Below are 115,343 nucleotides of genomic sequence, written 5' to 3'. Positions count from 1 at the left end.
GAAACGCTTCGCCAGCTGGCGCTGCAGGACATGGGGATCGTCTGCATGGCCGACTGGATGATTGCCGACGATATCGCCGCCGGCCGCCTCGTCGAAGTGCTGCCCCACCTGCTCACCGAAGTGCGGCGGCCGATCCAGGCGGTGTACTACCGGCATTCCGCGGTGTCGGCGAAGATCGATTCGATGGTTGCCTACCTGGCGGAAGCACTGCAGGAGAAGGAGCAGGCATGGCTGCGCCGGGTCGGGCGTCCGGCCGGCGGTGTCGGCCAGCCTGCGCACCCGACATGATGTCCGAGCTGCCCGGTATTTGCCGGCAGCGATTTCGCTTTACTGGAGAACGAGTGGACCACGATACTACTTCTACGAACCCGCGCGCGGCCACGGCCTGCCGCACGATCCGTTCAACGCCATCATCGGCCCGCGCCCCATCGGCTGGATATCGAGCCGCGCCGCGGATGGGGTGCTGAACCTGGCACCCTACAGCTTCTTCAATGCCTTCAACTATGTCCCGCCCATCATCGGCTTTTCGAGCCAGGGCCGGAAGGATACGCTGCGCAATATCGAGGCCACGGGCGAATTCGTGTGGAACCTCGCAACGCGCCCGCTCGCCGAGGCGATGAACCTCAGCTGCGCACCCGCGCCGCCCGAGATCGATGAATTCGCGCTGGCGGGCCTGACGCCGGCGCAGTCGAGCGTGATCGGCACGCCGCGTGTGGCGGAATCGCCGGTCGCGTTCGAATGCCGCGCAACGCAGATCATCTCGCTGCAATCGACAGGCGGCGCGGCCACCGGCAACTGGCTGGTGCTGGGCGAAGTGGTGGGCGTGCACATCGCGCGGCATCTGCTCAAGGAAGGCATCTACGACACCGCCGGCGCCCGGCCGATCCTGCGCGGTGGCGGGCCGGCCGACTACTTCGAGATCACACCCGAACAGTTGTTCCGCATGCGCCGGCCCGACTATCCGCCGGGCCGGTAGCCCGGACTTCATGCCCGGGATCAGCCGGCCTTCCGCTCCAGTCGCTCGGCAACCAGTGCCGTGACGACGGCCTGCAGCACATGCACGGCCCAACGCTCGCCAGCCTTGCGCGGACCGGCCTGCAGTTCCCCCTGCGTGATGCCCAGCAGCGGCGCGATGCCGGCGATATTCACGGCATACAGCGCGGTGCCATACAGCGTGCCCAGCGCCACGGGCGACAGGTTCGGCGCCCATTCGCGCAGCGTGGGCAGGGCGGCCCCGAAGGCTGCGGAAGCGCCCAGGTGGTTGGCGAATTCGACGATGCTGGTGCCGGTGTCGCCGATGACGTCGCGCGATCCGGTCGTGCGATCGATCCAGTCGACGGCGTCGCGGTCCAGCGTCTTGGTCAGCAGGCCGGTCTTGCGGCCCGCGACCATGAAAGCGGTCGTGACGACGCCTGCGACCAATCCACCCAGTATGGCTGCTTGTTGCTTTTGCATGAGGTTCCTGTCGAAGAGTGAGTGAGGGAGTGAGTGAAGGAGTGGGTGAAGGAGTGAGTGAAGAGCGGCCTGGCACGAAGGCGTGCCGTCCGCCTGTATTCCACCTTAGTATCGCCACCTTAGTATCGCCACCATACGCCGGATGCGGGACCGGCTCGGTGCGATGCTGCACTCATCCGCGATGCGGGTCATTGAATTCCCTCAGCGTCCTGCGTCCCCATCCCGCACCAGCTGGACATCGCCCCAGGTTGCCACGGCGGGCGGTGCGTTGCCCGATGCCGTTCCAGATCGTGATCCCGATCCTGGCCCCCTTGCCACCAGCTCGATGACCTTGACACCCCGGATGTCCGCCTTCAATCGATGCGCCTTGCCGCCGAACGCCATCGCCGGGCTCTCGACCAGCAGCTTGCCATCGCCATACACGCGGAAGCGCACGGGCTGACTGGTGTTTTCGGTCGAATCGTCCACGCCGACCGCGGCGATCAACTGCGTATGGCCGGCATCGTTGCGCACCTGCAGCCGTGAGCCGGACAGGATGCCGATCCCCGAATCGAAACCCTGTCCCGCGACCTGCAGGGACTGGCCGAACGGTGTCGCATCCGCCTGCGCGCCGCCCCAGCCCGCATATTGCGGCCGGGAGCCGCCGGAGCGGGTGCTCGACCATGGATCGATCATGCGGTGGATCGTCGGGTCGAGTTGCGGGTGCCGGGTGCCGTCGACGGCGATGTTGATCGCGCCGGGGATTTCGGAAAGATAGACGCCGTTCTCCAGGCGCCGCTTGCCGGTGGCTTCGAACACGAGCGTTTCGTGGGGTGCCAGCACGAACGCCTTCTCGCCGGTGAACGTCGAATTTTGCCTGGACCACAGGTCGCGCAGTGTGACCGGCGCGCTGTCCGACAGCTTCAGGTGCCTGGCCAGCAGGGTCACCGGTGCCGGCGTGGCACCGCGGTTGAACAGGGCCACCGCCTTGCGCTGGCCATCGCCCAGTGTCTTGACGATGATCTGCGCATCGTCCGAATCATAGGCGACCACGCCCTGGTGGCCCGCCTTGTCCTGGTTCAGGCCTACCACCTCCGCATTGCCCAGAATTTCGAGCAGCGATGCCGGGCCGTTGCGCAAGTCGTAGCTGACCAGCAGGGGAGCGTTGATCATCGCCCACAGCGAGAAATGCGAGCGCACTTCGACGGGGTGGGCGGCATCGAACGCTTCGTGGCCGATGTGCAGGATGTCGGGATCGTTCCAGTGGCCGGGGCCCGCATACAGCGCGCGTTTCGCCGCGCTGTCGAAGTTGTGCAGCATGCTGGTCCAGCTCGGGGTGATGTCGCTGCTGGTGCGCCAGAGATTGCCCACGTCCTTGCCCCAGCTGCGCACGTTCGCCATGCCCCAGGCACAGATCGACAGCACGTAGTCGTTGGCGGGCCGGGCCGCCTGCAATGCCGCGGCTGCCGCCTCGTAGCGGGCGCGCACCGCGCCGATATCGGTGCGGTTGATCGAGCCGCGTTCGATCAGCGGTGCCTGCCCACGATAGTTCTGCTTTCTCACGAGATCCGAACCCGGCACGAAATCGGCCAGTCCGCAGGCATCGATCTTGATGTAGTCGAAACCCCACTGCTTGAAGTACAGGTCGATGTCCTGCGCGACATGGCCCTCCAGGCCGACTTCGCGCTCGGCGGTGGTGCCTTGCGGCAGGTTGGGCGAATGCAGGTCGTAGGCTTGCGAACAGGCATTGCGGCCGATGTCCGTGTAGAGACCGGCCTTCAGGCCCATGGCGTGCAGCTTGTCGGTGAACGGCTTGAAGCTGGTGCCGTCCGGGCCACCGGTGGCCGCCGACGGGAAAATGCCTGTGCGGATCTGCAGGCGGCCGTCGCCGGTGCGGCGCTTGAGCCACCAGCCGTCGTCGAGGATGACGTAGTTGTAGCCGAGTTTGGCGAGCCCGCTGTCGACCAGCACCCGTGCCGCGCCCATCACCTTGTCTTCATCGACTTCCGTGCGGAACGCATTCCAGCTGTTCCAGCCCATCGGCGGCGTGCTGGCGCTGCCGCCGGTCTTGCCTTCCCAGCGGCCCGCCGGGGCCAACGGATCGGCATGAACATGCGTGACCGCCGAAGCCATCGCCGTTGCAAGGAGGATCGGTAGCAGCTGGCGCTGCACGCGGTGGGTTTTACTGGACCTGCTGTTGGCCATACACATCTCCTGTTGGTCGTTCAACGTCGCGTTGGTCACCGCCGGTTCATCCTTGGCGCTTTCAAAGCAGCGATTTCGCATTGGGCCAGGGCAGATTCGAAAGGCGACCTGCGTACTGTGGTGGAGCTCTTGCTTCAGATCATAATCGAAAGAATTCGAAAACAAAAGCGCTTTCCGGGACCCCAAAGAGACAGCGAAACGAAAATAATACGAAACTCCTTTACATTTCGTTCGATACTTAATTACTATCGGAACGGCTCGCAACGTAAGTAACCACAGCGACATTACCTCGCGGAGGACGAATCGAAGATGGAAAGCAAAACCAGCAGTGGATTTCCGCACCATGCGACCGCGATGACAGGCGGCGCTGCGGCCGGCACGGCGGCCGTAGCTGCCGTCACGCGCAAACCGCGCTGGCTCGGCTACGCGTTGGCCACTGCGCTGTTGTGGGGCGTGTGGGGCGCCTTTGCCGGCCTGCCCAGCCAGCACGGCTTTCCGGAAACGCTGGTGTACGTGGTGTGGGCGCTGACGATGGTGCCGCCGGCGCTGTTCGTGCTGGCGCGTTCCGGGGGGCGCGTGCGCCGCGACCGCACCGCGCTGGCCTACGGGCTGGCCATCGGCCTGCTCGGCGCCGGCGGCCAGATGGTGCTGTTCTACGCGGTGAAGGCCGGGCCGGCCTACCTGATCTTCCCGCTCATCGCGCTGTCGCCGGTCATCACGATCGTGCTGTCGTTCGCGTTCCTGCGTGAACGCACCGGTGCGATGGGCGTGGCCGGCATCGTGCTGGCCGTGTGCGCGCTGCCGCTGTTCGACTACAACCCGGGCGGCGCGCCGCAGCAGTACGGGCTGTGGTTCGTGCTGGCGCTCGGGGTGCTGGTCGCCTGGGGCCTGCAGGCTTACTTCATCAAGCTGGCCAATACACGCATGGATGCCGAAAGCATCTTCTTCTACATGACCGCGAGCGCGCTGCTGTGCGTGCCGGTGGCGCTGGCGATGACCGATTTTTCGCAGCCGATCAATTACGGGCCCTCGGGGCCGCTGCTGGCCGCCGTCACACAGATCCTGAACGCGGTCGGTGCCTTGACACTGGTCTATGCGTTCCGGCACGGCAAGGCGCTGACGGTATCGCCGCTCGTCAATGCCGGCGCGCCGCTGCTGACCACCGTGATCGCGATGGCGCTCGCCGCCTCGGTCCCGGGTGGCTACCGGCTGGCCGGCATCGGCCTGTCGCTGGCGGCAGCGCTGTTCCTCGCACTGCAACCGGATGACGGCGCCGCACCCCACGAATCAACCAAAGGAGTCTGACAATGGAATACATGTTGAATCTGGTGCGCCGCCACAAGGCCGGCGAACCGGTCGGCATCCACTCGGTGTGCTCGGCGCATCCGCTGGTGATCGAGGCGGCGATGGAAGTGGCGGCAGCGGCGGGGCCGGCGCAGCCGGTGCTGATCGAGGCCACGTCGAACCAGGTGAACCAGGATGGCGGCTACACCGGCATGACACCGGGCGCCTTCCGCGATTTCGTGCACGGCATCGCCGACCGCGTAGGCCTGGCGCGCGGGCGCATACTGCTTGGTGGCGACCACCTGGGACCCAATGCGTGGCAAGCCCAGGATGCCGGAACCGCCATGGCGAAGGCCGAGGTGCTGATCGAACAGTACGTGACGGCGGGCTTTCGCAAGATCCACCTGGACTGCTCGATGTCGTGCGCCGGCGATCCCGTGCCGCTGCACGACGATGTGGTGGCCGAAAGGGCCGCGCGGCTGTGCGCCGTCGCCGAGCGGGCCTGGCAAGCCGCGGGCGGCGAAGCGCCCGTCTATGTGGTCGGTACCGAAGTGCCGGTGCCGGGGGGCGCGCACGAGGACCTGGAAGAACTGAGCGTCACGACACCGGAGGCCGCGGCGCGGACGATCGCGGCGCACCGCAGCGCGTTCTCGGCAGCGGGACTGGATGGCGCGTGGCCGCGCGTGGTCGGCCTGGTGGTGCAGCCCGGCGTCGAGTTCGACCACCACAAGGTGATCGACTTCCGGCCCGAACGTGCCGTGGCCCTCGGCCGCATGATCGAGGACGTGCCCACGCTGATCTACGAAGCCCACTCGACCGACTACCAGACGCCGGCCAACCTTGCCGCGCTGGTGGCCGGCCACTTCGCGATCCTGAAGGTGGGCCCCGGCGCGACCTTCGCGCTGCGCGAAACGCTGTGGGCGCTGGCCGATATCGAGGCGGCGATGGCCGGCGACGGCAAGGGGGCCGGCTTCAAGGACACGGTGCTCGAGGTGATGCGTGCCGAGCCAGAGTACTGGCGCAAATACTACAGCGACGATCCGCGCGACCCGCGCCGCGCGCGCTTCGACCAGCAGTACAGCCTGAGCGACAGGATCCGCTACTACTGGCCGCATCCGGCCATCCAGGCGGCGCAGGCTCGCTTGCTGGCCAGCCTGGAACGGCAGGCGCCGCCGCTCACGCTGCTGAGCCAGTACCTGCCGGCCCAGTACGAAGCGGTGCGCGCGGGGCGCCTGGACAACCGGCCAGTCGCATTACTGAAAGAAGGCGTGGCCAGGGTGCTGCGCCAGTACATGAATGCTTGTAACAAGGACGCCTGCACGACAGGCGCCGCAACGAGGGAGCTGGAAGCATGCCAGTAGCAGACATCAAGACATACACGGAGTTTCTTGGCATCGGCGTGGAGCGGCTCGATGCCGCCGGCGCCGGCCTCACCGCGCGGGAAATCGCGCAGCAACCGGCCATCTGGCCCGAGATCGACGCACTGGTCACGGGCCAGCGCGCCGCGCTCGACGCGTTTCTCGGCCCGCTGCTGTCGCGCGGCGACCTGCGCATCGTGCTGACGGGCGCCGGCACCTCGGCGTTCATCGGCGAATGCCTGACACCCGCGCTGCTCGGTGCCGGCTGGCGCGCCGAGGCCGTGCCGACCACCGACCTGGTGTCCGGCCCGCAGCAGTTCCTGCAGCCGAAGGTGCCGACCTTGCTGGTGTCGTTCGGCCGCTCGGGCAGCAGCCCGGAAAGCGTGGCGGCCGTGGCGCTGGCCGACCAGCTGGTCGACGAAGTCCATCACCTCGTCATCACCTGCAACCCCGATGGAGAGCTGTGTCGCATGGCGCAAGGCCGCGCCAACGTCCACGCCATCGTGCTGCCGGATGCCACCCATGACCGGGGCTTTGCGATGACCACCAGCTTCACGTCGATGCTGCTGGCCGCCGCGAGCGCCTTCGGCGTGCTGCCGCCGGGTGCCGTCGCCGCACCCTCGGCCGCGGCGGCCAGCGTGCTGGAGACCATGCCGCCGCTGCTGGGAGCACTGGTGGCGCGGGGCTTCCGCCGCGTGGTCTACCTGGGCAGCAACGCGTTGCGCGGCCTGGCCCGCGAGGCGTCGCTCAAGCTGCTGGAACTGACCGATGGCCAGGTGGTGGCGCTGTTCGATTCGCCGCTGGGCTTCCGGCACGGCCCCAAGACCATCGTCGACAGCGACACCCTGGTCGTCGTGCTGCTGTCGAACGATGGGCAAGCGCGCCGCTACGACCTGGACCTGCTGCGCGAGCTGCGCAACGATGGCCGCGCCGGCCGCGTACTGGCATTGAGCGGACGCGCCGAACCGGCGCTGGGCGATGACTGCGTGGCGCTGCATGGCGTCGAAGATGCCGGTGACCTGGCGCTGGCGCTGCCGTACATCGTGTTCTGCCAGGCCTACGCGCTGCTGCAGTCGCTCGCGCTGGGGCTGCGCCCGGACACGCCGAGCGTGTCGGGCACCGTCAACCGCGTGGTGCGCGGCGTTACCATCTATCCGCTGACGGGAGACGGCCATGTTCCTCGGGGTTGATGGCGGCGGCACCAAGACCGCGTTTGCGCTGGTCGACCGGCAGGGGCGCGTGCTCGCGCGGCAGGAGGAGGGCAGCGCCTACTACCTCGAAGTCGGCATGGACGGCGCGGCCGCCGTGCTGGCACGCGGTTGCGCCTCGCTGTTCGCGGCGGCCAACGTCACCGCGGGCGATATCGACCATGCGTTCTTCGGCTTGCCGGCGTATGGCGAAGACCGCGACGTGCAACCACAGCTCGATGCGCTGCCGCGCGCCGTGCTGGGCCACGGGCGCTACCTGTGCGGCAACGACATGGTGTGCAGCTGGGCCGGATCGCTGGCCTGCGCCGACGGCATCAGCGTCATCGCCGGCACCGGGTCGATGGCCTATGGCGAGATCGAAGGGCAGCGTGCGCGTGCCGGCGGGTGGGGCGAGCTGTTCAGCGACGAAGGCTCGGCCTACTGGATCGCCCGCGCCGGGCTGGCGCTGTTTTCACGCATGAGCGATGGCCGCACGCCGCGCGGGCCACTCCATGCGCTGATGCGCGCGCGCCTGGCGCTGCAAGACGATCTCGATCTGTGCCAGGTCGTCTACGGCGAACTGAAAGGAGAGCGCAGCAGGATCGCCGCGCTGTCGCGGCTTGTCTCCGAGGCGGCAGGGCAGGGCGATGTCCAGGCATCGGCGATTCTCGAGTCGGCCGCCGGCGAGATCGCCGCGCTGGTCGACGCCGTGCGGGGCCAGCTTGGCGTCGGCTCCGGCACGGAAGTGGCGGTGTCGTATTCCGGTGGCCTGTTCGGTGCGGAGGGCCCGTTGCGCGCGCCGTTCTCACGGGCGCTGGCCGCCAGTGGGGCAGGTCCATACAGCCTGGTGGCGCCACGCCTGCCGCCGGTGCTCGGCGCCGCGCTGTATGCGGCGCTCCAGGCCGGCACGCCGCTGGACGTCGCGGCACGCCAACGCCTGGCGGACACACACTGACCCGCCACCGATCGCCAGGGAATGCCGCCATCGCACCGGATGGCGGCACGCAGGGCCCGGCTGTACTGTCAGCCCCTGCTGCAATCTGGTAAGCTGCTGTTTTATTAAAATTATTCGTCCGACCATGGGACAAACCGGTCAGCGCCGCGATGCCATCCTGAAGGCACTTACTGAACACACTTCGGTACAAGTCAGCGAGCTTGTGAAACAGCTGAACGTTTCGGCGGTGACGATCCGCAGCGATCTCACCGCGCTCGAAGCGCAGGGCCTTGCCATACGCAGCCACGGCGGCGCCACGCTGGCCCGCATGCCGCCGACCGAGCACACGGTTTCGCAAAAAGACGCGCTCAATCACGAACAGAAGGAGCGCATCGGCGCACTCGCCGCGAGCCTGGTAAAACCGGGCGAGAACATCATCATCGATTCGGGCACCACCACGCTCTCGCTGGCCCGCCACCTGCGCGACGCCCAGAACGTGACGGTCATGACCAATGGCCTGAACATCGCATGGGAACTGGTCAACGCACCCGGCGTCGACCTGATCCTCACAGGGGGCCTGCTGCGCAAGCAGTCGCTGTCGATCCAGGGATTGCAAGCCGAGGCCTGTCTGCAGGCCTACAGCTTCGACAAGCTGTTCCTTGGCGTGGACGGCCTGGACCTGCAGTTCGGCGTGACGACCCACCACGAGGCCGAAGCGAGCCTGAACCACAAGATGGTGGAACGGGCCAGGAAAGTCATCGTGCTTGCCGATTCCACGAAGTTCGGCTTCATCAGCCTGCACCGCATCGTCCAGCTCGATCGCGTCAATACCATCATCACCGACGGGGATATCGAGCCGCAGTATCGCGATGGGTTGCGGGATGCGGGTATCGAACTGCTGGTTGCCGACTGAGGGGGCTCGGCACACCGGACGCTTGCCTCGGGCAACAGCGACCTCCAGCGATCAGCCCGCGCCGCGGGCCAGTTTCGGCGTTTTTCCTGACGATCGCACGGCTTACCCATTCGGCCACCGCGGGCTCGATGTAATTCGCGTTCAGTCTCGCGGCCAGCGACTGCACGATCGCGGCGCGATCGGAAGCGTCGGCATGGTGTCGTCTGCCGCCAAGGCGAACGGCGACAACTGAGTGCCCAACCTGCAATCGCGCGATGCGGTTGGCATTCGAGCTCGCACTTGTACTATGATCGCGCCATGGCGGCTAATTTTACTTTGCACGGCAATAAGCAGATCCTGCGTGGCGAAATCTATTGGGTGGCGCCTGAAGAAGATCGTGGCGCTGTTCCTCCGATCGCGCACCCGTACGTTGTCGTTCAAGACGATGTATTCAATGCTTCACGGGTCCACACCGTGGTGGTATGTGGAATCACTTCCAATATGAAGCGTGTGTCGGAGCCTGGCACGGTCCTGCTCGACGACGGGGAGGGCGGCCTGACCAGACGCAGTATCGTGCTGGCATCACAGATTTCCTGCGTCGGCAAGATACAGCTGGGCGCACGAATCGGCATGCTCGGGGGCGAACGCGTCGAGCAGATTCTCGCGGCACTCAGGTTCGTCAATAAAGCCCAGCAAGCTCGCAGCTGAGCGAGCAGGAACTGCCATCCTGGTTTTTGGGCAAGACAAGGTGCAACAGCGGATACGGGTGCCCGAAGGGGTCCTTCTCGGAGCGTCCGACCGTGCGAAACCCCATTTTCGAATAGAAGCCGACTGCCTGGTGATTCTGTTCGTTCACATCGACTTTTGTCGCTTCCAAATGCGTGACCGCGAAATCGATCAATGTGCGACCTGCGCCGCTGCCGCGATGCGTGGGGTGCACGAATAACATCTCGATATTGCCCTCCGCGACACCGATAAACGCGAATGGCTGATTTGCGGTATCGCGCAAGCAATACAGCGGCGTGAACGTTTGCAGAATCTGGCGCACGAGCGGTACCAGATCGAGGATCGCCTGTTCGCCAAGGAAATCATGTGTCGCACGGACAGATTTTTCCCACACATCGAAAAGACGTGGCAGGTCGGATTCATTTGCTTTATCGATAAGCATTTATTCACTCTAGAAGTCAGGCATCACTGCCTGGGAAGGCTGGAAAAACCGCCGGGATTTCCTGCCGTATTGCTGTCATTGTGCAGGGGCAATGGGAGAATGGAAACGGCAAGGAAACCTCGTCATGGAAGGTGTACTTTGAACCATTCGCAAATCAATTCCGTCTCGTCATTGAATCTCGCGCCGTGGGCAGCTGCTTCCCGCCTGTACCAAGCGCCGATGTGGGTGCGGAACCAATCCAGTGAGCGATCGCCCTCGCCGTAGTCGAATGCAAAGGCGCTGCCGATCCGGTTGAATGCGGTGACAGCGATGCGTTCCGTTTCGAGGATCGCCAACGGTTTCCCACTACCATCGATGAGCGCGCTGAGAGCGCCAACGAAGGGGAGCTTGCTGTCGGGATAATGCCATGATGCCGACGAAGTCGCCGTCTTCACGCCCGACAGGATAAGTTGGGCGCCCTGGTTTGCCTCCGCCGGCGTGCTGCCGATTCTGACCGAATGATAGAAGCGGGTTTCTTCGCCAGGAAAGCGGGTCGCAAGCCAGGCTGCGATTCCGGGATCGAGGTCCACGGGTGTTTCGTTTTGTTGACTCATCAAGGCGCTTTCGTTTTTCTCAGCATTCCGATACGGTTGCGCGAAGCTGAATGCTCTTCGTTGCCCAAGATATCAGCGGCCTGGCGTATCTGCGCCCTACCCATCGAGGGCTTGAATCCGTGCTTCCGGTAAAAGGAACTGTGGGCATGGCGGGCTGCCGGATCAGATCGAAGTCGGCGCTTCGGAAAACCGTGCAGCAATTGCATCGAGCTCGTTCCCGGTCGCTTCGCCGATCCGCCGGTAGAGCGCAGGCCGGCGGCCACGCATCCATCTGCGACCCGTGCAGCGCTCGAGCAGCGACAGGTCAAGCTGGCCGCAAACCAGTTCGTCGCCGGCTTTCCATGTTTCGTTGATGATGCGCCCATAGCAGTCGATCAGCATCGCGTTGCCCGTGCGGACTTCGCCATGATCCTCTCCGACGCCGTTGGAGAAGACCAGGAACATGCCGTTATCGTGCGCCCTCGCGGGCAGCCAGCGCATTAGCCAGCCGCGCCCCTTGTCACCCCGAAACTCGGCCTCGATTGCTTCCGGATCGTGCCTGCGATTGCGCCACAGGGCTGGATCGATCACGCCCATGGCATGCGGGCTCCTGGATGCGGTGCCACCTGTCTGGTGCGGCGCCAGCAGGATGTCGGCGCCCAGCAGAGCCGTCATGCGCGCATTCTCGACCAGATTGTTATCCCAACAAATCAGGATGCCCAGTTTGCAGCCCAGCGTCGAGTCGAACACCGTGTAACGGTCGCCGCACGCGATATGCTCGCTTTCGAACGCATGGAGTTTTCTGTGCACATGCCAGCGTCCGTCAGGTTCTGCCACGACATAGCTGTTATAGAGGGTTCCGTGGTCATTTTCGATGAGCCCCGCGCCAATGACCATATGGTATTGCCGGGCAAGTGCCAGCAGATGCTGTGTACTCGGCCCATCCGGCACTTCCTCCGACAGCTTTTCGATGCTGTCGCGCGGCATGCCGATGATGTGCCAGTACCCGGTGACGCACATCTCCGGAAAAACGGCGAGCTGTACGTTTTGGGATGCGGCTTGTGCGGCAAATTTCGCAATCAAATTCAAGTTGGCTTGCTTGTCTCCTGCGATGTGCTGGAACTGGATGGTTGCTGCCTGGATGATCATTTACCGTCAGCCTTTCGATCTGATGGAGCGTATTGAGGTCTCTCCGACAATCGTAGGGGAAAAACGCTGACAGGATGTCGGAAAATTGTCGAGGCCATCGCGCGTCCAGCTTTCTGCATCAAATGGCAGCGAGGAGCTGACTGCTCACCGCTTGCATCCGCAGGCGAAGGCGACGTGCAGACATGCGCATCGCGCCAAGGCGTCGCCATATTCATGGAGGGATTGCCACGCGCGGCGACGACGCTTCAAGGGATGCCCAGTATCGTCCCCGTACGGAACGCTCCCAGCTGCGCATCCCATGCCTGCGCCCGGGCGGGGGCCGCGGCATTGGCAGGACGTACGTTGTAGCGGACATCGTTCGCAAGAGAGGGCGCGCCGTCCGGCAATGCAACCAAGACGTCGTACTCACCCGCAGGAGTACCGCCCGGCACGGTCAAGCGTGCGGTGACCCTGCTGGTACTCCCCGGCAGCCAGTCGCGTGGGTCGATCGAAGCCAGGGCAATCCGCACGACAGCCCCGGTGTGCCGGTGCCTCAGCAGAAGCAGCACGCCGCGCGGATTGAACGCGCGTGCCCAGCCGCTGTTGCGTACTGCCAGCGCCAGCTCGCCCGACTGGCCCGCTGCGACCACCGCGCTGTGCCGCAATGTCATCAGTTCGAAGCGGTAGCCCATGCTGCGTTTTACTTCGGCCATGCAGCCTTGCGCCTCCCAGCGCGTGTGGAAAAGGCGGCGGTAATAGGTGTCGTTCAGGTAGGTCAGGCCGAACCGGCGTCCTTCGCGCAGGATGTCGTCGCAGTGCGTGCGCGGCGTCGGCCTGGCCTCGTCCGCCGGGTTGCAGGTCTCCGCGCCGAAGGGGGCCGCGGCCGACAGCGCGGCGACATAGTCGCGCTCGCGCTGGCGGGTCGCGGCATCGTCGCTGTAGGTGCCGACGTCCGTGCGCGAGGCCATGAAACAGTCGTTGTGCACGCCGATGCGCGAGGCGGCCGAACCGTCGCGCCAGCGCGGTGCCTGCGGTGCCCACGCCATCAGGTAGGGCGGATAGCGCACTTGCAGGAACCTGTCGGGCGGCAGTGAGCCGAGCAGCGCATCGCGAATGCGCGTGCGCGCCGCCGGCAGGGTAAGGGTGTTCGACGACGTGTGCCATTCGCCCCAGGCCCCAATGAAGCCGGCCTGCAGGTAGGCGATGACATCGGCGTTTGCCGCCAGCACCGGCTTGAGTTGCCCGATGTGTCCGACAACGCGGTCGAGGGGCGCGTCCTGCGCCGCCCGGTACCCGGTCTCGCCCGCGGGATAGTTGTAGAGAAAACGCGGAATGAGTTTGAGTCCCGCGCGCCGTGCCGTCGCAAAACCTTCGGACAGCCCGGCGAGCAGGCTTTCGGGCAGCGGGCCCCTGGCGTATGCGTCCAGCCGCACCGGCGCGTAGACGATGCGGTAGCCGGCCTTGAACTGCGCATCGGCCTGCGACTGTGTCCATGCGGCCAGGTTGTCCGCCGCCCAAACGTACATGCCGCGCTCGGGGTTGGCGATCTCCTCGTCCGTTGCACCGAAGGTGGTTTCGACCACTTCGGCTGGAAGGGCAGGGGATGCGTGGGCCTGCGCCGCAAACCCGAGGAGCAAGGCGAGAGGCAGCAGGCGTTTCATCATCATGCGCCGGTCAAGAAGTGGTCAACAGGCGGCCGAAGGCGGCCGGCACGTGGAAGTCGGGCACGCCACCTCCGCTGCCCGTGCTTGGCGGACTCCACGCGGAGAGCACGCGCCCCTTGCCGGCGCCTTCGCGGCCTTCGACGCGGAACAGGTTCAGCCGCCAGCCATCCTCGGCGCCACTGCGCATCGGCACGGCCAGCTCGGCGGTCCACACCCTGTGCTCCGCATCGACATGCGCCCGCGCGCGGCTCTCGCCGACGATGCGCTTCTTGCCCGATACCTCAACGGCGACGTCCAGCAGCAGCCCGTTCGGCGACACTTCTACCTCGCGGTAGCTTTTCAACCCCGCGCGCTCCGGCGCCTGCAGGAATACTTCGACGACATCGCGCTCCCACAGCGGCCAGATGTCGGTCGCCGAGCCAGCGCGATCGAACGTGTTCAAGGTTTCGTACTTGCAGATGAAGCGCAGGTAGAGGTGGCCCGCGCCGCGCAGCAGTTGCACGCGCGTCGATTGCGGGCCGGCGAGCGGCCTGCCTTGCCAGTCGTGGCGGAAGAAGGTCGCGGGCGCATCGGCCCATTGCGATGCGCGCGGGAAGCCGTCCGCCGCCACGCCCGATACCTTGCCGGCGAATGCCACCGGCAAGGTATCGGGCATTTCGGGCCGCGCCTCGATCAGCAGGCTGTGCGTAAAGCGCAGGGGGAGCGTGGGTTTGTCGGCCGTCACCCGGCCCAGGTCCTTGCCGGTGAGCGCTTCCCGCACCGTCCACACGCCCGGGCCAAGGCCACGCAAAGTGACAACGCCGTCCCACTCGCCGGCATAGAACGCGTAGTGCAGGGCGCCACTTCGCTCGACGACATGGGTCTCGGGCTTGTCGAAGCCCAGGTCGTACAGGTCGCCGCGGTAACGCCCTTCGGCGAGGCGCTGCCTGTTGTAGAGGTCCACCCACTGGCGCCAGTGCGCCTCGCGCTCGGGCGTCAGCAGGAAGGAATCCTTCGGCTTGGGATCGACCGGCCAGGTGAACTTGGTGGCCACCACGGCACCGATGCCCACGCTGGAGGCGAAGTCCTGCCCGCCGGTGCTCAGTTCCACATGGTCGCCCGCGTAGGCGGACCATGGGCCCATCAGCGCCTTCAGCGTCTTGCCCTTGTGGCGCACCTGCCAGCTCGACAGCGGGTCGGACGACGGCGCCTGGTCCATGTACGGCATGTTGTGGAAGGCGTAGCTGGTGCCGCAGGGGCACACTTCGACCACTGCCTCGGGGTTGGCCGCGTGCGCGACATCATGCATGACTTTGTAGAAGCTCGACACCGCCTCGACCGACTCTTCCGGCCGGCCGTGCTTGTGCGCGGGATTGAAGCAGGGTGCCACGCCGTTGAGATGCTGGCCGTCGACCTTCAGGCCGTCGAAGCCCCAGTCGGCGATGATCATGCGGATTGTTTCGGCCAGGCGTGCCTGCGTCTTGCCGTAGGCGGGGCACAGGTAGAAGCAGTTCCACCACGAGACGTCCTGCGGCGCGCCGTTCTGGTCGAGGAGCAGCAGGTCCGTGTGGTCGTGCAGCTCGTCGCTGCCGGGGGCCACGGCCAGCGGCGCGATCCACAGCCGCGCCTTCATGCCGCGCGCGTGGATGTCGGCCACCAGCGCCTTCATGTCGGCGCCGCCGCGCGGGAACTTGGCGAGGTCGGGCGTCCAGTCGCCCGTCTTCACCTGCCAGCCATCGTCCAGCACGGCCCACTTGAAGCCCAGTTCCTGCACCTTCGGCAGCGTGGCGCGCACGTACTCGAGCGAAAAGTCGCGCTCGTAACCCCACGCGCACCACTGCGCCTCGTAGGCGCTTTGCGGGGGCTCCGGAGCTGCGAGCCCCTGCGCGGCCATCAGGCGGCGGTAGCGGTCCAGCGGCACGTAGAAGTCGCCCCGGTGTACGGCGATGAAGCTGGGCGGCGTGGCGAGCGTGGCGCCCGGCGCCAGCGTCTGCGGCACGTCGCCGCGCAGCGAGATATCGACCCGGTCGCCGACCGCCTTCACGGGCAGCGCGACCAGCAGCGGTTGCAGGGCCAGGTGGCCGACGGCCAGGCCGACGTCGCGGCGCCAGACGTCGACGACCGGCGTGCCGCCGCCGTAGTCGGACGCGTTCATGCCCATGAAGTTGCGCTGCTCGAAGCCGCGCTTGACGGGCTGCACCCAGTCGCGCCGGTCGGCGTGGCTGGCGCCGGAATAGGTCCAGTAGCCACCGGCGTGACGCGGCGTGGCGGCCAGGCGGTGCGCGCCGTTCACCCATGCGTCGATGGCGAGCGGCTTGCTGCCTGTGTTCACATAGCTCACATCCAGCAACGCGACGCCCGGATGCTCGTCGAGCAGCGTGACGGTGACCCGCTTCTCGATGCCTTCCACGGACCGGCCGACAAGGCGCAGTGCCTGTCCCGAACCGAACGGCGTCGTGGCTTGGGCCGGGTCGGCTTTTTGCAGCGCGAAGCGGCCGAGCGGCTTGCCGCCCACGACCAGGTGTTCGCTGGTGTCGAAGCCGGTCAGCGCGACGGGCTGCCTGCCGGCCAGGCTGAAGACGCGGCAGCGCATCTGTTCGTCGAACTGCAGCGACACCGTGGTGTCCTGCACGCGCACGTGGCCCTTGCCTTCGGCGGCGCGGGCGAACGGCATCTGTGCGGCAAGCGGCGCGGCGCCCAGCCACTGGAGGAATGCACGGCGCGCGGTCATTGTTCTGCTCCCCAAGCGTTGGGGAAAGCCCTCTGGGCATTCGTGCGGTAAAGCTTGTCCACCACCTGGCGCGGCAGCGCGAGGCCCTGGATAGGGTTGTCGAGATCGGCCACCTTGAAGCTCTCGTCGGTGTTGAAGTAGCGCCAGTGCATGCGCCACACTTCCCCGGCCTCGCGGCCCAGCGCGGCGCCATCCTGGCCGGGGGCCTGCGCCATGTCGCTGCCATAGAGGATGCGGTCCTGGTACTTGATGAAGAAGCGGCGCACGCGCTCGCGGTCTTTCTGGCTCTGGTACTGCACCTGGCCGATGCGCGCGGCGATGTCGACGACGGCCGTGGGGAACTTGTCGAGGAACGCGGCCAGTTCGTCCACGTCGCGTTCCAGCGACGCCAGGTGCACGCCGATGAAGCGCAGCTGCGGGTGCGCCGCGACCATGCGGTCGCGCGCGGCCATCTGCGCTTCCCAGCTCGGCATCTCGGGGTGCTTGTGCATGTGGTATTGCGGGTGGGCCTTGAAGTATTCGCGGTCGTTATTGACCGTCATCTTCTCCAGGGGCAGCCAGCAGTTGTGCGGCTCGCCCTGGTGGCCCAGCAGCGGAATGCCCTGCCGTGCGAAGTCCTCGAACAGCGGCGCAAAGCGGGCATCGTCGATCATGACCAGGTGCTGGTTCCGGTTGCGCAGGCTCATGCCGATGTTCTTCCACACCTTCACGCCCACCGCGCCGGCCGCCCTCGACGCGGCGATGCGCTGGCGCGTCGCAGGCAGCCATTCGGGCTTGTCCGAGCCGTCGACGGTGAAGCTGGCGATCCACGCCACGTCGCGCGGGAACGCCTTCTTCAGCGCGATGGCCACGCGCTGCTGGTCGTCGAGCGGCGGGAAGTCGGGGTAGTCGACGTTGATCGTCAATACCTTGAAGTTCTGGCGCTTCGCCGCTTCCATGAATGCGGGTGCCGGGTCGTGCAGGTGCAGGTGCGCGTCGATCTTTACGACGCGCGTGTAATCGGCCATCGTGTAGCTGGACTCGCCCGCCGCGTGGGCGGAGAAACACGCCGTCCCGGCGAGCAGGGCGGCAAGGGAGAAAGCAAGAATTCGCATCGGGTTTCCATTGTTCGGTAGAGCGGTTCCGGGCCGGGGCGCGGCTGGACTGACAGCGCCCCGTCCCGCTTCAGAACTTCCAGCTTGCTCCCAGGGTGACGGAGCGGCCGTAGCGGTAATAGCCGTTGGGCAGGCTGATGGTACCGTTGCCGAGCGAGGGCGCCTGCTCCGCATCGGTCAGGTTGTTGCCTTCGATGCTGATGCGCAGCGACTTGTTCACCTCGTAGGCCAACTGGGCTGTCAGCCACGTCATGGATTTGGCCGTCTCGTTCCAGCCGGCGCCGATCACGTTGGTGGCCGTCACGAAGGAATCGGTGTAGTCGGCCGTGGTGCTCATGCTCCATGGGCCCCGCTCATACAGCAGGCCCAGCGACGCGGTCGCCGGCGCGATGCCTTCGAGCGGGCGCTCGACGCCGTTCACCCAGCTGCTCGACAGGTTGCGCGTGTACTGCGCGCGCACGCCGAAGCCGTTGTCGAACAGGTGCTGCAGGCCGATCTCCATGCCGCGCGCCTTGGCGCTGTCGCCGTTGATGGGCCGCTGCACGTTGAACAGACGGCCGCCGGGTGCGCCGATGTCCTGGCCTGTCAGCCATTCGTTGGTGATCTGGTTCCTGATGTTCTTCTGGTAGACGGCGAAGGTCAGCGCGGAGTTTTTCGCGTAATACCACTCCAGCGACACATCGGCCTGGCGCGCGGTGTACGGCTTGAGGTTGGCATTGCCGCCGTAGATCTGCGTGAAGTCGCCCCAGGAGATGCTGGCGGTGGTGCTGGACGGCGCGAGCCTGTCCACCGACGGGCGAGCCATCGTCTTGGCGGCGCCGAGCCGCAGCTGCAGGGTGTCCGTGAACGAGTAGGTGAAGTTGAACGATGGCAGCGCGTAGGTGTAGCTGGCATCCTGCTTCACGACGGACGGATCGGCATAGACGGCCGTGAAGTTGAACGCGCCGTTTTCCACGATGTCGTTGATCTTCGCGTCCCACGCCTGGGCGGAGGTCTTGGTATGCACCAGGCGCACGCCGACATCCGCGCTCCAGTTGTCGCCGGCCAGGTCGGCCTGCACGAAGCCGGCCGTGGTCTTCTCGCTCACGCGGTAGCTTTCCAGCGGGTTGAAGGCGGGCGCCGACAGGGTCGAGCTGTACACGCCGCCGCCCGGCCGGGGCTGGCCGTCGAAGGCCTTCAATGCCTGCGCGTAGCTGTTGACGTCGAAACCGAGGAAGCTGCGCGGGAAATTGCCGCTCACGCCCGACAGGAACTTGCCGGGGCTGAGCGTCTGGTTGATCACGTTGCCGCCCAGGGTGCCCACGTTGATCGCGCTCGCGCCCGAGTAATGGTCCTGGCCCGCATTGAACGCGTTGTTGATCATGTCGCGCGATTTCTTGCGGTTGGTCTGGCTCACGCCGAACTTGAGCCGCTCGACATTGAAGCGGTCCAGCTTCCATTCGCCATCCACCGTCGCGCCGCGGATGTTGTCGTCGATGTTGTCGCCCGTGCGGCTGTAGAAGTGGGTATTGAAGTCGCTGCCGCTGAACAGGCCCTGGGCCAGGCCGCTCTGCAGGTCGCGGCCATCGGCGAGGGTGGTCGTTACGTCGGGCACGGCGGCGCCGGTCAGCCGGATGCGGGTCACGTTGGGCTGGTTCATGCGCAGCACGACGTACGTATCGTTGCCGCCCGAATTGCGCTTCGACGTGGACTCGTAGATGTCGCCGGTCAGTTTCAAGGTCGGCGAAATTTTCCATTCCGCATTGGCGCCGTACATCGCCGTATCCACCACGCGGTACTCGGTCTTGTTCAGGACCTCGGGATTGAGCCGCAGTTCGGGGTCGGTGCTGGACAACGTCAGGTCGGTCACGACGCCATTGGTCACCTGCATGTTCGACCAGCGGCCCGGCGCGTAGAGCGGGTAGAACGACAGCTGGTAGCCGACCTGCGGCGAGTCCAGCCGGGTCTTGAAACCGTCGACGACAACTTTCAGGTCGCGGTTGGGCCGCCATTCCACCTTGCCCGAAACCGCCAGGCGTTCCTTCTTCTCCATGATGGAGCCGAAGCGGAACTGGCCCGGCCCGACCAGGCCTTCTTCATCGGCGTCAAGGATGCCGTTGCCGTTGGGATCGATGGCGCCGCCCCACGTGTTGCCGAACTCCCAGAATTGCGATGGGTCGCTCGGCACCGCGTTGCGCGACCAGCCGCCGTCGTTGCCGGCCGTGTCGGTGCGCACGTCGCGCTTCGCATAGACGACGCCGAGCAGCACGCCGATGGTGTCGCCGAAAGTGTTGCTGTACGTGCCCGACAGCTTCTTGCCGTTCAGGTCGCTCATCTGGTTGCGGTCGCCCTCCAGGCGCAGCAGGCCGCGCTGGCCTTTCTGCTCGAACGGGCTGGCCGAGCGCAGGTTCACGAGGCCGCCGATGGCGCCTTCGATCAGCTGTGCCTGGGTCGACTTGACGACGTCGGCGCCGTTGATGACGTCCGCCGGCAGCACGTCGTAGGCGAAGTAGCGGCCGGCGCTGTCGGTACCGAGCAGGCGGCCGTTGAACGTGGTGATCGTATAGTCGGGACCCAGGCCGCGGATGCTGACCCGCTGGCCTTCGCCGCCGGCCGTACGGGAGATCGAGACGCCGGTGATGTGGCTGAGCGAATCGGCCACGTTGTTGTCCGGGAAGCGGCCGAGTTCGGTCGCACTGATGCTGTCCTGCACGACAGCGGAATTTCGCTTGAGCATCAGCGACTGTTGCAGGCTGGCGCGGGTACCGGTCACGATCACCTGTTCCAGCTTTTCGGCATCGGGCGCGGCGGTGTCCTCCTGCGCGCTGGACGGCGCCGCGATGGTCGCCAGCGCGAGCAGGCAGGCGGAAGTCAATGGTTTCAGCACGAAACAGCGGTCACTGTTTGCGTGCGGGCGGCGTTGCAGGTGAGAACTCATTAAACGCTTCCTTCTAGAGGTTTTTGGAGCGGCGCAGGGCGAATGCCGGTAATCGGGAGGAGATGCCCGATCGTGATCGCGAGTCTTGCCAGTCAGGCTCCGACCGGCAGGTACCAGTTCGATCGAGCTTTCGTTTGATTTCGTATTGTATCTCTCCTTTTTCATGCCTTTCGAAGCGGATATATCGAAAATGGCTGGAAAGGCGCCATCGGTTACAGTGATTTTGAGTCTATAGCGATTCCGTATGGCAGACAAAGCTTCTTACGTTTTTTCGAATAGACTGTTGTTTTCTTGCGATTTGGACCATTTGCTTTCGTTCGAAAGCGATTCTTACGCAAGTCGCTGGGTCGGTATTTGCCCTCGGACAGCGATCGTTGGATACCGGGCAGCGGCTCTTCCACGCCTGCATCTGCCTGGCGGGCGCGTTGCCTTGCTGTATCGGGCGGGGAGGGAACATGCGACTCGAAGTCATCCGCATCGCCTCGGTCGACCCGTTCGGGGGCCACTGGCCGGTGTGACTGATCCAGAGGTGGATGGCTGGCTGCGCGCGGGTGTCAGCGACAGCACTATTTCCGGGCCGGGTAACGAAAAAGCTCCCTGACAATCCACGTCGCATATTGAAGCTGGCAGCGCGGATGTTTTTTCATACTGGGGAGTGCGATATTCTGGGATTTTCTTCTGGAGCAAATGTTGATGGATATGATTCTTCGCGCGATGTTGACGGTGCTGTTCTGGAGTGCCGGTATTTTTGGCGTGTTCAATTATTCCGCGGTGGTCGCGGAAGTTCGTGCGGTGGGGCTGCCGTTCGAACACGTGGTTGCCGCCGGCACCATTGCCCTGCAACTGGGTTGTTCATTGATGGTCATTACGAATGTCGCGAACTTCGGCTGGCTCGGCGCCGTCGCGCTTGCGCTGTTTACCTTGCTGACCATACCGTTCGGTCACGCGTTCTGGACCTTTTCGGAGCCACAGCGGACGGCGGAGCTGCACATCGCGCTGGAGCACCTGACGGTCATTGGCGGGCTGCTGCTGGTTGCGTGGCACCTGAAGCGCCCATGACCGGGCCGAAGCGCGGCCGGGGCCGCCCCAGGAAGCTGGAGTGCAGGGAGACCCTGATGGCGGCCGGCAGGGATCTATTACTCAGCCACGGCCTGCGCATGACGGTCGATGCCGTCGCGCTGCGTGCCAAGGTGGCCAAGACAACCTTCTATACCTATTTCAAGGACAAGGAGGCGTTCATCGAAGCGGTCATGCTGCGGGAGTCCGCCCGCACGATGAGCGACGAGGAGTACCGCGCCGCCATCGGTGGCGATCCCCGCGCGCTGCTGGTCGAATTCGGGGTGCGCTACCTGTCGTTCGCGAACGAGCACCGCCTGGCTGCCTGGGACCGGGTCATCACGTCGGCGAACGACGTCTATCCCGAACTGGCCTTGCGCTTGTATGAAGCGGGGCCGGGGCGGGTCTACGCGATGCTGGCGGAAATCCTGCGCAGCGCGGTGCAGGACGGCAGGCTCGCTATTCCAGATCCCATGGCGGCGGCGGAAGAATTGGCAGGCATCTGGTATGGACACACGATCCTGCGGGTCAACCTGAAGATCCGCGGGCCGCTGAGCGAGGATGAAATCCGGCAGCGCGCCGAGCGGGGCGTGGACCTGCTGTATCGCCTGTATGGGTGAACCATGCTGCTGACCCGGCCTTTTCAGGACGTTCATCGACAAACCTGCCGCCGCGCCGATCGTCGCCGACGCAAGGGCGGCTTGCTCGGCCTTCCGGCAATTATTTGCCGTGCACGAAAGCCAGGACGGCCTGGATCGTCGCGTCGGGCGCTTCTTCCATCAGCCAGTGGCCGGCGTCAGGAATCACCTTTTCGGTGACGTTGGTGGCGGCGTTGCGCATGACGATGGCTTCATTGGCGCCGAACGACTTTTCACCGCCGATCGCCAGCACGGGCATCGTCAGTTTCGTCTTGCCGGATTCGGCATTGTCGACGACGTCCTGCCGAATCGACTGGAACTGGCTGAAGGCGGCCTGCATGGCGCCGGGCGCGGCATAGAGTTTTGCGTAGTGCACGCGGGTGCTTTCGTCGACCTTGCCCGGGTCGCCGGCAAACTCGTTCCAGAAACGGTCCAGGTAGATGCGCTCGCGGCCCTGGACCAGGCGCAAGGCATCCTTGCCGCCAAAATCGAAATGCCACAGGGCGCTCTGGCGGACGATCTGCTCCCATGGCGCAATGCCCGGCACCGGCGCATCCATCACCACGAGCCTGGTAGTCTTGTCCCGATAACGCGCCGCATAGGCATAGGCCACCATGGTGCCGATATCGTGGCCGATGATGACCGCCTGGTCGACGCCGAGCGCATCCAGCACGGCGCGGACATCACCGGCCTGGTTCTTTTTTTCATAGCCTGCCGCGGGCCTGGACGACAAGCCCATCCCGCGCAGGTCCGGCACGATCACCCGGTGATCCCTGGCCAGCGCCACCGCCAGCGGCGTCCACATGTCCCCAGTGTCGCCAAATCCATGGAGCAGCACCACGGCGGGGCCGCTGCCGCCCACCCGCACATGGATGGTGACCTCCGGCGTCTTGATGTTTTGTAGCTTGAACGTGGCGGGATAGGGCAGAGGCGCGGCCCCAACCGGTGCGAATTGAAGGGCGGCGATGAGCGCGACGGCGCAGGCAAGGTTGAATCGCATGGGTTGGCTCCAGTGGGTTGAAAACACGGAATAACCAATGGAGCATGCTCGCTCTACACACGACCGGGGGAAATTCTCCATACAATCGGTGGGGAGTGTTGCAAAAATATAACTGATTGCGCTGGCATGCTAAAACGCCTTGAACCGGCCGCTTGGCACGCGGTGTCCTCGGCGCCCTGAGCATGCAGCCGCCACCACCGTATATGGGGTACACTGCTTGCTCTTTCAGCAAGATCATCATGCTTTACCCGGGTATGCCGGGCCTGGCCCCGGCGCGCGATGGCGCGCTCCAGGCGTGAAACCTCGGCGCGGTTGCCGAGCCATGCGACCGAGTGCCTGTCGACGCGCGGGCAGCTCTTCCATTGCCGATCATGCGTCCACACTCATGGACTTCAGACCAGGAATTTCCTTTGTCGCGCGGCGCTCGAGGCTGATCCTTTTCTGGCCGATCCTGTCGCTGTGCATTGCCATCCTGGGCTGGGTATCCATCCTCGACACGCTGGAACGGGAACGCCGCGCGCGGGAAGACGATGCGCTGCGCAATGCCGCCGCCATTGCGCGGGGATATGCCGAGCACCTGGGCCGCACCTTCCACATGATCGACCAGATCCTGCAGCACGTGCGCTTCGAATGGGCGCTCAGCGAACAGCGCCTGCGGCTGGAAGGGCCCAGCGCGCCCGGTCTGTTTCCCTCCACCCCCATCTTTAACGTCGGCATCGTCGGCGCCGATGGAAAACTGGTCACCAACACGCTGCCGGTTCGCTCGGAAGACGTGGCGGACCGAATGTATTTCCGCGTCCATCGTGATCTGGTCGATACAACGCGGCCGGCCGATACCCTGTACGTGGGCGCGGCGGCCATCGGCCGGTCGACCGGGCGCAGTGTCGTGCATTTTTCCCGGCGCCTGACCGGCGGCGACGGAAGTTTCTCCGGCGTGGTGCGCGCGGCGGTGGCGCCAGCCTACCTGATGGCCAGTTATGACCGGGTCGCGCTGGGCGGCAACGGGCTGCTGTCGATCCTGGGCAGCGACGGCGAAATCCGGGCCAGCCGGGTCGGCGAAAGCGTCTATAAATCGAACACGAGTCCATTCGCCGCCACGGCGCTGGCCGCACAGGCATTGCGCGGCGGACTGCTGGCCAGGCCCGGCGGCAGCATGCTTGTCGATGGGGCCGCGTGGTTCGTCGACCGGCGCAACCGTTACCTCGGCTGGCAGCGGGTGCCGGGATATCCGGTCATCGCCGTTGCCGGTGTCGACCAGCAGGAAGCGTTAGCCGCCTTCGAGGAGGTCAGGGCGGATACCGTGGCGCGCACGACCATCAGCACGGTCGTCCTGGCCTTCTTCACTTTGATCGCCATGGCGCTGTCGCTGCGCCTCGGCTGGCGCAAGTACCAGATGGAACTCATCCGCGAAGCGTACCGGCTCGCCACGGAAGAGGGTACCGAAGGGTTCTACATCTGCCGCGTCATCCGGGACAGGAACAGTACCATCGTCGACTTCGAAGTGATCGACTGCAATCGGACCGGGGCCGAGCTGTACGGGAAGCCGCGCGAGGCCATGATCGGTGCCCGGCTGTCGAGTCTTCACCAGGCGGACAGGAGCGACTGGCGCGCCCGCCTGCTGCGGCGCTTCATCATCGCCGTGGAACGCGGCGTTTTCGAGGACGATATCGAAGTGCCGGCCAGGGGTGGGCCGGAAAAGTGGTATCACGTGAAGATGGCGCATTCGAAGGGCCTGTTGTCGGTGACCGCATGGGATGTCACCGAAAGCCGGCAGCACATGTTCGAACTCGAGCGCCGCGGCAATGAGGATCCGCTGACAGGGCTGCCGAACCGCCACTGGATGACCGCCTACCTGCCGGCTGCATTGCAGCGTGCGACGGAGAATAGCGGCATGGTGGCGCTGCTGTTCATCGATCTCGACGGCTTCAAGAACGTCAACGATACCGCCGGCCACCACAGCGGGGATGCACTGCTGCGCAACGTCGCGAAGCGCCTGACACTGGCGGTGCGCCCGGCCGACCATGTCGTGCGGGTTGGCGGCGACGAATTCATCGTGATCATCGAGCAGGTGCACGACCGTGCAGCGGTGGCTCATATCGCCGAACGCGTACTGCACGCGTTCCAGGAACGGTTCCACGTCGCCGGAAGCAGCTATCCTGTCGGTGCTTCGATCGGCATCAGCCTGTTCCCGGAAGATGGCACGGAGATGCAGGAACTCCTCACGCATGCCGACGCCGCCATGTATGCCGTCAAGACCAGCGGCAAGATGAACTATCGTTTCTTCGATCGGGAATACTACGAGACCGTCCGCGCGAAGATCGACCGCAATGCGGAGCTGCGGCACGCCCTCGACGCCGACCAGCTGATCCTGTACTACCAGCCGCGCATCGAGGTGGCCACGGGCGAGACGTGCAGCCTTGAGGCACTGGTCAGGTGGGCCCATCCGACCAGGGGAATCCTCGAGCCGATCGATTTCATTCCTCTTGCGGAAGAAACGGGGCTGATCGTGCAGCTCGGCGAAGTCGTCATCGACAAGGTCTGCGCGCAGATGGCCTACTGGTCGCGACAGGGAAGGCATATCGTCCCGGTGTCCATCAATGTGTCGCCCCGGCAGTTCAACGAATCCGACGTGACCGAAGTCCTGCGCGAGGCGCTCGTGCGCCATGGCATCGCTCCGGAACTCGTCGAGATCGAACTGACGGAATCGTCGATGACCGCCGATAACGTCCACGTCTCGCAATCGCTGGAAGACATGCAGCAGTTGGGGATCGCCCTTGCCGTGGACGATTTCGGCACCGGCTACTCGTCACTGTCGCAACTGCAGCGGCTCGATTTCGATGTGCTCAAGGTGGACAAGGCTTTTACCGCCGAACTGGAAAAGACCAGCGAGGGCAGCGTGTTCTTCACGGCGATCATCACCATGGCCCACGCGCTGGGCATGCGGGTCGTGGCGGAAGGCGTGGAAACGGCTGGCCAGGCCCGCCGACTGAAGCAGCTCGATTGCGACGAGCTGCAGGGTTATTTCATTTCGATGCCGCTGCCCGCCACGGAAACGCAGCCGGTGCTGGCGCGGTGCGTGTTGTAGGCAGCCGTTGGCGCCGGCCACGCAGGCTGGCGTGCGCCACCGCCGCGCAACGCTGAGTACCATCGCAAAAAACTTCAAGGAGAAAACCATGCCGCGAGGAGCGAGCCCGAAGCGCGAGCGCGAAGCCAAGAAACTGGAGCGCAAGTTCAAGAAGGAAAAACGGTATGCCGGCCGCGAGGACGAGGTGGCCGCCCGCATCGTCAACAAGCAGCGCGCCAAGAGCGGCGAGACGAAAACCCGCCACAAGCCGCCAAGCCGCTCGGCATCGCGGCGCAAGTCCCGCACGAGCCGCTCGCGCACCCGCCGGTCGCCGAAGAAATCCTGAGTATCGACACAGCGCGCACGCTTGCGCGCTGTCGTGCATTCAAGGCGGCCTGCGACAGCGATGCAGGCCGCTCGGCTTTTACCGTGGCGTACCCTGTTCCAGGTCCATGGTATCGGGATCCGTGTCGCCCGCCATCGGTGCGCCCTTCAGTTTCAGCCACGCGAACCCGAGCACGCCGGCCACCAGCGATGCGGCCAGGATCGCCATCTTCGCGCCATTGATCACGTCCGCCTGGCCCGTGAACGCGAGATTGGTGATGAAGATCGACATCGTGAAGCCGATCCCGCCCAGCAATCCCGCGCCCGCGATGTGCCGCCAGCCCAGGTCCAGCGGCAGGCGGCACAGGCCCAGTGCCACGGCCGCAAAGCTGAACAGCACGATGCCGATCGGCTTGCCGACGACCAGGCCGGCGATGATGCCCAGGCTGTTCAGGCTCGCAAGTTCCGCAGCCCAGTCCGCGCCAATCACGATGCCCGTATTGGCCAGCGCGAAGATCGGCAGGATCAGGAAGGTGACCGGCTTGTGCAGGAAATGCTCGAGGCGGTGCGAGGGCGACGCGGTGTCGTCCTCCTTCGCGGAATACGGAATCGCAAAGGCCAGCAGAACACCGGCAATGGTCGCGTGCACGCCCGACTTGAGCATCAGGAACCACATCAGCGCACCACCGACCAGGTAGGGCAGCAGGGCCATGATGCGCAGCAGCCGGTTCATCGCCATCAGTGCGGCAAATACGGCCGCCGCGCCCAGCAGATAAAGGAAGGACAGCTCGCTCGTATAGAACAGGGCGATGACGATGATCGCGCCCAGATCGTCCATCACCGCCAGCGCCGTCAGGAAGATCTTCAGCGAGGCCGGTAACCGGCTGCCGATCAGCGCAAGCACGCCAAGGGCAAAGGCGATGTCGGTCGCCATCGGGATGCCGACGCCTGCCTGGGTGGGCGTGCCACCATTCAGGCTGAAGTGAATCAATGCCGGCACGGCGATGCCGCCGGCCGCCGCGAGCATCGGCAAGGCGGCATTGCGCAGGTCGGACAATTCGCCGTTATTCAGCTCGCGCTCGAGTTCGAGACCGATCAGCAGGAAAAATACCGCCATCAGCCCGTCGTTGATCCAGTGCTCGACGCTCAGGCCGGCCACGACGTGATGCCAGAAGCCGAGGTAGGCGGTGCCCAGCGAAGAATTGGCGATCGACAGCGAGAGCAGGGTGCACAGAATGAGCACCACGCCGCCGGCCTTGCTCGACTCGATGAATTCCTTGAAAGTGCGGGAGAGGCTGCGTTCGACGCGGATCATGCTGCCTCCGGTGCGGCATGGAAGGCGGGGGAATGGACGAGAGAAAGGACGAGAGAATCGGCGGAGGTCAGGACAGTGATGATCATGATGGTCGCGAAAAAGCCGCGTGGCGGCCCGACCATCGCGCGTCCTGCCGTACCCCCACGGTACGAACACCCGGCCGTTATTATAGCGCGGCATCGTTGTCGATCAACTACGTAACGTGAAGAGAACGCGGGCGATGGCGCCTCGCTGTTCGACGTTTCCTCGGTTTCGCCCGATCACGCTGCGACGACCGACCTGATCCTGCTCGACACGATCGAGATCATCGCGGTCCGGCCGTTGTTCGCCGTGTGGGTACGCGCGCATGCGGCGAGGGTGGCCTGGCGGCGGTCGGCGACCGCTTGTCACGTGCCGATTGTTGCCGTAAACATCGTCGAGATGCCCCGACGAACCGATACAAATCTGCGAAACATCCGCTCAATTTCCCGAACATTCGTTCTATACCATGCATTGCGTCGGTTGTGATTTCACGACCAGGCCAGGACGAAGGCCAGTTCGTCCACCTCTCTCCAGCCTCATATTGCACATCAGGGAACGACATGAAGATACCAGCAGCCATCGATAATGCAGTGCACACCCAATCCGCAAGCGCCCCGGGTTCGCCCGCGGCACCCGCGCCAGCCGGAGGCCTCGCATTCCAGCTCGACCTGGGCGACCGTTCCCTCGTGTTCAGGCTGGTCGGCCCGGACGACCGGTACTACGGCGCCGCCGTCGAACTGGCGCGGGCCGTCTACCTGCGCGCCTATGGCGCCACCACCGCGCCCAGTCCGCATCGCTTCATCGTCTGCATCGACCTGGCGACCGGCGCGGCCATTGCCTGCGCGGGGCTGACCTTTGCCGGCAGGGCGCCGCTGTTCTCGGAACACTACATGGACGCGCCGGTGGACCGGGCGTTGACCGGCTTGTTCCAGCGTGACGTGGCGCGGCGCGATGTCGCCGAAGTGTCGACCCTGGCGACGATCGAGCCCACGATCGGCACGGAACTGATGCGCGTGATGCCGCTGGTCTGCTGGTACATGGGGTTGCGCGGCGTGGTGTGCACCGTCACCACGAAGCTGCGGCGCTGCTTCGAAGCCATGAAGCTGCAGTTCCATCCGATCGCGGCGGCCGATCCCGCACGGCTCCCGGTCGTGCCGGGCGTGGAATGGGGCACCTACTACGACACCCGGCCCATGACGGGCGCGATCCGCGTCGACACGCTGGGCGAATACTTCGACACCGTCAGCTGCCGCTACAACCAGCATCTTCTGGCTGAGGAAAGCGCGAACGACGGTGCCGACGTGAGCGTCTCCTCGGCAAAGCCGGCGATGGAGGTGGCGGCATGAAGCATTTCATCGACAGCATGCGCAGCATGATGCGCGAACGCGCAGGCGACGTGGCGATCGTGCAACTGGATGGTACCGTGTCGCCAGGCCGTGTTGTCGATTACGGCACGCTGGGGCAGGAGTGCAATGCGCTGGCGGCGGCGCTGGCTACCCGGTGCGCGCCAGGCAGCACTGTCGGCCTGGTGGCCGCCAACTCCATCGCATGGATCGAGGCCGACCTCGCCCTGCTGATGGGCGGCCATGTCGAGGTGCCGGTGCCGCTGGCGTTCAGCGCGGAGCAGGCCGCCCATCTGCTGGCGCCGTGCAGCGTCGTGCTGACCGACGATGAAGGCCAGCGCCGCTTCGAGGCATGGCGAGCCGATGCGCCGCAGGCATTCGGGTCGATGCCGTGCCTGTCCATCGGCCGGCTGATCGACGACGGCTCTGTCGTGGCGACCCGGGCCCTGTCCGCCGGCACCCTGGCGGACCGCGTCTGCAAGGTGATCCATACGTCCGGCACCACGAGCGCGCCCAAGGGCGTGCGTATCCGTGCCAACGGCCTGGACGCGCTGCTCGCATCGCTGTGGCGGCACGCCACGCGGGACGACTACACGCGCTACCTGAACCTGGTGCCGTTCAGCCTTTTGATCGAGCAGGTGACGGCGCTGTACATGCCTTTCGCGGCGGGCGGCACCGTGGTGTTGCCGCCGGTCGGCGAAGCGCCGCTGGGCGATCCGGGTGCCGTGGCCGCCGACAAGCTTGCCCTGTTGCGGCGCGCCCGGCCCAGCGCCGTGACGTTGCCGCCGTCGCTCGTGGAAGCGCTGGCCAATGCGGCGGATCGCCTGCCGGACCTGGATGCCGAATCGCTGTGCGAGGCGCTGTTCGGCCGTTCCACCACGCCGCTGATCGCGGCGGGCGGCGCACCCGTCGCCGCCGCCACGATCGGGCGGCTGGCCCATCGGGGCATCACCGTGCTGCAAGGGTATGGCCTCTCCGAGAACAGTTCCGTCGTGTCGTGGAACACGCGGGCCGAGAACCGGATCGGCAGCGTCGGCAAGCCGCTGGCGCACGTGGCGGTCAAGCTCGCGCCGGACGGTGAGCTGGGCGTACGCAGCGCTTCGCTGTTCGCCGGCTACAGCGGCAGCGATCCCAGCGCCTGCCATACCGATGCCGACGGCTGGCTGTGGACGGGCGATCTGGCCGACATCGATGCCGATGGCTTCATCACCATCATCGGCCGCAAGAAGAACCTGATCATCACGGCGCACGGCCGCAACGTGTCGCCGGAACCGGCCGAGGCATCGTACCGCAGCGTGGCCGGCGTGCGCGACATCGTGCTGCTGGGCGAAGGGCAGGAAACGCTGTCGGCCTATGTGCTGACGGCGGCCGGCGCCGACCGGGAAGCACTGCGCCTCGAACTCGAACGGCATGGCCAGCGCTGGCTCTCCGGCGTCGAGCGCGCTGCCACTTTCGTGTTCGAAACCGATTCGCCGGCGCTGCGCGCCAGCCTGTTCACCGTCACGGGCCGGCCCCGTCGCCAGGATGTCGAGCAGCACGTCCGCGAACGCCAGGCAGGCAGCGCAATGGCCGCCTGACCGGCCACCACAACATCACTTCAATCTGGACTTCTGGAGAAACACGTGCAAACTGCAGTTCATACCCGCGAGGCGGGGCTGGTGGTACAGGGCGAGGCAGGCGAGATCCTGGCTTCGATCGACAAGGCGCAACTGGCCGAATGGCTGGGCCGCTACGGCTACGTGGTGCTGCGCGGTTTCCCGTGCGACGTGCAGGGCTTCTCGGACCTGGTGCGCGCCCACAGCAGCCGCATCAGCCTCGATCCGGCCCGCCAGTTCCACGACAAGGACGGCAAGGTGCTGGCGCAGAAGGTCGACGCGGGCCTGGACGCGATCGGCCTGCACTGCGAGAACGGCAACAGCCCGTTCTGGCCCGACCTGTGCTGGTTCTTCTGCACGCAGGCCCCAGGCGTGGGTTCGCAGACCACGGTCTGCGACGGCGCCGCCGTGTACCGCGACCTGTCGCCGCAGATGCGCGCTGCGCTGCGGGCGCAGGATATCGTCTACACGCGCAGCGTCGGCGAAGCACTGTGGAAGAACTACGTGCGGCATGCCTCCGATATCGGCCAGGAAACGGTGGACACGCAGGCCTGCTTCGAGCGCATGCTGGCCCTCGTCGACGGCAACGTAAACACGCAGGTCGAACTGAACGCGGACCACTCGGTCACGTACAGCTTTCGCACGCCGGCGATCCTGGAGCGCTCGCCATTCAGCCGAGGCCTGCCCGCGTTCGCCAACAGCATCTTCGGGCCGTCGTTCAACTACGAGCGCCCCAGGATCACGTTCGCCGACGGTACGCCGCTGCCCGAAGCGATGCGCGCGGCGCTGGACGACGTCTGCCAGCGCCACACGGTGGACGTGGGCTGGCGCGACAATGACATCGTCGTCATCGACAACGCCCGCGTCATGCACGGCCGCCGCCGCATCGAGGACACGCGCCGCACCATCTACAACGCGCTGAGCTATTGCTGAAAGCCGAGCTCGTGTCCACCTTGGGGTCAACCCCATTTTCGGACACGGGCTCCACCTTGCAAACGCGAAATGCGGCCGAGCTCGTGTCCACTTTCGGGGTTGACCCCAGGGTGGACACGAACCGGGCCGTAGTGGCGGGAGCAGGGGCGCCTGAAACAAATTGATATCGCGGTCGAAAAAATCGTGATTGGTCGCGCCAGATGGTTTCGCCTAGACTCGGCGAACAACAAAAAACTGGAGACCCGTCACATGAAAACCTTCTTCGCCGGCGCCTTCCTGGCCGCCGGCCTGCTTCCACTCGCTGCCGCCGCCGCGCCATCCACGCCGACACCCGCTGCGGGCACCGTCAGACTGACGGTCGACACGCGCACCGAGACCGGCCCCATGACGCCGTTCTGGGCCTGGTTCGGCTACGACGAGCCGAACTACAGCACCACGCCCAACGGCAAGAAACTGCTGTCCGAGCTGGCCGCCCTGAGCCCGGTGCCGGTGTACGTGCGCGCCCACAACCTGATGACGTCCGGCGATGGCAGTCACTCGCTCAAGTGGGGTTCGACGGGCATGTACAGCGAGGATGCGGACGGCAAGCCGGTCTACGACTGGAAGATCGTCGATGCCATCTTCGACGCCTATGTCGAACGCGGCATGAAACCGCTGGCGCAGATCGGCTTCATGCCGCAGGCGCTGTCGCCCAAGCCGGAGCCCTACCAGCACCAGTGGAAACCGGGCGTGCGCTACGAGGAGATCATGACGGGTTGGGCCTACCCGCCCAAGGATTACGCCAAATGGTCGGAGCTGATCTACCAGTGGGTGCGCCATTGCGTCGAACGCTACGGCCAGGCCGAAGTCGAGAGCTGGTACTGGGAGGTGTGGAACGAACCGGATGGCCACTACCTGATTGCCCCGGACCGGCGCCAGGCCTACTTCAAGATGTACGACCACGCGGCGGATGCCGTCAAGCGCGCGTTGCCGACCGCGCGGTTCGGCGGCCCGCACACGGCCGTGGCAGGGGACTTCATGGAAGAATTCCTCAAGCATGCCCTCCACGGCACGAATCACGCCACCGGCAAGAAGGGCTCGCCCCTCGACTTCGTGGCATGGCATGCGAAAGGCGCCCCGAAAGTCGTGAACGGCGTCGTCCAGATGGGCATGGATACGCACTTCCGCAATCTCGACCGGGGCTTCGCCATGGTGGCGAAGTACCCGGAGCTGAAGGGCATTCCCGTCATCATCGGCGAATCGGACCCGGAAGGCTGCGCCGCCTGCGGCATGCAGACGAACCCCGAGAATGCCTACCGCAACGGCACCCTGTACGCCAGCTACACGGCCGCCTCGGTAGCGCGCCTCTACGACCTGGCCGACCGCCGCGGCACCAACCTGATCGGCGCCGTCAACTGGTCATTCCTGTTCGAGGACCAGCCCTGGTTCGCCGGCTACCGCGACCTGGCCACCAATGGCGTGGACAAGCCCGTGCTGAACGTGTTCCGCATGCTGGGCATGATGCGCGGTGCGCGGCTGACAGTCGGCGGCGACCGGGCGCATGACGCGGACAGCATTCAGCGCGAAGGCGTGCGCGGCGCCCGCACCGACGTGAACGCGCTGGCCAGCAGGGAAGGTCGCCAGGTGGCCGTCATGGTCTGGAACTACCACGACAACGACGTCATCGACAAAGGCTCGCCGGTCGAGGTAACGCTGACCGGCATTCCCGCCACGAGCGCCACCGTGCGGCACTACCGCATCGACCAGGAGCACAGCAATTCGTACACGGCGTGGAAGCGCATGGGCTCACCGGCCAGCCCGACAGCCGCGCAGATCGCCGCCCTGCAGAAGGCGGGCGGTCTGGCACAACTCGCCAAGCCGTCCACCGTGACCGTGCGTGACGGTGCCGCCACGCTGCGCATGCAGCTGCCGCGCCAGGCGGTATCGCTGCTGGTGCTGTCGTACTGAAAGGGCGCGCGCCCGATCCACACAGCGTTCATTCGCCGTCGCCTGCCCGCGACGGCATTTTTTTAAAACACTTTATTCGCTGATTCGCGAAAGCGCCCCGTGCCGGAATTCCGCGGGCAAAAAATCGACCGAATAAAGTGCCTTGCTCCGGTGGCGCAGCCGACCGGCTACCCCATGCCTCACATGGGTGGCGCTTGACCTCACTACACGTTCGCTACATACTCGGTCCGGTTTCGACCAAGCACATTCGTGCCGATTCGAACCAGGCCGTTTTCATCGTCCGCAATGGGCGATCGGGCCGCTGGCTGTTGTCGCAAGTATCCGCAATCCGCATTGGCACTCCGTATTGGCAACTGATATTGGTAAGCGCGGTCGATGACTTCGTTGCCCATGCATCCCTGTTCGAATCATGTATCGGCAGCACCCTGTTTTGAATTCCATGCCGTCGATGCTTGATGGCGGAATCCATCGAGGCGAGGGCTGGCTCGATCGGGATGTATCGGTAGCGCAATCATCGGCCTTTTGCCGCGAGTAGGGCGTGGCCATGCTGGAGGCCGCAATCCCGACTCGCATCCTTCGTTCATCCACTCGAGGCACTCCATGAATTTGAAAGCACTCTTTGCTGCTGCTCTTGTTTCGGCCCTCACGGTTTCCACCGCGGGCGCGACGACGGTCGATTTCAACGATATGGCGAACGGATCGATCCTGCCGTCGACCTATACGGTCGGCGACCTGACCTTTTCGTCGCTCGATCAATTGCTGGTCACGGATATCGGCACGGGCAATGCCCTGTGCGGCGCATCCGACGGTGGCTGCATCGGCTCGATCGGGCTGTCTTTCGGCACCGGCGCCAGGTTCCTCCACTTCACATTTTCCGGCGACGTCGATCCGTCGACCCAGTACATCTTCGATATCAATGCCACCGTCCTGTTCGAGGGGCAGGTCATCGAACTCCATCAAACCGGCATCGCCTTCGCGAACGGTGATCCGCTCGACGAGCAGCTCGTGCAATTCGAGAACCCGAATGTCACCATCATGTCGATGGGGATTTACTCGCTCGATAATACGGCATTCGTCATCGATAATATTTCGTATTCTCCCGGCATAACTTCGCCGGTTCCGGAACCGTCGTCGCTGGCGATGCTCATGGCGGGCCTGGGGCTGGGCGGCCTGGCGCTGCGCCGGCGTTCGGAAAAGTTGACCTGACCCGGGCGCTGTTCATTCGACGCGCGGCCGGGCGGCCGGTCCACCGCGCGAATGCCCGGATCGTGCAGATGCGGCTACGCGGTCAGCCGCGCGGTGCCCGCAGTTTCATATCCCGTTCGCGCCGCCTGGCCTTGCCCGCCACGGTGCCGGCCAGCGCAAGGCCGGCAATCCCACGGAGGCGAACGGCGCATTGCTGGAGCCGCCCACGTCCAGCCCGAACACATAGGTGGCACCGGCCACGCCGCCGATCGCTTCCGCCGCCGTGGTGCGGAACACGAATTCATTCGTGGCGGCGTTGTAGCCCACGTCCGCCGCCAGAACGTCGAAGGCCGCCTTGCGGCCACCCGTGTAGCCGGCGAGGAAATCGCCGGCGGGGTCGGTGACGGCGTGCGCATCGACACCGAGGAAAAGGCTGGCGGCCGCGGCCGCGAACAGGATTGTTTTCATGTCTCGTCCATAGGAAAAGTTGGGGGAGGGCGGTGTACGCCCCGGCCGTATATTCCCGGCCGTGAGGAAACGGTTCACGCGTCGGAGTTCGAGGGCAAGCTGCGCGTGTTCGATGACGGCACGCTGAGCACGAGCGTGGCGTTCACCGATGCAAAGTACAAGAGCTACCATCCGACCACCACGATCGATTTCTCGGGGCAGAAGCTGGACCGCGCTCCCACGTCGACGATCAGCCTGGGCTACACGCATCACTTCACGCTGGGCAATGGCGGCGAGATCACGGCAACCGCCAACACGCGGCACTCGACGTCGTACTACATCAGCGACCCGGTCGAAGGCATCCGCTACCGCCAGCCGTCGTACTGGAAATCCGACGCCTCGATCGGCTATGCCGGCCCGGACGGCAAATGGAACGTGCAGCTGTTCGTGAAGAACATCGAGGACACGGTGAAGATCGAAAGCCGTGTGCCGGGTTCGTTCTTCCTGAACGATCCGCGTACGTATGGGGTCAGGGCGGCATACAACTTCTGAACTCTGCTGGCGGTGTCCTTTGATTGTCGGTCGGTAAGGCGAGCGGCACGCGGCGAGAACAGGCCAGGCGTGCCCCCGACCGCGGGCGCAATGGGCTGTTGGAGGCATTGACAGTAATGCATCAAAAAAATAGAATGAGAATTATTCTCATCTAAAAGATGCATCGCCATCCACCGCCGACAATGACAACGACACTCCATCGCACGCGCATCGCGCAGTCCATCTTCCTTTGCCTGGCCGCCGCGAGCACTGCGCAGGCATCGGGCCAGGAGACGGCCGCCACGCCTCCGCAGGACGCCACCATGCCCGTGGTGACCGTGATCGGCGGGGCAACCGACGATACGGGTTACCTGGCGAAGCGTTCGAGCACGGCCACGAAGATGGATATCCCGCTGCTGGAAACGCCGCAGTCGGTCACCATCGTCACGGCCGACCAGATCCGCGACCAGGCCTCGCCGAACCTGCAGGAAGCGCTGCGCTACGCCGCCGGCGTGCGCAACGAACTGTATGGCGTGGACAACCGCGGCGACTATGTCTCGCTGCGCGGCAGCTCCGACGCGACAATGCTGCTCGACGGCATGCGGCTGCCCTTGTCCGGCAGCTGGGGCATCGTGCGCACCGAGCCCTATGCCTACGACCGCATCGAGGTGCTGCGCGGGCCATCGTCGATCATCGCCGGGGAAAACGATCCGGGCGGCGTGGTCAATCTCGTGTCCAAGCGCCCGCGGGCGGAGCGGGCGCAGGAAGCGGGCATCCGGCTCGGCAGCGACAACCTGCGCGAGCTGCACGGCGACTTCACCGGGCCCCTTACCGCGGACGGATCGCTGCTGTACCGCCTCGTCGTCCTCGGCAAGGAGAGCGATACGCAGATCCGCCATGCGGATGAGAAGCGCGAGCTGTTCGCGCCTTCGCTGACCTGGAAACCGAACGCCACCGACAGTGTGACCGTGTATGGCGAGTACCAGCAAGACCGCAGCAGGAACACCAATGCCTTCCTCGGCCTGGAAGGCACGCTGTATGCCGCGCCGAATGGGCCGATTCCCAGCGACCTGTTCATCGGCGAGCCGGCATGGGACCGGTATGGCGGCACGCGCAAGCGCGCCGGCTACGCGCTGGACATCGCCCTCGGGCCGGACTGGCAGCTGCGGCACAACCTGCGCCACGACCGCGTGACGGGCCTGATGAAATCCATGTATGCGGCGTGGTGGGACGGTTTCGTGGATGCCACGGGCGCCAGCGACCCGGCTGGCCAATACATGAACCGCATCGCCTACGTCAACCGCGACAGGACGCGCACGACGTCCGGCGACCTGACGCTGCAGGGCAAGGTGCGCACGGGCGCCATCCGCCACACGCTGATGGTCGGGATCGACGGCACGGCCCATGATGCCAGCAGCCAGTCGACCGAACTGGCGGCATCGCCGCTCAACGTGTATGCACCGGTGTATGGCGTGGACCCCGATCCGGGCGAGATCGATGCGCCGTGGAGCGAAACGCGCATCCGCCGCATCGGCGTGCTGGCGCAGGACCAGATGAAGTTCAACGATGCGCTCAGCGTGCGCGTCGGCGCGCGGCGCGACCGGGTGCGCAACAGCACCGTCGGCGGCGACGTCAAGAAGGATGCCGCCACCAGCATCAACGTCGGTGTCGTCTACCAGGCCAGGCCAGGTCTCGCGCCCTATGCGAGCTATTCCGAATCGTTCGTGCCCGTGTCGGGCACCGATGTGGCAGGGCAGTCGTTCAAGCCGAAACGGGGCGAGCAATATGAGGCCGGCGTGAAATGGGAGCCGGTGGGCCTGCCGGTGCAGGCCGCGGCATCGGTGTACACGCTGAAGGAAAAGAACCGGCTGGCGAACGATCCGGTCAACCCGAACTTCAGCATCCAGCTCGGCGAAGCCCGCGTGAAGGGGATCGAGGCGGAAATAAAGGCCGATGTCGCCGCGTGGAACCTGCTGGCCAGCTATTCGTATACGCGTGCCCGTGCCACCGCCGGCTCGTATGGCGGCGACCTCGATGCCGGCCAGCAGATCGAAGGCATTCCCGAACATGGCGCTTCCGTGTGGGCCATCCATGATTTCGGACGCCTGGGCATCGCTGGCCTGAAAGCGGGCGGCGGCCTGCGCTACATCGGCCGCAACGGCGATGGCACCGGCAAGGTATTCGTGCCATCGGTCACGCTGGGCGACATCATGGTGTCGTATGACTTGCAGGCATGGCGCTTCGCCCTGAATGTCAACAACGTCGCGGACAAGGACTACCTGGCCACCTGCCTGTCCCGCGGCGACTGCTGGTTCGGCCAGCGCCGCAAGGTCGTGCTGTCGGCCGATTATCGCTGGTAAGCGCCGCGATCCAGTCAGGCAAAACTGGGGACGCAAAACTGGGGACGTACCGGAACGCCGGACCGCCTGGTTTTAAGGAAATTTCCTTAAAACCAGGGTACGTCCCCAGTTTTTAGGGTACGTCCCCAGTTTTTCCGTGCGTTACTGCGGCTTCTTGCCGTTCGCCTCCCGGGCGCGCATACTCCCGCCCACAAAAACGGGAGTGCAAAGGAGACGATTCATGAGCGCTGAAGGACGAGGCCCGGGCTGCCCGCTCGCCGAAGGCGGCATGGCGGCCGCCGCGGGCAAGTTGCCGCCACGCCGCCGCGCGGACGCGCAGCAGAACCGCATACTGCTGCTCGATGCCGCGGAGGCGGTATTCCTTGCCAGCGGCATCCATGCCCCGCTCGATGCGATCGCCGAACGCGCCGGCGTCGGCCGTGCGACGCTGTTCCGCAACTTCCCCGACCGCCACGCGCTGATCGCGGGCTTGCTGGACCGCACGCTGTCCGCCATCGAGGCGGAAGCGAAGCGTTTGAACGGCGATCCGTGCGCGCTTGGCCGCCTGCTGCGCTTCGTCGCCGATTCGATGGTTGCACGCGCGCCGTTGACCGAATACTGGCAGGGCTGCGGCCATGACAGTGACGACTTCCGCGCGGCGCTGCGGCGCCTGCTCGCGTGCTTTGAACAACCGATTGCATGGGCGGTGGCGAACGGCGCGTGCCGGCCGGACCTGGTCCCGCAGGATATCCTGCTGTTTGCGGCGATGCTGGGCGGCAGCCTGCATGTCCGCGAGCCCGCGCAAAGGCGGCAGCTGGCGGAACGGGCCTGGCTGTTCGTGACCGGAATGGCGCAGTTGCGGGATCCGCCGGGCGTCTCGACGCCGGCCCGACAGGCGAATTAATGTGGGCGAATCAGCGCGCCGGCATGGCGGCGGCGGAAACCGGAGCGCGGCCAACGGCGGAGCATTCGAGCAAGACTCGGGCCTGGACGACGACCAGCGCGCAGTAGCCAACGAGTTCCACCAGTTCCTCGAACCGCTGGGCATGCAGCATGCCGAATGTTCCCGGCAGGTGCCCCTCGGCACAGCTCGAACCCACGGCCGCCGCCAGTACCATGAGCATGGGCGGCCACGGAAAGCGGCCGCTGGCCAGCACGGCGTGCAGCTGGCAATCGAGCCGGCACCGCACGGCGGACCAGGCCGACCATGCGGCCAGGGCCAGGACCACCGGCGTCACGAACGGCCGGTACCACAGCTCATGCGATGTGAAGACCGGTCCCGCGGCTGTCATGGACGCCGGTGCGAACAGCACGGCTCCCCAGCTCAGTTCACGGCCGATCAGGATCGCCCAGATCGGTACCACGCAACGCGCCAACGATGCAACCCGGCGCTGCCCTGCGCAGGCCCAGGTGAACACCGCCAAGGCACATCCGATCCCCAGCACGATCACGTCGCCATCTTCGATGATGCCGTTCTCCCAGGCCCACGCGGGTGGCACGACCAGCGACAGCGGATAGCAGCAGAGCAGGGCCGCAGCAAGGAGCCACGATGTCGGGACAGGAGAATGGATGCGCATGCTGCCGGCGTCACGTGATTAAGTGATACTTATCGTATCACTTGATGACGTTTTTTCGCGCTGCGCGACTTCAATCGTGCACGGCAAGAATCCATGCATGACCTTGAGTGCGGGATCGTGGCGGATGAAAGGGTGGCCCCGAGGCGTCAGGCTCAATGCCACTTCACCGGCATCAGCCACTTCGACCGCACCCAGCGCACCACCATCTGCGCGCACATCCGCACCGGTCCCATGTTGGACATCACATAGCGCTCGTAGGCCACCAGGTACAGCGCCTTGGCGATCGTGCCCTGCACGTGCACGTGGCGGTCGCCGATCGCCTGGCGCAGCATGCCCACCGCGCCGTAGCGCCCGAGCGACACCAGCGTGCCGTGGTCGCGATAGCGGAACTCCGCCGCGCCGGTCCGCTGCGGGCGTGCCAGCACGCGGTGCAGGAAGACGGCCTGCTGCCTTGCCGCCTGCGCGCTGGGCGGGACCATCGCCGTGGCGCTGGCGGCCTGCATCGCGGAGCAGTCTCCCATCGCATGGATGTGCGGGTCGTCGATGGCGCGCAACTGCGCGTCCACGAGCACCTGCTTGCTGCGGTTCAGGGCGATGCCCAGCCGCGTGTTGATGGCCGGGCCCTGCACGCCGGCGGCCCACACCGCGATGGCGGCCGGGAAGACTTCGCCGCCGGCCGTGATCACGTGTTCGGCGGTGACTTCGGCCACCGCGGTATCGGTGCGGATATCGATGCCCAGGCCGCGCAGCTTGGCGGCGGCGACCCCGGACAGTGCCGGCGCCAGCGAAGGCAGCAGGCGTGGGCCGCGCTCGATGATCGTGATGCGCACCTGGCACGCCGAATCCAGTTCGTTCAGCCGGTAGCGCACCAGCGTGTCGACGGTGTGACGCAGGTCCGCCGCCAGTTCCACGCCCGTGGGACCGGCGCCGACGATGACGATGTTCACCAGCGGGGTACTGGAGGGGGTGGCGGAAACCGTGGCGGGGGTGCCATTCATCCGCTGGCGCGCACCGGCCGCGGCGCACAGGCGCAGGAAGCGCCGGCGGAACGCTTCGGCCTGCTCCACGCCGTCCAGCGACAGGCAGTGGTCGGCGGCGCCGGGAACGCCGAAGAAATTGGTGACGGATCCGAACGAGAGCACCAGCCGGTCGTAGCGCAGCGTGGTTTCCTGGCCCATGGCGTGGGGCAGGCGGGCGCGGATCGTCAGCGAGTGCGCCGCGCGGTCGACGTCGACCACTTCGCCGCACATGAATTCGAAATGATTGTCGATCGCCTGCCGGGCATGATCGACATGATAGTGATCGGGATCGATGGTACCGGCTGCAACGGAGTGCAGCAGGGGCTTCCAGAAGTGCGTTGGTGCGCTGTCCACGAGGGCGATGCGGGCCTTGTTGCGGCGGCCGAGTTCACGGCCAAGGCGGGTCGCCAGTTCGAGACCCGCCACGCCGCCGCCGGCGATGACGATGGTTTGCATGCGATTTCTCCATGATGTTTGAAACCAGTGCTCAGAACCGCGTATCGCTGCCCTCGGTGACGGGAATGTTCTCGCGGCGTGCCGCATTCATGGCAGGCTGCGAGGCCGCGACGACGAGCGCGTCGCGGGCGTTCACGCCGAGCACCTGCAGCACGGTGGAATAGGGCGACTTGTGGCCGCGGGCCGCGAAGTCCGCATCCGTCAGCACCACGGAGAACAGGTGGTGGGCCGCGTCGCCGAAGCGTTCGCGCAGGCGCATGTCCGCCTGGGTATGGGGCAGGTCGCTGACCACGGCGCAATGGCAGCCGCCATCGATCGCTTCGTCGAGCATCTTCTGGGCCTCGACGTCCGCGCGCATCGGGAACATGCCCCGGCCGGGTACCTTGAACGTGGAAAGATCGAAAATTACCGCTTGCGCCGTCATGGTGCCTCCTGGTTGTGTGTGGCAAAGGTGTTGCAAAGGTTTCACTATACGGGCGGCTCGGATAAAATAAAAATAAGATATTTCCGGGTTTTTATAAGGGATTGCTGATGTATCCAGCCAGTTTCAAGCAACTGCAGGCCCTGGTGCAGGTGGCGCGCCACCAGAGCGTGTCGCGCGCGGCCGAGGCGATGCATGTCACGCAGCCCGCCGTATCGATGCACCTGCGCATGCTCGAGGACTCGGCCGGCCTGCCGCTCACACGCAAGCTGGGGCGCAATATCCAGATGACCGCGGCGGGCGAACTGCTGGTGGGTTATGCGCAGCGGATCCTGGCCGTGTGGGAAGAGGCGGGGAACGAGATCGCCGCGCTGAAGGGCATCACCAGCGGCACGCTGCGCATCGGCGCCGTGATGACGGCCGAGCACCTGCTGCCCGCCATGCTGGTGCGTTTCACGGGCGGCCATCCGGGTGTGCACATCAAGCTGCGCGTCGGCTCGCGGCCCGAGGTGATCGGCATGCTGAGCCGGGACGAGATCGACCTGGCGATCATGGGCACGCCGCCACGCGAATTCCCCACCAGTGCCAGCCGCTTCGCGCGCCACCCCATGGCGTTCTTCGTGGCGCCCACGCATGCGCTCGCGGGCAAGGCCGTACCGCTGGCGGACCTGTTCGGGCACAACCTGCTGGTGCGCGAGCCCGGCTCCGGCACCCGGTCGGCGATCGAGCACCTGTACCGCGAAGCCAATGCGCCGCTGTCGATCGGGTCGGAGTTATCCAGCAACGAGGCGATCAAGCGCATGACGGCAGCGGGGCTGGGCGTGGCCTTCCTGTCGGTGCATGCCTGTACGCTGGAGGTGCGCAACCGCCTGCTCGAAGTGCTGCCCGTGCCGGGCACGCCCGTGCTGGCCGACTGGCACGTGATGCACAAGGCCGACCACGCGATCCCCACCGTGGCCGCGTCGTTCCAGGAATTCATGGTCGAGCATGGCCAGCAGGTCATCACGGGAGAGCTGGAAGGCGGCCCCGGGCCGGACGGGGGAGAAAACAGGGGCGAAGCCGGCAGCGAGAGCGAAGGCAGGGCTGCACCTGGCCGGAAGCCATCGAGGCGCGCCGGCAGTCCGTGAACCGCCGGCGGCATCGACGCGTGATGCAGCGACGCGTGAAGCATCGACGCGTGATGCGGCGACGCATGCACATCGACGCATGCTTCAGCGGCTGCGGGTCACCCGCCACACCGTATTGGAAAGGTCATCGGCGACGATCAGCGCGCCTCGCGGATCCACGGTGACGCCCACCGGCCGCCCGCGCGTTTTCCCGTCGGAATCGCGGAAACCGGTCACGAAGTCGACCGGCTGGCCGGCGGGCTTGCCGTTGGCGAACGGCACAAAGATCACCTTGTAGCCCACGGGCTGGGCGCGATTCCAGCTGCCATGTTCGCCCACGAAGGCCCCGTTCGCGAACGGTTCGCCCATCGCCGGCAGTGAGAAGCCCACGCCCAGCGCGGCCACGTGGGAGCCCAGGGCGTAGTCCGGCTTGACCGCGGCCTTCACCTTGTCCGGATCTCCCGGCTTGACGCGCGGATCGACGTTCGGCCCCCAGTAGCTGTAGGGCCAGCCGTAGAACGCGCCCTCGCGCACCGAGGTCAGGTAATCCGGCACCAGGTCCGGCCCCAGTTCGTCGCGTTCGTTGACGACGGCCCACAGCTGCTGCGTTTCCGGGTGAATCGCCAGCGCCGTCGGATTGCGCAGGCCCGTCGCATATGGCTTGTATGCACCCGTCTGCGCATCGATCTGCCAGACCATGGCGCGGTCGCGTTCCGCTTCCATGCCGCGTTCCGTGATATTGCTGTTCGAGCCGATCCCCACGTACAGGAAGCGCCCGTCGGGGCTGATGGCCAGCGCCTTCGTCCAGTGGTGGTTGATCTCGGAGGGAAGCTTGGCGATGCTGGTCGGCTTGCCGGCCGCTTTCGTCTGCCCTTCCTGGTAGTCGAAGCGAACCAGTTCGTCCTGGTTGGCCACGTACAGCTTGCCCTCGTGGAAAGCGAGCCCGTAAGGCGCGTTCAGGTCTTCCGCAAAGACGGTCTTGAGTTCGTAGCGGCCATCGCCATCGGCATCGCGCAGCAGGGTCAGGCGATCCCCGCTTTCGACCTTGCTGGTGCCCTTGGCCTTGATGTAGCCGGCGATCACATCCTTCGGCTTGAGCTTCGGTGCGTTGCCGCCGCGGCCCTCGGCCACGAGGATATCGCCGTTCGGCAGCACGAGTGTCTGCCGCGGGATCTTCAGGTCGGTCGCGATGGCGGCGACGGTGTAGCCCTTCGGCACGACCGGCTTCCGGTCGCCCCATTCGGCCGGCTCCGCGATCTTCATGCTGGGCAGCAGGCCCCGCTGCTGCTCCGGCATCTTCGGATCCGGGCCGAGTCCCTGTGCGTCGCCGCCATCGTCGCCGCAGGCCGCCAGCGTCAGCACGGCACACGATACCGCGAGTAATTTCAGATGTTTCATCGCGCACCTCCCCGCGTATCCAGTGCCCGCCAGGCGGTAACGGCCGCAAGCACGGTAACGACGACCGACAGGTACAGGCCGGCCGGCATGGCGGCCCAGGCATCCTTCGCATGGACGAAGGCGTTGATCAGTCCGAGCACCCAGGTGGCCAGCAGCAGCAGGAAGTGCACCAGTTCGCGGCCGTTCTTGCGCTTTGACCGGATCAGCGCGATCAGGGCGAAGAGCAGGGCAAAGCCGCCCAGCACCAGGCCGCCGGCGATGAGCCACGATGCGAAATTGCTCCACTGGATGTGGTAGCTCTTGTAATAGGCCGCGTCGCTCAGCAACGCACCCAGGAACAGGGGAACGGTTCCCGCCAGCAGGATGGCATGGAGCGGGCCGGGAGGCTGCCGCAGGGCAGGGTAGTCGGTTGTCGGTGATGACATTGCATGGTCCTTGTCGAGTCGCTTGGCGCGATCGTAGCGATAAATGCAATGCGCTGTCGCATCGTTGCACGCAAGACAGGAGGCTGGTGTCGGGCGCAATCGGGCATCGCGTCGACGAAAATTGCCCTACCATATGTAACGCGGCAAGGCAGGCGGCGCCCGGAACAGGTGCCCATGCCCGTGTCGACAAGTCCAGAAACACGACCATAGGCGCGACATCGCCGGCTTGCGGAGGCCGGGATGGCGTGCAGGAGCTCAATCTTGAAAAATCACCTCTCTCCGCCCGCAGAAGCTGCCGACACCGATGCCGGCATCGTCATACCTGTGGACTTCCCCGTGCCCGACGAGATCCTCGAACTGTTCGAAGAGGCGGCATGCGCGTCGGGCATCGACATCGACGAACGTGGCTTTGCCATCGAATTCTGTTCGGGCGCCTATTTCAGCCGCTATGGCATGTGCAAGGAGCTGGCGCTGCAGCTATGCTCCATCATCGAGGCCAGTGGCCTGCCGGCGGCCACGTCGATGCACCGGCATGCGCTTCTCGAACGATACCGGCTCGCATTGACGGCCACGGCATGGACTTCGCCGGAGGAAGCATTCTGGATCGCGCACCGCATGGCGCTCTGGATGGGATGGAGCGAAGCCCTGCCGGTGACAGGAACGCTCCACTGAACCGGCTGGATACTTCAGGAACGGTCCCGACCGAAGGTGGCGCGCCCGCAAGGTGTGCGGAACGACTGCGGCGTCGTCGCGGCACGACAGTGGTCTCTATCGGCACGCCAGCCAGCACCAGTGGAGCGATTTCGCTCGGTGTTGCTGTAGGGAACATGCTAGAATTTACGTTTGGAAAGCCGAGTTAACGCTTTCTGCATTCCCCTCGGCCAAGCCCACGCCGTATGCAATCTTGCCTCTTTGCAAGGCGAACGGACCTTTGGCCATGCCACACGCTTCACCACTCATCCTTGTCGTCGACGACAACCGCGACAGTGCGGACATGCTCGTGGAGATCCTCCGGTTCAAGGGTATCCATGCACGCGCCGCCTACGATGGCGAGCAGGCCGTCACCCTTGCGCGAAGCCTGGCTCCGGCCATCGTGTTCCTCGATCTCGGCATGCCGGTGATGGACGGATACCAGACCGCCGCGCTGCTGCGCGGCGGGTCGGCCATTGCGCCGTACCTGGTTGCCCTGACCGCCTGGGACGATGCCCAGACGAAGTGCCGCGTGGCGGCGGCGGGTTTCGACCGCCATGTGGCCAAGCCGTCCAGCGTGGCGGAAATCCTGTCCATCATCGAGGGCGCGGCGTTGCCGGCCGAGGCGTGACGTCGTGCGCTGGCCTGCCCGTATCGTGGTCTCGCTGTTCCCGGCATCGCTGAAGGGCCGTATCGCCTTGCTCGTCAGCGTGCTGGCGGTCGTGGCGGCCGCCCTGGCCGCCGGTACCGTGATGTACCCCGTATGGAGAGAGATACGGGGCATGGTCGGCCAGCACCAGTTGGCGGTGCTGGCGGGTACCGCCACGGCACTCGACCGTGACATCAGCGGCAAGCGCGCATTGTTGCGCGCCGTCGCCGAAGGGATGCAGGCCTCGGGCCATGGCGAAGCCCGCGACATGCAACGGCTGATCGAGCCCCATGCCGTGCTGCGCGAGGCATTCGACAACGTCGTCGTCATCGATGCGGCGGGGCAGGTCGTTGCGAACCTGGCGGATCCACGCGCCATCGGCGACCGGACGGCAAGCAGGAGCGTCCTGCTGAAAAATGTGCTTGCCTCACGCAAGGGCGATGTCTCCGCGGCCTATCGCAGTGCTTTGTCGGGCAAGCCCGTCGTCTTGCTGGCCGAACCGGTGCTCGGCAGGGATGGCAAGGTGGCCTTCATGCTCGGCGGGCGGCTCAGCCTGATGGATCCGCGATTCAAGCAACAATTCGAAACGCCGCGGCTCGGGCCGTCCGCGTATTTCGTCCTGCTCGACAAAAAGGGCACGATCCTCTATCACCCTGACCGGACGCGTATCCTGAACAACGTGTGGACCGAGCCGGGCGGGATTTCGGAAGCGTGCCGCCGCGCGCTGGATGGCTTCCAGGGGTGGTCGGACAGCCATACGAAATCCGGGCAGCGCGCGTTGATCGCTGCGACCCACCTGGGCACGGCCGGCTGGACGCTCGGCATGGTCTATCCGGTCGACGAGGTATTCGCGCCGCTGCGACAAGGCGAACGGGCAATCGGCATCTTCCTCGTTGTCATCACGGTACTGGTGGCGCTGTTCGGCTGGTGGCTGACGACGTTATGGCTGCGGCCGCTGCAGCGCCTGCAGCACCGTGTCGAGCTGGTGGCCGCCGGAACGGCGGAGATCGACGTGCTCGACACGCCCCGCCCCGACGAGATCGGCAGCCTGGGCCGCGCGTTCTTCCACCTGTCGCGGCAGCGCCAGGAAGCAAAGGATGCATTGGCCCTGCTGACCCGGACGGACACGCTGACGGGCCTGAACAACCGGCGCATGTTCGAAGCGGAACTGCCGGCTGCACTGGAAAGGGCGCGCCGCGTCGGGCGCGGCATCGGCCTGGCGTTTTTCGATGTCGACCATTTCAAGCAGATCAACGATACGCACGGCCATCCCGTCGGCGACCAGGTGCTGCACGAATTCGCGCGGCGGCTGCGCGCGACGGTGCGGCAGGTCGATACCACCGCGCGCCTCTCCGGCGACGAATTCGTCATCATTTTCGAGCTCGTGGACGACGTCGCGCTTCTCGAGCCGATGATCGCCAAGCTGCTCGCGGCGATCCGGCAGCCATTCCACTGCGGCGATCTGGCGCTGGCCGTCACCACGACGATCGGTGTCGTGCACAGCACTGGCGTCGGCACTGCCGAACAACTGCTCAAGGCCGCCGACCAGGCACTCTACGATGCCAAGAAACGGGGCCGCGACGGCTTCACGATACGGGTGCTGCGCGAGACCGGATCTTCCGCCGCGGTCGCGGCAGCCTGAGACAGGCGGGTCGGCACCCATTCGGGTGCGGACCTCGGTTCGGCCGAAGCCGGAGACGGTTTCCTGTCCTTTCAGGCGTGGAGGCGAGTGCTTCGCAGGGCGGGCAACTGCGGCGGTTTTTCATGCCATCGAAGGGTGTTCCACATTATGGAACGCCGTGCCCGCTATCGCATCCGCAGTTTTCCGATCCACAGGATTTGATTCCGCTATATGAAAATACATCTGCAAGTAATTGATTTAATAAGATAATTTATTTGCATGCTCATTCATAAGATATAAGAGTTCCGGCTGCGGGAAGCTTAAGATGAACGCAACGGTTTGCGCTTCGCCATAGGAATGCGATCGCCAACGCACAGGTTTCCGTTCATCCGAGGAGTTTCACATGTCTCACCATCAAATCGATATCCCGTCCCATCCCAGGCAGGCAGGCGCAAAGCCGGCAATGGGCAATGACCTGCGCCCCCATGGCGCACACCGCCACGACTGGCGGGAGCGCGGCCGGGAAGATGCCGCCGGCGCCGCAGCGCACGATGCCGTGCACCGCATCGCCCGGGTCGGCATCGTGGGCGCCACCAGCGCCGGCATGGCTATCGCCACGCGCCTGCTGGATGCCGATATCCCGGTCACCGTCTTCGACCCCGCTCGCGCAACGCTCGACGAGGCGACAGCGGCCATGCGGTCGGGTTACCACGATGCCTTCGTGGCCGGCGAACTCACGGCCATGCAGCGCGACAGGCGGGTGGCGCTGCTGGCAGGCACAGTCAACCTGCATCACCTGAAAGACTGCGATGTCATCGTGGATGTCATGGGCGCCGGCCTCGACTTCACGAGCGGCATGGTTCGCCGGCTGAACGAGGTGGCCAGGCCGGATGTCATCCTGCTGGCCTGCGGCTCGAAGCGCGATATCGACCATCTCGCCGGCATCGCGAGGTGCCCGGCCAACGTGCTGGGGTTCCGAGCCTCTGCCGATGCGAACGTGGCCTGGGAATGCGAACCTGGCAAGGCTACGTCGGCACAGGCGCTGGCGACGGCGACCGCGCTTTTCCGGGCCCCGCGGATCGCTCCGCTGGCCAGTTGATGTCCGCGCCCGCCGGCCGGCGGGTCGAGGATGCAATGTCACCCTGAAGCGCCGGGGCCTGCTGCGCGGGGCTGGTCGAACCGGCCCGCGCGGCCGCGTCAGCGGCCTGTTTCGCGGTATTCGGCGAACACCTGTCCCATGAAGTCGACCACGGCCCTGATGCGTGCGCTCGTGCGCAGGGAGCCGTGCATCGACAGCCAGATTTCCTGGTCCAGCCCGGGAATGTGGGGGATCGCGGCAACGAGGTCCGGCTGGTCGCCGGCAAGGAAGGTCGCCAGCACGCCCAGGCCGGCGCCATGCGAAACGCCATCGAGGATGCCCAGGCCGTAGCTGCAGCGCATCCAGGGCGCCGGCGCACCGGGCAGCGCCCGCAGCCACCGGTCGGACTGGAACTCCGCCCTGGGCTCGTCGAAGCCCACGAACGGCAGGCCTGCCCAGTCCCCATCGGCGAGAGCGGTGGCATGACGCTGCGCGACATCCCGGCTGCAATACAGTCCGAAGGACAGGGTGCCCAGGCGGCGCGTGACGAGGTCGAGCTGTTCCGGGCGGAAGGGGCGGATCGCGATATCGGCCTCGCGCCGCGCCAGGCTGTAGGGCCGGTGCGAGGTCACGATCTCCACTTCGACGTTGGGGTAAGCGTCATGGAAACGCGCGAAGCGCGTGGTCAGGAAGTAGGACAGCCACTCGTCGGTGTTGATCCGCACGAGGCCGGACGCGGCATGGGCATCCTGGCGATCCCGCGCGCGTTCGACTTCCAGGGCGATCTCGCCCATCTGGCTGGCCAGGGCGACCATGTCGGCGCCGAACGCCGTCGGCACGCAGCCGCCCTGGAAGCGCTCGACGAGTTTCTGGCCGACCGCTTCCTCCAGGTCGTCGAGCCGGCGCGCCAGCGTTGCCGGACTCACGCCCGACTTCTTGCCGGCCCTGCGCAACGTGCCTTCCTGCACGACGAGCAGCAGCAGCCGCAGATCATCCCAATTCAGGTGTTTCATATTTGAAGCATGATGCCCCGTATTTGCCTGTATGCATACATTTTATCGATATGCGATCATACTTTGTTCAGTCAACAAAGAGAAAGATCCTATGCGTACATTCGGCGACCGCGTTCGGCATGCGCTCCTGTTCGAGGCCGTGGCCCTGGCCATCTTCATTCCCGGATCGGCGGCGGTGTTCGACAAGCCGATAGAGCACATGGGCGTCATTGGCATCGCCTCCGCAACCATCGCCACGGTCTGGAACTTCGTGTTCAACATGGGGTTCGACCGTGCCATGCGGGCCCTGCGGGGCACGGTCCACAAGACGATGACGGACCGCGTGCTGCACACGTTCCTGTTCGAGGCGGGCCTGGTCATCATGCTCATCCCGATGATTGCATGGTACCTGGGGATCGGCCTGTGGGCGGCGCTGCTGATGGACATCGCGATCGTCATCTTCTACCTGGTGTACGGCTTCCTGTTCAACCTGGCGTACGACCGGATCTTCCCCATCGCCGCCGCGGCGCCGCGCCCCGCATAACCCGCTGCCGGCCGCCGGCTTCCGGGCCGGCAAATATTTACTAGCACACTCTATCTCGACAGTCGCTGGACTTTTACGTCCTGTTGCGTTATCATTGACGTATATTTACAACAAACTACTCAGTCAGCATCACTCAGCATCATTGCGGCGCTCCTGCTGCATACCTGCAGCATTCCTGCTGGATCCATGCTGAACTTGTCGGAATACCTTTAGCACCCTGTTTCCCTCGCCGCGCGTGGGGAACATCCATCGGGCCTTGCGCCCATATCCGTTATTGTCCGGCGCATCGTTCGCCGGATACCGGTGCCATGCCATTGCGTGGCGCCCGCGTGGCTGAAAGTCCTGAACCCCAGCTTCCTTCGGCACGCACCTGACACCCGGCATCCAGGCACTTGCGCCTGCAGTCACGCGTGTCGCACCCCAAGCCATCGCTTGCGTGCGCCATTTTTCAATGGCGCCGTCGCACCATCGCCGGCCCGGGGTTTGCCGATTCCCGTTCGCGGCCCATGGCCGCGGGGAGTCGTTCATTCGCGAAATCAAAGGCGAACTTCGAAGGAGAACTACAACGTGGCAAAACAAATCGTCATCGACCATATATTCAAGGTATTCGGCGACCAGCCCGACAACGCCCTGGCACTGGTACGCCAGGGGGCAAGCAAGCAGGATATCCTTGCCCGCACCGGCTGCACGATCGGGGTGTTCGACGCCACCTTCACCATCGAGGCAGGCGAGATCTTCGTCATCATGGGGCTGTCCGGTTCGGGCAAGTCGACGCTGGTGCGCATGCTCAACCGCCTGATCGAGCCCACCGAGGGCCGCATCCTGGTGGACGGCAGCGACATCAACACCTTGCCGGACGCGCAGTTGCGCGCGCTGCGTCGCAAGGACATCAGCATGGTGTTCCAGTCGTTCGCGCTGCTGCCGCAGATTTCCGTGCTCGACAACACCGCATTCGGCCTGGAACTGGCCGGCATGGCCAGGGCCGAGCGCCATGCGCTGGCGCACCAGGCATTGGAGCAGGTAGGCCTCGCGGGGTATGCCGACAGCTATCCCGACCAGCTGTCGGGCGGCATGCAGCAGCGCGTGGGCCTGGCCCGCGCGCTGGCGTGCGACCCGTCGATCCTGCTGATGGACGAGGCATTTTCCGCGCTCGACCCGATCATGCGCACGGAAATGCAGTCGGAGCTGCTGCGCCTCCAGCAGATCAAGCGCCGCACCATCGTCTTCATCTCGCATGACCTCGACGAAGCCATGCGCATCGGCGACCGCATCGCCCTGATGAAGGACGGACACGTGGTGCAGGTGGGCACGCCGGAAGAAATCCTGCGCAAGCCGGCCAACGACTGGGTACGCAACTTCGTGCGCGGCGTGGATGCGGCGGCCGTCTTCAAGGCCGGCGATATCGCCCGCAAGAGCCAGATCGTGGTGTCGGAATCGCCCACCCGCGGCGCGCGCGCGGCGCTGTCGATGCTGGAAGAGCAGGACAGGGCCTATGCCTATGTCGTCGACCCCCGGCGCCAGTTCCTTGGCGTGGTGTCGGCCGATTCGCTGCGCGGCGCGCTCGAAGGCCATACCGGCCCGCTGGGCCTGGCGCATGCCTACCTGCCCGACGTGCAGCCCATCGATGCCGACGAACCCGTTGCGGGCCTCGTCGGCCAGGTGGCGCAGCTGCCGTACGCGGTGCCCGTCGTCGCCAACGATGGCAGCTTCCGCGGCGCCATCAGCAAGACCACCTTGCTGAAGTTCCTCGACCGCGATACGCCGCCCATTGCCGAGCCGCGCAGTGCCGAACTCCCGTTACAGAAAGCACAAGCATGAATCCAAGTACTGCCATGAACCAGAATATTCCGCCCGAAATGGCCGCAGAACAGGCCGCGCAAACCAACCCGTGGCTGCCGACGCCGCCGGGCGACACGTCGTGGCTCGATGCCGCGGGGCCGGCCGCCACGCCGGAACATGCCGGCGGCCTGCACCTTTCCCAACTCTTCGACGGCTCGCTGCCGCTGGAATCCTGGATCAACCAGGGGCTGGGCTGGGTCGTCGAGCATTGCCGGCCGTTCTTCCAGGCCGTGCGAGCGCCGATCGACGCCACGCTGACCGGCGTGGGTGACGTGCTGCTGGCGGCGCCGTCGCTGGCGGTGATCGCCATCATCGGTTTGCTGGCCTGGCAATTCACCAGCCGCGCGCTGGCCACCGGCACCGTGCTGGCGCTGCTGGTCGTGTCGATGCTGGGCGTGTGGCCGGATGCGATGATCACGCTGTCGCTCGTGCTGACATCGCTCGCGTTCTGCCTGGCGATCGGCCTGCCGCTGGGGATCTTCCTGGCCAGCAGCGACCGCGCGCAGAACATCCTGCGCCCGCTGCTCGATGCCATGCAGACCACGCCCGCGTTCGTGTACCTGGTGCCGGTGGTCATGCTGTTTGGTATCGGCAATGCGCCCGGCGTGATCGTGACGATCATCTTCGCGCTGCCGCCGCTGGTGCGGCTGACCAACCTCGGGATCCGGCAGGTGCGCCCCGACCTGATCGAAGCGGCACGCGCCTATGGCGCCTCGCCGTGGCAGCTGCTGACGCGCGTGCAGTTCCCGCTGGCCATGCCCTCGATCATGGCGGGCATCAACCAGTCGCTGATGCTGTCGCTGTCGATGGTGGTGATCGCCTCGATGATCGCGGTCGGCGGCCTGGGCCAGATGGTATTGCGCGGCATCGGCCGCCTGGACATGGGCCTGGCCACCGTGGGCGGCCTGGGCATCGTGCTGCTGGCGATCGCGCTCGATCGCCTGACGCAGGCCATGGGCCAGCCGCGCCGCGGCGTGCGCCACTGGTACCAGACGGGCCCGGTCGGCTGCATCCTGCGCCTGGCAGGCCGCGGCCCGGGGCGCTCCAGCCCGGCCCGCGGCGAAGCAGCCGCGCCGGCCACGCCCGCCACCGCGCACTGAGCGCACAATCGAAAAGGATTCGTATGCAACAACTAGAACATTTTGAAGTGACCCGTAGAACGCAGCGCAAGTTCCAGTGGCTGTCGGCCCTGGCGCTGGCCGCGCTCACCCTGACCACCAGCCTCGCCATGGCGCAGGCGCCGGACGGCGGCCTGCCCGGCAAGGGCATCCAGGTGCAGGCGCTGCAAAGCTCGATCGCCGAGGAAACCTTCCAGACCATGCTGGTCGACCGCGCCCTGGAACGGCTGGGCTACGAGCCGCAGCCGATCAAGGAAGTCGAATACCCGACCGCGCATATCGCCATCGCCAATGGCGACGCGACCTTCCTCGCCGTGCACTGGGATCCGCTGCACCAGGACTACTACGACAACGCCGGCGGCGACGCGAAGCTGCTGCGCACGGGCCAGTATGCCGGCCCGGCCGCGCAGGGCTACCTGATCGACAAGGCGACGGCCGACAAGTACCACATCACCAGCATCGACCAGCTGCGCGACCCGGCGATTGCGAAACTGTTCGACCAGGATGGCGACGGCAGGGCGGATCTCACCGGCTGCAATCCGGGCTGGGGCTGCGAAGCGATGATCGAACACCACATGGACGGCTACAAGCTGCGCGCGACCGTGAAGCACGTGCAGGGCAGCTATTCGGCACTCATCGCCGATACCATCGGCCGCCACCAGCGCGGCGAGCCGATCCTGTACTACACGTGGACGCCTTATTGGGTAAGCGGCGTGCTGGTGCCGGGCAAGGACGTGGTGTGGCTGCAGGTGCCGTTCTCGTCGAACCGGGAACATGCCGATACCCGCATGGCCGATGGCAGCGACTACGGATTTGCCGTGAACACCACGCGCATCGTCGTGAACCGTGCCTGGGCCGAAAAGAATCCGGCGGCCGTCAAGCTGTTCGAAGTGATGCGCCTGCCGATCGCCGACATCAATGCGCAGAACGAGCGCATGCGCAGTGGCGAAAACACGCAGGCCGATATCGCGCGGCACACCGAAGGCTGGATCAAGTTCCACCAGAAGCTGTTCGACGGCTGGATCGCACAGGCGCTGGCGGCCGCGAAATCCTGAGGCGCCGTCTCCCGGGCAACCCGACGTTTCGCCAACGCGTCCACAGTGAACGCGGCCGCCGCACGGTGTGGCAATCGCGCTGCTGTCGTCGTGACGATCATGGCGACAGTTGTTGCCAACGTCGAAAAGGAGGAATACGATCCTTGTACGTAGCGGTCCGCCTGATCCATGTGTCCCGCATATCCCTGGAGGGTAAATGCCATGAAGGTGAATCTGCCTTTCGTCCCGCCCGGGGGCGGGGGACTCGAGCCCGGCGACCTGTTCATCTTCCATGATGTGAACGATGAGGCGGCACGGCCGAGCTACGCGCTGGCCTTTGAACCGAGCCCTTATATCCTGTCGGCGCTCATCCTCGATGGCCCCAAGGCTGGCGAGCGCTTCAGGGTCTACGATTTCGACGCTCCCAAGCTCGCCGATGACGTGACGCTCGAATTGCCGAGGTGCTCGGGCTCGTGGTCATTGCGGTTGGATACCGACATCCCGATCAACGTCTGCGTGGGGCAGGGAAGGGCGTACTTCGTTGTCTACCTGAACGACCAGTTCTGGTGGATCGATGTGGAATCGGGCATGCGCAGCGACTCGCCAACGCGGCGCTTCTTTACGTCACGGTGGCGTCTCACGGCCACTGGCCATCCGCTGCCATATGTCGAATACGGCAGCGATCGCGTACTGCCCGCCTGAAGCACCGATATACGTTCCGGCCGTCGACAGCGCGCATTGCAACCGGTTTATCCTCGTTCGCTCGCAGGCCCATGACATGTGGAGGTAGCACATGAAGTTGAAACTGCCGTTCGTCCAGACCACCACTCACAGGCTGCAGGGCGGCGACCTCTTCCTGTTCGACGGCCCCGAGCACCTGGGTTATGCAGTGGCTACGCAGTTTAACGGGTTCGTTTTGTCCGCACTCATCCTCGAGGGTCCGCAGATAGGCGATCTCGGCAAGATCTACCCCTTCGACGACCTGCAGGTCCAGGCCGATGCCGTGCTGGATCTGTCGCCGTCTCCGGAAGACTGGTCCAGGTCATGGCGGCCTGCCATTCCGATCAGCGTTTGCCTGGCCGATGACAAAGCCTATTTCGTCGGTTGCATGATCGGCACTCGCCTATGGGTGGAAGTCGACACGGGCCTGCGCGTGGAGCCACGAAATGGCGGGCGCTTCGTATCGAAATGGAGCCTGCGCAACGCCGAGGAAGCGCTGCCGTTCTTTGAAAGCGTATCCGCACGCGTCGACTAAGGAGTCTTCCATGCGCCGCCGTTCTTTCATCGTAGTGGCCTGTGCTTCGGCATGCGCCATTGCCCAACCCGTCGCACCGGTCCTCACGCTGGCGGTGCTCGTGAAGACGCTGGGCGAGGCGGGCGAGGCGCTGTCGAAAATCGTCAAGGGCGTGCGCGATCTCGCCGAAGCCGGTGTCGACTCCTACAGCTTTGTCTCCGCCGTGCGCGATCGCGACAGGTTGAAGCGCCTCAGCGTGCAAGTCGCGGGCCTGACATCGGATTCGAACAAGATCGTGCTGGATTCACTGACGAGCTACATCAGTCACGTCGAAGGCCCGCCAGGCCAGCACAAGGACGCGCGGTTGCAGCTGCTCTGGCGCAAGGCTGCCGACAATTTCAAGGTGGTACTGCAAACCGTGCTGGGCTTGCTGAAGGACTTGAACGAAGAGAAAAGCGATCTCGTTCTCCAGCCGGTCTTCCTCTCCCTGAACGAAACGTTGAGCTCCCGCTCGCGCCTTCTCGCACAACTCGAAACGCTGCCGCCTCCGACCTCCCGCGAAGACATCCGTTTGCTCAAGGAAGCGCGTGACGCCTACCGCGTGCTGAGTGAGCGCACCCGCGAGCTGATCGCGCAACTCAACATCTATATTTCGCGGATCGGCAATACGACGGCTCCTTGAACGAACCGCATTCCTGTCCCGTTTGGCGCCCCTGTGCGCGCGGCGTGACCCATCCGTTCCGCCGGGGCAGGTGCCGCGGCATTCGCTACGTCCGGACAGATCGCGGCCCGGCGGCATTGCCACACTTTGACAAACTTTTCCGATAGTAAATGAGTATCATTCTCGTTTGCTGCCGTCGAGCAGCATCGAGAAGCTGCCCATCGTCAATCTGAAAAGTCTGGATCCATGCGTCGTCAAGAAAAAACCAACAAGCACGTCACCCGCACACCCATCGCCGTCGCCATTCCCCTGCTGTTCGCCAGCGCGAGCACCCTGGCGCACCAGGCCACCGAGCAGCAACTGGCCACCGTCGTCGTTACCGCCTCGGGCTACGAGCAGAACATCCGCGATGCCGCCGCCTCGATCACCGTCATCACCGGCAGCGAGATCGCCAAGCGTTCGTACACCGACCTGGCCGACGTGCTGAAGTTCGTTCCGGGCGTCTCCGTGCGGGGCACCGGTACCGAGCAATCCATTTCGATCCGCGGCATGGGCAATGCCTACACGCTGTTCCTCATCGATGGCCGGCCGGCGCAGGGCGGCGACACGTTCGAGTTCAACGGCGGCGGCAGCGGCCAGCAGCTGTCGTTCATGCCGCCGCTCGACATGATCGAGCGCGTCGAAGTCATTCGCGGCCCGGCATCCGGCCTGTACGGCTCCGACGCGATGGGCGGCGTGATCAACATCATCACGAAGAAGGTTTCGAACACGTGGAAGGGCGCCGTCACGGCCGAATACGTGCATCCCGACGGCAGCAACGACGTCAACGGCGAGGCCTACAACACGAGCTTCATCCTGAACGGTCCGCTCGTCGACGATGTGCTGGGCATCCAGCTGTCGGGCGGCTTCCGCGGCACCAACGAGGGCAGCGCCGTGCAGTTCGGCGACACCACCACGGGCGATGCCGACTACAAGCAGCGCAACATCGGCGCCAAGGTCACGTGGAAAGCCGATGGCCGCAACACGCTGACAGCCGGCGGCAGCCGCACCGACACCGACCGCTGGCGCAACCCGGGCCGCTCGCTGGCCGCCACGGCGGCCGCGAGCTACCAGGGCTCGACGAAGGACAATCTGTTCCTGGCGCACGATGGCCGCTACGGCAAGTTCAGCGCGAGCACTTACCTGAACTACGACTCGGCCAGCAATCCGACCACCCGCACCAGCGCGCCCAGCGGCGTGGCGCGCGGCATCGACTTCGATACGCTGACCTTGAACAGCCAGGGTACCTGGCAGGCCAGCGACGCGCACACGGTGACCGGCGGCTTCACCTACAAGAACGAACAGCTCGAGGACGGCGCCACCAGCGCCGTGAACGTACACAACGCCGCCAACGATGCCTTCGTCAGCATGGAGCGCTACCAGCTTTCCGCGTTCGCGGAAGACGAATGGCGGCTGCGCGACAGCCTGGCGCTGACCACGAGCGTGCGCTACGACTACAACGAGCAGTATGCCGGCCACTGGAGCCCGAAGGCCTACCTGGTGTACCGCGCCAGCGACGCGCTGACCGTCAAGGGCGGCGCCATCACCGGATACAAGGCCCCGTCGCTGCGCAACTCGGCGCCCGACTTCTCCGCCACGTCGCGTGGTGGCGTCAGCATCGGCAATCCGGACCTGAAGCCAGAAACGAGCGTCAGCTACGAATTCGGCCTGGACTACGAACGTACCGACCTGGGCCTGAAGGCCAGCGCCGTGGTGTATCGCACCGATTTCGACGACAAGATCACGCGCTCGGCGGACTTCCTGTGCCGGCCGAACGTGCCGTGCTTCCATGGCGGCCTGGAATATCCGGCCCATCAATACGGCTACAAGCAGACGATCAACGTGGACAAGGCGCGGATCCGCGGCGCGGAAATCGCGCTGGATTATCGCTTCACGAACAGCCTGTCGGCGCGCGCCAACTACACGCTGACCGATTCCGAGCAGCTGACGGGCGCCAGCAAGGGCAGCCCGCTGAGCGACCAGCCCAAGCATGCCGCGAACCTGGGCCTGAACTACGACCATTCGCGCGGTACGAGCCTGTGGGCGCAGGCCGCCTATACCGGCAAATTCATCAGCACCGACCTGGCCACGGGCGCGGCCACGTCGCAGAGCTACACGCTCGTCGACATGGGGATCGTGCATCGCCTGAAGCGGAACCTGGCGCTGAAGTTCGGCATCTACAACCTGGCCGACAAGGAAGTCGCCAACAGCTCGAACGGCTATGTGGACGGGCGCCGTTACGCCACGGCCGTGAACTACGCGTTCTGAACTCCTGCCGGCGCAGCGAGGCGCCCAGCCTTGTATTGCGGCGTCTTCCGATCGCATGGCGTTTCGCGAAGGCGCTGGCAACCACTCATCCTTGCCTGTAGAATCCGCTCTCGAGTGAACGGTGTCCCGCCATCGACCGATGGCGGGGTGAAACGGGAAGCCGGTGACGTGCGGGATAACCATCCCCGCCAGTCCGGCGCAGCCCCCGCTGCTGTGAGCCTGACGAACCGGTTCGACGCCACTGCACTGGGCATACCAGCGCGGGAAGGCAGGGGCCGGGGAGGATGACGGCAAGCCAGAAGACCGGCCGGTCACGACAAGAACGCGGGGCCCGGGGTGCGGCCTTGCCATCGACCGTTTTGTTTTCCCGTGTTGTCCGACCAGCCCGAGGCGTATGCCCGCGCGGCGCGCACGCACGGTTATTGCCGCGTCATTCACTTCATGAAAATCCTTCCGATGAAAACCGGGCTCCTGCCTGTCGCCCTTGCAGTCATGTCCTTTGCTGCCCATGCGGACGATCCGCCATTCCAGCGTGTGCTGGTGGAGGCATCGCGTATCAGCCAGCTCGGCGAGGCCGATTCGGCCGCTGCAGGCACGGTCACGCAGAGCCAGCTGCAAGCTCGCACCACCTACCGTCCCGGCGAACTGCTGGAGGCCACCCCGGGCCTCGTGGTCAGCCAGCACAGCGGCGAGGGCAAGGCGAACCAGTTCTACCTGCGCGGCTTCAATCTCGATCACGGTACCGACCTGCGCACGACCGTCGACGGCATGCCGGTCAACCAGCGCAGCCATGCGCACGGGCAGGGCTGGACCGACCTGAATTTCGTGATCCCTGAACTGGCCGGCCGGCTCGACTACAAGAAGGGCCCATATTCGGCGTCATCGGGAGACTTCGCTTCGGCGGGAGCCACCGAACTCACGTATGTCAACCGGCTCACGTCCGGCATCGCCAACGTCACGGCCGGCCAGAACGGCTACGCCCGAGTGATGATCGCCGCGTCGCCGGATGTCGGCGACGGCAACCTGCTGTACGGGCTGGAGACGATGCACAACGACGGTCCGTTCACCCGTGGCGACAACTACCGCAAGATAAACGGCGTACTGCGCTATAGCGAAGGCTTCGAGAACAACGGCTTTTCCATCACCGCGATGGTGTACCGCGCCAGATGGAACGCCACCGACCAGATCCCGCAGCGCGCCGTCGACAACGGCACGCTGGGCCGCTTCGATGCGATCGACGCCACCGACGGCGGCAGCGCACACCGCTACAGTCTGTCCGGCAAATGGCAGCGCAGCGACGACGACAGCAGCGCGAAAGTCTCCGCGTACATGATCGCGAACCGCCTGGAACTGTTCTCGAACTTCACGTACTTCCTGGACGACCCGGTCAACGGCGACCAGTTCGCGCAGCCGGACCGCCGCGTCACCTCCGGCATCGACGCCAGCTATTCTTGGCACCACCATGGCGGCGACATCGCTTCCACCACCACCGTCGGACTCGCCGCGCAGAACGACAACATCCATAACGGCCTTTACCGCACGAAAGCGCGCCAGGTGATCGGCACGACCCGCCAGGACCACATCGTCGAAACCAGCGGTGCCGTCTACCTGGAAAACCAGGCCCGCTGGAGCCCTGTGTTCCGCACGGTGGCCGGACTGCGGGCGGACCGCTACCGGTTCGACGTCCACGGCGACAACGCCGTCAACGCCGGCACTACCAGCGACAACATCGTCTCGCCCAGCCTCAGCCTCGTGTTCGGGCCATGGGCGCGGACGGAGTTCTATGTCAACGCCGGCACGGGCTTCCACAGCAACGACGCGCGCGGCACGGTGATCGCGGTGGATCCGAAAAACGGCGAGCCGGCCGACCGTGTCACGCCGCTGGCACGCACGAAAGGGCTGGACCTGGGCGTGCGCAGCGAGTGGATCCGCGGTCTGCAAACATCGCTGTCGCTGTACCGCCTGGACATGGATTCCGAACTGCTGTTCGTCGGCGATGCGGGCACCACGGAGGCGGGGCGGCCGAGCCGCCGCCATGGCATCGAGTTCTCGAACTACTACAAGCCCGTGAAATGGTTGTCGCTGGACGCTGATCTCGCGTACGCGCGGGCGCGCTTCCGCGATGCCGACCCAGCGGGCGACCGCATCCCCGGCGCGGTGGAAGGCGTGGCGCAGTTCGCGGCGACCGTCACACCGGCAGGGCCCTGGTCCGGCGCGCTGCGCCTGCGCTGGTTCGGCCCGCGCCCACTGGTCGAGGACGACAGCGTGCGCTCGAAAGCCACGACCACGCTGAACGGCCGCATCGGCTACCGCATCGGCAAGGCGACCCACGTCGAACTGGAAGGGTTCAACCTGGCCAACCGGCGCGCATCGGCGATCGATTATTTCTACGAGTCGCGGCTGGCAGGGGAAGTCGAAGCGGTGGAAGACATCCATTTCCACCCGGTCGAATCGCGATCGTTCCGGGTGTCGCTGACTCACAGGTTCTGATGGCACAGGTCCTGAACGACACAGGGTTCGCAGCCCCCCGCACCAGGGTGACACGACCGCACGATTGCGGGATGCGGGGTGCCGCGAACCGCTGTAAGCTCGGCCGTTTCATCGTAACGGAGAAACCATGAGCAAGCCAGCAAAGCTGACCACCCGCCTGGCCGCCACGATCGTGGCGTGCGCGGCGGCACTGGGCGTATCCGGCATGGCCGGCGCCAGCGCGGACACGTCGCCCGGGCCCGGCGGCGTGTATCGCCTGAAACCCGGCATCTATGTCGCCGCCGGGTCATCCTGCGAGTCGCCTGCCAACGCCGCCATCCGGCAATACGACGGCAAGGGTTTGAGCACGGCACATACGCGAGCTTGCAAGGCTGTCGTCAAGTCGCGCAAGCGCGGCAACGATACGGTCACCTACACGGTCGACCAGAGCTGCATCGATGCGGGCGCCGGCCCCGGCAAGCGCTTCACGCAGCGCCAGAAGGTGAAGGTGGATGATGCGCTGGCCTTCACGCAAACGATCGGCCGCGACAGCACCGCCTATCGCTACTGCCCGGTCGATGCGCTGCCTGCCGGCTTGCGCAAGGCCGTGCGCTGAGCGATCGGAAACAAGGTATTCGCGGTGGTTTTTGGTAGCGTTATCTAGACAAGTAGCCTTGTTTCTGCCCTATTCGTACCAAAACTGCCAATCACTTTTTTGTCGGAACCGATATCGAAAATATCATATCGGTGACGTTTCCACCCGCCGGCTATAACTGTTCCTCGCTCTGTGACAACGTTTTCAGCATAAGCGCGCCGACCCAGGACGATTCCAGGGCGCGTGTGCCTTCTTTGCAACATTGTCACTAACATCGCCGTACCATAAATGTTTGCGCTATCTTTGAGGGCGGCACGTGCATTGCGGCGTGCCTGACCAATTAAAAAAACAGGAGATAGCGATGAACGGGAAACAGTTACAAGGGCAGGCCGCGACTTTGCGCGCAACGGGACGGGCTGCCGGCGCATTGGCGATTGCATGGGCGCTGGCGTCCCCCGTAATGGCGCAGAACGACAGGATGGTGCCGATTCCGGTGCCGCAGCAGCCGGAGGCGATCGTGCTGGGTACCGGCCCGCTGCCCGGTGCGACCGCGTCCGAAAGCTGGCACACCCAGTATGGCAGCACGTTCGCGCGCAACGTCACCGTCGCCACGCTGACGCCATTCCTGCCGGCGGCAGGGAAGGCCACGGGCGCCGCGGTGATCGTGGCGCCGGGCGGGGGCTTCCGCACGCTGTCGATGAACAATGAAGGGTGGGATGTCGCCAGGGCGCTGGCCGACAGGGGCGTGGCCGCGTTCGTGCTGAAGTACCGCCTGAACCAGACACCGGCGGACATGGCCGGATTCGAACGCTCGATGGCGGAAATGTTCTCGGCAACCGCGAAGCGGCCGCCGGCGCCGCAAGACCCGGCCACCACGTATGCGCCGCAGATCGCGGATGCACGGGCCGCGTTCGCCCTCGTGCGTTCGCGTGCCGGCGCATGGCATGTGGACGCCGACCGCATCGGCATGCTCGGCTTCTCCGCCGGTGCCATGCTGACCATGTCCACGGCGCTGCATGGGCAGGATGCGAAGCCGGCGTTCATCGGCAACGTCTACGGCCCGCTGGCGGCGGTCACCGTGCCGGCGGATGCGCCGCCCCTGTTCGTCGCCCTCGCCGCGGACGATCCGTTCTTCGCCAATGCCGGCTACGGCCTCGTCGACAGCTGGCGCGGCGCGAAACGCCCGGTCGAATTCCACCTGTTCGAGCAGGGCGGCCATGGCTTCGGCATGTACCCGAAAACCACCACCAGCACGGGCTGGTTCGATGGTTACGTGCGCTGGCTGGGCATGCACGGCTACCTGCAGCCGAAACGCCAGCAGGCCTTGTAAGCAGATCTGCACGACAAGGCCAGAGGGAGCGGCACACGCATGGCGCGTGCCGCCGCATCCACTCGCGCCGTCATAAAAAACACTGGAGACGACATGCACACCCCCTTGAAACGTACGCTGGTCAACCTTGCCGTGGCCAGCGCCTGCGGCATCCTGGCCATGCCCGGCCACGCCCAGGAAGCCCAGCCCGTAACGCCGGCGGCCGGCGCACAGCCGGATGACGGCAAGCCGGCGACTGCCCCCGTGGCTGCGGCAACCGAACCCGCATCCTCATCCGCGCCCGAGGCAACGAGCGCCGCGAATACGGTGGTCGTATCGGGCTCGCGGATCGCCGCGCGCGGCTTCACGCAGCCCACGCCGACCACGAGCCTCACGTCCGCCGATTTCGACAAGGCGGCCAAGCCGAACATGTTCGAATCGCTGGTCGAGCTGCCGGCCCTGCAGGGCAGCACGGGCCGCACCACGAACACGTTCAGCACGTCCAGCGGCATCCAGGGGCTTTCCTCTCTTTCCCTGCGCGGCCTGGGCACGATCCGCACGCTGACGCTGCTGGACGGGCAGCGCGTGGTCGGCGCCAACGTCACCGGCATCACCGACGTGAGCCAGTTCCCGCAACTGCTGGTCAAGCGCGTCGACGTGGTGACCGGTGGCGCCTCGGCATCCTACGGATCGGATGCGATCGGCGGCGTGGTCAACTTCATCACCGACAAGAAGTTCACCGGTTTCAAAGCCAACGTGGCCGGCGGCATGACGAAATACGACGACGACAAGAGCGGCACGCTGCAAGGCGCGTGGGGCAGGGGATTCCTGGACGGCCGCCTGCACGTGACGGTCAGCGGCGAGTTCACGAAACAGAACGGCATCGATTCGCCGGGGTTCGGCGAAGTGGGCGCCAATGGCCGCACGTGGTACAACAATCCCGCCCTGCAGGAATCGACGAGGGAAATGCAGGCCGCCGGCATGCCCCGCTACAGGAGCATCACCCATGCGCAGCACATCCAGTATGCAAAGTATGGCCTGATCACGAACGGACCGCTGCGCGGTACGGCGTTCGGTCCCGGCGGCACGCCGTATCCGTTCGAGTACGGCACGGATTGCGTCGGCAATTTCTGCATCGGCGGCGACCGCTCCGGCAGCGTGGGCGCGGGCACGAACCTGGCGATGAACTTCAAGCGCCAGGTGGCTTATGGCCGCCTGTCGTGGAACCTCAACGCGGACAACGAAATCTACGTGACCGGCAACTGGGCGCAGGTGAAATCGGCGTTCTCGCCGAATCCGGGTGCCGCCAAGCAGGGCAACCTCGCGATCCGCTGCGACAACGCCTTCCTGCCCGCATCGGTCGCCGCGGGCTGTGCCGCCGGCTACCCGGGCGGCACCATGAACGTCGGTACGGCGAACGCGCAGTTCCCGGCCAACATCAATGTGCACCCCACCCGCACGCAGCGCCGCTTCGTCGTGGGCGCCAACGGAAAATTCTCCCCGTTCGGCAAGGACTGGTCGTACGACGCCTATGCCGAGCATGGCGAGAACACCACCGTGATCCACGTGCGCGACATCACGCTGAACCGGCGCTACAACTTCGCGATCGACGCCGTCCGGGATCCGGCCACGGGCCAGGTCGTGTGCCGCAGCGCGGACGCCCGCGCCGCGGGCTGCCAGCCGGTCAACATCTTCGGCGACGTGCCGATCGACCTCGCGGGCTGGAATTACATCGCGCCTGCGAACGGCCCGATGCAGCACACGGATTCGCGCCAGAACGTGGCCAGCGTCAACTTCAGCGGCGAACTCGCACAAGGATGGGCCGGCCCCATCTCGATGGCGTTCGGCGCCGAATACCGCCGCGAGAGCTACGCGGTGCGTGGCGATCCGTATGGCGCCGGCGTGGAATACGCGTCCCCCTACACCGCCAGCCATCCGCTGGACCCCACACTGTCCGCCACGGGCGACAACTGGTTCGCAGGCAATTACCACAACGGCAAGGGCAGCTTCAACGTGAAGGAAGCCTATGTGGAACTGAACATCCCGTTCCTGAAGTCGGCCACGCTGGGCGAAGCGAACCTGAACATCGCCGACCGGGAGGAAAAGTACAGCACGGCCGGGCACGCGCGCGCGTGGAAGCTGGGCGCCACCTGGCAGACGCCGGTGGATGGCCTGCGCCTGCGGGCCGTGAGCTCGCAGGACGTGCGTGCGCCCAACCTCTCCGAACTGTACGCGGCCATGACCGTGACGAACCAGGCGGTGAACAACGCGCAGGGCTCGTCGATCCAGATTCAGCAGCGCAACGTGGGCAACCCGAACCTGAAGCCGGAAACGGCGCGCAACAATTCGTTCGGGATCGTGCTGAGCCAGCCGGGCTGGGCGCGCAACTTCAACGTGTCGGTCGATTATTTCGACATCAAGGTGAGGAACGTGATCAGTTCCCTGAACCCGCAGCAGGAGGTGGACCTGTGCTACGGCGGCAACCAGGAAGTGTGCTCCGCCGTCTCGATCGACGGCCCGGCGGGCACGAACTACGTGCTGGCGCAGAGCTTCAACTTCGCGTCGCTGCACACGCGCGGCGTCGATATCGAAGCGGCCTGGCGCAGGAACCTGGGCGAGTTCGGCCTGCCGGGCAGCGTGACGCTGCGCGGCCTCGCCTCGCGCACGATCCACGCGATTTCCGACCCGGGTGTGCCGGGCACGACGCCGAGCGAAGGCGCCGGCAACATGACGGGCGCCACGCCGAAATGGAAGGCGCTGCTGTCGCAGTCGTGGGACGGCCTGCTGGGCGGCAAACTGGGACTGACCCTGACCGAACGCTGGATCAGCTCGGGCGTGTTCAACAACGAATACATCGAATGCCAGACGAACTGCCCGCTGCCGACCGCCGCCCATCCGACCATTTTCGACAACCACATGCCCGGTGCCGTGTACATCGACTTCGGCGGCAGCTACGCGATCTCGAAAGGGGTGAACGCCTACTTCAAGATCGACAACCTGGCCGACCGCGATCCGGTGCTTGTCCCGCAGACGAACCTGAGCCTTGCGCTCAACCCGGCGATCTACGACGCGGTCGGGCGCACCTATCGCGTGGGGGTGCGCATGAGCTTCCAGTAGGCGCCGGCGCCCGCGCCATGCCGCGCCATGCCGCGGCGTGCCGCTATGCCGATTCCCGCGGCACGATCCCGCCGCCGAAGCGCTTGCGGTAGGGCGTGCTGCCGGCGCCATCGAGCCGGGCCTGCAGGCATTCCATGGCGGCCATGCCGATGGCCGCCACGTCCTGCCTGAACGTGGTCAGGGGCGGGTGCAGGTAGGCGGAAATCGGCAGGTCGTCGTGCCCGGCGATGGCCAGGTCCTTGCCGGGCTCCAGGCCGAAGCGCCGGCATGCCGACATCGCGCCGATCGCGAGCCGGTCGGTGCCGCAGGCGAGGGCGGTGGCGCCGGCGCGCTGCCACGCGCCGCTGGACAGCCAGTCAAGGACGGTCCGGAAGCCGTAGCCTTCGAAATCCCATGTCGGCTGCGTGCCGGCCGGCAGGACCAGCGGCGGCCTGCCGGCTTCGGCCATCGCGTCCAGGTAGCCGGCCAGCCTTTCCGCCGGCGACGGATGCGCGACCGGCGGGGCGCCCAGGAAAGCCGGCCAGTAGCCGCGGCCGAGCAGGTAGCGCGTGACCATCGCCATGCTTTGCCGGTTGTCGTTCATCACGTAGTCGCAGTCTTCATGCACATAGCTGTCCAGGTAGACGATGTGCATCTCCTGCTCCAGCCGCCGCAGCAGGTCCAGGTTCTGCCGCGATGCCACCGCGGTGAGCACCACGCCCGCCACCTTCATCGAACGCATCGTCATCAGCGCCGCCGCTTCCTCGGCCGGATCGTCGTACGAGCACTGGATGATCACGTCCATGCCCAGTATCTTGGCCTTCTGCTCGATCGCGCGCAGGGCCTCCGCGAAAAAAGGTTCGTTGATCACGGGGAGGATCACGCCGACGGTGCGCGAGCGCCCCCTCACGAGGCTCGTCGCATGCGGGTCGGGCACGTATTCCAGGTCGCGGCATGCCTGCAGGATGCGCGCCCGCGTGTCCGGCTTCAGCCCTTCGCCGTCGTTGAAATACTTCGATACCGTGGCGCGCGATACGCCGGCCAGCGCGGCGACATCGTGCATGGTGACGGGGCCACGGGGCGCCTGATTCCGCGCGGCGGACGCGGCATTCTTCACAGTTTTCATCAATTGTGTTGACACGTGTAATGTTGGCGATCGGGCAGCTGTCCGAGGCTGTGTGCCGCGCATGGTCGGGCCATGCAATGCCGCAACGGCGCACCATCATAGCAAAAATACTCGTGTGCAAGTAGAGCCTGCCAAGTCACGGCGTTGTTACGGTCGAGGCAGGCCGGCAGGCGAAGCCTGGGCACGCTGCCGGGCGATTTTTCCGGAAACGGATGCTGTCCGGAATGCGCAACGGTGTTGTAAAAAAATCAGTTGACGCGAAAAAGTCGACACGTGTAAAGTTCGCTCGTGACAGCAGAATCACGAACAGGGCAAGGTGCCGGACAACGGCACCGGGGCCGCACCCGCCGGTGCCCGCGCCTTAACTCATCCGGAGACCAGCAATGAAGAGACAAGCACTGTTTGCGTGCATCGCAGCCGCCGCCATGGCCATGGGCGGCGCGGCTCGCGCGGAGCGCCCCCTGAAGTCGGTGGGCGTGGCCGTCAGCGATCTTGCCAATCCCTATTTCGTGGCCATCGGCAAAGGCGCGGGCGACGCGGCAAGGAAGATCGGCGGGCCCAGGGCCAGGGTGGTGACCGTGTCGAGCAAGTACGACCTCCATACGCAGGTCGGGCAGATCGAGAACTTCATCGCCAACAAGGTCGACATCCTCGTCGTCAATGCGACCGATCCGAAGGGCATCGCACCCGTGCTGCGCAAGGCCCGCGACGCCGGCATCGTCGTGATGGCGGTCGACGTGGGTGCCGACAATGCCGATGCCACCATCATGTCCGACAACACGATGGCCGGCCTCGAGTCGTGCAGGCGCATCGTGCAGCGCCTGGAAGGCAAGGGCAACGTGGTGATCGTCAACGGCCCGCCCGTCACCGCCGTGATCGCGCGCGTGGCCGGCTGCCGGCAGGCGTTCGCCGGTACCGCTATCCGCGTCGTGTCCGACAACCAGGATGCGAAGGGCAGTCTCGATGGCGGCATGGAAGTGATGACCAATCTCCTGATCGCGCACCGCCGGATCGACGCCGTCTTCGCGATCAACGATCCTTCCGCGATCGGCGCCGAACTGGCCGTCAAGCAGGCCGGGCGCGCCGACGTGCGGATGGTCGCATCCGTCGATGGCGCGCCCGACGCGGAAGCCGCGCTCCGGTCGAAGAACAGCATCTTCGCCGTCACCACCGCGCAGGACCCGTACCGGATGGCCACCATGGCCATCGAGATCGGCTACGGGATCATGCAGGGCAGGCGGCCGAAGAACCCGACCGTGCTGATCCCGACACCGGCGATCACAAAGGAAAACGTGGCGTCCTACCGGGGCTGGGCCAGCCATTAGTGGGCGCACTTTCCCGGGCAGGCCACGCGGCCGTGCCCGAACAACACATCACAAGAACCTCACTGGAGGAGACATGGCAAGCGTAATTCCACAGCCGGTGCTCGACGTATCCGGCATCCGCAAGCGGTTCGGCGCCGTCACGGTGCTCGACGGCGTGCAGCTCACCATCCGGCCCGGCGAAATCCACGCGCTGATGGGCGAGAACGGCGCGGGCAAAAGCACCCTGATGAAGATCCTCGCGGGCGTGTACCAGCCCGATGCCGGCGAGATCCGCGTCGGCGGCAAGCCCGTGCGGATTGCCTGCCCGGCCGATGCGCGCGCCTGCGGCATCAACCTGATTTACCAGGAACTGTCGGTGGCGCCGAACCTCACCGTCGCCCAGAACATCTTCATGGGCGCGGAGCCGCGCGGGCGTTTCGGCATCGTCGACACCGCGCAGATGAACCGGCGCGCCGCACAGGTGCTGCGCAGCCTGGGGGCGACGTTCGCGCCGACACGCATTGCGAGCGGCCTGTCCATCGCCGACCAGCAGCAGGTCGAGATCGCGCGGGCGCTGGTGCACGAGAGCCGTGTGCTGATCATGGATGAGCCGACGGCGGCCCTGTCCGAGCGCGAGACCGAGCGCCTGTTCGACGTGATGCGGGACCTGCGCGCGCGCGGCATCGCGATCATCTACATCAGCCACCGCATGGCCGAGGTGCGCATGCTGGCCGACCGCGTGACCGTGCTGCGCGACGGCACCTGGATCGGCGAGCTGGATCGCGGGGAAGCCACGCCGGACACGGTCGTGCGCATGATGGTCGGCCGGGAGCTCGGCGGGTTCTACGAGCACGCCCGGCAGCGCGCGCCTGGCGCCGTGCGGCTCAAACTGTGCGGCGTGCACGGCGCGAAGGTGCATCCGGCATCGCTGGAAGTGCGCGCCGGCGAGATCGTCGGGCTTGCCGGCCTGGTCGGCGCGGGGCGCACCGAGCTGGCGCGCCTCGTGTTCGGCGCCGACCGGATGGCCGGCGGAACGATCGAGGTCGACGGCAGCCCCGTGACGATCCGCGAGCCGGCCGATGCCATCCGGCTGGGCATCGCCTACGTGCCGGAAGACCGCAAGGGGCAGGGGCTGTTCCTGCAGCAGTCGCTGCTGGCGAACGTGACGATGAACGTGCTCGGCGCCCATGCGCGCTGCGGCGTGTTGCGGCACGGCGAGCTGCTGCAGGTCACCCGGGATGCCATCGCCCGGCTGTCCGCCCGGGGCGCCGGGCCCGCGGGCATCATCGGCGGCCTGTCCGGCGGCAACCAGCAAAAGCTGCTGCTGGCGCGCTGGCTGGCCATCGGGCCGCGCGTGCTGATCCTCGACGAGCCCACGCGCGGCGTCGACATCGGCGCCAAGCACGAGATCTACCGGATCATCCACGAACTTGCCGATGCGGGCGTCGCCGTGCTGTGCATCTCGAGCGAGCTGGCCGAGATCATCGGCGTGTGCGACCGGGTACTGGTCATGCGCGAAGGCGCGCTGGCCGGCGAACTGCAAGGCGAACGCATCACCCAGGAAAACATCATGGCGCTGGCCACCCTGGCCCAGGCCGCATAAGGAGACATCATGCTCACCGATACAGAGACCATCGCAACTCCCGCGTCCCCGTTGCCGCGCCATGGCGGCGGGCCCCTGGCCGGCGGCATCGGCCAGGCCATCTCGCGCATGTTCGCCACGCTCGGCATGCTGCCGGTGCTCGTGGCGCTGTACATCGTGTTCTACTTCCTGACCGGCTATTTCGCCGAGGACGGCATCTCCAATTTCGCCACCTCGGCCAACACGATGAACGTGCTGCGCCAGACGTCGATCAACCTGGTGCTCGCCACCGGCATGACGTTCGTGATCCTCACCGGCGGCATCGACCTGTCGGTGGGCTCCGTGCTCGCCGTGTCGGCGGTGCTCGGCATGATCGCCTCGCTGCCGGGCAACGCGCCGGCGCTGTCGCTGCCCGTCTTCCTGCTGGCCGGCCTCGGCATGGGCCTGCTCAACGGCCTGCTGGTGGCCGTCTTCCGCATCAATCCCTTCGTCGTCACGCTGGGTACGATGACCGCGCTGCGCGGCGCCGCCTACCTGCTGGCCGACGGCACCACGATCCTGAACCGCGAGATCCCCAGCTTCGAGTGGATCGGCAACGATTCCTTCGCCGGCCTGCCGTGGCTCGTGTGGGTCGCCGCCGCGCTGGTGCTGGCCGCATGGTTCATCCTGCGCCGCACGGTGCTCGGCATGCACATCTACGCGGTGGGCGGCAATGCGCAGGCGGCGCGGCTGACCGGTATCAAGGTCGGCGTCGTCATGGTCTTCGTGTACGCGTTTTCCGGCCTGTGCGCGGGCACCGCGGGCGCCATGTCCGCCAGCCGGCTGTATGGCGCGAACGGCAACTGGGGCTCGGGCTACGAGCTGGATGCGATCGCCGCCGTGGTGCTGGGCGGCACGAGCCTGATGGGCGGCGTGGGAACGATCTGGGGCACGGTCATCGGCGCGCTGATCATCGCCCTCCTCAACAACGGCCTGACGATCCTCGGCCTCTCGTCGTTCTGGCAGTACGTGGCGAAGGGGGCGGTCATCGTGCTGGCCGTCATGCTGGACAAATGGCGTCACCAACAACAGGCAAACTGACCATGCAACAGCTCGAATCTCTCCACGCGTTTCCCCAGTCGTTTCCCCGCTACGTGGTCTTTGGCGAAGCGCTGACCGACATGATCCGCCAGGACGACGGCACCTGGCACTCGCATCCCGGCGGCTCGTGCTGGAACGTGGCGCGGGTCGGTGCGCGCCTCGGCCTCCACACCGGCTATGCGGGCGCGGTGAGCAACGACGCCTTCGGCGACGAGATCGCCGCGGCCGGCGCGCAGGCCGGCCTGGACGGGCGCTTCCTGCAGCGCGTCGATGCGCCGCCGTTCGTTGCCATGGTGACGTCGCGCCATCCGCCGCGCTATGTCTTCCTGGGCGAGAACACCGCGGACCTGCATTTCCAGCCGTCGCAACTGCCGGCCGGCTGGCTGGACGCCGCCGAGGTGATCCACCTGGGCAGCCTGTCGCTGGCGCGCCAGCCGCTGGCGCAGCGCCTGGTGGAGCAGGCCGTCGCGGCGCACCGTGCCGGCCGGCGCATCGCGTTCGATCCGAATTTCCGCGACGGCATGCGCGACCCGGCCTACCGGCCCACCTTCGAGCTGGTCGCGTCGATCGCCAGCTTCATCAAGGTATCCGACGAAGACCTGGCGGGCCTGTTCCCGGCCCTGGCGCCGCAGGCCGCGCTGGGCGCGCTGCGCGCACTCGCGCCGCGTGCCGACATCCTGCTCACGCGGGGCGCCGACGGGCTGTGCCTGGTCAGCGGCGACCGTGTGCTCGAAGCGCCCGCGCGCCGTGTGGCGGTCGTCGACACCGTGGGCTGCGGCGATGCGGCGATGGCGGGCTGGATCAGCGGCATGCTGCTGCATCCGGACATGCCGGCGCCGCGCCAGCTCGAACGCATCGCGGCCGTGGCCGCCGTGGCCGCCATGCACGCGGGGCCATACGCCCCGACGGCGCAGCAAGCCGACGCCCTGCTGGCGGACCGCCAGTAATCCCGCAGGCCGCCCGGCACGGCGTGCCCGCGGCCTGAGCCGCCCGGCACGGCCGGGGCGACGCACCCATCCAGTCCGACCGAACGACCTGCCGGGGCCTTGCCGCCGCGGCGGGACGGGCCCCGCATTTGCCGTGCCTTCGCGCGGCCACGGACTGTGCACGGACACTACAACCAGGAGACCACATGCGCATGAATATCATCGCGCTGGCACTGCTCGCGCTTGCGCAGGCATTGCCGGCCGCCGCCTTGGACATCGAACCCTACCTGCGTGCCAACGCCGGCGTCAATTCCGCACACGGCGGGCAAACCTGCTTCGGCCTGGCCGGCGCGGAATCGAAATACCGGCTGGGCAACGAATGCGGCGTCTATGGCGAGCTGCTGCTCGGCCAGCAACTGCAGCGCGGTACGGACGGTTCGGCGCTCAAGGGCTATGCAATGCTCAACCTGGGCAACGATGCCGCGTCCAGCAATGCGCGGCGGCCGCAGGGCGGCTGGACCATCGGCCTGCCGCAGGCCTACCTGGCGCTGGAAAACCTCGCCGCCCTCGGCGGCGCGACGCTGTGGGCGGGGCGCCGCTACTACAAACGCGAATCGACGCACATCACCGACTTCATGTACTGGAATCCGTCCGGCCTGGGCGGCGGCATCGAGAACGTGCGGATCGGCGGCCTGCAGTTCAGCTATGCCTTCCTGCACGATGACCGGGAAACCATGCCGAACATGCAGGTTGGCGACGCCGCCAGCCGGCACGACCTGCAGTTGCGCGGCTTGAACGTGAATGCGGGCGGGTCGCTGGAACTGGGGCTCACGCTCATCCACGGCAACGGCAACGGCGCGGGCGACCGCCATGGCGGCTCGATGCTCACCGTGCAGCACCGGCAGAAGAATGTGTTCGGCATGGGCGAAAACCGGCTCGCGCTGCAGTGGGGCACCGGTGCGGGCGCCGACAACGGCGCGACCGGCGATACGGGCAACGGCAGCGATGTGCACCGGCTGCGCATCGTCGAAGGCTGGCAGGCGCAGGTCAGCGGACGGCTCGGCGCCGAGCTCGTCGCGGTCTGGCAGCGCGACACCGCGCACGACCCGGCAAAGGCGAAAACGTGGGCCAGCGCGGGTGGGCGCGTGTCGTACGGCCTCGCCGATCATGTCAAGCTGCTGGCCGACATCGGCCACGACCGGGTAGCGCCGGAGCTTGGGGCTGTGCGGCGGCTGACCAAGTTCACCGGCGCCGTCGCGCTTTCTTCTGGGCGCGGCTACTTCGACCGCCCGGAACTGCGCCTGTTCTTCACGCATGCGCGGTGGAACGACGCGGCCCGCGCCGCCGCGGCGGACCGCGATCCGCTGGCCGCGAACGGCATCTTCGGCAAGGCGCTGAGCGGCTACACGGTCGGCCTGGCATTCGAGAACTGCTGGTAGGGGCGGCAGGGCCGATCGCGCCGGCGCAGCGCCGGTCGCGATCGGCCGCAGGCGCCATGCCCGGTGTCGGCAATTCTTACAGTGCCACCGTGCGCGATCGGCCCCGCGTCGCCGTCCGCCTGTCGTACGCGGCGTTGCACGGTTTTTGCTAGGCAGGGGATTTCCACTCCTCGGCCAGACATGCGATTCGCTATCCACTTTCCTTGCCCGGGCATCGGGCGCGCAACCGCGGACACGACCCTTTTTGACGGGGCCCTGCATGCGCTACACGTATGAAATCACGCCCCGTCCGGAAAGCCATGGCGGCGGCTGGCGCCTGCGGCTGCATGCCGACGGCGAGGAGGTCGGCGGCGATGTCTTTCCCGCGCACGAAGCCGATCCCGGTATCGTGGCGGGCTGGTGGTCCACGCTGACGGACGGCGAGCGGCTCGCGTGGCTCGATCGCAGCGGCGGCAGCCTGCCCGCGCACGCGCATCGGGCGTTTCTTCGCGTGGCGGCCTATGACGACGCCGAGCGCGTTGCACGCAGGTGGCTGGAGCGCATGACCTCCTGATCCATCGCCGGCCCGGCAGCAAGGGCCGGCTCCTTCAGCGCTCGGCGAGCTCCGCCTGCCTGGCGAGATATTCGCGCTCGAGCGCATCGAACGCCATCGGCCTGCCATACAACCACCCCTGCGCGACGTCGACGCCATGCTCGCGCATGAACGAAGCCTGCTCTTCCGTTTCCACGCCTTCGGCCACCATGCGCAGGCCGATCCGCTGCGCCATCGCGATGATGTAGCCGACCACCTGGCTGGTCGGTGCGCCGGTGCCGATGGACTGGATGAACACACGGTCGATCTTCAGCAGGTCCAGGTCGAGCGATTCGAGTTGCGACAGGCTCGAGTAGCCCGTGCCGAAATCATCGATCGCGACCTCGATCCCGCGCTCGCGCAGCCGGGCAATGGTTCGCCGCGCCAGGTCCGGGTCGACGAAAGCGCGTTCGGTGATCTCGATGACCAGGTTGCTCGGACTGGCATGCGTGCGTGCCAGGAAATCATCGAGCATCGATGGGAGGTTTTCCGAGTGCAGGTCCGCCGCGGCGATGTTGACGGCGATATGGAAGTCCGGATGTTCCGACAGGAACAGGCCGATGTCGCGCGCGATCAGCGACAGCAGGCGTTCCGTGAGCTTGCCGACCAGGCCATGTTCCTCTGCGATCGGTATGAACAGGTCGGGGCCGATCAATTCGCCGGTGCCGCGACGCATGCGCAGCAGGGCCTCGGCGCCGACCAGCCGGCCGGTCTGCAGGTTCACCAACGGTTGATAGACGACGAAAAACTCGTCGTGCCGGAGGGCGTAGCGCAGCGCCGCCGCGACGGACATCTGGCGCCGCGCCAGCAGCAGGATCGCCGCGGCGAACGCCAGTCCTCCGGCGAAACCGGCGGGCACGAGCCGCCATGCGTTGGCCTTCTCGCGCTCATGCAGTTGCGAAGAGGGGAGCGCGGCGAGGGCGACCGTCGCGCTTTTCGTGGAACGGACGATGGCGACCAGATGGGTGTCGTCGACGAATGTCACCTCGCGCCGGTCCCGCAGATGCGCGCGCCAGCTCGGCGAGACGCGCCCCCTGGCGACCGCGGGCGGCGAGCCGGCTGGCTGGTCGACGTGGAAGATCGCGATGGAAGTACCCGACTTGGCACCGGATGTGTCGAGCGGCAGGTCGCTATGGACGAGTACCGCATAGCCGTCGCGTTCCAGGCCCAGCAGTGAAGCGGGGCCCATGCCATCGACCGGCACGTGCAGGTAAACCCGCACGCCGGCCGCGGTTTCGAAGGTCCGGGCGCCCAGTGGAATCCGGGTCGAGCCGACGGAGGAGCAGACGATGACACCGCCGCGCACCTGCCCGATCGCCTGCAGATAGGTCGACGAAAGATCGATCTGCCGCATCAATGCCTGGGCTTCCGGGGTGCAGTCCGTGAAACCGGCACGCTTGAGCCGCCCGATGCCGAGGAATGCCTGGCGCGCCGCTTCATCGGTGCGGTGCCCCACGTCGCGCGCATAGGCCAGCGCCAGCTCGGCTTCCGTTTCATAGGCGCGGCGTTGCGCTTCGCGATAGGCAAGGAAAGGGGCGAGCAGGATCACCGCAAATGCGGCGAGCAAGCCGAAAAGGTAGAAGGTCTTGCTGCGCATGCTGCTCATCGGGGATCGCGGTGCCGCTCGCGTCATGAAACGGATTCAGGGAGTATATGCTTGTCCGCTACGCAAGAGTGATGCTTCCGGTTATAGCCGGGAAAAATACTGTCGCCGCGCCGATATGGTATTCGGGCATGCGTCCTGGCCTCTCCGGCGCCGGTTCCATGCGGCTCCGGCTGGCGGCACGCAGCTTACCCCAGCGGGCCATCCGCCAGCACGACCGCCACACCGACCGTTTCCAGCGCCGCCATCACGGCGCCGGGTGGCGCCGCATCCGTGACCAGCACATCGATGGCGTCGAATGCGCACAGCCGGTGCAGGAACGCCTTGCCGAACTTCGTTGCATCGGCCACCACGATGACCTGGCTGGCCTGGCGCATCATCGCTTTCTTCAGCGAGCTTTCCTCGTCCGACGGGCAGGTGAGCCCTTGCGGGTCGATGGCGCACGCGCCGAGCACCAGCTTGTCGAACTGGAAATGCGCGAGGCCCAGCCGCGCCTGCGCGCCTTCGAGGCTGCGCTGCCAGGGATTGAAGCGGCCCCCGGTCAGGTGCAGTTCCACGCCATCGCGCCCGGCCAGGGCTTCGGCGATGTCGATGGAGTTGGTCACCGCGTGCAGCGGCGATGCCGTCAGCGCGCGGGCGACTTCCGATACCGTGGTCGAGGTGTCGAACAGGACCCGTTCGCCGTCGCGGATCAGCGCGGCGGCCGCGGCGCCGATCGCCTGCCTGGCGGACGAGGTACCGCCGCGGTCCCGGTACTGGCGCACCTGCCCGCCCTGCGGCGGCAGCACGGCGCCGCCGCGCACGCGCAGCACGCGCCCGTCCGCATCGAGCCGCACCACGTCGCGGCGGGCGGTATCGCGCGTCACGTCGAACAAGCGGCAGATGTCCTCGATGCCGATGCGGTAGTGCTGGGCGAGGTAGACGCAGATCGCGTCCAGCCGCCGCGCCTGCGGCAGCGCTTGTTGTTCGTTCATCCTTGTTCGTTCATCCCTGTTCGCTCGGCTGTTCACGCATCTGTTCACACATCCGCGCGCTCACCGCGGCGCGTCCAGGTACTCCCGCAGCACGGCGGTCAGCAGCTCGTGGTCCTCCTTTTGCGGCAGGCCCGAGACGGTGATCGTGCCGATCACGCCCGTACCGCGCAGGAGCAGGGGGAAGGCGCCGCCGTGCGCCGCGAAGTCCGCGGCATCGGTGCCGCTGTCCGCTTCGAAAGTCTTGCCCTTGCTGCGGTACTGCGTGCCGACGTGCCAGGAGCTGCGCCCGAAGCGCTGCACCACGTTGTTCTTGCGGCGCACCCAGTTCACATTGTCCGGCGACGTGCCGTCCATCGCGTGATGGAACAGCTGGTGGCCGTTGCGCGCGATGTCGACCGTGATGGCCTTGCCCAGCGCGCGCGCGCGCTCGACGAGCGCGGTGCCGAGGCGCAGCGCGTCGGCGTTCGAGAACGCCGTGAACTGCAGTTGCTGTTCCTCGAGGGCGAGTTCCTGCAACAACGTGGCGTAATCATCCTGCATGGCGTTCTCCTTCGGCGGCATCGATGGTGCGGCGTTCCTGGTGGCTGCGCAGCGCGAGCTCGATCACCCGGATCACGTCCACCGCCTCGCGCGGCTGCACGGGTACTTCCTTGCCCTCGGCGATGGCCTCGTACACGCCGCGATAAAAGGATTCATATGCGCCGGGGAGGGTTTCCACGGTGCGGCGCGATCCGTCCGCCGCCGTGACGGTGGCCCACGCATCGGGCGCCTCGCGGCCCCAGCCGGCATCGCCCGGCCGCATGCCGGCCTTCAGCGCGTCTTCCTGCGGATCGATGCCGTACTTGACGAAGCTGCCCAGCGTGCCATGCACCTGGTAGCGCGGGCCGGGTGCGCGTACCAGCGCGCCGGCGTGCAGCACCGACGTCGTGGCGCCATGGTCCAGCACCAGCTCGAACGCGTCCTCGACCTGCGCGCCGTCGCGCTGCACCCACAGGTGGGCCGTGACGGACCGCGGCATGCCGAACAGCTGCAGCGCCTGGTCGATCAGGTGCGAGCCAAGGTCCCACAGCACGCCGGCGCCCGGCTGCGCCTGTTCCTTCCAGCGCACCTTCACTTGCGGCGCATAGCGGTCGAAATGCGCGCGATACGTGTGGATCGCACCCAGTTCGCCGGATTCGATCGACCGGCGCAGCGTGAGGAAATCGCCGTCCCAGCGGCGGTTGTGGTACACGCCGAGCTTCAGGCCTTTCTCCGCGGCGAGGGCCACCAGTTCGTCGCCCTCGCTGGAGGACAGCACGAACGGCTTGTCCACCACCACGTGCTTGCCGGCCTCCAGCGCAGCCCTGGCGAGCGCGTAATGGCTGGCGTTCGGCGTGCACACGACCACCAGCGCGATGTCCGGATCGTCCAGCATGGCTTGTGGCGTATCGTCGCGCTGCACGCCGGGATAGGGCTGCAAGGCTTCCGCCTGCGCGCTGCGGCTGGCAATGCGAGCCAGCCGCAAACCCGGCACGGCGGCGATCATCGGGGCGTGGAAGATGGCGCCACCGAGACCGAAGCCGATCAGTCCTGTCGCATATCGCTGCATGGTTCACCCTTCATGAGGTTGTTTAAGTCAAATCGCTTATGGATTGTAAGCGATTTCATGCAGATCCGTGGGCTGGCAAGATGCCGTGTCGTGGAACCACTGCACCTTGCGCGAGGCCGTCGAGCCGGGCGGCATGCTGCGGCACTTGCAAAACGCGGTGCAGGCGGTTTCGCGCATGGCTGCTCTGGCGCGGCGCAGACCTCGGAACGGCATGGAAGCGACATGCACTGCAAAACAACGCTGAAAACGTTTGACCGGGCAGCAAACGATCAAGTCGTTGATAAATTGTATTTTTATTCACCAGTCCGCGGTACGTTTTTCGCCAGTTGCGCCATTTTTGGTCGAGCCAAATCTATACTGGCCTGACCAATAATGACCTTGAAGGAGGCGAATATGGAGACACGACATACCCGATCCACCCCGGCGGGATTGCCATGCCGGACAGCATTCGGCATGCTGGCCGTTGCGCTGGCCATGCAGGGCTGCGGCGGCGAGGCGGGCACGGACCCGGCAACCGGGCCGACGGCCGCCGCGGCGCCGAAGGCCGCGGGCGCGGCGTTGCGCACCTTGTCGCAGCTAGCCGCGGCGCCACGGGCGCTGGCCGCCCCGGCCACGGGCTGGGCATCGCAGGGCGCGGGCACCACGGGTGGGGCGGGCGCCCCGGCCACCAATATCTACGTGGTGCGCAACTGGGCCGAACTCAATGCCGCCCTGGCGAACGCCAACAGCCCGACCTATGCGAGCGATCCTGCGGCGGCCAAGCGGGAACCGAAGATCATCCGCATCGCCGGCACGATCCACGGCACCGACCTGGGCAACGGCCAGCTGGCGGACGAGGCGTACTACAAGTCCATCAACACCACGGCCGCCAAGTGGGACTTCAACCTGTACCTGCAAAGCCTGGACACGGCCTTCATGGCGAATCTGGCGACCCTCGTGGCCCAGGGCGACCCGGAAGCGATCGCGCTGCGCGCGCGCATCTCGGCGCTCAGTTCCGCGCGCACCACGCTGCGCCGGCTGCAGAAAACGCAGATCCAGTTCATCGTGCCGTCCAATACCACGATCGTCGGCGTGGGGCGCGACGCCCGGCTGGTCGATGGCTACTTCTCGATCAACGCCACCAGCAACATCATCATCCGCAACCTGGAACTGCAGGCGCCGGCGGACCTGACGCCGAGCTGGGACGGCAAGGGCAGCTGGGATTCGAGCTTCAAGGCTATTTCCGTGGTGACCGGCAAGCAGCTGTGGATCGACCACTGCACGCTGACCGACCGCGCGCAGGCCGAGGAAATCGTGACCATCAACGGCGTCACGTCGCGCGTCAACCGCTTCGACGGCCTGATCGACATCGAGGACAGCAGCGACTACGTCACCATTTCGTACAACGTGTTCAAGAACCACGACAAGACGAACATGGTGGGCGGCTCGGGCGACCAGAACGGCGTGAAGGAACGCGAGTTCAACCGGCTGACCTTCCATAACAACGTGTGGCAGAACATCACGCAGCGCGCGCCGCGCGCCCGCTTCGGCCGCATCCACGTCTACAACAACTACTACCGGGGCGACACGGCCGCCACCGACTACCGCCTGGGCTACTTCATCGGCATGGGCGCGGAATCGAAGATCCTGTCCGAGTCGAACGCGTTCGAAATCAGCGGTCCGAACCCCGCAACGTACGCGTCGAAAGTGGTGTCGAACCTGAACGGCTACCAGTTCAAGGACGTGGGCTCGTGGATCAACGGCGTGCCCGCTTCCGCCGAGATCGAGGCCGCGGCGCGGGCGGCGCTGGAATCGAACTGGGCCAACGTGCTGGCCGCCGCCACGAAGAGCGGTTTCACGGTGGGGCCGTACACGAACGTGCTGGGCTGGACCCCCACGTACACCTACCGGCCGGGCGCATCGTTCGACGAAGTGAAATCGCACAACCTGGCCACCGCGGGCTCCGGCAAGGTGGCGATCGATGGCGCGAACCTCGATGTGACGTCCAGCTTCTCCCTGCAGCGTTCGGGCCTGGCGTGGAACCGCATCACCGGCAAGTACGGCGCGTCGATCACGCTGACCAACACCAGCAACGCCGCGCTGACGGGGCCATTCCAGCTGACGCTCGACGGGCTGCCGGCGGGCGTTACGCTCGACAATGCCAGCGGCGCGCGCGGCAGCGTGCCCTATATCACACTGAGCACGCTGGCGGCCGATACCATCGCTCCGGGTGCGTCGGTGACCGTGCCGCTGGTCTACACCAACCCCGGCAAGCTCGCCATCGGCTATACCAATGCCGTGTTCACCGGACTTTTTTGAGATCGAGGAAACCCCATGATGCACAACCTGAAAAACCGCATGGCCTGGTGCCTGGCCGCGCTGGCGCTACTGGCCAGCCAGGCCGCCCTGGCGCTGCCCGGTCATCACCTCTCCACCTTCCATGTAAAGCTGGATACCCGCGGCTTTGCCGGCCAGGGCCTGCTGGACCTGACCTTCCTGGCCAACGCCGGCGCCACGCCGGCCAGCGCCATCCTGGACAACTTCGACGGCGCGTTCGGCGCACCGTTCGATGCCTCGCCCGGGGCAGTCGGCAGTATCACGGGCACCACACCGGCCGCGGTCGTGCTGGGCAACGGCCATGGCGGCAACTACCTGACGCAATTCGTGCAGCTCGGCGGGTGGTTCAGCTTCGATATCCGTTTCGACGGCGCGTTCGCCACCACGGAGAACATCGACGCCTCGCTGTTCGCCGCCACGCTGTATAACGCCGACCTGACCGGCTATATCGGCGATGCCGGCAGCTTCGTCGAGTTCGCGCTGGCGCCGCAGGTGAACGGCATCCCGGGCACGATCTCCGTGACGGCGAGCGGCCTGGCCACCGTCACCGACATATCGCCGGTGCCGGAACCTTCGGCCCTGCTGATGGCATTGGCCGGCCTGGCAGTGCTCGGCGTGTACCGGCGCCGGCAATCGCTGGCGGTGCGCTAGCCGCGGGCGGAAACGCGGACGCGGCAGATGCGCTTGTCCTTGTGCATCAGAACCGCAGGCGCGCCCCGAAGTAGGCGGAGCGGGGCTCGCCGCCGGACAGGATCGCCGCGTTCGGGGCGGCAAAGGCGCGCACACCGTGGCGGGCGATGTATTCCCGGTCGGCCAGGTTGCGCAGCTCGAGGTAGACGTCGATCCGCTTGTCGCTATACCCGGCGCGCAAGCCCCACAGCGCGTAGTCATCGATCGCGTAGGTGTTCCGGAAATCCGCGTAGCGCTTGCCGATGACATCGAACGTGGGGCCGGCATACAGGCCGCCCGCGTGGCGGTACAGCAGTTCGCCGCGCAGCGCATGGCGCGGCGCGGCGGGCAGCCGGTTGTCGCCATACCCGGCATCGCTGTCGAACCGGAAGCGATTCAGCAGTACGCTGAGCCGCGGTTCGATGCGGTGGGCGCCACCCCGGCCCAGCGCGAAGCTCGCGCCCAGCGCCGCCTCGACGCCGGCATGCACGGTATCGTCGACGTTCTGCGACAGGCTGGTGCCCGGCGCCGCCGGATCGTCCACCGACAGGATCTCGTTGCGCAACCTGGCGTAATACACGGCCACGTCCCAGGACCAGCGGCCGGCGCCGGCGGCATGCTCGCCACGCGTGCCGGCTTCCACGGAAACGCCGTGCATCGCGTCCAGCGGCGTATCGTTGCCGCTGACCTGGTCTTCCATCTGGTACGTGGTCGGCGCTTCGTACAGCCGGCTGGCGTTGGCGAACGCTTCGATGCCCGGTGCCACCTGGCGGATCAGGCCGACCCTTGGATTGAGGCTCCGGTAATCGGCCTTCGGATTGCGCACGCTGCCGGTCGCCACGGCCGTATTGCGGATGTCGCGATCGGCCAGCACGCCCTGCGCGCCAACCACGGCCGTCCAGTGCGGCGCGAAGTTCCAGCGGTCGAGCACGAACAGCTCGGTGCTGTCGGCGCTGTTGTCGACGCGGGTCGCCAGGGCGGTGCGGCGGCCGCCGTCGTTGCCGTAGTTGCCACCCTTGACCGTGGTGCGGCCCTGCATGACGCCGGCCACGAGGTCGTGCTCTCCCATCTTGTGCTGGTAGCGCAGCGACACGCCCGCGTTACGCTGCTTCGTGTCGATCAGCAGGCTGAAGAACGGGTTCTGGACGATCGGGTGGTACAGCGCCTGCTCCTCGTACGACACGCCGAAGACCAGGCTGCTGCTGTCGTCGATCTTCCATGTCGTCCTGCTGGCGATACGGGCCGCCTCGACATTCCATTGGTAATGCCCGGCGACGGCCGCCGGATCCGCGCCATCCGGATCGGCAAGCCACTGGGCGCGCGTGAGGGCGCCCGGCAGCTCCTCGTCATTGCTCGTGTAGCTGACATAGAGGCGCGTGTCGACGCTGTCGTTCACCCGCCAGCCGGCGTTCGCGTGCACGCTGTCGCGTTCCTGGCGGTTGTGGGCGCGATAGCCGTCGCGGCGCCTGGCCTCGATGCCGACCATGCCGTCGAATGCCCCCTGCACGACACCCGCGCTGACGCGCGCCTGGCGCTGGCCATGGCTGCCCGCATTGACGAACAGTTCCAGCGGCGCGGAATCCCGCGCGGTCGGCGTGATGTACCCGATCGCGCCGCCCAGCGTGCTGGCGCCATAGGCCAGCGCGTTGGCGCCCCGCGCGACCACGATGTGGCGGGCGCCCAGCGGATCGACGAAGCGATTGTGGTTGTTGCCGTCGGCCGCCGTTACCGGCAAGCCGTCCTGCAGCAGCTTGACGCCGCTGCCGTCGTAGTCGACCGCATCGAGATTGGAACCGCGGATCGAGATGAAGGTGCTGTCGGAGCCGGAGGCGCTGGCCGACCACACGCCGGGCACGAAACGCAGCATGTCGGCATTGTTCGTGACGGCGCGCTGGTACAGGGTGTCGGTGTCGACGAGCGTCACGCCGCCCGGCGTGCGGGCCTGTTCCGCGGCGAGCGCACGGGCGGCGTCACTGGCCACCTTGCTGACCAGTTCGCCCGTGATCGTCACCGTCGGCAACGGCTGTGGCGTGTCCTCGGCCAGTGCGGTCGCCGGTGCCGCCAGGCCGGCGGCCATCACGATCAGGGGGTACGCGGTGAAATTCGGTTGTTTCATGGTGCTCATCTCAGTATGTTGTTGTTTGTTGTGGACTACCCCGAAGGGACTGGAGCAGCCAGTCGAGCAGCAGCACCGCCACCATGGAAGCGCCCAGCAGCGGGAAGATGCAGCCCAGGACGGCGGCGATGGCCAGCACGCCTTTGGCCAGGCGATCGGATTCGCGGCGCGGCGGCGCTGCCAGCCGGCCCTTTGGCCTGCGCAGCCACCAGGCGGCGATGCCGCTGACGCACATGGCCACCAGCGCCAGGCAGCCGGCCAGCATCACGGCCAGGTTGACGGCGCCATACTGCTGGCCCTGGTGAACGGCGACGCCCCACTCGGTGATGCGCCCCACGGGGCGGATCTGGGCCGCGCCGATGTCCATCAGCACCGCGCCCGAGTACTGGTCCACGTGGACCACGCGCCGCTCTTCGATCTTGCCCGGCATGCGGATCGCGCTGTACACGCCGTGCGCGTCGCGCGGCAGCGCGAGGCGATAGCCATCGCGCACGCCGATGCGGGCCAGGGTCTGCACCACGCTGTCCGGGCCGCGCGCATGGGCGGACACGGGCGCATGGCCCATCGCCGACGAAGCTGGCGTGCCGTGGTGTGCGGCGTGCGGATCGGATGCCGGCACGGGCTGCGCCTGCTGGCTCCATGGCAGTTCGCCCAGCGCCGCGGCGGGCAGTGTCGAGCGCGGAATGCCGGCCCACACGCCGCTGGGCACGCCCAGGTCGCGCGCGCTCAGCCACGCATTGACATTCGTGCCCCAGACGATCGACCAGGGCATGCCCGTGAGCGCGAGGAACAGCACGACCACACCGGCGAAGATGCCCGTCACGGCATGCAGGTCGCGCCACCATGTGCGGCCCTTCGCCGCCCGCCGGATCGATACGACGCCGCCGCTGCGCCCGCGCGGCCACCACAGATACGTGCCGGTGGCCACGAGCACGATGATCCAGCCGGCCACGATTTCGATCAGCACGTTGCCGGCATCGCCCAGCACCGACAGCGAATGGATGCGTTTCACCAGGGTCATCACGCGGTCGGCCTCGTTCACACTGCCGGTGACGTCGCCCGTGACCGGATCGACGAAGACCTGCAGCGTGCCGGCGCCGGGGCGCTGCACGTCGACCTGCGCGGTGTGCAGGGCGTCGGCCGGCAACGTGAGCGCCGTGGCCCGGCCCGGGAACGCGCCCAGGGCCTGGCCGATCAGCCGGCTGGCCGGCAGCGGCTCGCCTGGCGCGGCGCCTTCCGCGCGCAGCATCTCCCTGGCATAGACGATGTCGTCGATCTGCGCATGGAACAGGTAGGCGCCGCCCGTGAGCGCCAGCGACAGGATGAAGGGCACGCAGAAGATGCCCGCGAAAAAATGCCAGCGCCAGATGCGCCGGTACAGGGTGGAACCGGTGGCGGTGTCCATCGGATCACCACTGGAACGCGCGCGGCGCGACGGCGAGCCGGTCGTACCCGGCAGAGTGAATGGTCAAGATGTTTCCTCGTCAATTGGCAAGCGTCAGCCACCCGATGTCCGGGCGGCGGAAGGTCGAATCGCAGGTATGGCAGCGGACGGCGCGCGCAGTGCGGCCAGGGCTGGTCAGGCGAGGAGGGGAGGGCCGCGGGGCTTGCCGGCCGCCCAGGTGAACAGCGGTGCCGGCGAATGGTAGAACAGGGGAGGAAGCAGGGCCGTGCCAGCTTCGGGCGCGATGGCCAGGCCGGCACCGGGGAGCACCGGCAAGTCGGCTGCCAGGCGGCACCACGGGCAGTCGTCCATGTGGCCGGCCTGCTTGCCGGGCGCCTTGTCGTCTTCGCCGGCCATGGTCGTGGAAAATTCGATGGCCAAAGCGGCGGCATCGTAGCGCATGCCGCTCGGCGCGCAGATCCCGGCCAGCATGGTGTTCACGAGGCGGCTCCCGGCGCTGTCGGCGGCCAGCGCATGCGACGCGGCAGGCAGCAATGCGGCGGCCAGCATGGCGGCGACCGCCAGCCATGTGACCAAGCTCTTCCATTGCCGGATGTTTGACATGTGGCGATTCTATCAGCATCGGTTCCCGGCCCGCCGTCACGTTTCGTTATAGACGCCATACGCATGGTGCATGCGCCGGTGCGAGCGGCGGGCAGCGGCCGGTCCGCGGATGGCGCCTGCCGGCCGCGCCAGCCGGCCAGTGACAAACGCCGGCACTCCCCTGTAGAATCCGCCGCTTGCGTAAACGGTGTCCCGCCATCGACCGATGGCGGGGTGAAACGGGAAGCCGGTGAAGCGCGGGATAGCCATCCCCGCCATTCCGGCGCAGCCCCCGCTGCTGTAAGCCTGACGAACCGGTCCAACGCCACTGCATCTGGGAATACCAGCGCGGGAAGGCAGGGACCGGGGAGGACGACGGCAAGCCAGAAGACCGGCCGTTTGCAAAATGGCGCAAGACCCGGGGTGTGGTCTTGCCCGATGGCGTTCCTGTTTTTCAATTGGCTGGCCATTGCCTGGCGTACGCCGCGTGCAGCGCATCGTGCTGCACGCGGCCGCGCGCGTGCGTGCAGCCGGCATGGACAGGCGCCGGCCACCACACGAAGGACAACGATGCATCGCAACACATCAAAGACCCACAGGCAACGGGCCGCCTGGGCCGCCGGTTCCCTCGCGCTCGCCCTCGGTGCCGACAGCGCGGCGCAGGAGCAAATGCTTGCCACCGTGGAGATTTCCGAAGCGCGTCTGGAGCAGGGCGGTACCCTGTCGCTGGACGAGCGCAACGGCACGGGCTCCCGGCTCGGATTGACCGCGCGCGAAACACCGGCCAGCGTGAGCTCGCTGGGCAGTGCCGACATTGCGGAACGCAGCCTCTCGCGTGCCCAGGACGCCGCCGTGCGCATGCCGGGCATCGGCGAGTCGCCCGCGCCGGGCAATGGCGGCACCAGCCTGTCCGCGCGCGGCTTCGGCGGCCACAACTCGGTGGCGCAGCTGGTGGACGGCACGCGCCTCGTGGTGGCTGCCGGCACGGTCACTTATCCGTTCTCCACCTGGCCGCTCGCATCGGTGGAAGTGCTGCGCGGGGCGGCATCGGTGCTGTATGGCGACGGCGCGATCGGCGCGGCCGTCAACTACGTGACGAAGAAGCCGCGCTTCGATCGCACCCGCGGCGAGGCATTCCTCGGCGTAGGCTCATTCGACACGTTCGCTGGCGGCATCGGCATCAGCGGCCCGGCCAGCGACAGCGTCGCCTATTCGGTGTACATGGATGCGGAAAAGAGCAACGGCTACCGGCGCGACAACGGCTACGAACGACAGAACGTTTCCGCCGCGCTGGCCTGGCGCATCGACGGCGGCCTGACCGCGACCGTTTCGCTCGATGCCGGCCACAACGACGACGCGCGCTACTTCGGCACGCCGCTGCGCAACGGGCAGGTGGACCCGAGCCTGCGCCGCACCAGCTTCAACGTCGCCGACGCGCTAGTACGCTACGACGACCGCGTTGGCCGCCTGCGCCTGGAATACCAGGCCGCGCCGGGCCTCCGGCTGCGCAACGAAAGCTATTACATGACGAGCAAGCGCCACTGGCGCAATGCGGAGAGCTATACCCTCGATGCCACCGGCACGCGCGTCAACCGCGGCGACTACCTGGAGATCCTGCACGACCAGGATCAGCTGGGCAACCGCTTCGACGCGACCATCGACGGCCGTATCGCCGGCCGGGCCAACCGGCTGGTGGCCGGCTTCGAGTGGTACCGCACGCGCCTCGTCCACAGCAACAATTCCCCCTACGGCGGCGCCAGCGTCGTCGACCCGTATGACGTCGAACCGGGATCGTTCACCAGTCCCGTTGCGACCGTTCCCGGCCGCCGCGCGGCAATGCATACCCGCGCGTTCTTCGCCGAGAACGTGCTGGACATCGCGGAACACTGGAAACTGGTGGCCGGCGTCCGCCGCGACGCCATGGACTTCGACAACGAAGACCTGCGCACCCGGGTCGCGCTGGGCAAGGATTATTCCCCTGTCACGGGGCGGATCGGTGCCGTGTGGATGCCGACCGCGCAATTGTCGCTGTACGGCCAGTTCGGCACGGCCACCGATCCGCTGAGCGGGGCGCTGTCGCTGCCGAACGGCTCGGTGAGCTTCGACCTGACGCGCGGGCGCCAGCTGGAATTCGGCGCCAAGGGCGGCGTGCCGGCCGTGAACGGCGAATGGACCATCGCCGCCTACCGGATCGAGAAGCGCAACCTGCTGTCGCGCGATCCGGACAATCCGGGCGTGGCCCAGCAGATCGGCCAGCAATCCTCGACCGGCCTCGAAGTGGCGTTTGCCGCCGAACCGCTGCGTGGCTGGACCATCGACGCCAACGCCGCCGTGCTGCGCGCCCGCTACGACGACTTCAACGAGATCGTCGGCGGCCGGCCGGTGTCCCGCGACGGCAACACGCCGGCCGGCGTGCCGGAACGCATCGCCAGCCTGTGGACGCGCTACCGCTTCCTGCCGCAATGGGATGCCGGCCTGGGCGCACGCTACGTGGGAATGCGCCAGTCGAACGCGGCGAACACCGCGAACCTGCCGGCCTACACGGTGCTGGATGCCGCGCTGGCCTGGCGCCAGTCCCGGGCGCTGTCGCTGACACTGGCCGTGAAGAACCTGGCCGACCGCGACCACGCCTTGTCCGGCAGCGGCGGCGTGCGCTGGCTGCTGGGCGCTCCCCGTACCGTGCAGCTGACGGCGCGCACCAGCTTCTGACGGACATGAAGAAGGCGCTGATCTTCCTGCACAAATGGCTCGGCGTCGGCCTGGCACTGCTGTTCCTGATGTGGTTCGCCACCGGCATCGTGATGTACTACGTGCCGTATCCCGCGTTATCGGCAGGCGAACGGCTGGCCGGCCTGCCGCCGCTGCGGATCGAAGGCGACTGTTGCCTCACGGCGCAGGATGCGGCGGCGCGTGCCGGCGTGGCGTTGTCGGAGGCGCGGCTCGGCATGCATGGCGGGGTTCCCGTCTGGCGCATGCTGCGCGGCGACAAACGGTGGATCACCGTCGATGCGGCCAGCGGCGCGCAGTTGATACCGTTGACGGACGCCGGGGCGGCGGCCGTCGCGGAACGTTTCAGCGGCCGCCGCGCCCTGCGCGTGGAACGGCTGGAGCGCGATCAGTGGACCGTCGCCCAGGGTTTCGACGCGCATCGCCCGCTGGTGCGCGTTGCGATGGATGGCGCCGACGGGCTCGAGCTCTACGTTTCGCCGGGTGCTGCCGAAGCGGTGCTGGATACCCGCCGTGCCGAGCGGGCGTGGAACTGGGTGGGCGCGGTACCGCACTGGCTGTATTTCACGCAACTGCGGCGCTGGCCGGCGCTGTGGCACAACGTGGTGGTGTGGCTGTCGCTGCCCGGCGTGGTGCTGGCCGCGAGCGGCGTGGCGCTGGGCATCTGGCAGTTGTACCTGAACCGCAGTCGCTGGATCCCCTACCGCAAGCCCTGGATGCGCTGGCACCATATCCTGGGCCTGGCAGCCAGCGTGATCAGCATGACATGGATGCTCTCCGGCCTGCTCTCGATGAATCCGTTCGGCGTGTTCTCGCCGCGCGGCGCCATGCCGCAGGAGCGCACCGCCTGGACCGGGGATGAGGCGATGGTAGTGGTGAATCCGGCGCTGGCCCTGGCGCGGTCGGCGATGCCGGCGGCGCGCGAGATCGACCTGGTGCGGCTGCAGGGCCGGGCGTGGTACCGCGTGCGCGGCCCGGCCGGGCCGGCGGACCAGGTGCTGGTGGCGGCTGATCGCGCCGATGACATCGTGCTGCGCTCGCTGCCGGACGAATCGGTGATCGCCGCCCTGCGTGCGATGCGTCCGGACGAGGCCAGGCCGCCCGTGCTGGAGCGGCTGTCACGTTACGACGAGCTCTATTACGTGCGCGAGGCGGCTGGACCGGCCGGCACATCCGGACGGCCGCTGCCCGTATGGCGGGCGCGCTGGGCCGATGGCGTGACGCTGTATGCCGATCCCGCGTCGGCCCGTTTGCTGCTCCGTGCCGATGCCACCACGCCGTGGCAGCGCGTGCTGTACAACGGCCTGCACAGCCTCGACTTCGCGCCATTGATGGCGCGGCCGCTGCTGCGCGGCGCGCTGGTCGTGGGATTGTGCTTGCTGGGACTGGCGCTGTGCCTCACCGCCTGCGTGCTGGCGTGGCGCGTGCTCGTGCCAGCGCCGCCGGCATCGGCGGCACCGCGCGGCCGCCGCTGATGCCGCAGGCGCCGGCCGGGCGGCAGCTGGCGCGCCGGGACTGGCTCATGGGGCGTTCTTCGGCACGAGGTGCTTGACGAGCAACTGGTCGATCCGGTAATGGTCGACGTCGAGCACCTCGAATTTCACGCCCTGGTATTCCACGCTGTCCGTTTTCTTGGGCACCTTGCGCAGCATGAACATCATGAAGCCGGCGGCGGTTTCATAGTTCTCTTCCTCGGGCAGCGTATCGAGGCCCAGCGTGCGCTTCACGTCCTCCACGGGCGTGCTGCCGTCGATCAGCCACGAACCGTCGTCGCGCTGGATGATCTGCTTGTCCTCTTCCAGCGTGTTGCCCCAGCTGCCCATCACGGTCAGCATGATGTCGCTGAGCGTGATGACGCCCATGACCAGCGCATATTCGTTGATCACGACCGCGAAGGTTTCCTTGCTGGCGCGGAACCGGTCGAGCAGTTCGGACAGCGTGAGCGTGTCCGGAATGATCGGCACGGTGCGGATCGTCAGTTCGTTCAACTGCACCGGCGCCTGCTTGTGCAGCAGGCGCACGAGGATGTCGCGCGTGTCGACATAGCCGATGACGCGGTCGATCGTGCCGTCGCACACGGGAAACTTCGAATGGCTGGCGACCTTCTCGCGGATGCTGTCCTCGGTTTCATTCAGCTTGAAGTACACGACATTGTCGCGCGTGGTCATCGCCGAGGCGACCGACCGGGATTCGAGCTGGAACACGTTCTCGATGAAATGCTGCTCCTGCTTCTGCAGCACGCCGGCTTGCGCCCCGGCTTCCACGGCGGCGGAAATCTCGTCGAAGGTGATGCTGTCCTCGCGCGTCATGTCGATCTTGAAGATGCGGAAGATCACGTTGGCGGCCGAGTTGATCAGCCAGGACAGCGGCTTGCAGATGCGGATGAAGAGGGAGATGGGGGCGATCAGCATCACCGCGATGCGCTCCGGCGCCCGCATGGCCAGGCGCTTGGGCATCAGGTCGGCGAACAGGATGAACATGAACGTGACGGTGAGGAACGACACGGCGAAGCCGATGTTGTCGAGCGCGGGACCGGTATAGAACGTGGAGATCCAGCCGATGAAATGCGGCCGCAGCGCGCCCTCGCCGACGATGCCGCCCATGATCGAAATGGCGTTCAGGCCGATCTGGCTGGCGGCGAAGAAGTCCGCCGACTGCTCCTGCAGCGCCATCACTTTCAGCGCGCGCGCATCGCCCGCTTCGGCGAGCAGTTTCAGCTTGATCTTGCGCGCGCCGGCAAAGGCGATCTCGGTGAGGGACAGGAAACCCGCGGCAAGCACCAGCAGGATCAACAGCATGACGTTTTGAAGCAGACTCAAGGGGCACCCGGACAGAAGACCGGCATGCGGTCGTTGCCGTCAGTATATTTGTTGCAACGAATGGTCGCAATGGGAGCACTGTTCGGCGGCCGGCACGGGCGATCTCCAGGATGCGATGCGCGAAATGATAGGATGGCGTTCTCGACACGCCATACCAGGGGAAGCAATGACCGTTTTCGCCATGCCCGTCTTCGACGCCACCGTGATCTACGACGGCAAGGAACTGTTCAAGGGCCAGGGAGCCGCCAGCATGTGGGCGGAAAAACTCGCCAGCGAGATCGGCGGCCGTGTCACGGTCGAGAAAATCGGCACCGGCTGGGCCCTGTGCGGCAACGTCGACGGCGTCGATTGCCGCTGGGGCATTCACGGCCAGCGGCTCAAGCGCCTGGAATAAGCCGCAGCATTAATAAGCCGCAGCATTAATAAGCCGAAGCATTAAAGCACGCCGCGCACGACGGCCGCCAGCCGTTGTACGGCACCCGTCGCATCGGTTGCCGTCGCGAAATTGGCGAATCCCATCAGCAGGCCCCCGCCCTGTGCTTCACCCATGCGCCAGTCGCCCAGCGCGTTCACGGCCAGGCCGGCGGCCCCGGCTGCCCTGGCCAGGCGCCGGTCGTCCTGGCCGGCGCGAAGGTGCGCCAGCACATGGATGCCGCCGGCCTGCGCCTGCACGTGCAGGTGATCGCCCAGTGCCTGCGACAGCGCATCCACCAGGTAGCCACGCCGTGCCGCATACAGCGCGCGCATCTTGCGCAGGTGGCGCGAAAAATGGCCTTGTTCCATGAAGGCCGTGACCATGGCCTGCGGCACGATGGATCCCGCGCCGGGCAGCAGGCCGGCCGCCGCATCGAAGCGCTCGACCTGCGACGGCGGCACCACGAGATAGGCCAGCCGCAGGCCGGGGAACAGCACCTTGCTGAACGTCCCGGTGTACAGCACGCGCCCATCCGTATCGAGGCTCTTCAGCGCCGGCAGGGGCCGGCCGTGGTAGCGGAATTCGCTGTCGTAGTCGTCCTCCACGATCCACGCACCGCGGCTGCGCGCCCAGTCCAGCAGCGCCAGCCGCCGTGGCAGCGACAATGCGACCCCCATCGGGCTCTGGTGCGTGGGGGTGACGACGGCGAAGCGGGCATCGGCGGCATGGCGCACGCCCGCTGTCACGTCCAGGCCCTCATTGTCGACCGGCACCGGTATCAGGCACATGCCCGCATGGTCGAGGTACTGGCGGGCCAGGATATAGCCCGGATCCTCGTACCATCCCGTATCGCCGGGCCGCAGCAGCGTGCGGCACACGAGGTCGAGCGCGCCCCGGTATCCCGCGGTGACGAACACCTGCTCGTGGGTGCAGGCGATGCCGCGCGAGATGCCGAGATAGCTGGCGATGGCGCGCCGCAGCGGTTCATGCCCGGCCGGATGCGGGTAGGCCATGGCCACTGTCTCCACCGTGCGCAGCGTGCGCCCGGCAACGCGTGCCCAGGCCTTGCGGGGAAAGGCATCGAGGGCCGGCACGCCGAGCTGGAAGGGCAGGAGGCCGTCCAGCTGGCCGGGCGATTCGTCTCGCGGCTGGCGGGGACGGGCTGCCTGGCCCGGTTCGGGCACGTTGGCCAGCCCGGGCGCGACGACCGTTCCCGCGGCGCCACGGGCGACGAAATACCCTTCGCTTGCCAGCATCTGGTAGGCCATTTCAACCGTGCCCCGGGCCACGTTCAATGCACTGGCGAGACTGCGCACCGACGGCACGCGCTGCCCGGGGACGAGCCTGCCCGTGGCGATCGCTTCGCGAAAGCGCTGGTACAGCTGCAGGTAGATCGGCGTGCCCGGGTCCCGGCTGGGCGCCCACTGCAGCGGATCGAGATTCAAGCCGCTAATGTCCTGGTCATTCATTGAATTCTTGGCCCTGTCGCCTGGGTCATCATTGTCTTAAATTACCGGCTTCACATCAACCAGAGAATGAGAAGCCATGAGTACCCCGAAACGATTGCCCTACAACACCCTTTCTCCCGAAGCGTACCGGGGGCTCGGCGCGACGAAGCTGGCGCTGGAAAAAAGCAGCCTCGGCAAGGAGCTGATCGAACTGGCCTGGCTGCGCATGTCGCAGATCAACGGCTGCGCGTTCTGCCTCGAGATGCATGCGAAGGCCCTGCGGGCAGGCGGCGTGCCAGAAGGCAAGCTGGACAGCCTGGCCGGATGGCGCGTGGGCGAGCATTTCACGGCGCGCGAACGCGCAGCGCTGGCCTGGACCGAATCGCTGACGCACGTGGACCGCACGCACGCGCCGGACGAGGATTACGAGCCGCTGAAGGAGCATTTCAGCGATGCGGAGATTTCGGACCTGACCTTCGCCATCGCGCTGATGAGCGCTTTCAACCGGCTGGCCATCGGGATGCGGCAATGAAGCATATCCTGCACATCGATTGCAGCCCGCGGGACGCCTCGCACAGCCGCGACCTGTCCGCCGCGCTGCTGGCTCGACTGTTGACGCGGCATCCCGGCGCCGCCGTCACGCGGCGCGACCTCGGCCGCGAGCCCGTGCCGCATGCGGCTTCCGCCTACGCCACCGCGCTGTCGTCGCCCGCGGCACTGTCGTCCGGCGAGGCGGCGACCGCCACGCACCTGTCGGAACAACTGATCGGTGAAATCGAACGGGCCGACGCCCTGGTCATCGGCACGCCGATGAACAATTTCACGATACCGTCCGTATTCAAGGCCTGGATCGACCAGATCCTGCGCATGGGGCGGACGATGGGCGTGACGGCGACGGGCGAGAAGGGCGGCCTGCTGGCGGACAAGCCGGTCTACATCGGCATCGCCTCGGGCGGCGTGTTCCATGGCGAGCACGCGAAGCAGCCCGACTTCCTGATTCCCTACCTCGTCGCCGCCTTCGGCTGCGTGGGTATCACATCGCTGCAGTTCTTTCCCCTGCAGGCCACGGCATTCCTCGACGGCGACCGGCTCGCCGCCGACCGCGAGGTGCTGGTCGCGGCAATGCGCTGACGCTTCTACGCCGCGCGCCGGATCCCCCGCAAGGTCAACGCGACACCTGCGACCAGGAAGTAGAACGCCCCGAAGCCGGCATCGCCCGGCGCCACGCAGCACGCCGCCGCAAGGCGGTGCAGTTGCAGATCCATGATCGCGCCGGACGCGGTCCCGTTCGCACGGGCGCGGGCCGAGAGCGTTGCCCCACCGGGTTGACTCGCTTTGAGGCAAGTCAACCGTCTGGCTCTTTTGAAGGCTGCAGCAGAGCCCGGCCTGTATATTCGCGCCTGTATGTTGGGATTTCGCAAATAGTCATTTCGCCACCGTGTAAATTCCCCTAGTCTGGTGGAAGGTTCGCTGCCCGCCGGGCGGCCGGGAGTTCGCCATGTTCAATTCCGAAACCCTGGAAGTCGCCATCGGCATGGCCTTCCTGTTCCTCATGATGTCGCTGGTCTGCACGGGCATCCGGGAATACATCGAAGGTTTCCTGAAATGGCGGGCCATGGACCTCGAGCGGGCGGTGCGCACGCTGCTCGACGACAAGGACGGCCATATCGCCGCCTATTTCTACGGCCACCCGCTGATCTCGTCGCTCTACCAGGGCAGCTACGATCCGGCAGCGCTCGGCGCCGGCAGTCAGGGCGGCGGACCGGCAGGAAGCGTGGCCACGAGCGATGCCGCCGCGCGCAATATGCCGTTTGCCGGCCGCCGCCATCTGCCGTCCTACATCCCGTCCGAACTGTTCGCCAAGGCGCTCATCGACATCGTGGGCCGTGGCCCCGCCGGAACGGATGCCGAGCACACCGCAAGCGACGCGGTAACGATCGGCTTGCTGCGCGAGCGGGCTGCCGCGCTCGGCTCGCCGATCCTGCGCCGTGTCGTGCTGAGCGCCATCGATCATGCGAAAGGGGACCTGAACCAGCTGGTGGTCAATCTGCAGCGCTGGTTCGACGGTTCGATGGACCGTGCCGCGGGCTGGTACAAGCGGCGCACCCAGGCGATATTGTTCGGGCTCGGGCTGGCCGCCGCCGTGGCGCTCAACGTCGATGCGCTGTATGTGATGGAGCGGCTGACCAACGACAAGGCGCTCCGGGCAGCGGTGGTGACGGCCGCCGGCAAGCTGCCCGAATCGGTCGACCGGATGATGCCGAACGCCGGTACCGGCGCGCCGGCGGCCCTGGCGCCCGATGCGTCGGCCCTGCAGGCCGCGGAGAAGGCACGCGAGCTGCTGCGCGAGATCGGCATGCCGATGGGATGGGTGCACCTGGCCGGCATGGGATTTTTCGAAGGGATGCGCCCGGTCCAGTTCTGCCAGAGCGTCCGCGCGTCGGCATGCACGGGCAGCCGGGAACACCCCAGCTATGCGCGGATCGCCGCCGGCTGGCTGATCACCGCGATCGGCGTGATGCTCGGCGCGCCGTTCTGGTTCGATGTGCTGAACAAGTTCATGGTGATCCGTTCCACCGTGAAGCCGCACGAGAAGTCGCCCGAGGAAGGCAGCGAAGACCGCAAGAGCGCGCGGCCACCGCTGCCAGTACCGGCGCCGCCTCCGGCCCAGGCTGCGCCGCCTGCACCAGCCTCACAGGGTGGGGGAGTGCCGGAAGCGCCGGCGTTCCCCGCGCCGGCGGCGACGGCCTTCGTCCCGCACGCGTGGCGCGAGGGTTTTGCCAACGACAGGGAGATACCGCTATGAGCGCAGGTTCCAGCCATTCGGCACTGATGGTCGACCGGGACATGGCCCGCCTGGCACCCGCGTTCGCGCAGGCCGTGCGCGCGGCGCTGGACGAGTGCAACGCAAAGGAGACATCGCTCGATGCGATCCTGTACGAGGGCTACCGGTCGCCGGCCTTGCAGGCGCTGTATTACCAGCGCGGCCGCACGGTCAGGCCGCCGGAGGAGCCCGTCACGAACGCCCCCACCAACCTGCACAGCTGGCATGGCTACGGGCTGGCCGTGGATATCGTTCACCGCAAGGGATTCTGGGCGCCGCCGGAAGGGGAGGCGTGGTTCCACGAGGTCGCCGCCATTTTCAAGCGGCACGCCTGCAACTGGGGCGGCGACTGGAAGCGGCCGGACCTGGCGCATTTCCAGTGGGCCGCCTGCCCGGCCAGCCCGTCCGACGCCGCGCGGGAGCTCGTGCGCACGCGCGGCTTGCTGGCCGTGTGGGACCATCTCGGCGCCCGCCGGCCCGCGCCGGCGGGGGATGGCGCCGCTTAGTCGTTCGCGTGCTGCACGAACACGGCCGTGGTGCGTGCCGGGATCGTGAAGCTGCCCGTGTCCGGCGCATAAGCGGAAGACTTCACCACCGCGTCGCTGCCGGTGCGCTGGATGCGGTGCAGCTGCAGCCTGCGGCCTTTCAGCTCGGGAATGGCGACGTTGCTGGCCGCCTTGCCCACGTTGATGACCACGACCACCTGCTTGTACTGCGCACCCGGGTACTTCGTCGGTTCCGTGCCCGAGATGCTCATCGCCACCACGCCCGGCACCTGGTTCGGCCCCGTGTTATGGAACTTCAGGCGATCGATCACGTCCTGTGCCGTGCGCAGGCGGAACAGCGTGCTGTCCTGGCGGATCGCCAGCAATTCCTCGAAGCCGGCCTTGGCGGCCAGGATCGCCCGCGTATCCGGCGCGATGAGCGGATTGGCCAGCACCGGCGCCATGACCGGCCAGCTGCCTTCGTTCACGTCCGCCACCGGCAGGCCCACGCCGAAGTTGTTCGTCGCATAGCCGTAGTCGAGACGGTTGAACCAGTCGCCGGCGTTGTAGCTGTCGCGGTCCAGCGACTTGGAGCGCAGGATTTCCTGGCCCGCATGGAAGAACGGCACGCCCTGCGACAGGATGTTGATGGCCGCGCCCAGCGTCTGCACGCGCACCCGGTCGGCCAGCGGCGTGGCCTGCGGCAGCTTCAGCGCGTTCACGTCGAACAGCGTCTGGTTGTCGTGCGCTTCCACGTAGTTGATCGTTTCCGCCGGACTGGCGGCGAACCCCGCCTGCTGGCCGAAGTAGTCGATCTCGGCGTTGCTGCGCACATTGCCGAAGCGGTCCGTGAAGCGGTAGTCGCGCAGCGTGCCGGAGAGGGCCACGCGCGCCAGGTCGGCCAGGCGCAGCGCATCGTCGCGCGTTTGCGTGGACTCGGCGTTCGGGTCGAGCCACACGCCGTTGATGAAGCCCTGCTGGGTCACCAGCGCGCTGCCCGTGTCGCAGCAGCCGCCGCCCCGCACGGTGTCGCGGATGCGGTCGTTGAACGAGCCGATGCCGGTGCCGAACATGTTCGCCTGGCGCGCCTGCACGAAGCGCGCATCGTTGCCCACGGCGCCGAAGTTCCATGCCTCGCCATACAGGTAGATCGGGCGGCCCGCCGCCGTGTCGGCCGCCACCTGCAGGCGCTTCATCAGCGCCAGCGGCGTGAAGCCCATGATGTCGAAGCGGAAGCTGTCGATCCTGTACTGCTTCGTCCACAGCGCCAGCGAGTCGGTCATCAGCTTGGCCATCATGGCGTTTTCCTGCGCCGTGTCGGCGCAGCAGCTGTCGTTCAGGATATTGCCTTCCGCGCCCAGCCGGTAGTAGTAGGCGGGCACGATGCGGTCCAGCACCGACAGCGGGCCTTGCTGCGACTGGCTCGTGTGGTTGTACACCACGTCCATCGTCACGCGCAGGCCGGCTTCGTGCAGGGCCTGTACCATCGACCGGAACTCGCGCACGCGCACGGCGCCGTCCTTTGCGTCCGTGGCGTAGCTGCCTTCCGGCGTGTTGTAGTGCACCGGGTCGTAGCCCCAGTTGAAGCAGTCGGTGTCGCGCGTGGCGGCCACCGCGGCCTGCTGCGTGGTCGCATCCGCGGCGCCGCCCGGAATCACGGGCGTCACGCAGCCCGCTTCGTCGACGCTGGAGAAATCGTAGCTGGGCAGCAGGTGCACGTGCGTCATGCCGGCTTTCTGCAACGATTTCAGGTGGCGCATCGGCGCCGCTTCCGTGTCCGTGAATGCCAGGTACTTGCCGCGGTGCGCCGCCGGCACCGTGTTGTCGGTCGCGGAGAAATCGCGGATGTGCAGTTCGTACAGCGCGATGTCGGTGGGGGAGTCGAGCTTGGGAATCGCATGGTGGTCCCAGCCGGCCGGCTTCAGGCGCGGGCTGTCCAGGTTGGCGACGAAGCTGCGCGTGCTGTTGGCGGACACGCTGAGCGAATACGGGTCCGTCACCGTGTTCGTGACCAGCGTGTTGTTCGCCCAGCGCGACAGCACCTGCACCGTGTACGTGTAGTAGGCGCTGTTGGTCCACGCGGCATTCGGCGCCGTGTACGACCACACGCCGCTGGCGGCGTTGCGCGTCATCGGCACCGACGTCGCGGTGGCGGCGCTGGCGCTGGCATACACGTCGAGGCGCACCGACTTCGCCGTGGGCGCCCACACGCGGAAGGTGGGCACGCCCTGGCGGTCGAACGTGAGGCCCAGTTGCGCGGCGCTGGCGCGCGTGGCGAACAGGTCGTCGAGCATGCCGGCCTGCTGCAGCGACGTTACCTGCACCAGGCTGCCGTCCGCGCCGATCTGCGCGATGGCGAACTGCGCGCTGGCCAGCCGGGCGCTGTCGAAGCGGGCCACGTCACCGCCGCCGGTGCCGGCCAGGCGCAGGCCGGTGGCGCCGGCCAGGTGGGGGAATTTCTGCCGGATGCCTTCCGGCAGCGCGGCCGCCTCGAGGGGCAGGCTGCCGTCCGCGCCGGCCAGGCCCGTGCTGGCGCTCGGGCTGGCCGTCATGCCGCCATTGAGCGCGTAGTACAGGCGGTAGGTGGCGTTGGCCGGTGCGCCGGGCCAGGCCAGCGTGGTGCCCGACAGCCAGTGCGCCTTGGCGCTGCCCAGGTTGCCGTAGGTGAGGGCCGGCTGCTCGGCGTGCACGGTGCAGTCGCCTTCGAGCAGCCAGACTTCCTGGCCGGCGGTCATCACGTCCGGACGCAGGGCGGCCTGCTGGTCGGCGCTACAGTTCTTGGTGCCGTTGCCGTCCGTGACGAGGAACGAGATGGCCGTCTTGCCGGCGGCGAGCGGAATGTCGACATACGCGCCGAAAGCGTCGCGCTGCGCGAACATGAAGCGGCCCGAGATCCAGGCCGGGCTGGGGGTTTGCGGACCGTCCCAGGAGTACACGCCCCACTGGGCTTCGTCGCCCTGGATGCGGTGGAAATGCATGCGGATGCTGCCGGGCGCGACCGGCGCCGCGGCGCTGGCCCGCTGCGTGGCGGCGGCCATGCGCACGGGTGCCGCAGCTGCCTGCGGCGTATCCGCCGCCTCGTCGCCGCTGCCGCCGCAACCCGCGAAAAGGCTCGCGCAGGCCAGCGCCAGGCCAAAACGTGAAATCAAACTACTTGTTGGGTACATCGTGTCTCCCTGTGATTGTTATAGAGGGCCAACGTTCGTACGGGCGATAGCCACCGGTCGAGCGAGGTGCCTGTAATAATACTACTGAGTTCGTCCGCATTGAGGGGGACAGCTTGCACTGTTGTTTTATCTTCACTACATGCGCATGCAAGGCCGAGCTGCTTCGTGCCGCCGGCACGACGACAGGGCAGGCGTTACCATGCATGCGTTGACGATTGCGTCGACGCCGTGCGCGTGATCCTCTGGATTGGCCCGGTGCTGGAAGGCGTTCATGTGCATCGGGCTGCGGGTACGAGAGCGCCGCACCGGCAGGGGATGCGCGCTCTGTAAGGTCGAATCCGGGGCTGGGTCCGGCAATCGTTGATCCGCCGGGACTGTCAGAAATTCTGTGTGCAGGTTCGTCAGCCACGCCGCTGACCGGATGCGGAGCTGGTCAGCTCGATCGATAGCGCATGGGCGCGCCGCGTTCTCGCGACTGATGGCCAGGAAAGCACTGCAGGCGGCAACACACGCTCCCGATACACTGTTTCGCCCTCAAGCGTGGCAGCGGGTACCGCCTCCATGCCAATGAACAGTCGTCAGCGCCGATACCGCAAACCACCACGCATCATAGCCGGGCTTTTGCCAGTTGGCTGGCGTCCGCCGGCCCTTCGATCCCCGCGGCCTGGCTGCGTTCACCGCTGACAATACGATAGGCAACACCCGCCAACGCGGCGCCCAGCAGTGGGGCAATCCAGAACAGCCACAGCTGCGATATCGCCCAACCGCCCACGAACAGCGCCGGCCCGGTGCTGCGTGCGGGATTGACCGATGTGTTGGTCACCGGAATACTGATCAGGTGGATCAAGGTGAGCGCCAGGCCGATGGCGATCGGTGCAAAGCCGGACGGCGCCCGCTCATCCGTCGCGCCAAGGATGATCATCAGGAAAAAGAACGTCATCACAAACTCGCATACCAGGGCAGCGGTAAGCGAGTAGCCGCCAGGGGAATGCTCGCCATAGCCGTTCGAAGCAAAGCCACCCGTGACGTCGAATCCCGCCTTGCCCGAAGCGATCAGATACAGCACGCCGGCTGCGACGATTGCGCCAGCCACCTGGGCGACGATGTAGGGCAACAGGTCTTTCGCCTTGAAGCGCCCGCCGATCACCAGTCCCACCGAGACGGCGGGATTGAGGTGGCAGCCGGAAACATGGCCGATCGCATAGGCCATCGTGAGAACGGTGAGTCCGAAGGCAAGCGACACGCCGACAAAGCCGATGCCCAGCGCCGGGAAGGCGGCCGCCAGAACGGCGCTGCCGCACCCTCCCAGAACAAGCCACATGGTGCCGAAAAACTCGGCGGCAAGACGGTTTGTCAATGGCATGCTGGCTCCAATACTGTTGGTTGACGGTAGAGTCGAACTGATCGTATGTAGCAGTCTTTTTGATACAGAAAGTGTCTGCAATATTGGCGGAGCGGGAAATTTATGTCCACAACAATGACAATTCATTGTGGTACAAGCGCACTGGAGTGAAGATCCGAGGGCGGGGGAGGCTGCAAATTATTGCAGAGCAAATTCAAGCGTTTGCATCACTTCTCAAGCTGCCTGGCAAAGGCTTCGATTTCCATCGGCTTGGCGATGCGATACCCTCGTGAAGGTGCGGGCGAGCGCTTGCGAACAATCTCGTTCCTGGCGCGTTTCGACGCCCACGCTCACGCCCACGGATCTGCGGTCCAGGCGGCGACTCAGGCGCAGGCACGGCGCGAGCCAGGCGCCGGCCCCTCTGCTGGATGCGCCGTCGCCCAAAGTGCGGTCGGTTCGCACGCCGGCAGCGCTGCGGAGAGAGCGTACAGCCAGCAACCGCTCGCTGCCCGAAGGCGGACAGACGCAACATCCCGGTGTCTGTGTGGCCGGCATGACGCCGGCCGCAAGTCACCGCGCCAGCACTTCCGGCCCGATCTCGCGCACGGATCTCACGCCGGTCAGCACCATATTGGTCCGGATATCCTTTTCCATGATGGCCAGCAGTTTCGCGACGCCGGCTTCGCCCTGGGCTGCCAGAGCGTACACGAACGCGCGGCCCAGCAGCACGCCGTCGGCGCCCAGGGCCAGCAGCCGGAACACGTCGGTGCCGGTGCGCGCGCCGCCATCGGCGAAGATCGTCGTCCTGCCCTTGACGGCATCGGCGATCGCCGGCAGGGCGCGGGCGGTCGACAGCGCGCCATCGAGCTGGCGCCCGCCATGGTTCGACACGACGATGCCATCGGCGCCGAACGCCACCGCGTCGCGCGCGTCGTCCGCGTCCAGGATGCCCTTGATGACCATCGGGCCTTGCCATTCGTCGCGGATCCACTGCAGGTCCTGCCAGCCGATCGCCGGATCGAAGTTCGCGCCGAGCCAGCCGATATAGTCGGCCAGGCCGGTCGCATGGCCGCGGTAGGCCGAGATGTTGCCCAGGTCGTGGGGGCGGCCGAACAGGCCCACGTCCCATGCCCAGCGCGGATGCGTCATGGCCTGCAGCATGCGCCGCAGCGGGCCGTTCGGGCCGCTCATGCCGCTGTGCGCGTCGCGGTAGCGGGCGCCGGGTACCGGCATGTCGACGGTGAACACGAGCGTGGAAGCGCCCAGCGCCCTGGCGCGCTGCAGCACGTCGCGCATGAAGCTGCGGTCCTTCAGCACATACAGCTGGAACCAGATCGGCTTGTCCGCGGCGGCGGCCACCTCCGACAGCGGGCACACGGAAACGGTGGACTGGATGAACGGGATGCCGCGCTTGCAGGCCGCGCGCACCGCCTGCACTTCGCCGCGCCGCGCATACATGCCGGTCAGGCCCACCGGGGCCAGCGCGATCGGTAATTCATGGCGTGTGCCGAACCACTCCGTGGACAGGTCGAGCTGCTCCGATCCCTTCAGCACGCGCTGGCGCAGTTTCACCTCCTGCAGGTCGCTGACGTTGGCGCCCAGTGTCTGCTCGGCACCGGCGCCGCCATCGAGGTAGTGGAAGAGGAACGGAGGCAGCTTGCGGCGTGCCGCCGCACGGAAATCGGTCGCGGATGAAATGATCATGTAATCGGTCGGTTGTCGGTTGCCACGGCAGGCGGCGCAGCCGCTGGAGCGGCGTGCGCGGCGCATTCGCCAAACGATCAATTGTAGTGCCGGATTCCGCCCGTTGCAGTCAATATTCTGAGAGAACGCGGGCAGGGCGGGCGCGCCGGCCTATGCGGCCAGGCACTGGCGGTACAGGTCGAGGTAGGCGGCGGCGGCCTTTTGCCACGTGAACCGCATGGCATGCGCGCGGGCACGCGCCGCGCCCGCCGCGCCGCCATCGTCGCCCTGGAAGCGCGCCAGCCCGGTGGCAAGGACCTCGCGCATGTGCTCCGGATCGAAGTGATCGAAATAGCTGGCCACGTCGCCGCCCACCTCGGGCAGGCTGGTCAGGCGCGACAGGAACACGGGGCACCCGTGATGCATGGCCTCGATGACCGGCAGGCCGAACCCTTCGGCGAGCGAGGGAAACAGGAAGGCCTCGCAATGGGCGTAGTACCAGTCCTTGTCGGCCTGGCTGACGGGGCCCGTGATCGCCACCTGGTCCGACACGCCGAAGCGCGCCGCCTCGGCCAGGATCTTCTGCCTGTATTCTTCCTTGACCACGCCGGCGATCACCAGCGTGCAGTCCGTCGACCGCACCAGCGGCACGAGCACGTGGAAGTTCTTCTTCGGGCATACCATGCCTACCGTGAACAGGAAACGGCCCGGCGGCACGAAGCGCGGCGCGTGGCCCTCCGGCGCAAAGCTGGCATCGGCGCCGTTGTGGATGACCGAGATCTTGTGCGCGGCATCGGGAAAGAAGCGCAGGATGTCCGTTTTCACGAATTCCGAGATCGCGACCACGCGGTCGACACCGTCGATCTTGCGCGCCATCCTGCGCAGATACCTTTGCAGCTTGCGGCTGCCCGCCGGCTGTTCGTGCACCTGGTTCATGTCGTGCACGGTCATGACCGTCCTGGCGCGCACGCGGTCGGGGCCGAAGCGGCAATACTGGTCGGTAAAGTGCACCACGTCGTAGTGTCGCGCCCGCGGGAAAATCCAGCGGTGGTACCTGCGATGGTCCACGTAGGAAGCCTGCGGGCCCAGCACCCCATGCTGCGGTGGATACGTGTAGGCGCTCGTGACGAAACTGCCCGCGCCCTGCCGCACCAGTTCGCGGCCGAGGCTCCGGCCGAACGTGTGCAGGCCGGTATTTTCAAAGCGCATGGAATCGAGCGTGAGCAGCAGCCTCGACGTCATAATCCGGTGTCCGCCAGCCGTCCCCCGGCATGGCATGCCACGGCGCGGTCGCGCCACCGCGAGATCACCTCGGCCACCTGCGCGGCGGTGATCGCCTGCATGCACACGCATGCTTGCGGGCCGGTACAGGTGTCGCACTGCCTCGCCGTGGCAAGCGACGTGGCGTTCGTGCCGAGGGCGCCCCAGCGGATAATGTCGATCGGCTGCACGGGCGGGAACAGGCCAAGCGCGTTGCGCCCGAGGGCCGCCGCGACGTGCAGCGGCCCGGTGCCGCTCGCTACCAGCCCGTCGGCCATGCCGATCAGCGCGACCAGGCCTTCGAGGTCGAGGCGGCCGCACAGGTTGCGCACATTGGGGCTGGCCAGCAGCGTGCCGGCATCGCGCGCCAGCAGCTCGCCCTCGGCAGGGCTGCCGGTGATCCAGATCGCGATGCCGGGATCGCCCTGCAACCGCGCGGCGAGTTCGGCGTAACGCTCGAGAGGCCATTCCCGGCCGTTGCCGTTCGACTTGGGATGCAGGATCAGGTTGAAGGGCGCGGCATCGAACATGGCGGCAATCTCCGGCGAGCGCGGCGCATGCAGGCGGTACAGCGGAGGGATCTCCGCCAGCGACGGCATGTAGTCGATGTCGAGCGGTTTCAGTAATGCGAAATTGAGCTGCGCCTCGTGCAGGCGCGAGCGCACGCGGCTGAAATGCGCGAGCCGGTTGCAGGTCCACCAGTGGTGCAGGCGGTGGCTGCTGCCGACACGGTTCGGCACCCTGGCGCGGCGCGCCGCCAGCGCCAGCGCACGATGGGGGAAGGCGAAGATGACGGTGTCGTACCGGCCACCCTCGAACAGGGTGTCGGCATCCACTTCCTCGAGCGCGAGCACGTGGTCGACGGCGTCGCAGCAGCGCACGACGGGCGCCGCATAGCCGCGGCACAGCATGTCCACGGTGACGCCCGGGATGAGCTGCTTCAGGTACCCGGCCAGCGGCAGGGTCAGCACGACGTCGCCGATGTTATCGGTGCGGCAGATGAGGATGCGTGACAGGGCTGGAGGCATTACGGGACTTCTGGCATTCTTCTCGAAGGGGTGGCCGAATGGGGGAGATTGGCATTTTAAGCAAAATGCCCCGTCTTGTCTCTGTCCGGACTGCCTTTTTTACGCCGCATTCCGCCTTTTGCATGACGTGCGTGGCGTGCATGACGTGCGGGCCGCGTGCCTGGCGCAGGCGCCGCCAGCTGGTGCCGCGATCTTAAGCAATGAATGTGTCAGCGGCATTACCGCCCGGCGCACGGATGCTTGCCGCCGTGGACCGGGTGCTGCCTGTCACGTTGCCGTCATGCCCGGTCCCTACAATGCGCGCTGTCCGAACCCGACTCCCATCGCCATGCCGTTACCGGTTTTTTCGCTCCCCCGTCCGCGAGCCGCCACCTGGGCGGAAGATGATTCCTGCAGCACACCGGCCGGGCTGCCGGCGGTCATGCTCGATACGGCCACTCGCCGGCTGACGCTGGCCGGCGTGTCGCGCCCCGACGACGCAAGAGCCTTCTATGCCCCGCTGATCGGCCGCCTGCGGGCATGCCTCGACCGGCGCAGCCGCGATGCGTTCGATGTCGACATTGCCCTCAGCGCCATCGATACCGGCAGCGAGAAAATGCTGTTCGCGTTGTTCGACACGCTGCATGAAGGCGCGCTCGCGGGCAATTCCATCGCCGTCCGCTGGCGCCTCGACGGTACCGACCGGCGCTGCAAATGGTTCCTCGATTCGCTGCGGGACCGTTTCCCGCTGCTGGGCTTTACCGACTGCGCGGAGCATGCCGGGCTGGCAGCCGCCGTAGCATCGTAGTGGCGGCTGCGGCTGGTGTAAAAAGCGCAACACCCCGAGCAAGCGCGATGTTGCCATTTTGGCCTGACCAATCTAGAATGGGCCTGACCGGATGAGCTGGCATTCCTGCAACCTTCCGGCCGCAGCACCGTACTACTGACCGTCTTCGAGCAAGGCCCGGCCGCCATCGGCCCGGCCACCCTCGAAGCGGCGCGGGACACGCGAGGTGTTCCACGGCGACCGCTCCCCGCGGCGCTCCCGACATCATAAAAACAGATCGGAGACACGCTTGAACACCCACTACCTATCCACGGCCGTGGCGATTGCCGCCCTGGCCCTGAGCACCGCGCATGCGGGCGTGCTGCCGCTGCAGGACGCCACGATCACGGCCACCTACAACGGCAGCGCCACCGGCATGCTCGGCCTGGACCACGGTTTCGTCACCGGGCCGGGCACGAACACCAGCATGCTCGATCCCACCGGCACCGGGGTCGAGTTCCTGACCGACGACTTCCTGTTCGGGATCGACTTTTCCGCCGGCGGCGCATTGACCGTGATCGCCAACGGCGCGGTCCCAACGGGCGCCTACAGCATGCGCTTCGATTTCGGCACCAGCCTGGCCAGCCCGATCAGCGCCTTCACCTTCGTCGGCACCGATGGCGCCAGCGGCATGCCGGGCCTGTCGATCATCGATACGCACACCATCGCCCTCGACCTCGCCGGCGTGCAGTGGAACGAATTCGGCTCGGTGACGGCACAGGTGAGCACGGCCGCGGCCGTGCCCGAGCCGTCGAGCATCGCGCTGCTGGCCGCCGGTCTCGTGGGCCTGGGCGTCACGCGGCGCATGCGCACGGGACGTTCGCCGCGCGGCCGCTGATCGCCGCCACGGCAGCGTTCAGCAGCGCTCTGCAGCGCATCCGCGGGCCCGGCCCGCACCACAATCCGTTCCTCCATCAAGGAGCAATACATGCGACATCTTGCATTCAAGGCGGCGCTGTGCGCCGCATTCCTGTCGTGCGCCGCGCCCGGCCGCACGGCTGATCCGGTCGACCCGGCACGCCAGCACGCGCCATCCGACGGGTGGGCCAGCCAGGGCGGCGGCACACAGGGCGGTTCCAGCGCCCCGGCCGCGCAGATCTATACCGTCGCCAACCGCGCGCAGCTGCTCGCGGCGATCTACAACGGCGGCACCGAGGCCAAGATCATCAAGGTGGCCGGCGCCATCGACATGAGCGAAGGCCAGCCCTTTGCCAGCAGCGCCGACCAGGCTGCGCGCGGCGCCATCCGCCTCAAGAGCAACACCACGCTGATCGGCGCCAACGCCGGCGCCGGCATCGTCAACGGCCACATCCTCGTGTCCAACGTTTCGCAGGTCATCATCCGCAACCTGAAGGTGGCCAATCCCTGCGACGTGGGCCCCGTGTGGGATCCGACCGACGGCTCGTCCGGCAACTGGAATTCGGCATTCGACGCCATCGGCATCTCGGGTTCGAGCCACGTGTGGGTCGACCATGTGAGCTTCACGGATGCGCCGGTGACGGACGATCTGCTGCCCATCGAGAATGGCCACGTGAAGCAGTGCCACGACGGCGCGCTCGACATCACCAACGGCTCCGACTACGTGACCGTGTCGTACAACCTGTTCGAGAAGCACAACAAGAACAACCTGGTCGGCGGCAGCGACGGCGCGACCGGCGACGAAGGCAAGCTGCGCGTCACCTTCAGCAACAACGTGTTCCGCGACGTGGCCAGCCGCGCACCGCGCGTGCGCTTCGGCCAGGTCCACCTGTTCAACAATTACTATGCCGGCTCCCGCTCGCATGCCGTGTACCCGGTAAGCTATGCCGTCGGCGTGGGCACCGCGGCCAAGATCCTGTCGAACAACAACGTGTTCGAGGTGGCGGGCGCGCGGGCCTGCCCGGACGTCGTAAAGGACTTTTCCGGCGCCATCGCCGGCGCGTTCAAGGACAGCGGCTCGCTGCTGAACGCGGCGGCGCTGGGCACCTGCGGCGTTTCCCCAGCCGTCAGCTGGACACCACCGTATGCCTACAGCCCGCGGCCGGTGGCGCTGGTCAAGGCGAATGCGCTGGCGCAGGCCGGCGGGGGCAAGCTGAAAACCGCGGTCACCGGTACCGGCAGCACCACGATCGACACCGGCCCGAGCCTCGTGTGCCCGGCTTCGGGCCTGTACTTCTGCGACGACTTCCAGGGTAATAACGCGGCGAAATGGGACCTGCTGCCCGTGCCCGGCCCGAACGGCAGCTTCCGCGTGCAGGATGAGGTGGCCGGCAGCGCCAACAAGGTGCTGCAGTACACGGCCGCATCCACGGGCGGCGTGCTCGCGCTGCTCAAGCCGGCAGTGCTGGACAAGGTGCCGTCCGGCGACTACTTCGTCGAGGCGCGCATCCGCCCGATGACGAACGGCACCACCGGCAACAAGCACCTGTACCTGGTCACGCGCTATGTCGATGCGCAGAACTGGTATGGCGGCGGCCTGAACGTGCAGAACAGCACCGCCAGCACGCAGGTCGAGATCGCGAAGATGTTCGCCGGTTCGCTGAGCCGTCCGAAACAGGTGCGCAAGGCAATTGCGATGGATGGCCCGTTCTACACCGTGCGTTTCGAGATGATCGGCAGCACGCTGACCGTCTACCTCGATGGCGAAAACCTCGGCTCGGTCACCGACACGGCATTTGCCGCGCGCGGCCTGGTGGGCGTGTACACGGCCAACAAGTCGTTCCAGATCGATGATGTGCGGGTTGGCGATCCGGCCCTGAAACCCGCGCAGCTCTCGCTCGAACCGGCCGTCACCACGTATGTCGCGGAAGCGGGCGACGTGCCGCTGCAGGTCAGGGTCAATGCGCGCGCGCCGGACAGCACCACGGACAGCTACACCGCGGTATCGAGCAACCCGGCGGTGGCCTCGGTGGCCCTCGACGGCAACCTCGCCACGATCACGCCGGTCGGTTCCGGCACGGCGAACATCGTGTTCACGTCCGGTTCGGATCCGCTGCTGACGCGCACGATCGCCGCCACCATCGCGCCACGCTTCGCGCAACCGACGCAGACCTACCAGCTCGACAACGCCACCTACCCGGCCGCGCAGGCCGGCGGCGAGCCGGTCGACCTGTCGCTCAAGCTGGTGTTCGACAGGCCGCCCGTGCTGGGCAGCGGCGGCAGCATCCGCGTGTTCCGCAGCGCCGACGATGCGCTGGTCGACGTGGTGCGCCTGACCGGTGAAACCGACACGATCGGCTATCCCGGCCAGGACATGGTGCGCAAGGTGAACACGACGCCGATCACGATCGAGGGCAATACCGCAACGATCAAGCTGCACAGCAGCAAGCTCGACTACGGCACCGAATACTACGTCGCCGTGTCGGATGGCGTGTTCACCGGCACCACGCTGGGCGGCGTGCCGTTCGCCGGTATCGGCAGGCTGGGTGGCTGGTCGTTCACCACCCGCGGCGACGCGCCGGCCGGCGACACCGTCACGGTCGACGACGATGGCGCCGCGGATTTCCGCACGGTGCAGGGAGCGCTCAACCATGCGATGCGGTATTTCGCCAAGGAAGATCCGGTCACCATCCGCGTGAAAAACGGCGCCTACCAGGAGCTGCTCTACCTGCGCAACAAGGACAACGTGCGCATCGTGGGCGAGAGCCGCGACGGCACCGTGATCCGCTACACCAACAACGATTCGCTGAACTCGGGTACCGGTTCGAGCCAGGGTGCCAGCACCAGCGGCGCCCGCGGCGGGCGCTCGATCATGCTGGTCGAAGCGGTCGACATGCTCAGCCTCGAAACGCTCACCTTCAATAACACGACACTGCGCTCGCCATCGATTTCGGCCCAGGCAGAAACGCTGTACTTCAACAGCGATGGCGGCCGGCTGGTGGCGAAGGACGCGGCCTTCCACAGCGAGCAGGACACGCTGAACCTGAAAGGCTGGTCGTGGTTCTACCGCACGCTGGTGGCGGGCAACGTTGACTTCATCTGGGGCGGCAGCCGCGCCGCGCTGTTCGAGGAAAGCGAGATCCGCTCGGTGGGCGACAGTACCAGCGCCACGGGCGGCGGCTACGTGCTGCAGGCCCGCGTGCCGGCGGCCACCGACAAGGGCTTCGTATTCCTCAACAGCACGCTGACCCATGGCCCCGGCCCGGGCCCGTTGCATGGCGATGTGCCGGACGGCGCGACCTACCTGGCGCGCAGCCCGGGCGGCACGTCGAGCTGGGACAACATCGCCTTCATCAACTGCCGCATGGACCGTCACGTGGCCCCGGTCGGCTGGGCAGGCCTGGGCGTGAACAACCAGCCGGCGCCCAACCCGGTCGAGCCGAACGCCGCCTCCGGCTGGCGCGAATACGGTACCACCGACCTGGCCGGCACGCCCATCGACCTGGCTGCGCGGGTGGGTGGCTTCCAGCTCAGTGCCGGCGACGTGGAGACGGGCTTCGCGACGCGTGCGAAGGTATTCGCAGGGTTCGGGAACGGTGCCGGCTGGGATCCGCAGCCGTGATGTGTCCGGAGCGAGACGGGGACATCTTCAATATCTTCAGGTTCCAGTGAAGGCCGTGCACACGGAATCGAACGCGGACTTGAGGGACAGCTCGGGCCGGGCCAGATACGTGGACAGGTCCTTCACGGCGTCGTCGTCGTTCACCTGGTCTTCCACCCAATCCAGTTCGTCGAAGGCGATGTGGCGGTCCAGGCCGGCCTGCGGGTCCATGATGGCCTGCAGCGTGTACGCCGACGCGCCGGAGAAGCCCAGCACCAGGGTGGGGCGTCCGGCCAGGCGCGTGACGAACAGCGCCAGCTCGAAATCGGCGCGCGCCAGGAACGGCGTCACCAGGTGCATCCAGAACGCCGCCACCAGGCCGCGGTGCATCGGGTCGACGGGGAGCGGCAGTACCAGGCTCTTTTCCAGGCGGCTGGAACCGCTGGCCAGCACCGGCTGGAGCAGCATGCCCAAAGCCAGCAGCACCTGGCGCACGGAGCCCGCGAAGCCGCCCTGCGCCAGCTGCGCCTGCACGCCGCCCACGGTCTGCAATGCGAGGAAATCCGCGAACACCGCGCCATAGGCGGCCGCGCGCAGGTCCAGCTCGATGAGCTGGCCCGCCGCGGCGTGCAGCGGGGCGCCGGCATCCGGCGCGCTCACCACTTCGTGACTGAGCGCTTCCAGGCGGTGCCACAGGCGGTTCAGCACCAGCGGCGCATCGCCCATGAAGGCGCCCGGTTCGGGCACCTCCAGGGTGCCCATCATCAGGAACGGGAAGCGCCGCTGCGACCGGTCGCGGCTGGCCACGATATGGCCGGCGATCGCATGGCGCCGGCGCGGGCCGATGATGGCGAAGTTGAGCGGCGCGACCGCGTCGTAGGACAGTTTCCAGCGCGCGTCGGCGCTCATCAGGTCCATTGCCTTGGCCAGCCAGTCGTCGAGCAGCTTGAGCAGGGCGGGGTTGCCGCCGCCCTTGACGAAATCGCCGCGGCTGGGGACCTTGCCGAAGTAGCCGACGGCGGTGGCGCCGGCGGTGGCGCCGGCGGGAACGGTGGGACGGTTCATTGCGCACCTCCTGCTGCAGTGGACGCCGCGGCCGAAACGACCGGCGACGCACGATGATCGTTTCCGGCAGGCGCATGCGCCTGAATCCCCGGCCTCTTGCAGGCTTCGCCCGCCCGCCGGCGCAGCAGCGCGGCATCGGCCTTGCGCGCCACGTCCGCCGAATCGTCGCGCAGGGCGGCCGGCCGCGCCTGCGCCGGGAATCGGCCCCTGCTGGCGGATGGTCAGGAACGGCCGCCCGTCGGCGGCGAGCGTGTCGGGGCAGGCGCCGAATGCGGCCAGCCCCGCCAGGCCGTCCTCGATCCACGTGCCCATCGTACTACGACAACGATGATTTCTTCATCCGCAGCGATGCTGCAAACGAATGCCTTCCCTGTCTGCGGCCGGACGGGTGGAAAAACGGCATCGCATTTCGCAACGTGGCGTCGCCGCAGTCTTGCCGCCCGTCGGCGGCTTCAGCCAGCCGCGCGCAGCGCTCCCGGTTCCACATTGCCGCCCCGCACCGCATTGCGCCCGCCACGCTTGGCCGCATAGAGCTCGGCATCGGCGGCATCGATCAGCCGTCCTCCCGATGCCGACGGTTCGGCATGCATGGCCGGCACCGCGGCGATCCCGAAGCTGGCCGTCGCGGATACGGACGTGCCGGATTCCAGGTGGCTGGTGGCACCGGCAAAGGCTCGCCGGATCTGTTCGGCCAGCGCCTGCGCGCCGGCCAGATCGGTTTCAGGCAGCACGATCAGGAATTCCTCGCCACCGTAGCGAACCACGCTGTCCACCGTGTCGCGCGTCATCGCCATCAGCATGCGGGCAAAGTCGGCCAGTACCTGGTCGCCGGCCGTATGGCCATGGGTATCGTTGATGCGCTTGAAGTGGTCGATGTCGCACATGATCACGGATAACGCGGTGCCGTAGCGGCGCGCGCGGGCCAGTTCCGCATCGAGCAGGCCATTGTGCAGCACGCGCCGGTTGTAGCAGCCGGTCAGCGGGTCGCGGTCCGCCTGCCGCCGTTCGAGCATGGCGCAGCGAAACTGCAGGCGCTGGGCCAGGTGGAAGCGCATGGCGGCGATGTAGCCGAGCGCGTTGGCGAGAATCAGCAGCAACACCAGGGTGAGCAGGTCGTCCGCCTTCAGGAAACCTTGCACTGCCAGCATGGTGCCGAACACCACGCTCGATCCGACGCCGATCGCCACCGAATACACGAAGCGGTTCGGGAAGTTGACATACACGGCCATCAGGATCAGGGCCTGCGACATCGTGTTCCACGCCATGGCCTCCGGCTGGTACCACGACACCACCATGAAGGCGGCCAGCGCCACGACGAGCAGCGCGCAGGCGGCCGAGATGGAAACGCGTACCGACTCGGGGCGGCGGCGAATCGCGAAATGGCCGCCCAGGGCCACCAGCGCCACGATCAGCCGCAGGGCAACGAGAGCCCACGCCACATGGGTGAACCCCAGCGTGGCGAAATCGGTCACGCCGAACAGCACGTAGAAGCCGGCCGCGAACAGCAGGCTGCCCTTCAGTTGGGCATTGCGTTGTGGCAGCAGGTGGCGAACGAAGCGGTCTTCGACGGCGGGGTCGGCGAATTCCGCGCGGCGGCGGTCGATACTGAGACTGGGGGTGGCAAGGTGCAGGGACAACACGAAATCTCCGCCAGCAAGACGGATCACGGTATCCCGGCAGCTGGTATCAGTAATGCATCAAAAGTCGTTTGAAAACATTTGAAGTCCCAACAACACACGGAGATTGGGTAGTCGGCGCGGAAACTCGTTTGGGGACTTGCGAAGCGTGCGCTGTTCGCAGCGCCTGGACGAGATTGTAACCCACTCGGTAATTAAATTGCCCCAAGGATACAAATATTTCACAAGTCCAGCGGGAAAGTGGCGCGGTGCATACAGCGCCGCGCAGGCAGCAGGCCCGGATTGTCTTATTGTCCAGCGATCGCCAGGGTGGCAGCCGTGCCGGCGTGGCGCAGGCTTGCCATGAAGGTCGCCAGCCGCCTGATGGCTTCGGCCAGCTGGGCGGCACTGGCCGCATAAGACAGCCGTACATAGGCATCCGCTTCGCAGTGGCCGAAATCCTTGCCCGGCGTGAGTGCCACGTGCACTTCCTGCAACACGCGTTCGCAGAACTGCCACGATGTCAATCCTGTGGAGCGGACATCGAAATACACATAGAACGCGCCGTCCGGGGGCACGGGCACCGGCAGGCCGATGCGCGCGAGGCCGTCGAGCACGAGTTCCCGGCGTCGCGCGAATTCAACGCGGCGCTCTTCGCACACGGCCAGCGACTCGGGCGTGAAGCATGCCAGCGCCGCCTGCTGGGCGATGGTGGACGGGCAGATATAGTAATTCTGCGCCAGCCGCTCCATCGTGGGCACGAGCGCCTCGGGCACCACGCACCAGCCGAGCCGCCAGCCCGTCATCCCGAAATACTTCGAAAAGCTGTTGATGACGATGGCATCGTCGTCCGACAGCAGCACGGTGCGCGGCGGCCTGCCCGAAGCATCGCGGTCGCCCAGGTTCAGGTAGATCTCGTCGACGATCCGCCAGGCGTCATGCTCGCGGGCCCACGCGCAGATGGCGGCCAGTTCGCCGGGCAGTACCGAGGTGCCCGTGGGGTTCGACGGCGTTGCCACCATCACGCCGCGCGTGCCCGCAGTCCAGTTCGCGCGCACGGACGATTCACTGAGCTGGAAGCGCGTCGCGGCATCCGTCGCCACCAGTTTGACGTCGGCGCCGAAGCTGCTGAGGAACTGGCGGTTGCACGGATAGGACGGATCGCCCACGATGACTTCGTCGCCCGGATCGACCAGGGCGGCCGTCACCAGCAGCAGCGCGGCGGAGGCGCCGGCCGTGACGATGATGCGTTCCGGCGAGATCGTCACGCCATGTTCGCGCAGGTAGAACCCGGCGATGGCGGCGCGCAGCGCCGGCAGGCCCAGCGCGGCGGTGTAGGGGAGGGCGCCATGTTCCGCCGCGGCGGCCGCGGCGCGGAGCACGGCGGGCGGGGCACCGAAATCGGGCTCGCCGAGGCTGAGCCGGATCACGTCATGGCCAAGCTCGGCCAGGGCAGCGGCGCGCTTGCCGAATTCCATGGCGAAAAACGGGTCGACGGCTTGCGCGCGTTGGGAAATCTTCATCGGTTCATTCATGCAGTGCGGATGGGAAGCCGTTAGTGTACCCGGTGACCGGCGGAACGCTGTACTGCCTGGTGAACTGCCGGCCCAGCGGACCGGCACGATGAGCGATGGCTCGATCGACGACGGCGCGATCAGCGCACCAGGCAAGGCTTCTTGTTGTCGAACTGCCAGTTCGGCACGAGGAACTGCATGGCCGCCGCATCGTCGCGCGCACCGAGCCCCATGTTCTTGTACGCCTGGTGCGCCTTTTCCAGTTCCGCCTCATCGAGCTCGATGCCCAGGCCCGGCTTTTGCGGAATGGCGATGAAACCGCCTTCGATCCGCATCGGCTCCTTCGTCAGGCGCTGGCCGTCCTGCCAGATCCAGTGCGTGTCGATCGCCGTCACCTTGCCCGGCGCCGCCGCGCCCACGTGCGTGAACATCGCCAGCGAAATGTCGAAATGGTTGTTCGAGTGCGAACCCCACGTGAGGCCGAACATCTGGCACAGCTGCGCCACGCGCACGGAGCCCTGCATGGTCCAGAAGTGCGGGTCGGCCAGCGGAATGTCGACCGACTGCAGCTGGATCGAGTGGGCCATCTGGCGCCAGTCGGTGGCGATCATGTTGGTGGCCGTCGGCAGGCCCGTGGCGCGGCGGAACTCGGCCATCACTTCGCGGCCCGAGAAACCGTTCTCGGCGCCGCACGGGTCTTCCGCATAGGCGAGGATGCCGTGCTTGTCGCGGCACACGCGGACCGCTTCCTGCAGCGACCAGGCGCCGTTCGGGTCCAGCGTCACGCGCGCTTCGGGAAAGCGCTCGTGCAGCGCGACGATCGCTTCCATCTCCGCGTCGGCGCTCAGCACGCCGCCCTTCAGCTTGAAGTCGTTGAAACCGTAGCGCTCGCGCGTGGCCTCGGCCAGGCGCACGATGCTTTCGGGCGTCAAGGCTTCTTCATTGCGCAGGCGGAACCACGCGTCGCCGGCATCCGGTTCGGCGCGGTAGTCCAGATTGGTTTTCCTGCGGTCGCCGACATAAAACAGGTAGCCGAGCATCTCCACCTTGTCGCGCTGCCGGCCCTCGCCCAGCAGATCAGCCACGGGCACGTTCATGAACTGGCCCAGCAAATCGAGCAGCGCCGATTCCATCGCCGTCACGGCGTGGATCGTGATGCGCAGGTCGAAGGTCTGCTGGCCGCGGCCACCGGCGTCGCGTTCGGCGAACGTGCTGCGCATCGCGTTGAGGATGTTGTTGTATTCGCCCAGGCTCTTGCCGATCACGAGGGAGCGCGCGTCTTCCAGCGTCTGCCGGATCTTCTCGCCGCCCGGCACTTCGCCCAGGCCCGTGTTGCCGGCGCTGTCGGTGAGGATCACGATGTTGCGGGTGAACCAGGCGCCGTGCGCGCCGGAGAGGTTGAGCAGCATGCTGTCCTGGCCCGCGACGGGCACGACACGCATGTCGGTAACGGTGGGGGCGCCGGAAACGTAGTTGGTCATG

93 protein-coding genes and 2 riboswitches (1 of these 95 running past the window's edge) are annotated in these 115,343 nt (G+C 66.5%); of the genes, 55 read left to right on the top strand and 38 right to left on the bottom strand.

Features of this window, described 5'->3' with window-relative positions; translation table 11 throughout:
- Both ACY65G_RS20225 and ACY65G_RS20220 read left to right on the top strand, forming a co-directional pair.
- Window positions 1-288 carry the end of a LysR family transcriptional regulator gene (locus ACY65G_RS20225; RefSeq protein WP_464999092.1) on the top strand. It extends 669 nt beyond the left edge of the window, so 288 of the gene's 957 nt are visible here — the last part of the coding sequence; its start codon lies off the left edge, out of view; its stop codon occupies window positions 286-288.
- 19 nt (window positions 289-307) lie between these two features.
- Window positions 308-976: a flavin reductase family protein gene (locus ACY65G_RS20220; protein WP_464999091.1), complete on the top strand. Its 669-nt coding sequence runs from the start codon at window positions 308-310 to the stop codon at window positions 974-976.
- Between the two features lie 20 nt (window positions 977-996).
- Here ACY65G_RS20220 and ACY65G_RS20215 read toward each other — a convergent pair whose 3' ends face one another.
- The gene (locus ACY65G_RS20215) at window positions 997-1,455 is read right to left on the bottom strand and encodes a hypothetical protein (protein ID WP_464999090.1); all 459 of its coding nucleotides are present in this window, start codon (window positions 1,453-1,455) and stop codon (window positions 997-999) included.
- Window positions 1,456-1,656: 201 nt separating this feature from the next.
- Window positions 1,657-3,639 (bottom strand): NPCBM/NEW2 domain-containing protein, encoded by a 1,983-nt coding sequence (locus tag ACY65G_RS20210; protein WP_464999089.1) that lies wholly within the window; start codon window positions 3,637-3,639, stop codon window positions 1,657-1,659.
- Window positions 3,640-3,948: 309 nt separating this feature from the next.
- Here ACY65G_RS20210 and ACY65G_RS20205 point away from each other — a divergent pair, with 309 nt between their 5' ends.
- From ACY65G_RS20205 to ACY65G_RS20180, 6 genes are all read left to right on the top strand, one after another.
- The gene (locus ACY65G_RS20205) at window positions 3,949-4,944 is read left to right on the top strand and encodes an EamA family transporter (RefSeq protein ID WP_464999088.1); all 996 of its coding nucleotides are present in this window, start codon (window positions 3,949-3,951) and stop codon (window positions 4,942-4,944) included.
- A gap of 2 nt (window positions 4,945-4,946) precedes the next feature.
- A complete protein-coding gene (locus ACY65G_RS20200) occupies window positions 4,947-6,284 on the top strand; it encodes a D-tagatose-bisphosphate aldolase, class II, non-catalytic subunit (RefSeq protein ID WP_464999087.1) in 1,338 nt (445 codons plus the stop codon).
- Window positions 6,275-7,471, top strand: coding sequence for an SIS domain-containing protein (locus tag ACY65G_RS20195; RefSeq protein ID WP_464999086.1), 1,197 nt, complete (start codon window positions 6,275-6,277; stop codon window positions 7,469-7,471). Before ACY65G_RS20200 ends, ACY65G_RS20195 begins: the two co-directional genes overlap by 10 nt.
- Window positions 7,455-8,423 carry an N-acetylglucosamine kinase gene (locus tag ACY65G_RS20190; protein WP_464999085.1) on the top strand — a complete coding sequence of 323 codons (969 nt, stop codon included), beginning with the start codon at window positions 7,455-7,457 and terminating at the stop codon, window positions 8,421-8,423. Before ACY65G_RS20195 ends, ACY65G_RS20190 begins: the two co-directional genes overlap by 17 nt.
- 124 nt (window positions 8,424-8,547) lie before the next feature.
- A complete protein-coding gene (agaR, locus tag ACY65G_RS20185; protein WP_464999084.1) occupies window positions 8,548-9,315 on the top strand; it encodes a transcriptional repressor AgaR in 768 nt (255 codons plus the stop codon).
- A 297-nt stretch (window positions 9,316-9,612) separates the two neighbouring features.
- Complete coding sequence (locus tag ACY65G_RS20180) at window positions 9,613-10,002, top strand: type II toxin-antitoxin system PemK/MazF family toxin (protein WP_464999083.1); 390 nt, start codon at window positions 9,613-9,615, stop codon at window positions 10,000-10,002.
- Here ACY65G_RS20180 and ACY65G_RS20175 read toward each other — a convergent pair.
- The 7 genes from ACY65G_RS20175 to ACY65G_RS20145 form a co-directional block, all read right to left on the bottom strand.
- Entirely contained in the window at window positions 9,974-10,462 is a 489-nt protein-coding gene (locus tag ACY65G_RS20175; RefSeq protein ID WP_464999082.1) for a GNAT family N-acetyltransferase, read from the bottom strand. The genes ACY65G_RS20180 and ACY65G_RS20175 overlap by 29 nt on opposite strands.
- A 122-nt stretch (window positions 10,463-10,584) precedes the next feature.
- Entirely contained in the window at window positions 10,585-11,055 is a 471-nt protein-coding gene (locus ACY65G_RS20170; protein ID WP_464999262.1) for an ASCH domain-containing protein, read from the bottom strand.
- A 162-nt stretch (window positions 11,056-11,217) separates the two neighbouring features.
- A complete protein-coding gene (locus tag ACY65G_RS20165; RefSeq protein WP_464999081.1) occupies window positions 11,218-12,183 on the bottom strand; it encodes a nitrilase family protein in 966 nt (321 codons plus the stop codon).
- A gap of 245 nt (window positions 12,184-12,428) precedes the next feature.
- Entirely contained in the window at window positions 12,429-13,829 is a 1,401-nt protein-coding gene (locus tag ACY65G_RS20160; protein ID WP_464999080.1) for a DUF4832 domain-containing protein, read from the bottom strand.
- Between the two features lie 7 nt (window positions 13,830-13,836).
- Window positions 13,837-16,536 carry an alpha-galactosidase gene (locus ACY65G_RS20155; protein WP_464999079.1) on the bottom strand — a complete coding sequence of 900 codons (2,700 nt, stop codon included), beginning with the start codon at window positions 16,534-16,536 and terminating at the stop codon, window positions 13,837-13,839.
- Window positions 16,533-17,630: an amidohydrolase family protein gene (locus ACY65G_RS20150; RefSeq protein WP_464999078.1), complete on the bottom strand. Its 1,098-nt coding sequence runs from the start codon at window positions 17,628-17,630 to the stop codon at window positions 16,533-16,535. Before ACY65G_RS20150 ends, ACY65G_RS20155 begins: the two co-directional genes overlap by 4 nt.
- Before the next feature lie 70 nt (window positions 17,631-17,700).
- Window positions 17,701-20,547, bottom strand: coding sequence for a TonB-dependent receptor (locus ACY65G_RS20145; RefSeq protein WP_464999077.1), 2,847 nt, complete (start codon window positions 20,545-20,547; stop codon window positions 17,701-17,703).
- A gap of 693 nt (window positions 20,548-21,240) precedes the next feature.
- On the opposite strand from ACY65G_RS20145, the gene ACY65G_RS20140 reads away from it, so the two are divergent.
- Together ACY65G_RS20140 and ACY65G_RS20135 are read left to right on the top strand one after the other, a co-directional pair.
- Window positions 21,241-21,606: a DoxX family protein gene (locus tag ACY65G_RS20140; RefSeq protein ID WP_464999076.1), complete on the top strand. Its 366-nt coding sequence runs from the start codon at window positions 21,241-21,243 to the stop codon at window positions 21,604-21,606.
- Complete coding sequence (locus ACY65G_RS20135) at window positions 21,603-22,223, top strand: TetR/AcrR family transcriptional regulator (RefSeq protein WP_464999075.1); 621 nt, start codon at window positions 21,603-21,605, stop codon at window positions 22,221-22,223. The genes ACY65G_RS20140 and ACY65G_RS20135 overlap by 4 nt, the downstream gene beginning before the upstream one ends.
- A 100-nt stretch (window positions 22,224-22,323) precedes the next feature.
- Here the strand turns inward: ACY65G_RS20135 and ACY65G_RS20130 are convergent, their stop codons facing one another.
- The gene (locus tag ACY65G_RS20130) at window positions 22,324-23,241 is read right to left on the bottom strand and encodes an alpha/beta fold hydrolase (RefSeq protein ID WP_464999074.1); all 918 of its coding nucleotides are present in this window, start codon (window positions 23,239-23,241) and stop codon (window positions 22,324-22,326) included.
- Window positions 23,242-23,626: 385 nt separating this feature from the next.
- Here ACY65G_RS20130 and ACY65G_RS20125 point away from each other — a divergent pair, with 385 nt between their 5' ends.
- Window positions 23,627-26,326: a bifunctional diguanylate cyclase/phosphodiesterase gene (locus tag ACY65G_RS20125; RefSeq protein ID WP_464999073.1), complete on the top strand. Its 2,700-nt coding sequence runs from the start codon at window positions 23,627-23,629 to the stop codon at window positions 26,324-26,326.
- An 88-nt stretch (window positions 26,327-26,414) separates the two neighbouring features.
- Window positions 26,415-26,651 (top strand): hypothetical protein, encoded by a 237-nt coding sequence (locus ACY65G_RS20120; protein ID WP_130188919.1) that lies wholly within the window; start codon window positions 26,415-26,417, stop codon window positions 26,649-26,651.
- A 78-nt stretch (window positions 26,652-26,729) separates the two neighbouring features.
- Here ACY65G_RS20120 and nhaA read toward each other — a convergent pair whose 3' ends face one another.
- Complete coding sequence (nhaA, locus tag ACY65G_RS20115) at window positions 26,730-27,944, bottom strand: Na+/H+ antiporter NhaA (RefSeq protein ID WP_464999072.1); 1,215 nt, start codon at window positions 27,942-27,944, stop codon at window positions 26,730-26,732.
- Window positions 27,945-28,525: 581 nt separating this feature from the next.
- Between nhaA and ACY65G_RS20110 the strand changes: the two genes are divergently transcribed.
- From ACY65G_RS20110 to ACY65G_RS20090, 5 genes are all read left to right on the top strand, one after another.
- A complete protein-coding gene (locus ACY65G_RS20110; protein ID WP_464999071.1) occupies window positions 28,526-29,311 on the top strand; it encodes a thermostable hemolysin in 786 nt (261 codons plus the stop codon).
- Window positions 29,308-30,885, top strand: coding sequence for an AMP-binding protein (locus ACY65G_RS20105; protein ID WP_464999070.1), 1,578 nt, complete (start codon window positions 29,308-29,310; stop codon window positions 30,883-30,885). The genes ACY65G_RS20110 and ACY65G_RS20105 overlap by 4 nt, the downstream gene beginning before the upstream one ends.
- Before the next feature lie 45 nt (window positions 30,886-30,930).
- A complete protein-coding gene (locus tag ACY65G_RS20100) occupies window positions 30,931-31,836 on the top strand; it encodes a TauD/TfdA family dioxygenase (protein WP_464999069.1) in 906 nt (301 codons plus the stop codon).
- A gap of 249 nt (window positions 31,837-32,085) precedes the next feature.
- On the top strand, window positions 32,086-33,783 hold the full coding sequence (locus ACY65G_RS20095) for a GH39 family glycosyl hydrolase (protein ID WP_464999068.1): 1,698 nt from the start codon (window positions 32,086-32,088) through the stop codon (window positions 33,781-33,783).
- Window positions 33,784-34,383: 600 nt separating this feature from the next.
- Window positions 34,384-34,989, top strand: coding sequence for a PEP-CTERM sorting domain-containing protein (locus ACY65G_RS20090; protein WP_464999067.1), 606 nt, complete (start codon window positions 34,384-34,386; stop codon window positions 34,987-34,989).
- 105 nt (window positions 34,990-35,094) lie between these two features.
- On the opposite strand, the gene ACY65G_RS20085 is transcribed toward ACY65G_RS20090, so the two are convergent.
- Entirely contained in the window at window positions 35,095-35,436 is a 342-nt protein-coding gene (locus ACY65G_RS20085; protein ID WP_464999066.1) for a hypothetical protein, read from the bottom strand.
- On the opposite strand from ACY65G_RS20085, the gene ACY65G_RS20080 reads away from it, so the two are divergent.
- The 3 genes from ACY65G_RS20080 to ACY65G_RS20070 all read left to right on the top strand — a co-directional run bounded on the left by ACY65G_RS20080 (window position 35,377) and on the right by ACY65G_RS20070 (window position 39,189).
- The gene (locus tag ACY65G_RS20080; RefSeq protein WP_464999065.1) at window positions 35,377-35,967 is read left to right on the top strand and encodes a TonB-dependent receptor domain-containing protein; all 591 of its coding nucleotides are present in this window, start codon (window positions 35,377-35,379) and stop codon (window positions 35,965-35,967) included. The genes ACY65G_RS20085 and ACY65G_RS20080 overlap by 60 nt on opposite strands.
- Before the next feature lie 182 nt (window positions 35,968-36,149).
- Window positions 36,150-38,306, top strand: coding sequence for a TonB-dependent siderophore receptor (locus ACY65G_RS20075; protein ID WP_464999064.1), 2,157 nt, complete (start codon window positions 36,150-36,152; stop codon window positions 38,304-38,306).
- 220 nt (window positions 38,307-38,526) lie between these two features.
- Entirely contained in the window at window positions 38,527-39,189 is a 663-nt protein-coding gene (locus ACY65G_RS20070; RefSeq protein WP_464999063.1) for a TetR/AcrR family transcriptional regulator, read from the top strand.
- A 10-nt stretch (window positions 39,190-39,199) separates the two neighbouring features.
- Here ACY65G_RS20070 and ACY65G_RS20065 read toward each other — a convergent pair whose 3' ends face one another.
- The 3 genes from ACY65G_RS20065 to ACY65G_RS20055 all read right to left on the bottom strand — a co-directional run bounded on the left by ACY65G_RS20065 (window position 39,200) and on the right by ACY65G_RS20055 (window position 41,761).
- Window positions 39,200-39,862 (bottom strand): hypothetical protein, encoded by a 663-nt coding sequence (locus ACY65G_RS20065; RefSeq protein ID WP_464999062.1) that lies wholly within the window; start codon window positions 39,860-39,862, stop codon window positions 39,200-39,202.
- Window positions 39,863-40,014: 152 nt separating this feature from the next.
- Window positions 40,015-41,337 (bottom strand): NAD(P)/FAD-dependent oxidoreductase, encoded by a 1,323-nt coding sequence (locus ACY65G_RS20060; RefSeq protein WP_464999061.1) that lies wholly within the window; start codon window positions 41,335-41,337, stop codon window positions 40,015-40,017.
- 31 nt (window positions 41,338-41,368) lie between these two features.
- Window positions 41,369-41,761, bottom strand: coding sequence for an HAD family hydrolase (locus tag ACY65G_RS20055; RefSeq protein ID WP_464999060.1), 393 nt, complete (start codon window positions 41,759-41,761; stop codon window positions 41,369-41,371).
- A gap of 107 nt (window positions 41,762-41,868) precedes the next feature.
- On the opposite strand from ACY65G_RS20055, the gene ACY65G_RS20050 reads away from it, so the two are divergent.
- Window positions 41,869-42,885: a LysR family transcriptional regulator gene (locus ACY65G_RS20050; RefSeq protein ID WP_464999059.1), complete on the top strand. Its 1,017-nt coding sequence runs from the start codon at window positions 41,869-41,871 to the stop codon at window positions 42,883-42,885.
- Window positions 42,886-42,969: 84 nt separating this feature from the next.
- Here the strand turns inward: ACY65G_RS20050 and ACY65G_RS20045 are convergent, their stop codons facing one another.
- Together ACY65G_RS20045 and ACY65G_RS20040 are read right to left on the bottom strand one after the other, a co-directional pair.
- Window positions 42,970-44,262, bottom strand: a complete 1,293-nt coding sequence (locus ACY65G_RS20045) for a PQQ-dependent sugar dehydrogenase (protein WP_464999058.1) — start codon at window positions 44,260-44,262, stop codon at window positions 42,970-42,972.
- Window positions 44,259-44,687, bottom strand: a complete 429-nt coding sequence (locus ACY65G_RS20040; RefSeq protein ID WP_464999057.1) for a DUF2231 domain-containing protein — start codon at window positions 44,685-44,687, stop codon at window positions 44,259-44,261. Before ACY65G_RS20040 ends, ACY65G_RS20045 begins: the two co-directional genes overlap by 4 nt.
- 261 nt (window positions 44,688-44,948) lie before the next feature.
- On the opposite strand from ACY65G_RS20040, the gene ACY65G_RS20035 reads away from it, so the two are divergent.
- The 4 genes from ACY65G_RS20035 to ACY65G_RS20020 all read left to right on the top strand — a co-directional run bounded on the left by ACY65G_RS20035 (window position 44,949) and on the right by ACY65G_RS20020 (window position 48,746).
- The gene (locus ACY65G_RS20035; protein WP_464999056.1) at window positions 44,949-45,359 is read left to right on the top strand and encodes a hypothetical protein; all 411 of its coding nucleotides are present in this window, start codon (window positions 44,949-44,951) and stop codon (window positions 45,357-45,359) included.
- Window positions 45,360-45,624: 265 nt separating this feature from the next.
- Window positions 45,625-46,008: a response regulator gene (locus ACY65G_RS20030; RefSeq protein ID WP_464999055.1), complete on the top strand. Its 384-nt coding sequence runs from the start codon at window positions 45,625-45,627 to the stop codon at window positions 46,006-46,008.
- 4 nt (window positions 46,009-46,012) lie between these two features.
- Complete coding sequence (locus tag ACY65G_RS20025) at window positions 46,013-47,668, top strand: diguanylate cyclase domain-containing protein (RefSeq protein WP_464999054.1); 1,656 nt, start codon at window positions 46,013-46,015, stop codon at window positions 47,666-47,668.
- A 382-nt stretch (window positions 47,669-48,050) separates the two neighbouring features.
- Window positions 48,051-48,746, top strand: a complete 696-nt coding sequence (locus ACY65G_RS20020) for a 3-hydroxyacyl-CoA dehydrogenase NAD-binding domain-containing protein (RefSeq protein ID WP_464999053.1) — start codon at window positions 48,051-48,053, stop codon at window positions 48,744-48,746.
- A gap of 98 nt (window positions 48,747-48,844) precedes the next feature.
- Here the strand turns inward: ACY65G_RS20020 and ACY65G_RS20015 are convergent, their stop codons facing one another.
- The gene (locus ACY65G_RS20015; RefSeq protein WP_464999052.1) at window positions 48,845-49,738 is read right to left on the bottom strand and encodes a LysR family transcriptional regulator; all 894 of its coding nucleotides are present in this window, start codon (window positions 49,736-49,738) and stop codon (window positions 48,845-48,847) included.
- A 91-nt stretch (window positions 49,739-49,829) separates the two neighbouring features.
- Between ACY65G_RS20015 and ACY65G_RS20010 the strand changes: the two genes are divergently transcribed.
- The 12 genes from ACY65G_RS20010 to ACY65G_RS19955 all read left to right on the top strand — a co-directional run bounded on the left by ACY65G_RS20010 (window position 49,830) and on the right by ACY65G_RS19955 (window position 65,944).
- Window positions 49,830-50,261 (top strand): PACE efflux transporter, encoded by a 432-nt coding sequence (locus ACY65G_RS20010; protein WP_464999051.1) that lies wholly within the window; start codon window positions 49,830-49,832, stop codon window positions 50,259-50,261.
- 567 nt (window positions 50,262-50,828) lie between these two features.
- Window positions 50,829-52,079: a glycine betaine/L-proline ABC transporter ATP-binding protein ProV gene (gene proV / locus ACY65G_RS20005; RefSeq protein WP_464999050.1), complete on the top strand. Its 1,251-nt coding sequence runs from the start codon at window positions 50,829-50,831 to the stop codon at window positions 52,077-52,079.
- Window positions 52,080-52,093: 14 nt separating this feature from the next.
- Window positions 52,094-53,200 carry a glycine betaine/L-proline ABC transporter permease ProW gene (gene proW / locus ACY65G_RS20000; RefSeq protein ID WP_464999049.1) on the top strand — a complete coding sequence of 369 codons (1,107 nt, stop codon included), beginning with the start codon at window positions 52,094-52,096 and terminating at the stop codon, window positions 53,198-53,200.
- Between the two features lie 23 nt (window positions 53,201-53,223).
- A complete protein-coding gene (proX, locus tag ACY65G_RS19995; RefSeq protein WP_464999048.1) occupies window positions 53,224-54,273 on the top strand; it encodes a glycine betaine/L-proline ABC transporter substrate-binding protein ProX in 1,050 nt (349 codons plus the stop codon).
- Window positions 54,274-54,474: 201 nt separating this feature from the next.
- The gene (locus ACY65G_RS19990; protein WP_464999047.1) at window positions 54,475-54,954 is read left to right on the top strand and encodes a hypothetical protein; all 480 of its coding nucleotides are present in this window, start codon (window positions 54,475-54,477) and stop codon (window positions 54,952-54,954) included.
- Window positions 54,955-55,045: 91 nt separating this feature from the next.
- Window positions 55,046-55,507, top strand: coding sequence for a hypothetical protein (locus tag ACY65G_RS19985; RefSeq protein ID WP_464999046.1), 462 nt, complete (start codon window positions 55,046-55,048; stop codon window positions 55,505-55,507).
- 10 nt (window positions 55,508-55,517) lie between these two features.
- Window positions 55,518-56,168: a nuclear transport factor 2 family protein gene (locus ACY65G_RS19980; RefSeq protein ID WP_464999045.1), complete on the top strand. Its 651-nt coding sequence runs from the start codon at window positions 55,518-55,520 to the stop codon at window positions 56,166-56,168.
- Window positions 56,169-56,393: 225 nt separating this feature from the next.
- Complete coding sequence (locus ACY65G_RS19975) at window positions 56,394-58,454, top strand: TonB-dependent receptor domain-containing protein (protein ID WP_464999044.1); 2,061 nt, start codon at window positions 56,394-56,396, stop codon at window positions 58,452-58,454.
- A 102-nt stretch (window positions 58,455-58,556) separates the two neighbouring features.
- A riboswitch (cobalamin riboswitch) is annotated at window positions 58,557-58,780 on the top strand.
- Between the two features lie 130 nt (window positions 58,781-58,910).
- Window positions 58,911-60,944: a TonB-dependent receptor gene (locus ACY65G_RS19970; protein ID WP_464999043.1), complete on the top strand. Its 2,034-nt coding sequence runs from the start codon at window positions 58,911-58,913 to the stop codon at window positions 60,942-60,944.
- Between the two features lie 127 nt (window positions 60,945-61,071).
- Window positions 61,072-61,539, top strand: a complete 468-nt coding sequence (locus ACY65G_RS19965; RefSeq protein WP_464999042.1) for a hypothetical protein — start codon at window positions 61,072-61,074, stop codon at window positions 61,537-61,539.
- A 340-nt stretch (window positions 61,540-61,879) separates the two neighbouring features.
- On the top strand, window positions 61,880-62,848 hold the full coding sequence (locus ACY65G_RS19960; RefSeq protein WP_464999041.1) for an alpha/beta hydrolase: 969 nt from the start codon (window positions 61,880-61,882) through the stop codon (window positions 62,846-62,848).
- A 93-nt stretch (window positions 62,849-62,941) separates the two neighbouring features.
- Window positions 62,942-65,944, top strand: coding sequence for a TonB-dependent receptor plug domain-containing protein (locus ACY65G_RS19955; RefSeq protein ID WP_464999040.1), 3,003 nt, complete (start codon window positions 62,942-62,944; stop codon window positions 65,942-65,944).
- Window positions 65,945-65,987: 43 nt separating this feature from the next.
- On the opposite strand, the gene ACY65G_RS19950 is transcribed toward ACY65G_RS19955, so the two are convergent.
- Window positions 65,988-67,049, bottom strand: coding sequence for a LacI family DNA-binding transcriptional regulator (locus ACY65G_RS19950; RefSeq protein ID WP_464999039.1), 1,062 nt, complete (start codon window positions 67,047-67,049; stop codon window positions 65,988-65,990).
- A 383-nt stretch (window positions 67,050-67,432) separates the two neighbouring features.
- On the opposite strand from ACY65G_RS19950, the gene ACY65G_RS19945 reads away from it, so the two are divergent.
- The 6 genes from ACY65G_RS19945 (at window position 67,433) to ACY65G_RS19920 (ending at window position 73,933) form a co-directional block, all read left to right on the top strand.
- Complete coding sequence (locus tag ACY65G_RS19945; protein WP_464999038.1) at window positions 67,433-68,374, top strand: ABC transporter substrate-binding protein; 942 nt, start codon at window positions 67,433-67,435, stop codon at window positions 68,372-68,374.
- A 73-nt stretch (window positions 68,375-68,447) separates the two neighbouring features.
- Window positions 68,448-69,956 carry a sugar ABC transporter ATP-binding protein gene (locus ACY65G_RS19940; protein WP_464999037.1) on the top strand — a complete coding sequence of 503 codons (1,509 nt, stop codon included), beginning with the start codon at window positions 68,448-68,450 and terminating at the stop codon, window positions 69,954-69,956.
- Between the two features lie 108 nt (window positions 69,957-70,064).
- Complete coding sequence (locus ACY65G_RS19935; RefSeq protein WP_464999261.1) at window positions 70,065-71,015, top strand: ABC transporter permease subunit; 951 nt, start codon at window positions 70,065-70,067, stop codon at window positions 71,013-71,015.
- 2 nt (window positions 71,016-71,017) lie between these two features.
- On the top strand, window positions 71,018-71,962 hold the full coding sequence (locus ACY65G_RS19930; RefSeq protein ID WP_464999036.1) for a carbohydrate kinase family protein: 945 nt from the start codon (window positions 71,018-71,020) through the stop codon (window positions 71,960-71,962).
- Between the two features lie 185 nt (window positions 71,963-72,147).
- Complete coding sequence (locus ACY65G_RS19925; RefSeq protein WP_464999035.1) at window positions 72,148-73,380, top strand: carbohydrate porin; 1,233 nt, start codon at window positions 72,148-72,150, stop codon at window positions 73,378-73,380.
- Between the two features lie 244 nt (window positions 73,381-73,624).
- Window positions 73,625-73,933 carry a hypothetical protein gene (locus ACY65G_RS19920; RefSeq protein WP_464999034.1) on the top strand — a complete coding sequence of 103 codons (309 nt, stop codon included), beginning with the start codon at window positions 73,625-73,627 and terminating at the stop codon, window positions 73,931-73,933.
- Window positions 73,934-73,967: 34 nt separating this feature from the next.
- On the opposite strand, the gene ACY65G_RS19915 is transcribed toward ACY65G_RS19920, so the two are convergent.
- The 4 genes from ACY65G_RS19915 to ACY65G_RS19900 all read right to left on the bottom strand — a co-directional run bounded on the left by ACY65G_RS19915 (window position 73,968) and on the right by ACY65G_RS19900 (window position 78,116).
- On the bottom strand, window positions 73,968-75,548 hold the full coding sequence (locus ACY65G_RS19915) for an EAL domain-containing protein (protein ID WP_464999033.1): 1,581 nt from the start codon (window positions 75,546-75,548) through the stop codon (window positions 73,968-73,970).
- A 194-nt stretch (window positions 75,549-75,742) separates the two neighbouring features.
- Window positions 75,743-76,528, bottom strand: a complete 786-nt coding sequence (locus tag ACY65G_RS19910) for a DeoR/GlpR family DNA-binding transcription regulator (protein ID WP_464999032.1) — start codon at window positions 76,526-76,528, stop codon at window positions 75,743-75,745.
- 60 nt (window positions 76,529-76,588) lie between these two features.
- Window positions 76,589-77,068: a heme-degrading domain-containing protein gene (locus tag ACY65G_RS19905; RefSeq protein WP_464999031.1), complete on the bottom strand. Its 480-nt coding sequence runs from the start codon at window positions 77,066-77,068 to the stop codon at window positions 76,589-76,591.
- The gene (locus ACY65G_RS19900; RefSeq protein WP_464999030.1) at window positions 77,058-78,116 is read right to left on the bottom strand and encodes an oxidoreductase; all 1,059 of its coding nucleotides are present in this window, start codon (window positions 78,114-78,116) and stop codon (window positions 77,058-77,060) included. The genes ACY65G_RS19905 and ACY65G_RS19900 overlap by 11 nt, the downstream gene beginning before the upstream one ends.
- Window positions 78,117-78,509: 393 nt before the next feature.
- Here ACY65G_RS19900 and ACY65G_RS19895 point away from each other — a divergent pair, with 393 nt between their 5' ends.
- Both ACY65G_RS19895 and ACY65G_RS19890 read left to right on the top strand, forming a co-directional pair.
- Entirely contained in the window at window positions 78,510-80,414 is a 1,905-nt protein-coding gene (locus ACY65G_RS19895) for a pectate lyase family protein (protein WP_464999029.1), read from the top strand.
- A 15-nt stretch (window positions 80,415-80,429) separates the two neighbouring features.
- Window positions 80,430-81,083, top strand: coding sequence for an NF038129 family PEP-CTERM protein (locus ACY65G_RS19890; protein ID WP_464999028.1), 654 nt, complete (start codon window positions 80,430-80,432; stop codon window positions 81,081-81,083).
- A 46-nt stretch (window positions 81,084-81,129) separates the two neighbouring features.
- On the opposite strand, the gene ACY65G_RS19885 is transcribed toward ACY65G_RS19890, so the two are convergent.
- The 3 genes from ACY65G_RS19885 to ACY65G_RS19875 all read right to left on the bottom strand — a co-directional run bounded on the left by ACY65G_RS19885 (window position 81,130) and on the right by ACY65G_RS19875 (window position 85,225).
- A complete protein-coding gene (locus ACY65G_RS19885) occupies window positions 81,130-83,217 on the bottom strand; it encodes a TonB-dependent receptor family protein (protein ID WP_464999027.1) in 2,088 nt (695 codons plus the stop codon).
- Between the two features lie 10 nt (window positions 83,218-83,227).
- A complete protein-coding gene (locus tag ACY65G_RS19880) occupies window positions 83,228-84,622 on the bottom strand; it encodes a PepSY-associated TM helix domain-containing protein (protein ID WP_464999026.1) in 1,395 nt (464 codons plus the stop codon).
- Between the two features lie 174 nt (window positions 84,623-84,796).
- Window positions 84,797-85,225, bottom strand: coding sequence for a DUF2946 family protein (locus tag ACY65G_RS19875; RefSeq protein ID WP_464999025.1), 429 nt, complete (start codon window positions 85,223-85,225; stop codon window positions 84,797-84,799).
- Between the two features lie 168 nt (window positions 85,226-85,393).
- A riboswitch (cobalamin riboswitch) is annotated at window positions 85,394-85,618 on the top strand.
- Window positions 85,619-85,774: 156 nt separating this feature from the next.
- Here ACY65G_RS19875 and ACY65G_RS19870 point away from each other — a divergent pair.
- Both ACY65G_RS19870 and ACY65G_RS19865 read left to right on the top strand, forming a co-directional pair.
- Window positions 85,775-87,913: a TonB-dependent receptor gene (locus ACY65G_RS19870; protein WP_464999024.1), complete on the top strand. Its 2,139-nt coding sequence runs from the start codon at window positions 85,775-85,777 to the stop codon at window positions 87,911-87,913.
- Between the two features lie 5 nt (window positions 87,914-87,918).
- Window positions 87,919-89,406: a PepSY domain-containing protein gene (locus ACY65G_RS19865; protein ID WP_464999023.1), complete on the top strand. Its 1,488-nt coding sequence runs from the start codon at window positions 87,919-87,921 to the stop codon at window positions 89,404-89,406.
- A gap of 45 nt (window positions 89,407-89,451) precedes the next feature.
- On the opposite strand, the gene paeA is transcribed toward ACY65G_RS19865, so the two are convergent.
- Window positions 89,452-90,750 carry a polyamine export protein PaeA gene (gene paeA / locus ACY65G_RS19860; RefSeq protein WP_464999022.1) on the bottom strand — a complete coding sequence of 433 codons (1,299 nt, stop codon included), beginning with the start codon at window positions 90,748-90,750 and terminating at the stop codon, window positions 89,452-89,454.
- Window positions 90,751-90,916: 166 nt separating this feature from the next.
- Between paeA and ACY65G_RS19855 the strand changes: the two genes are divergently transcribed.
- The gene (locus tag ACY65G_RS19855) at window positions 90,917-91,144 is read left to right on the top strand and encodes a hypothetical protein (RefSeq protein ID WP_464999021.1); all 228 of its coding nucleotides are present in this window, start codon (window positions 90,917-90,919) and stop codon (window positions 91,142-91,144) included.
- A 41-nt stretch (window positions 91,145-91,185) separates the two neighbouring features.
- Here ACY65G_RS19855 and pdxR read toward each other — a convergent pair whose 3' ends face one another.
- Complete coding sequence (pdxR, locus tag ACY65G_RS19850; RefSeq protein ID WP_464999020.1) at window positions 91,186-92,634, bottom strand: MocR-like pyridoxine biosynthesis transcription factor PdxR; 1,449 nt, start codon at window positions 92,632-92,634, stop codon at window positions 91,186-91,188.
- Window positions 92,635-92,710: 76 nt separating this feature from the next.
- Between pdxR and ACY65G_RS19845 the strand changes: the two genes are divergently transcribed.
- Window positions 92,711-93,145, top strand: coding sequence for a carboxymuconolactone decarboxylase family protein (locus ACY65G_RS19845; protein WP_464999019.1), 435 nt, complete (start codon window positions 92,711-92,713; stop codon window positions 93,143-93,145).
- A complete protein-coding gene (locus tag ACY65G_RS19840) occupies window positions 93,142-93,744 on the top strand; it encodes an FMN-dependent NADH-azoreductase (protein ID WP_464999018.1) in 603 nt (200 codons plus the stop codon). Before ACY65G_RS19845 ends, ACY65G_RS19840 begins: the two co-directional genes overlap by 4 nt.
- 5 nt (window positions 93,745-93,749) lie before the next feature.
- On the opposite strand, the gene ACY65G_RS19835 is transcribed toward ACY65G_RS19840, so the two are convergent.
- Entirely contained in the window at window positions 93,750-93,878 is a 129-nt protein-coding gene (locus ACY65G_RS19835) for a hypothetical protein (RefSeq protein ID WP_464999017.1), read from the bottom strand.
- 233 nt (window positions 93,879-94,111) lie between these two features.
- Here ACY65G_RS19835 and ACY65G_RS19830 point away from each other — a divergent pair, with 233 nt between their 5' ends.
- Window positions 94,112-95,419 carry a hypothetical protein gene (locus ACY65G_RS19830; RefSeq protein ID WP_464999016.1) on the top strand — a complete coding sequence of 436 codons (1,308 nt, stop codon included), beginning with the start codon at window positions 94,112-94,114 and terminating at the stop codon, window positions 95,417-95,419.
- Complete coding sequence (locus ACY65G_RS19825; RefSeq protein ID WP_464999015.1) at window positions 95,416-95,943, top strand: M15 family metallopeptidase; 528 nt, start codon at window positions 95,416-95,418, stop codon at window positions 95,941-95,943. The genes ACY65G_RS19830 and ACY65G_RS19825 overlap by 4 nt, the downstream gene beginning before the upstream one ends.
- Here ACY65G_RS19825 and ACY65G_RS19820 read toward each other — a convergent pair.
- The 5 genes from ACY65G_RS19820 to ACY65G_RS19800 form a co-directional block, all read right to left on the bottom strand.
- Complete coding sequence (locus ACY65G_RS19820; protein ID WP_464999014.1) at window positions 95,940-99,089, bottom strand: alpha-1,6-glucosidase domain-containing protein; 3,150 nt, start codon at window positions 99,087-99,089, stop codon at window positions 95,940-95,942. The genes ACY65G_RS19825 and ACY65G_RS19820 overlap by 4 nt on opposite strands.
- A 607-nt stretch (window positions 99,090-99,696) precedes the next feature.
- Window positions 99,697-100,452: an aquaporin Z gene (gene aqpZ / locus ACY65G_RS19815; protein WP_464999013.1), complete on the bottom strand. Its 756-nt coding sequence runs from the start codon at window positions 100,450-100,452 to the stop codon at window positions 99,697-99,699.
- A 549-nt stretch (window positions 100,453-101,001) separates the two neighbouring features.
- Window positions 101,002-102,135: an FMN-dependent L-lactate dehydrogenase LldD gene (lldD, locus tag ACY65G_RS19810; protein ID WP_464999012.1), complete on the bottom strand. Its 1,134-nt coding sequence runs from the start codon at window positions 102,133-102,135 to the stop codon at window positions 101,002-101,004.
- 150 nt (window positions 102,136-102,285) lie between these two features.
- Complete coding sequence (locus ACY65G_RS19805; protein ID WP_464999011.1) at window positions 102,286-103,356, bottom strand: glycosyltransferase family 4 protein; 1,071 nt, start codon at window positions 103,354-103,356, stop codon at window positions 102,286-102,288.
- Window positions 103,353-104,402 carry a glycosyltransferase family 9 protein gene (locus ACY65G_RS19800; protein ID WP_464999010.1) on the bottom strand — a complete coding sequence of 350 codons (1,050 nt, stop codon included), beginning with the start codon at window positions 104,400-104,402 and terminating at the stop codon, window positions 103,353-103,355. Before ACY65G_RS19800 ends, ACY65G_RS19805 begins: the two co-directional genes overlap by 4 nt.
- Before the next feature lie 421 nt (window positions 104,403-104,823).
- On the opposite strand from ACY65G_RS19800, the gene ACY65G_RS19795 reads away from it, so the two are divergent.
- The 3 genes from ACY65G_RS19795 to ACY65G_RS19785 all read left to right on the top strand — a co-directional run bounded on the left by ACY65G_RS19795 (window position 104,824) and on the right by ACY65G_RS19785 (window position 109,687).
- Window positions 104,824-105,189 (top strand): SiaC family regulatory phosphoprotein, encoded by a 366-nt coding sequence (locus ACY65G_RS19795; RefSeq protein WP_464999009.1) that lies wholly within the window; start codon window positions 104,824-104,826, stop codon window positions 105,187-105,189.
- A gap of 268 nt (window positions 105,190-105,457) precedes the next feature.
- The gene (locus ACY65G_RS19790) at window positions 105,458-106,045 is read left to right on the top strand and encodes a PEP-CTERM sorting domain-containing protein (RefSeq protein ID WP_464999008.1); all 588 of its coding nucleotides are present in this window, start codon (window positions 105,458-105,460) and stop codon (window positions 106,043-106,045) included.
- Between the two features lie 90 nt (window positions 106,046-106,135).
- Window positions 106,136-109,687, top strand: a complete 3,552-nt coding sequence (locus ACY65G_RS19785) for a pectinesterase family protein (RefSeq protein ID WP_464999007.1) — start codon at window positions 106,136-106,138, stop codon at window positions 109,685-109,687.
- Window positions 109,688-109,723: 36 nt separating this feature from the next.
- Here the strand turns inward: ACY65G_RS19785 and tagF are convergent, their stop codons facing one another.
- From tagF to gudD, 4 genes are all read right to left on the bottom strand, one after another.
- A complete protein-coding gene (gene tagF / locus ACY65G_RS19780; RefSeq protein WP_464999006.1) occupies window positions 109,724-110,731 on the bottom strand; it encodes a type VI secretion system-associated protein TagF in 1,008 nt (335 codons plus the stop codon).
- A gap of 452 nt (window positions 110,732-111,183) precedes the next feature.
- Window positions 111,184-112,371, bottom strand: coding sequence for a GGDEF domain-containing protein (locus ACY65G_RS19775; protein ID WP_464999005.1), 1,188 nt, complete (start codon window positions 112,369-112,371; stop codon window positions 111,184-111,186).
- Between the two features lie 284 nt (window positions 112,372-112,655).
- Entirely contained in the window at window positions 112,656-113,870 is a 1,215-nt protein-coding gene (locus ACY65G_RS19770) for a pyridoxal phosphate-dependent aminotransferase (RefSeq protein ID WP_464999004.1), read from the bottom strand.
- 131 nt (window positions 113,871-114,001) lie between these two features.
- Complete coding sequence (gudD, locus tag ACY65G_RS19765; RefSeq protein WP_464999003.1) at window positions 114,002-115,342, bottom strand: glucarate dehydratase; 1,341 nt, start codon at window positions 115,340-115,342, stop codon at window positions 114,002-114,004.
- Window position 115,343 lies beyond the last annotated feature (1 nt).

It is taken from the genome of Pseudoduganella sp. jia 12, from assembly GCF_055502675.1.
This window is presented reverse-complemented; position numbering and strand designations above follow the sequence as displayed.

What these genes read in the sequence shown, in the direction of transcription:
- ACY65G_RS19855 (WP_464999021.1), top strand. Translation starts at nt 90,917, where the DNA reads ATGACCGTTTTCGCCATGCCCGTCTTCGACGCCACCGTGATCTACGAC.
- ACY65G_RS19975 (WP_464999044.1), top strand. Translation starts at nt 56,394, where the DNA reads ATGCGTCGTCAAGAAAAAACCAACAAGCACGTCACCCGCACACCCATC.
- ACY65G_RS19950 (WP_464999039.1), bottom strand. Translation starts at nt 67,049, where the DNA reads ATGAAAACTGTGAAGAATGCCGCGTCCGCCGCGCGGAATCAGGCGCCC.
- ACY65G_RS19990 (WP_464999047.1), top strand. Translation starts at nt 54,475, where the DNA reads ATGAAGGTGAATCTGCCTTTCGTCCCGCCCGGGGGCGGGGGACTCGAG.
- ACY65G_RS19980 (WP_464999045.1), top strand. Translation starts at nt 55,518, where the DNA reads ATGCGCCGCCGTTCTTTCATCGTAGTGGCCTGTGCTTCGGCATGCGCC.
- ACY65G_RS20210 (WP_464999089.1), bottom strand. Translation starts at nt 3,639, where the DNA reads ATGGCCAACAGCAGGTCCAGTAAAACCCACCGCGTGCAGCGCCAGCTG.
- ACY65G_RS20140 (WP_464999076.1), top strand. Translation starts at nt 21,241, where the DNA reads ATGGATATGATTCTTCGCGCGATGTTGACGGTGCTGTTCTGGAGTGCC.
- ACY65G_RS19895 (WP_464999029.1), top strand. Translation starts at nt 78,510, where the DNA reads ATGGAGACACGACATACCCGATCCACCCCGGCGGGATTGCCATGCCGG.
- ACY65G_RS19770 (WP_464999004.1), bottom strand. Translation starts at nt 113,870, where the DNA reads ATGAAGATTTCCCAACGCGCGCAAGCCGTCGACCCGTTTTTCGCCATG.
- ACY65G_RS19915 (WP_464999033.1), bottom strand. Translation starts at nt 75,548, where the DNA reads ATGCGCAGCAAGACCTTCTACCTTTTCGGCTTGCTCGCCGCATTTGCG.
- ACY65G_RS20110 (WP_464999071.1), top strand. Translation starts at nt 28,526, where the DNA reads ATGAAGATACCAGCAGCCATCGATAATGCAGTGCACACCCAATCCGCA.
- ACY65G_RS20180 (WP_464999083.1), top strand. Translation starts at nt 9,613, where the DNA reads ATGGCGGCTAATTTTACTTTGCACGGCAATAAGCAGATCCTGCGTGGC.
- lldD (WP_464999012.1), bottom strand. Translation starts at nt 102,135, where the DNA reads ATGATCATTTCATCCGCGACCGATTTCCGTGCGGCGGCACGCCGCAAG.
- ACY65G_RS20200 (WP_464999087.1), top strand. Translation starts at nt 4,947, where the DNA reads ATGGAATACATGTTGAATCTGGTGCGCCGCCACAAGGCCGGCGAACCG.
- ACY65G_RS20050 (WP_464999059.1), top strand. Translation starts at nt 41,869, where the DNA reads ATGTATCCAGCCAGTTTCAAGCAACTGCAGGCCCTGGTGCAGGTGGCG.
- ACY65G_RS20065 (WP_464999062.1), bottom strand. Translation starts at nt 39,862, where the DNA reads ATGCGCATCCATTCTCCTGTCCCGACATCGTGGCTCCTTGCTGCGGCC.
- proX (WP_464999048.1), top strand. Translation starts at nt 53,224, where the DNA reads ATGCAACAACTAGAACATTTTGAAGTGACCCGTAGAACGCAGCGCAAG.
- ACY65G_RS20055 (WP_464999060.1), bottom strand. Translation starts at nt 41,761, where the DNA reads ATGACGGCGCAAGCGGTAATTTTCGATCTTTCCACGTTCAAGGTACCC.
- ACY65G_RS20045 (WP_464999058.1), bottom strand. Translation starts at nt 44,262, where the DNA reads ATGAAACATCTGAAATTACTCGCGGTATCGTGTGCCGTGCTGACGCTG.
- tagF (WP_464999006.1), bottom strand. Translation starts at nt 110,731, where the DNA reads ATGAACCGTCCCACCGTTCCCGCCGGCGCCACCGCCGGCGCCACCGCC.
- ACY65G_RS19840 (WP_464999018.1), top strand. Translation starts at nt 93,142, where the DNA reads ATGAAGCATATCCTGCACATCGATTGCAGCCCGCGGGACGCCTCGCAC.
- ACY65G_RS19910 (WP_464999032.1), bottom strand. Translation starts at nt 76,528, where the DNA reads ATGAACGAACAACAAGCGCTGCCGCAGGCGCGGCGGCTGGACGCGATC.
- ACY65G_RS19955 (WP_464999040.1), top strand. Translation starts at nt 62,942, where the DNA reads ATGCACACCCCCTTGAAACGTACGCTGGTCAACCTTGCCGTGGCCAGC.
- ACY65G_RS19800 (WP_464999010.1), bottom strand. Translation starts at nt 104,402, where the DNA reads ATGCCTCCAGCCCTGTCACGCATCCTCATCTGCCGCACCGATAACATC.
- ACY65G_RS20010 (WP_464999051.1), top strand. Translation starts at nt 49,830, where the DNA reads ATGCGTACATTCGGCGACCGCGTTCGGCATGCGCTCCTGTTCGAGGCC.
- ACY65G_RS20195 (WP_464999086.1), top strand. Translation starts at nt 6,275, where the DNA reads ATGCCAGTAGCAGACATCAAGACATACACGGAGTTTCTTGGCATCGGC.
- agaR (WP_464999084.1), top strand. Translation starts at nt 8,548, where the DNA reads ATGGGACAAACCGGTCAGCGCCGCGATGCCATCCTGAAGGCACTTACT.
- gudD (WP_464999003.1), bottom strand. Translation starts at nt 115,342, where the DNA reads ATGACCAACTACGTTTCCGGCGCCCCCACCGTTACCGACATGCGTGTC.
- ACY65G_RS19875 (WP_464999025.1), bottom strand. Translation starts at nt 85,225, where the DNA reads ATGTCAAACATCCGGCAATGGAAGAGCTTGGTCACATGGCTGGCGGTC.
- ACY65G_RS20120 (WP_130188919.1), top strand. Translation starts at nt 26,415, where the DNA reads ATGCCGCGAGGAGCGAGCCCGAAGCGCGAGCGCGAAGCCAAGAAACTG.
- ACY65G_RS19825 (WP_464999015.1), top strand. Translation starts at nt 95,416, where the DNA reads ATGAGCGCAGGTTCCAGCCATTCGGCACTGATGGTCGACCGGGACATG.
- ACY65G_RS20135 (WP_464999075.1), top strand. Translation starts at nt 21,603, where the DNA reads ATGACCGGGCCGAAGCGCGGCCGGGGCCGCCCCAGGAAGCTGGAGTGC.
- ACY65G_RS20040 (WP_464999057.1), bottom strand. Translation starts at nt 44,687, where the DNA reads ATGTCATCACCGACAACCGACTACCCTGCCCTGCGGCAGCCTCCCGGC.
- ACY65G_RS19940 (WP_464999037.1), top strand. Translation starts at nt 68,448, where the DNA reads ATGGCAAGCGTAATTCCACAGCCGGTGCTCGACGTATCCGGCATCCGC.
- ACY65G_RS19820 (WP_464999014.1), bottom strand. Translation starts at nt 99,089, where the DNA reads ATGTACCCAACAAGTAGTTTGATTTCACGTTTTGGCCTGGCGCTGGCC.
- ACY65G_RS19885 (WP_464999027.1), bottom strand. Translation starts at nt 83,217, where the DNA reads ATGAAACAACCGAATTTCACCGCGTACCCCCTGATCGTGATGGCCGCC.
- ACY65G_RS19890 (WP_464999028.1), top strand. Translation starts at nt 80,430, where the DNA reads ATGATGCACAACCTGAAAAACCGCATGGCCTGGTGCCTGGCCGCGCTG.
- ACY65G_RS20130 (WP_464999074.1), bottom strand. Translation starts at nt 23,241, where the DNA reads ATGCGATTCAACCTTGCCTGCGCCGTCGCGCTCATCGCCGCCCTTCAA.
- ACY65G_RS20125 (WP_464999073.1), top strand. Translation starts at nt 23,627, where the DNA reads ATGGACTTCAGACCAGGAATTTCCTTTGTCGCGCGGCGCTCGAGGCTG.
- ACY65G_RS19880 (WP_464999026.1), bottom strand. Translation starts at nt 84,622, where the DNA reads ATGGACACCGCCACCGGTTCCACCCTGTACCGGCGCATCTGGCGCTGG.
- pdxR (WP_464999020.1), bottom strand. Translation starts at nt 92,634, where the DNA reads ATGAATGACCAGGACATTAGCGGCTTGAATCTCGATCCGCTGCAGTGG.
- ACY65G_RS20150 (WP_464999078.1), bottom strand. Translation starts at nt 17,630, where the DNA reads ATGCGAATTCTTGCTTTCTCCCTTGCCGCCCTGCTCGCCGGGACGGCG.
- ACY65G_RS19835 (WP_464999017.1), bottom strand. Translation starts at nt 93,878, where the DNA reads ATGGATCTGCAACTGCACCGCCTTGCGGCGGCGTGCTGCGTGGCGCCG.
- nhaA (WP_464999072.1), bottom strand. Translation starts at nt 27,944, where the DNA reads ATGATCCGCGTCGAACGCAGCCTCTCCCGCACTTTCAAGGAATTCATC.
- ACY65G_RS19930 (WP_464999036.1), top strand. Translation starts at nt 71,018, where the DNA reads ATGCAACAGCTCGAATCTCTCCACGCGTTTCCCCAGTCGTTTCCCCGC.
- ACY65G_RS20085 (WP_464999066.1), bottom strand. Translation starts at nt 35,436, where the DNA reads ATGAAAACAATCCTGTTCGCGGCCGCGGCCGCCAGCCTTTTCCTCGGT.
- ACY65G_RS19870 (WP_464999024.1), top strand. Translation starts at nt 85,775, where the DNA reads ATGCATCGCAACACATCAAAGACCCACAGGCAACGGGCCGCCTGGGCC.
- ACY65G_RS19985 (WP_464999046.1), top strand. Translation starts at nt 55,046, where the DNA reads ATGAAGTTGAAACTGCCGTTCGTCCAGACCACCACTCACAGGCTGCAG.
- ACY65G_RS19960 (WP_464999041.1), top strand. Translation starts at nt 61,880, where the DNA reads ATGAACGGGAAACAGTTACAAGGGCAGGCCGCGACTTTGCGCGCAACG.
- ACY65G_RS20165 (WP_464999081.1), bottom strand. Translation starts at nt 12,183, where the DNA reads ATGATCATCCAGGCAGCAACCATCCAGTTCCAGCACATCGCAGGAGAC.
- ACY65G_RS19935 (WP_464999261.1), top strand. Translation starts at nt 70,065, where the DNA reads ATGTTCGCCACGCTCGGCATGCTGCCGGTGCTCGTGGCGCTGTACATC.
- ACY65G_RS19900 (WP_464999030.1), bottom strand. Translation starts at nt 78,116, where the DNA reads ATGCAGCGATATGCGACAGGACTGATCGGCTTCGGTCTCGGTGGCGCC.
- ACY65G_RS20205 (WP_464999088.1), top strand. Translation starts at nt 3,949, where the DNA reads ATGGAAAGCAAAACCAGCAGTGGATTTCCGCACCATGCGACCGCGATG.
- ACY65G_RS20155 (WP_464999079.1), bottom strand. Translation starts at nt 16,536, where the DNA reads ATGACCGCGCGCCGTGCATTCCTCCAGTGGCTGGGCGCCGCGCCGCTT.
- ACY65G_RS20190 (WP_464999085.1), top strand. Translation starts at nt 7,455, where the DNA reads ATGTTCCTCGGGGTTGATGGCGGCGGCACCAAGACCGCGTTTGCGCTG.
- ACY65G_RS19965 (WP_464999042.1), top strand. Translation starts at nt 61,072, where the DNA reads ATGAGCAAGCCAGCAAAGCTGACCACCCGCCTGGCCGCCACGATCGTG.
- ACY65G_RS19925 (WP_464999035.1), top strand. Translation starts at nt 72,148, where the DNA reads ATGCGCATGAATATCATCGCGCTGGCACTGCTCGCGCTTGCGCAGGCA.
- ACY65G_RS20060 (WP_464999061.1), bottom strand. Translation starts at nt 41,337, where the DNA reads ATGCAAACCATCGTCATCGCCGGCGGCGGCGTGGCGGGTCTCGAACTG.
- ACY65G_RS19970 (WP_464999043.1), top strand. Translation starts at nt 58,911, where the DNA reads ATGAAAACCGGGCTCCTGCCTGTCGCCCTTGCAGTCATGTCCTTTGCT.
- ACY65G_RS20170 (WP_464999262.1), bottom strand. Translation starts at nt 11,055, where the DNA reads ATGAGTCAACAAAACGAAACACCCGTGGACCTCGATCCCGGAATCGCA.
- ACY65G_RS20030 (WP_464999055.1), top strand. Translation starts at nt 45,625, where the DNA reads ATGCCACACGCTTCACCACTCATCCTTGTCGTCGACGACAACCGCGAC.
- ACY65G_RS19945 (WP_464999038.1), top strand. Translation starts at nt 67,433, where the DNA reads ATGAAGAGACAAGCACTGTTTGCGTGCATCGCAGCCGCCGCCATGGCC.
- ACY65G_RS19795 (WP_464999009.1), top strand. Translation starts at nt 104,824, where the DNA reads ATGCTCGATACGGCCACTCGCCGGCTGACGCTGGCCGGCGTGTCGCGC.
- ACY65G_RS19845 (WP_464999019.1), top strand. Translation starts at nt 92,711, where the DNA reads ATGAGTACCCCGAAACGATTGCCCTACAACACCCTTTCTCCCGAAGCG.
- ACY65G_RS20095 (WP_464999068.1), top strand. Translation starts at nt 32,086, where the DNA reads ATGAAAACCTTCTTCGCCGGCGCCTTCCTGGCCGCCGGCCTGCTTCCA.
- proW (WP_464999049.1), top strand. Translation starts at nt 52,094, where the DNA reads ATGAACCAGAATATTCCGCCCGAAATGGCCGCAGAACAGGCCGCGCAA.
- ACY65G_RS19785 (WP_464999007.1), top strand. Translation starts at nt 106,136, where the DNA reads ATGCGACATCTTGCATTCAAGGCGGCGCTGTGCGCCGCATTCCTGTCG.
- ACY65G_RS20090 (WP_464999067.1), top strand. Translation starts at nt 34,384, where the DNA reads ATGAATTTGAAAGCACTCTTTGCTGCTGCTCTTGTTTCGGCCCTCACG.
- ACY65G_RS19865 (WP_464999023.1), top strand. Translation starts at nt 87,919, where the DNA reads ATGAAGAAGGCGCTGATCTTCCTGCACAAATGGCTCGGCGTCGGCCTG.
- ACY65G_RS19905 (WP_464999031.1), bottom strand. Translation starts at nt 77,068, where the DNA reads ATGCAGGATGATTACGCCACGTTGTTGCAGGAACTCGCCCTCGAGGAA.
- ACY65G_RS20070 (WP_464999063.1), top strand. Translation starts at nt 38,527, where the DNA reads ATGAGCGCTGAAGGACGAGGCCCGGGCTGCCCGCTCGCCGAAGGCGGC.
- aqpZ (WP_464999013.1), bottom strand. Translation starts at nt 100,452, where the DNA reads ATGCCATTGACAAACCGTCTTGCCGCCGAGTTTTTCGGCACCATGTGG.
- ACY65G_RS20105 (WP_464999070.1), top strand. Translation starts at nt 29,308, where the DNA reads ATGAAGCATTTCATCGACAGCATGCGCAGCATGATGCGCGAACGCGCA.
- ACY65G_RS20145 (WP_464999077.1), bottom strand. Translation starts at nt 20,547, where the DNA reads ATGAGTTCTCACCTGCAACGCCGCCCGCACGCAAACAGTGACCGCTGT.
- ACY65G_RS20215 (WP_464999090.1), bottom strand. Translation starts at nt 1,455, where the DNA reads ATGCAAAAGCAACAAGCAGCCATACTGGGTGGATTGGTCGCAGGCGTC.
- ACY65G_RS20075 (WP_464999064.1), top strand. Translation starts at nt 36,150, where the DNA reads ATGACAACGACACTCCATCGCACGCGCATCGCGCAGTCCATCTTCCTT.
- ACY65G_RS19805 (WP_464999011.1), bottom strand. Translation starts at nt 103,356, where the DNA reads ATGACGTCGAGGCTGCTGCTCACGCTCGATTCCATGCGCTTTGAAAAT.
- ACY65G_RS20015 (WP_464999052.1), bottom strand. Translation starts at nt 49,738, where the DNA reads ATGAAACACCTGAATTGGGATGATCTGCGGCTGCTGCTGCTCGTCGTG.
- ACY65G_RS20175 (WP_464999082.1), bottom strand. Translation starts at nt 10,462, where the DNA reads ATGCTTATCGATAAAGCAAATGAATCCGACCTGCCACGTCTTTTCGAT.
- ACY65G_RS20160 (WP_464999080.1), bottom strand. Translation starts at nt 13,829, where the DNA reads ATGATGATGAAACGCCTGCTGCCTCTCGCCTTGCTCCTCGGGTTTGCG.
- ACY65G_RS20020 (WP_464999053.1), top strand. Translation starts at nt 48,051, where the DNA reads ATGTCTCACCATCAAATCGATATCCCGTCCCATCCCAGGCAGGCAGGC.
- ACY65G_RS19830 (WP_464999016.1), top strand. Translation starts at nt 94,112, where the DNA reads ATGTTCAATTCCGAAACCCTGGAAGTCGCCATCGGCATGGCCTTCCTG.